This window comes from Streptomyces sp. GbtcB6, assembly GCF_019091475.1.
GTDB classification, from domain to species: Bacteria; Actinomycetota; Actinomycetes; order Streptomycetales; family Streptomycetaceae; genus Streptomyces; species Streptomyces hyaluromycini.
On sequence record NZ_JAGXJL010000007.1, the window covers coordinates 114,749 to 227,927 of the forward strand.

General features: G+C 71.1%; 98 protein-coding genes, 5 tRNA genes and 1 pseudogene (2 of these 104 cut by a window edge). 36 read left to right on the top strand and 68 right to left on the bottom strand.

Translation table 11 applies throughout. From position 1 onward, the window contains the following. Together leuD and leuC are read right to left on the bottom strand one after the other, a co-directional pair. Positions 1-517, bottom strand: partial view of a 3-isopropylmalate dehydratase small subunit gene (leuD, locus tag KVT45_RS14355; protein WP_217547509.1) — the 5' portion only. The gene continues 77 nt to the left of window position 1, outside the view; 517 of the gene's 594 nt are visible here — the first part of the coding sequence; it begins with the start codon at positions 515-517; the stop codon falls past the left edge of the window. Between the two features lie 6 nt (positions 518-523). Beyond that, positions 524-1,954, bottom strand: coding sequence for a 3-isopropylmalate dehydratase large subunit (gene leuC, locus KVT45_RS14360; protein WP_217547511.1), 1,431 nt, complete (start codon positions 1,952-1,954; stop codon positions 524-526). Between the two features lie 205 nt (positions 1,955-2,159). Here leuC and ndgR point away from each other — a divergent pair, with 205 nt between their 5' ends. After that, positions 2,160-2,876 carry an IclR family transcriptional regulator NdgR gene (ndgR, locus tag KVT45_RS14365; protein ID WP_217547512.1) on the top strand — a complete coding sequence of 239 codons (717 nt, stop codon included), beginning with the start codon at positions 2,160-2,162 and terminating at the stop codon, positions 2,874-2,876. Positions 2,877-3,130: 254 nt separating this feature from the next. On the opposite strand, the gene KVT45_RS14370 is transcribed toward ndgR, so the two are convergent. Beyond that, on the bottom strand, positions 3,131-3,631 hold the full coding sequence (locus KVT45_RS14370) for a DUF4188 domain-containing protein (RefSeq protein WP_217547514.1): 501 nt from the start codon (positions 3,629-3,631) through the stop codon (positions 3,131-3,133). Between the two features lie 91 nt (positions 3,632-3,722). Here KVT45_RS14370 and KVT45_RS14375 point away from each other — a divergent pair, with 91 nt between their 5' ends. Continuing rightward, positions 3,723-4,367: a MerR family transcriptional regulator gene (locus KVT45_RS14375; protein ID WP_217547515.1), complete on the top strand. Its 645-nt coding sequence runs from the start codon at positions 3,723-3,725 to the stop codon at positions 4,365-4,367. A 68-nt stretch (positions 4,368-4,435) separates the two neighbouring features. On the opposite strand, the gene KVT45_RS14380 is transcribed toward KVT45_RS14375, so the two are convergent. The 10 genes from KVT45_RS14380 to KVT45_RS14425 form a co-directional block, all read right to left on the bottom strand. Continuing rightward, positions 4,436-4,508: transfer RNA gene (locus tag KVT45_RS14380), tRNA-Glu, on the bottom strand. Between the two features lie 27 nt (positions 4,509-4,535). Further along, positions 4,536-4,607, bottom strand: a tRNA-Gln gene (locus KVT45_RS14385). A 20-nt stretch (positions 4,608-4,627) separates the two neighbouring features. Beyond that, positions 4,628-4,700, bottom strand: a tRNA-Glu gene (locus KVT45_RS14390). Positions 4,701-4,728: 28 nt separating this feature from the next. Beyond that, positions 4,729-4,801: transfer RNA gene (locus tag KVT45_RS14395), tRNA-Glu, on the bottom strand. A gap of 21 nt (positions 4,802-4,822) precedes the next feature. Continuing rightward, positions 4,823-4,894 (bottom strand) — tRNA-Gln (locus KVT45_RS14400). A gap of 91 nt (positions 4,895-4,985) precedes the next feature. Then, positions 4,986-5,753: an HAD family hydrolase gene (locus KVT45_RS14405; protein WP_217547517.1), complete on the bottom strand. Its 768-nt coding sequence runs from the start codon at positions 5,751-5,753 to the stop codon at positions 4,986-4,988. 27 nt (positions 5,754-5,780) lie between these two features. Continuing rightward, entirely contained in the window at positions 5,781-8,027 is a 2,247-nt protein-coding gene (locus tag KVT45_RS14410) for a hypothetical protein (RefSeq protein ID WP_217547518.1), read from the bottom strand. 182 nt (positions 8,028-8,209) lie between these two features. Next, positions 8,210-9,694 (bottom strand): glutamate--tRNA ligase, encoded by a 1,485-nt coding sequence (gltX, locus tag KVT45_RS14415; protein ID WP_217547520.1) that lies wholly within the window; start codon positions 9,692-9,694, stop codon positions 8,210-8,212. After that, positions 9,678-10,463: a fumarylacetoacetate hydrolase family protein gene (locus KVT45_RS14420; protein WP_217547521.1), complete on the bottom strand. Its 786-nt coding sequence runs from the start codon at positions 10,461-10,463 to the stop codon at positions 9,678-9,680. Before KVT45_RS14420 ends, gltX begins: the two co-directional genes overlap by 17 nt. Before the next feature lie 124 nt (positions 10,464-10,587). Further along, positions 10,588-10,776 (bottom strand): hypothetical protein, encoded by a 189-nt coding sequence (locus KVT45_RS14425; protein WP_217547523.1) that lies wholly within the window; start codon positions 10,774-10,776, stop codon positions 10,588-10,590. A 569-nt stretch (positions 10,777-11,345) separates the two neighbouring features. Between KVT45_RS14425 and KVT45_RS14430 the strand changes: the two genes are divergently transcribed. The 8 genes from KVT45_RS14430 (at position 11,346) to KVT45_RS14465 (ending at position 22,089) form a co-directional block, all read left to right on the top strand. Further along, complete coding sequence (locus KVT45_RS14430; protein WP_217547525.1) at positions 11,346-15,284, top strand: nitrate- and nitrite sensing domain-containing protein; 3,939 nt, start codon at positions 11,346-11,348, stop codon at positions 15,282-15,284. A 9-nt stretch (positions 15,285-15,293) separates the two neighbouring features. Next, positions 15,294-15,707 carry a roadblock/LC7 domain-containing protein gene (locus KVT45_RS14435; RefSeq protein WP_003973453.1) on the top strand — a complete coding sequence of 138 codons (414 nt, stop codon included), beginning with the start codon at positions 15,294-15,296 and terminating at the stop codon, positions 15,705-15,707. A 110-nt stretch (positions 15,708-15,817) separates the two neighbouring features. Continuing rightward, positions 15,818-16,216, top strand: a complete 399-nt coding sequence (locus tag KVT45_RS14440) for a DUF742 domain-containing protein (protein ID WP_019058642.1) — start codon at positions 15,818-15,820, stop codon at positions 16,214-16,216. Then, on the top strand, positions 16,197-16,772 hold the full coding sequence (locus KVT45_RS14445) for an ATP/GTP-binding protein (RefSeq protein WP_046729249.1): 576 nt from the start codon (positions 16,197-16,199) through the stop codon (positions 16,770-16,772). Before KVT45_RS14440 ends, KVT45_RS14445 begins: the two co-directional genes overlap by 20 nt. A gap of 392 nt (positions 16,773-17,164) precedes the next feature. Then, positions 17,165-20,437, top strand: a complete 3,273-nt coding sequence (locus KVT45_RS14450; protein ID WP_217547527.1) for a nitrate- and nitrite sensing domain-containing protein — start codon at positions 17,165-17,167, stop codon at positions 20,435-20,437. Positions 20,438-20,447: 10 nt separating this feature from the next. After that, a complete protein-coding gene (locus KVT45_RS14455; protein ID WP_005479603.1) occupies positions 20,448-20,861 on the top strand; it encodes a roadblock/LC7 domain-containing protein in 414 nt (137 codons plus the stop codon). Positions 20,862-20,957: 96 nt separating this feature from the next. After that, positions 20,958-21,527 (top strand): DUF742 domain-containing protein, encoded by a 570-nt coding sequence (locus tag KVT45_RS14460; RefSeq protein WP_089098549.1) that lies wholly within the window; start codon positions 20,958-20,960, stop codon positions 21,525-21,527. Further along, positions 21,508-22,089 carry an ATP/GTP-binding protein gene (locus tag KVT45_RS14465; protein ID WP_046729246.1) on the top strand — a complete coding sequence of 194 codons (582 nt, stop codon included), beginning with the start codon at positions 21,508-21,510 and terminating at the stop codon, positions 22,087-22,089. The genes KVT45_RS14460 and KVT45_RS14465 overlap by 20 nt, the downstream gene beginning before the upstream one ends. Positions 22,090-22,384: 295 nt before the next feature. On the opposite strand, the gene KVT45_RS14470 is transcribed toward KVT45_RS14465, so the two are convergent. Next, complete coding sequence (locus KVT45_RS14470; protein ID WP_046729245.1) at positions 22,385-22,585, bottom strand: acyl-CoA carboxylase subunit epsilon; 201 nt, start codon at positions 22,583-22,585, stop codon at positions 22,385-22,387. A gap of 35 nt (positions 22,586-22,620) precedes the next feature. Beyond that, the gene (locus KVT45_RS14475; protein WP_089098554.1) at positions 22,621-24,216 is read right to left on the bottom strand and encodes an acyl-CoA carboxylase subunit beta; all 1,596 of its coding nucleotides are present in this window, start codon (positions 24,214-24,216) and stop codon (positions 22,621-22,623) included. 454 nt (positions 24,217-24,670) lie between these two features. On the opposite strand from KVT45_RS14475, the gene KVT45_RS14480 reads away from it, so the two are divergent. Next, positions 24,671-25,267 (top strand): YceI family protein, encoded by a 597-nt coding sequence (locus KVT45_RS14480; protein WP_217547528.1) that lies wholly within the window; start codon positions 24,671-24,673, stop codon positions 25,265-25,267. A 102-nt stretch (positions 25,268-25,369) separates the two neighbouring features. On the opposite strand, the gene KVT45_RS14485 is transcribed toward KVT45_RS14480, so the two are convergent. Next, on the bottom strand, positions 25,370-26,053 hold the full coding sequence (locus KVT45_RS14485; RefSeq protein ID WP_217547530.1) for a DUF899 family protein: 684 nt from the start codon (positions 26,051-26,053) through the stop codon (positions 25,370-25,372). 241 nt (positions 26,054-26,294) lie between these two features. Further along, positions 26,295-26,924 (bottom strand): TetR/AcrR family transcriptional regulator, encoded by a 630-nt coding sequence (locus KVT45_RS58080; RefSeq protein ID WP_217547531.1) that lies wholly within the window; start codon positions 26,922-26,924, stop codon positions 26,295-26,297. Positions 26,925-26,994: 70 nt separating this feature from the next. Here KVT45_RS58080 and KVT45_RS14495 point away from each other — a divergent pair, with 70 nt between their 5' ends. After that, a complete protein-coding gene (locus tag KVT45_RS14495; RefSeq protein ID WP_217547533.1) occupies positions 26,995-27,960 on the top strand; it encodes a ketopantoate reductase family protein in 966 nt (321 codons plus the stop codon). 13 nt (positions 27,961-27,973) lie between these two features. Here KVT45_RS14495 and KVT45_RS14500 read toward each other — a convergent pair whose 3' ends face one another. Then, positions 27,974-28,423 (bottom strand): ATP-binding protein, encoded by a 450-nt coding sequence (locus tag KVT45_RS14500; protein ID WP_217547535.1) that lies wholly within the window; start codon positions 28,421-28,423, stop codon positions 27,974-27,976. 112 nt (positions 28,424-28,535) lie between these two features. On the opposite strand from KVT45_RS14500, the gene KVT45_RS14505 reads away from it, so the two are divergent. After that, positions 28,536-29,354 (top strand): helix-turn-helix transcriptional regulator, encoded by an 819-nt coding sequence (locus KVT45_RS14505; RefSeq protein WP_217547536.1) that lies wholly within the window; start codon positions 28,536-28,538, stop codon positions 29,352-29,354. Next, positions 29,354-29,539, top strand: a complete 186-nt coding sequence (locus KVT45_RS14510; protein ID WP_217547538.1) for a DUF397 domain-containing protein — start codon at positions 29,354-29,356, stop codon at positions 29,537-29,539. Before KVT45_RS14505 ends, KVT45_RS14510 begins: the two co-directional genes overlap by 1 nt. Positions 29,540-29,550: 11 nt before the next feature. On the opposite strand, the gene KVT45_RS58085 is transcribed toward KVT45_RS14510, so the two are convergent. Beyond that, a complete protein-coding gene (locus KVT45_RS58085; protein WP_217547539.1) occupies positions 29,551-30,612 on the bottom strand; it encodes an FUSC family protein in 1,062 nt (353 codons plus the stop codon). A gap of 60 nt (positions 30,613-30,672) precedes the next feature. On the opposite strand from KVT45_RS58085, the gene KVT45_RS14520 reads away from it, so the two are divergent. After that, positions 30,673-31,095 (top strand): MarR family winged helix-turn-helix transcriptional regulator, encoded by a 423-nt coding sequence (locus KVT45_RS14520; RefSeq protein WP_217547541.1) that lies wholly within the window; start codon positions 30,673-30,675, stop codon positions 31,093-31,095. Position 31,096: 1 nt separating this feature from the next. Here KVT45_RS14520 and KVT45_RS14525 read toward each other — a convergent pair whose 3' ends face one another. Next, entirely contained in the window at positions 31,097-32,461 is a 1,365-nt protein-coding gene (locus KVT45_RS14525) for a hypothetical protein (protein ID WP_217547542.1), read from the bottom strand. 42 nt (positions 32,462-32,503) lie between these two features. Further along, positions 32,504-35,515, bottom strand: coding sequence for a glycoside hydrolase family 3 N-terminal domain-containing protein (locus KVT45_RS14530; protein ID WP_217547544.1), 3,012 nt, complete (start codon positions 35,513-35,515; stop codon positions 32,504-32,506). A 127-nt stretch (positions 35,516-35,642) separates the two neighbouring features. Between KVT45_RS14530 and KVT45_RS14535 the strand changes: the two genes are divergently transcribed. Then, on the top strand, positions 35,643-37,532 hold the full coding sequence (locus KVT45_RS14535; RefSeq protein WP_217547546.1) for a ricin-type beta-trefoil lectin domain protein: 1,890 nt from the start codon (positions 35,643-35,645) through the stop codon (positions 37,530-37,532). A gap of 7 nt (positions 37,533-37,539) precedes the next feature. Continuing rightward, complete coding sequence (locus KVT45_RS14540) at positions 37,540-38,031, top strand: hypothetical protein (protein ID WP_217547548.1); 492 nt, start codon at positions 37,540-37,542, stop codon at positions 38,029-38,031. Positions 38,032-38,040: 9 nt separating this feature from the next. Here KVT45_RS14540 and cimA read toward each other — a convergent pair whose 3' ends face one another. The 5 genes from cimA to ureA all read right to left on the bottom strand — a co-directional run bounded on the left by cimA (position 38,041) and on the right by ureA (position 44,114). Further along, complete coding sequence (cimA, locus tag KVT45_RS14545) at positions 38,041-39,651, bottom strand: citramalate synthase (protein ID WP_217547550.1); 1,611 nt, start codon at positions 39,649-39,651, stop codon at positions 38,041-38,043. A 387-nt stretch (positions 39,652-40,038) separates the two neighbouring features. Continuing rightward, complete coding sequence (locus KVT45_RS14550) at positions 40,039-40,638, bottom strand: TetR/AcrR family transcriptional regulator (protein ID WP_217547551.1); 600 nt, start codon at positions 40,636-40,638, stop codon at positions 40,039-40,041. Positions 40,639-40,653: 15 nt separating this feature from the next. Then, positions 40,654-41,694, bottom strand: a complete 1,041-nt coding sequence (locus KVT45_RS14555; protein WP_217547553.1) for an agmatine/peptidylarginine deiminase — start codon at positions 41,692-41,694, stop codon at positions 40,654-40,656. 9 nt (positions 41,695-41,703) lie between these two features. Next, positions 41,704-43,416, bottom strand: a complete 1,713-nt coding sequence (locus tag KVT45_RS14560; RefSeq protein ID WP_217547554.1) for an urease subunit alpha — start codon at positions 43,414-43,416, stop codon at positions 41,704-41,706. Then, on the bottom strand, positions 43,413-44,114 hold the full coding sequence (gene ureA, locus KVT45_RS14565; protein ID WP_217547556.1) for an urease subunit gamma: 702 nt from the start codon (positions 44,112-44,114) through the stop codon (positions 43,413-43,415). The genes KVT45_RS14560 and ureA overlap by 4 nt, the downstream gene beginning before the upstream one ends. A 157-nt stretch (positions 44,115-44,271) precedes the next feature. Here ureA and KVT45_RS14570 point away from each other — a divergent pair. Continuing rightward, positions 44,272-45,772 (top strand): annotated as a pseudogene (locus tag KVT45_RS14570) (cytosine permease). A 218-nt stretch (positions 45,773-45,990) separates the two neighbouring features. Here KVT45_RS14570 and KVT45_RS14575 read toward each other — a convergent pair. Next, positions 45,991-47,178 (bottom strand): alpha/beta hydrolase, encoded by a 1,188-nt coding sequence (locus KVT45_RS14575; RefSeq protein ID WP_254646770.1) that lies wholly within the window; start codon positions 47,176-47,178, stop codon positions 45,991-45,993. Positions 47,179-47,460: 282 nt separating this feature from the next. Between KVT45_RS14575 and KVT45_RS14580 the strand changes: the two genes are divergently transcribed. After that, on the top strand, positions 47,461-48,141 hold the full coding sequence (locus KVT45_RS14580) for a response regulator transcription factor (RefSeq protein ID WP_089099746.1): 681 nt from the start codon (positions 47,461-47,463) through the stop codon (positions 48,139-48,141). Between the two features lie 10 nt (positions 48,142-48,151). Then, entirely contained in the window at positions 48,152-49,549 is a 1,398-nt protein-coding gene (locus KVT45_RS14585; protein ID WP_217547558.1) for a sensor histidine kinase KdpD, read from the top strand. A 5-nt stretch (positions 49,550-49,554) separates the two neighbouring features. Here KVT45_RS14585 and KVT45_RS14590 read toward each other — a convergent pair whose 3' ends face one another. From KVT45_RS14590 to KVT45_RS14605, 4 genes are all read right to left on the bottom strand, one after another. Next, positions 49,555-50,856 (bottom strand): KamA family radical SAM protein, encoded by a 1,302-nt coding sequence (locus KVT45_RS14590; protein ID WP_217547560.1) that lies wholly within the window; start codon positions 50,854-50,856, stop codon positions 49,555-49,557. Between the two features lie 19 nt (positions 50,857-50,875). Beyond that, positions 50,876-51,949, bottom strand: coding sequence for a hypothetical protein (locus KVT45_RS14595; RefSeq protein ID WP_217547561.1), 1,074 nt, complete (start codon positions 51,947-51,949; stop codon positions 50,876-50,878). A gap of 102 nt (positions 51,950-52,051) precedes the next feature. Then, complete coding sequence (locus KVT45_RS14600; protein WP_217547563.1) at positions 52,052-53,140, bottom strand: branched-chain amino acid aminotransferase; 1,089 nt, start codon at positions 53,138-53,140, stop codon at positions 52,052-52,054. Between the two features lie 237 nt (positions 53,141-53,377). Further along, a complete protein-coding gene (locus KVT45_RS14605) occupies positions 53,378-54,421 on the bottom strand; it encodes a 3-isopropylmalate dehydrogenase (RefSeq protein WP_217547565.1) in 1,044 nt (347 codons plus the stop codon). 132 nt (positions 54,422-54,553) lie between these two features. On the opposite strand from KVT45_RS14605, the gene KVT45_RS14610 reads away from it, so the two are divergent. Beyond that, positions 54,554-56,134 (top strand): metallophosphoesterase family protein, encoded by a 1,581-nt coding sequence (locus tag KVT45_RS14610; protein WP_217547566.1) that lies wholly within the window; start codon positions 54,554-54,556, stop codon positions 56,132-56,134. 116 nt (positions 56,135-56,250) lie between these two features. On the opposite strand, the gene KVT45_RS57680 is transcribed toward KVT45_RS14610, so the two are convergent. From KVT45_RS57680 to KVT45_RS14625, 4 genes are all read right to left on the bottom strand, one after another. Continuing rightward, positions 56,251-56,382, bottom strand: a complete 132-nt coding sequence (locus tag KVT45_RS57680) for a hypothetical protein (protein WP_015493350.1) — start codon at positions 56,380-56,382, stop codon at positions 56,251-56,253. 274 nt (positions 56,383-56,656) lie between these two features. Then, the gene (locus tag KVT45_RS14615; protein WP_217547568.1) at positions 56,657-57,196 is read right to left on the bottom strand and encodes a GNAT family N-acetyltransferase; all 540 of its coding nucleotides are present in this window, start codon (positions 57,194-57,196) and stop codon (positions 56,657-56,659) included. A 124-nt stretch (positions 57,197-57,320) separates the two neighbouring features. Then, positions 57,321-58,952, bottom strand: a complete 1,632-nt coding sequence (gene pruA, locus KVT45_RS14620) for an L-glutamate gamma-semialdehyde dehydrogenase (RefSeq protein ID WP_217547569.1) — start codon at positions 58,950-58,952, stop codon at positions 57,321-57,323. 63 nt (positions 58,953-59,015) lie between these two features. Next, entirely contained in the window at positions 59,016-59,942 is a 927-nt protein-coding gene (locus tag KVT45_RS14625; protein ID WP_217547571.1) for a proline dehydrogenase family protein, read from the bottom strand. 142 nt (positions 59,943-60,084) lie between these two features. Here KVT45_RS14625 and KVT45_RS14630 point away from each other — a divergent pair, with 142 nt between their 5' ends. Then, the gene (locus tag KVT45_RS14630; protein ID WP_217547572.1) at positions 60,085-61,383 is read left to right on the top strand and encodes a CdaR family transcriptional regulator; all 1,299 of its coding nucleotides are present in this window, start codon (positions 60,085-60,087) and stop codon (positions 61,381-61,383) included. 81 nt (positions 61,384-61,464) lie between these two features. Beyond that, positions 61,465-62,049: a hypothetical protein gene (locus KVT45_RS14635; RefSeq protein ID WP_254646771.1), complete on the top strand. Its 585-nt coding sequence runs from the start codon at positions 61,465-61,467 to the stop codon at positions 62,047-62,049. Between the two features lie 43 nt (positions 62,050-62,092). On the opposite strand, the gene KVT45_RS14640 is transcribed toward KVT45_RS14635, so the two are convergent. Beyond that, the gene (locus KVT45_RS14640) at positions 62,093-62,668 is read right to left on the bottom strand and encodes a TetR/AcrR family transcriptional regulator (protein ID WP_217547574.1); all 576 of its coding nucleotides are present in this window, start codon (positions 62,666-62,668) and stop codon (positions 62,093-62,095) included. 97 nt (positions 62,669-62,765) lie between these two features. On the opposite strand from KVT45_RS14640, the gene KVT45_RS14645 reads away from it, so the two are divergent. Next, positions 62,766-64,274 carry an MFS transporter gene (locus KVT45_RS14645; protein WP_217547575.1) on the top strand — a complete coding sequence of 503 codons (1,509 nt, stop codon included), beginning with the start codon at positions 62,766-62,768 and terminating at the stop codon, positions 64,272-64,274. Positions 64,275-64,380: 106 nt separating this feature from the next. Here the strand turns inward: KVT45_RS14645 and serA are convergent, their stop codons facing one another. The 6 genes from serA to KVT45_RS14675 form a co-directional block, all read right to left on the bottom strand. Then, entirely contained in the window at positions 64,381-65,970 is a 1,590-nt protein-coding gene (gene serA, locus KVT45_RS14650; RefSeq protein ID WP_217547577.1) for a phosphoglycerate dehydrogenase, read from the bottom strand. 230 nt (positions 65,971-66,200) lie between these two features. After that, the gene (ilvC, locus tag KVT45_RS14655) at positions 66,201-67,199 is read right to left on the bottom strand and encodes a ketol-acid reductoisomerase (RefSeq protein WP_089098583.1); all 999 of its coding nucleotides are present in this window, start codon (positions 67,197-67,199) and stop codon (positions 66,201-66,203) included. 141 nt (positions 67,200-67,340) lie between these two features. Then, on the bottom strand, positions 67,341-67,865 hold the full coding sequence (gene ilvN / locus KVT45_RS14660; protein WP_046726929.1) for an acetolactate synthase small subunit: 525 nt from the start codon (positions 67,863-67,865) through the stop codon (positions 67,341-67,343). A 20-nt stretch (positions 67,866-67,885) separates the two neighbouring features. After that, the gene (locus tag KVT45_RS14665; protein WP_217547578.1) at positions 67,886-69,751 is read right to left on the bottom strand and encodes an acetolactate synthase large subunit; all 1,866 of its coding nucleotides are present in this window, start codon (positions 69,749-69,751) and stop codon (positions 67,886-67,888) included. 243 nt (positions 69,752-69,994) lie between these two features. Beyond that, a complete protein-coding gene (locus tag KVT45_RS14670) occupies positions 69,995-73,000 on the bottom strand; it encodes a bifunctional diguanylate cyclase/phosphodiesterase (RefSeq protein ID WP_217547580.1) in 3,006 nt (1,001 codons plus the stop codon). Between the two features lie 402 nt (positions 73,001-73,402). Further along, positions 73,403-74,353 carry a 2-hydroxyacid dehydrogenase gene (locus tag KVT45_RS14675; RefSeq protein ID WP_217547581.1) on the bottom strand — a complete coding sequence of 317 codons (951 nt, stop codon included), beginning with the start codon at positions 74,351-74,353 and terminating at the stop codon, positions 73,403-73,405. 74 nt (positions 74,354-74,427) lie between these two features. Here KVT45_RS14675 and KVT45_RS14680 point away from each other — a divergent pair, with 74 nt between their 5' ends. After that, positions 74,428-75,426 (top strand): aldo/keto reductase, encoded by a 999-nt coding sequence (locus KVT45_RS14680; RefSeq protein ID WP_217547582.1) that lies wholly within the window; start codon positions 74,428-74,430, stop codon positions 75,424-75,426. 208 nt (positions 75,427-75,634) lie between these two features. After that, positions 75,635-76,792 carry a sorbosone dehydrogenase family protein gene (locus tag KVT45_RS14685; protein ID WP_217547583.1) on the top strand — a complete coding sequence of 386 codons (1,158 nt, stop codon included), beginning with the start codon at positions 75,635-75,637 and terminating at the stop codon, positions 76,790-76,792. A gap of 16 nt (positions 76,793-76,808) precedes the next feature. On the opposite strand, the gene KVT45_RS14690 is transcribed toward KVT45_RS14685, so the two are convergent. The 6 genes from KVT45_RS14690 to KVT45_RS14715 form a co-directional block, all read right to left on the bottom strand. Beyond that, positions 76,809-77,033 carry a DUF6191 domain-containing protein gene (locus KVT45_RS14690; RefSeq protein WP_254646822.1) on the bottom strand — a complete coding sequence of 75 codons (225 nt, stop codon included), beginning with the start codon at positions 77,031-77,033 and terminating at the stop codon, positions 76,809-76,811. 31 nt (positions 77,034-77,064) lie between these two features. Next, positions 77,065-80,100: a helix-turn-helix transcriptional regulator gene (locus KVT45_RS14695; protein ID WP_217547780.1), complete on the bottom strand. Its 3,036-nt coding sequence runs from the start codon at positions 80,098-80,100 to the stop codon at positions 77,065-77,067. A gap of 173 nt (positions 80,101-80,273) precedes the next feature. Then, on the bottom strand, positions 80,274-80,459 hold the full coding sequence (locus KVT45_RS14700; protein WP_217547585.1) for a hypothetical protein: 186 nt from the start codon (positions 80,457-80,459) through the stop codon (positions 80,274-80,276). 205 nt (positions 80,460-80,664) lie between these two features. Further along, the gene (locus KVT45_RS14705; protein ID WP_217547586.1) at positions 80,665-81,321 is read right to left on the bottom strand and encodes a hypothetical protein; all 657 of its coding nucleotides are present in this window, start codon (positions 81,319-81,321) and stop codon (positions 80,665-80,667) included. A gap of 35 nt (positions 81,322-81,356) precedes the next feature. Continuing rightward, positions 81,357-81,932 carry a GNAT family N-acetyltransferase gene (locus tag KVT45_RS14710; protein WP_217547587.1) on the bottom strand — a complete coding sequence of 192 codons (576 nt, stop codon included), beginning with the start codon at positions 81,930-81,932 and terminating at the stop codon, positions 81,357-81,359. A 99-nt stretch (positions 81,933-82,031) separates the two neighbouring features. Beyond that, the gene (locus KVT45_RS14715) at positions 82,032-82,358 is read right to left on the bottom strand and encodes a hypothetical protein (protein ID WP_217547588.1); all 327 of its coding nucleotides are present in this window, start codon (positions 82,356-82,358) and stop codon (positions 82,032-82,034) included. A gap of 186 nt (positions 82,359-82,544) precedes the next feature. Between KVT45_RS14715 and KVT45_RS14720 the strand changes: the two genes are divergently transcribed. Then, positions 82,545-83,354 carry a cyclopropane-fatty-acyl-phospholipid synthase family protein gene (locus tag KVT45_RS14720; protein ID WP_217547589.1) on the top strand — a complete coding sequence of 270 codons (810 nt, stop codon included), beginning with the start codon at positions 82,545-82,547 and terminating at the stop codon, positions 83,352-83,354. A 63-nt stretch (positions 83,355-83,417) separates the two neighbouring features. On the opposite strand, the gene gatB is transcribed toward KVT45_RS14720, so the two are convergent. The 6 genes from gatB to KVT45_RS14750 form a co-directional block, all read right to left on the bottom strand. Next, the gene (gene gatB, locus KVT45_RS14725) at positions 83,418-84,932 is read right to left on the bottom strand and encodes an Asp-tRNA(Asn)/Glu-tRNA(Gln) amidotransferase subunit GatB (RefSeq protein ID WP_217547590.1); all 1,515 of its coding nucleotides are present in this window, start codon (positions 84,930-84,932) and stop codon (positions 83,418-83,420) included. Between the two features lie 15 nt (positions 84,933-84,947). Then, on the bottom strand, positions 84,948-85,190 hold the full coding sequence (locus KVT45_RS14730; RefSeq protein WP_089098594.1) for a hypothetical protein: 243 nt from the start codon (positions 85,188-85,190) through the stop codon (positions 84,948-84,950). Beyond that, entirely contained in the window at positions 85,187-86,680 is a 1,494-nt protein-coding gene (gatA, locus tag KVT45_RS14735; protein WP_217547591.1) for an Asp-tRNA(Asn)/Glu-tRNA(Gln) amidotransferase subunit GatA, read from the bottom strand. The genes KVT45_RS14730 and gatA overlap by 4 nt, the downstream gene beginning before the upstream one ends. A gap of 6 nt (positions 86,681-86,686) precedes the next feature. Further along, the gene (gene gatC, locus KVT45_RS14740; RefSeq protein ID WP_067164579.1) at positions 86,687-86,983 is read right to left on the bottom strand and encodes an Asp-tRNA(Asn)/Glu-tRNA(Gln) amidotransferase subunit GatC; all 297 of its coding nucleotides are present in this window, start codon (positions 86,981-86,983) and stop codon (positions 86,687-86,689) included. Positions 86,984-87,095: 112 nt separating this feature from the next. Further along, the gene (locus tag KVT45_RS14745) at positions 87,096-87,587 is read right to left on the bottom strand and encodes a cupin domain-containing protein (RefSeq protein ID WP_217547592.1); all 492 of its coding nucleotides are present in this window, start codon (positions 87,585-87,587) and stop codon (positions 87,096-87,098) included. A 36-nt stretch (positions 87,588-87,623) separates the two neighbouring features. Continuing rightward, entirely contained in the window at positions 87,624-87,995 is a 372-nt protein-coding gene (locus tag KVT45_RS14750) for a DUF4267 domain-containing protein (RefSeq protein WP_217547593.1), read from the bottom strand. 97 nt (positions 87,996-88,092) lie between these two features. On the opposite strand from KVT45_RS14750, the gene KVT45_RS14755 reads away from it, so the two are divergent. After that, positions 88,093-88,671, top strand: a complete 579-nt coding sequence (locus tag KVT45_RS14755; RefSeq protein ID WP_217547594.1) for a TetR/AcrR family transcriptional regulator — start codon at positions 88,093-88,095, stop codon at positions 88,669-88,671. Positions 88,672-88,845: 174 nt separating this feature from the next. Here KVT45_RS14755 and KVT45_RS14760 read toward each other — a convergent pair whose 3' ends face one another. From KVT45_RS14760 to KVT45_RS14770, 3 genes are all read right to left on the bottom strand, one after another. Next, positions 88,846-91,095, bottom strand: a complete 2,250-nt coding sequence (locus KVT45_RS14760) for a bifunctional diguanylate cyclase/phosphodiesterase (RefSeq protein ID WP_217547595.1) — start codon at positions 91,093-91,095, stop codon at positions 88,846-88,848. A 213-nt stretch (positions 91,096-91,308) separates the two neighbouring features. Beyond that, the gene (gene ligA / locus KVT45_RS14765; protein ID WP_217547596.1) at positions 91,309-93,504 is read right to left on the bottom strand and encodes an NAD-dependent DNA ligase LigA; all 2,196 of its coding nucleotides are present in this window, start codon (positions 93,502-93,504) and stop codon (positions 91,309-91,311) included. 13 nt (positions 93,505-93,517) lie between these two features. Next, a complete protein-coding gene (locus tag KVT45_RS14770; RefSeq protein ID WP_217547781.1) occupies positions 93,518-94,510 on the bottom strand; it encodes a methionine synthase in 993 nt (330 codons plus the stop codon). A gap of 270 nt (positions 94,511-94,780) precedes the next feature. Between KVT45_RS14770 and KVT45_RS14775 the strand changes: the two genes are divergently transcribed. Both KVT45_RS14775 and KVT45_RS14780 read left to right on the top strand, forming a co-directional pair. Beyond that, the gene (locus KVT45_RS14775; RefSeq protein ID WP_217547597.1) at positions 94,781-95,944 is read left to right on the top strand and encodes a cytochrome P450; all 1,164 of its coding nucleotides are present in this window, start codon (positions 94,781-94,783) and stop codon (positions 95,942-95,944) included. 157 nt (positions 95,945-96,101) lie between these two features. Next, a complete protein-coding gene (locus KVT45_RS14780) occupies positions 96,102-97,325 on the top strand; it encodes a cytochrome P450 (protein ID WP_217547598.1) in 1,224 nt (407 codons plus the stop codon). A gap of 134 nt (positions 97,326-97,459) precedes the next feature. Here KVT45_RS14780 and KVT45_RS14785 read toward each other — a convergent pair whose 3' ends face one another. After that, positions 97,460-98,167, bottom strand: coding sequence for an SDR family oxidoreductase (locus tag KVT45_RS14785; RefSeq protein ID WP_217547599.1), 708 nt, complete (start codon positions 98,165-98,167; stop codon positions 97,460-97,462). A gap of 7 nt (positions 98,168-98,174) precedes the next feature. Beyond that, positions 98,175-98,714, bottom strand: coding sequence for a TIGR00730 family Rossman fold protein (locus KVT45_RS14790; protein WP_217547600.1), 540 nt, complete (start codon positions 98,712-98,714; stop codon positions 98,175-98,177). 156 nt (positions 98,715-98,870) lie between these two features. On the opposite strand from KVT45_RS14790, the gene KVT45_RS14795 reads away from it, so the two are divergent. Further along, a complete protein-coding gene (locus KVT45_RS14795; RefSeq protein ID WP_217547602.1) occupies positions 98,871-99,197 on the top strand; it encodes a DUF427 domain-containing protein in 327 nt (108 codons plus the stop codon). Here KVT45_RS14795 and mnmA read toward each other — a convergent pair. After that, the gene (mnmA, locus tag KVT45_RS14800; protein WP_217547604.1) at positions 99,173-100,309 is read right to left on the bottom strand and encodes a tRNA 2-thiouridine(34) synthase MnmA; all 1,137 of its coding nucleotides are present in this window, start codon (positions 100,307-100,309) and stop codon (positions 99,173-99,175) included. The two genes, KVT45_RS14795 and mnmA, sit on opposite strands and share 25 nt — an antisense overlap. Positions 100,310-100,369: 60 nt before the next feature. Here mnmA and KVT45_RS14805 point away from each other — a divergent pair, with 60 nt between their 5' ends. Together KVT45_RS14805 and KVT45_RS14810 are read left to right on the top strand one after the other, a co-directional pair. Then, the gene (locus tag KVT45_RS14805) at positions 100,370-101,032 is read left to right on the top strand and encodes an N-acetylmuramoyl-L-alanine amidase (RefSeq protein WP_217547605.1); all 663 of its coding nucleotides are present in this window, start codon (positions 100,370-100,372) and stop codon (positions 101,030-101,032) included. A 223-nt stretch (positions 101,033-101,255) separates the two neighbouring features. Continuing rightward, on the top strand, positions 101,256-102,884 hold the full coding sequence (locus KVT45_RS14810; protein WP_217547607.1) for a multicopper oxidase family protein: 1,629 nt from the start codon (positions 101,256-101,258) through the stop codon (positions 102,882-102,884). A gap of 74 nt (positions 102,885-102,958) precedes the next feature. Here KVT45_RS14810 and KVT45_RS14815 read toward each other — a convergent pair whose 3' ends face one another. Both KVT45_RS14815 and KVT45_RS14820 read right to left on the bottom strand, forming a co-directional pair. Then, a complete protein-coding gene (locus tag KVT45_RS14815; protein WP_217547609.1) occupies positions 102,959-104,098 on the bottom strand; it encodes a VCBS repeat-containing protein in 1,140 nt (379 codons plus the stop codon). A gap of 40 nt (positions 104,099-104,138) precedes the next feature. Continuing rightward, positions 104,139-105,188 carry an SUMF1/EgtB/PvdO family nonheme iron enzyme gene (locus KVT45_RS14820; protein ID WP_217547610.1) on the bottom strand — a complete coding sequence of 350 codons (1,050 nt, stop codon included), beginning with the start codon at positions 105,186-105,188 and terminating at the stop codon, positions 104,139-104,141. 333 nt (positions 105,189-105,521) lie between these two features. Here KVT45_RS14820 and KVT45_RS14825 point away from each other — a divergent pair, with 333 nt between their 5' ends. Beyond that, entirely contained in the window at positions 105,522-106,310 is a 789-nt protein-coding gene (locus KVT45_RS14825; RefSeq protein ID WP_217547612.1) for an SDR family NAD(P)-dependent oxidoreductase, read from the top strand. A gap of 40 nt (positions 106,311-106,350) precedes the next feature. On the opposite strand, the gene KVT45_RS14830 is transcribed toward KVT45_RS14825, so the two are convergent. From KVT45_RS14830 to KVT45_RS14855, 6 genes are all read right to left on the bottom strand, one after another. Further along, a complete protein-coding gene (locus KVT45_RS14830) occupies positions 106,351-107,091 on the bottom strand; it encodes a GntR family transcriptional regulator (RefSeq protein ID WP_217547613.1) in 741 nt (246 codons plus the stop codon). A gap of 171 nt (positions 107,092-107,262) precedes the next feature. Further along, positions 107,263-107,760: a carboxymuconolactone decarboxylase family protein gene (locus tag KVT45_RS14835; RefSeq protein WP_217547615.1), complete on the bottom strand. Its 498-nt coding sequence runs from the start codon at positions 107,758-107,760 to the stop codon at positions 107,263-107,265. A 27-nt stretch (positions 107,761-107,787) separates the two neighbouring features. Next, positions 107,788-109,260, bottom strand: a complete 1,473-nt coding sequence (locus KVT45_RS14840; RefSeq protein WP_217547617.1) for a carboxylesterase/lipase family protein — start codon at positions 109,258-109,260, stop codon at positions 107,788-107,790. Then, positions 109,257-110,477, bottom strand: a complete 1,221-nt coding sequence (locus KVT45_RS14845) for an amidohydrolase family protein (protein ID WP_217547618.1) — start codon at positions 110,475-110,477, stop codon at positions 109,257-109,259. The genes KVT45_RS14840 and KVT45_RS14845 overlap by 4 nt, the downstream gene beginning before the upstream one ends. Next, positions 110,474-111,295, bottom strand: coding sequence for a fumarylacetoacetate hydrolase family protein (locus tag KVT45_RS14850; protein ID WP_217547620.1), 822 nt, complete (start codon positions 111,293-111,295; stop codon positions 110,474-110,476). The genes KVT45_RS14845 and KVT45_RS14850 overlap by 4 nt, the downstream gene beginning before the upstream one ends. A gap of 7 nt (positions 111,296-111,302) precedes the next feature. Further along, positions 111,303-112,187, bottom strand: a complete 885-nt coding sequence (locus KVT45_RS14855) for a fumarylacetoacetate hydrolase family protein (RefSeq protein ID WP_217547622.1) — start codon at positions 112,185-112,187, stop codon at positions 111,303-111,305. A gap of 107 nt (positions 112,188-112,294) precedes the next feature. Here KVT45_RS14855 and KVT45_RS14860 point away from each other — a divergent pair, with 107 nt between their 5' ends. Then, entirely contained in the window at positions 112,295-113,047 is a 753-nt protein-coding gene (locus KVT45_RS14860) for an SDR family NAD(P)-dependent oxidoreductase (RefSeq protein ID WP_217547623.1), read from the top strand. A gap of 39 nt (positions 113,048-113,086) precedes the next feature. After that, on the top strand, positions 113,087-113,179 hold the start of the coding sequence (locus KVT45_RS14865) for an SDR family NAD(P)-dependent oxidoreductase (protein WP_217547625.1). 690 nt of this gene lie beyond the right edge of the window; only the first 93 of its 783 coding nucleotides appear in the window; its start codon is at positions 113,087-113,089; the stop codon falls past the right edge of the window.

The following is a 113,179-nucleotide window of genomic DNA, read 5'->3' on the forward strand; positions in this document are numbered from 1 at the left end:
TGATGGAGATGTCGTCCAGGCCGTTCAGCAGCCGCCAGCGGGAGTTCTCGTCCAGCTCGAAGGAGGCGGTGACGCCCTCGGCGCGCACCTCGCGGGCCTCGAGGTCGACCGTGATCTCGGCCTGCGGGTCGTTCTCGGTGAGCTCCTGGAGCGCCTCCACGATCTTCTGGTCCAGGACCACCGTGAGCAGGCCGTTCTTCAGCGAGTTGCCCCGGAAGATGTCGGCGAAGCGGGAGGAGATCACGGTCTTGAAGCCGTAGTTCTGCAGCGCCCAGACGGCGTGCTCACGGGAGGAGCCGGTGCCGAAGTCGGGGCCGGCGACCAGGACGGTCGCGCCCTGCCGCTCGGGGCGGTTGAGGATGAAGTTCTCGTCCTTGCGCCAGGCCTCGAACAGACCGTCCTCGAAGCCGTCCCTGGTGACCTTCTTGAGCCAGTGAGCAGGGATGATCTGGTCGGTGTCGACGTTGGAGCGGCGCAGCGGGACGGCCCGGCCGGTGTGCGTGGTGAATGCTTCCATGGCTGATCAGACTCCAGCGGGCGTACGAACGTCGGCGTCGGACAGGTCGGCGGGCGAGGCCAGGTGGCCCAGGACGGCCGTGGCGGCCGCGACCTGCGGCGACACCAGGTGGGTACGCCCGCCCTTGCCCTGCCGGCCCTCGAAGTTGCGGTTGGAGGTGGACGCGGAGCGCTCACCGGGGGCCAGCTGGTCGGGGTTCATGCCGAGGCACATCGAGCAGCCCGCGTGCCGCCATTCGGCGCCGGCGTCCTTGAAGACCACGTCCAGACCCTCGGAGACGGCCTGGAGGCCGACCCGCGCGGAGCCGGGGACGACCAGCATCCGTACGCCGTCTGCGACTTTGCGGTCCTTGAGGATCTCGGCCGCGGCGCGCAGGTCCTCGATCCGGCCGTTGGTGCAGGAGCCTACGAAGACGGTGTCCACGTTGATCGAGCGCAGCGGCTGGCCGGCCTCCAACCCCATGTACTCCAGGGCCTTTTCGGCGGCGAAGCGCTCCGAAGCGTCATCGTACGAAGCCGGGTCGGGGACGTCCGCCGAAAGCGGCGCACCCTGGCCGGGGTTGGTGCCCCAGGTGACGAACGGCGAGAGCGCGGCGGCGTCGATGTGCACCTCGGCGTCGAATTCGGCGTCCGCGTCCGTCTTCAGGGTCTTCCAGTACGCGACCGCCGCGTCCCAGTCCTCGCCCTCGGGGGCGTGGGCGCGGCCCTTGAGGTACGCGAAGGTGGTCTCGTCGGGGGCGATCATGCCCGCGCGGGCGCCGGCCTCGATCGACATGTTGCAGATGGTCATCCGGGCCTCCATCGAGAGCTTCTCGATGGCGGAGCCGCGGTACTCCAGGATGTAGCCCTGGCCGCCGCCGGTACCGATCTTGGCGATGATCGCCAGGATCAGGTCCTTGGCGGTGACGCCGTCGGGCAGCTCGCCGTCGACCGTGATGGCCATGGTCTTCGGGCGGGCCAGCGGCAGCGTCTGGGTGGCCAGCACGTGCTCCACCTGGGAGGTGCCGATGCCGAACGCCAGCGCGCCGAAGGCGCCGTGCGTGGAGGTGTGGGAGTCGCCGCAGACGACGGTCGTGCCGGGCTGGGTCAGGCCCAGCTGCGGGCCGACGACGTGCACGACGCCCTGCTCGACGTCGCCCAGCGGGTGCAGGCGCACCCCGAACTCGGCGCAGTTCTTGCGCAGCGTCTCCAGCTGGGCGCGGGAGACGGGGTCCGCGATGGGCTTGTCGATGTCGAGGGTCGGGGTGTTGTGGTCCTCGGTCGCGATGGTGAGGTCGAGGCGGCGCACCTGGCGGCCGTTCTGGCGCAGCCCGTCGAAGGCCTGCGGGCTGGTCACCTCGTGCAGCAGGTGCAGATCGATGAAGAGGAGGTCGGGCTCGCCCTCGGCGCGCCGGACGACGTGGTCGTCCCAGACCTTCTCCGCGAGTGTCCTACCCATCGCTTTCCCTCCGGCCGGCAGACGTGCACCGGCCCAACTAGAGATCTTGAGGAAGCGGCTGCCCGTTCTCCGGGCCCCTGAAGTCGTGGTTCCGGGCGTCCGCCGCCGGGCCCGTTGGTCTGCGGGCCACTGTGTGATTCCAGGGTGGCGCGTTCCACGGAAAATTGAACTTGCGTTTCACAGAGTGAGACGTGAGTATCGTTGCATGGACAACAGTAGCGGCGTCGGCGTTCTGGACAAGGCGGCCCTTGTCCTCAGCGCTCTGGAGTCCGGTCCGGCCACCCTCGCGGGTCTGGTCGGGGCCACCGGACTGGCACGACCCACGGCCCACCGGCTGGCCGTGGCTCTGGAACACCACCGCATGGTGGCACGCGACATGCAGGGCCGTTTCATTCTCGGTCCGCGACTCGCGGAACTGGCCGCGGCGGCCGGCGAGGACCGCCTGCTCGCGACGGCGGGCCCGGTGCTGACGCACCTCCGTGACATCACCGGAGAGAGCGCGCAGCTGTATCGCCGCCAGGGCGACATGCGGATCTGCGTGGCCGCCGCGGAACGGCTGTCCGGTCTTCGGGACACGGTCCCGGTCGGCTCGACGCTCACGATGAAGGCCGGTTCCTCGGCGCAGATCCTGATGGCCTGGGAGGAACCGGAGCGGCTGCACCGCGGCCTCCAGGGCGCCCGCTTCACGGCGACGGCCCTCTCGGGTGTCCGCCGCCGCGGCTGGGCACAGTCCATCGGCGAGCGCGAGCCGGGCGTGGCGTCGGTGTCGGCGCCGGTGCGGGGGCCGTCCAACCGCGTGGTGGCGGCCGTCTCCGTCTCCGGCCCCATCGAGCGCCTGACCCGCCACCCCGGACGCATGCACGCCCAGGCCGTGATCGACGCGGCGTCCCGCCTGTCGGAGGCACTGCGCCGCACGGGCTGACGCTCCCACCGGGACGGGCCGGCCTCAACGCCGCGGCAGGCCCTTTCTCAGGGGGTGAGACTTTTCCGCCGGGGACCGTCCCCACCCAGGGGCGCGGGGCTGTATCGATATGCGGCTCCGCCGCGTGGGCGCGACCAGCCACATGCTGCCCGCACTCGCCCAGTGACCGGAGCTCCCACGGCGCAGCGTCTGCCGCCACCGGCCGTCTGCCGTCCACGACGCCGTCGTGGTTGATCGCGCGGTTCCCCGCGCCCCTACGGGGCGCTCCGGTAAGCGAACCGGTCCTTCGCGTACCGCCCCCGGCGTTCCAGCGGCAGCACTCCGCTCGCCGCGCCCAGGCCGAACTCCGGCATGTCGAAGTAGATCGACTCGTACGCGCCCTCGGGCGCCACGTACGTCTCGTGCCAGAGACCCACATGGCCGCGGACCTTCCCCGCCCGCTCCTTGCGGTTCACGACGCTCCACATCCCGTGGTGGAGCATCTCCGGCGAACTCGCGTACGCGTACAGCTTCTCCTTCGACTCCCAGTACTGGACGACGTAGTACGTCCGCGGCGAAGCCGTCAGCAGGATGCGGCCGAGCAGCCCCCGGCCGGGGTCCCGTGCGAGCTCCTTCAGCATGCGGAACATCGACAGCATGACCGGGAGCCACTGGTGGACCGCCCAGAAGTGGTTGATGCGCATGCCGATGAGCAGGACCACCGCGTCGCCCTCGCGGGCAGCGGTCGTACGGCCCGGAATCGGTTTGGTGAACATGAGGAACGACACCCCCGGAGCCTGTCGGATAGCGGCACTATCCTTCTGTCGGTGTTTGGATAGTGGCACTTACCAAGGAGGCACGCAAGACATGCGGCTTGCCCAGTTGAGCGAGCGCAGCGGGGTGTCCGCCGCGACGATCAAGTACTACCTGCGCGAGGGGCTGTTGCCGCCGGGCCGCCAGGTCAACGCCACGACCGCGGAGTACGACGAGGAGCACCTGCGGCGGCTACGGCTGGTGCGGGCGATGATCCAGGTGGGGCGGATTCCCGTGGCGACGGTCCGCGAGGTGCTCGGGCACGTCGACGACGACTCGCTGGGCCGCACGATCCGGGTGGGCGCCGCCCTGTGGGCGCTGCCGCAGCTGCCGGAGCCGGACGAGGACGACGAGTACGTGCGGGCCGCCCATCGGGAGGCCGACGCGCTGCTTGACGCCCTCGGCTGGGAGAACGCCAAGCAGCTGACGACGATCTCCCCCGCGTACCGCCGGCTGGTGGTCGCGCTGGCCGCGTTCCGCCGGCTCGGTTACGACTGGGACGCCGAACTCCTCCTGCCGCGCGCGAAGTTGATGTACCAGGCGGCCGTCGCCGACCTGGACTTCCTGGAGACGCATCCGTCGGAGGAGGAGAAGGTGGAGGCCGCGGTGGCCAGCGCGGTACTGGTGGAGCCGATGCTCCAGGCGCTGCACCGGCTGGCCCAGGAGGAGGAGACGGCCCGGCGCTACGGCTTCGAGTAGGGCGCCGTACACCCCTCGCCGTACGCCATGACAAAGGCCCCCCGCCGAAGCGGAGGGCCTTCTGTATGTACCCCCGACCGGATTCGAACCGGCGCTACCGCCTTGAGAGGGCGGCGTGCTAGGCCGCTACACAACGGGGGCGAAGATCTGCGTTTCCGCAGATCCGAGCTGGTCTACCTGGACTCGAACCAAGACTAACTGAACCAGAATCAGTCGTGCTGCCAATTACACCATAGACCAATGTGGTTTAGACCAGTTCGTACCCCCGACCGGATTCGAACCGGCGCTACCGCCTTGAGAGGGCGGCGTGCTAGGCCGCTACACAACGGGGGCCCTAGCGATCATCCGTAGAAGATCTCCGTACCCCCGACCGGATTCGAACCGGCGCTACTGCCTTGAGAGGGCAGCGTGCTAGGCCGCTACACAACGGGGGCGTTGCAGATGAGCTCTGCGAGCTGGCCTACCTGGACTCGAACCAAGACTAACTGAACCAGAATCAGTCGTGCTGCCAATTACACCATAGGCCACTGGAACGCAAGCCCCTGAGGGGATCTTGTTCTAGTTTCGCGCCTCCGGTTCCGGCCTTTCGGCCCGCTCCCCGGCGGCGCAGGAAGAACATTACCCGAAGGTGGACGGGGCTCCAAAACGGGTATCCGCGCGGAGGATCGCGGGCAGTTCGGCGAGGGAGGCGATCCGGTGCGGGCCGGCGGGGGCGTCGGCCCTGGTGGCCTGTGCGGTGGCCGGTGCGCTGAACGGTGCGGCGGCCGGTCCGTGGCGGTCGATCCACACTGACAGCAGCCCGGCGTCGGCGGCGCCGCGCCCGTCGATCTCCGGGTGGTCGCCGACGTACGCGACCTGGTGCGGGGCGAGTTCCAGCGCCTCGCAGGCCGCCAGGAAGGCGCCGGCCGCGGGCTTGGAGACACCCAGTTCGGCGGCGCAGAGGACGGCCTCGAAGCGGTCGTGCACCCCCAGCGTGCGCAGCTTGTGGTCCTGGACGTGCAGGCTGGAGTTGGACAGCACGGCGTGCCGGTAGTCGGCCGCGAGGGTGTCCAGAGCGGGCAGGACGTCCGGGAAGAGGGCCCAGACGGCCTCGTAGTGCGTCCGGTACCGGCGGAACCAGTCGTCGGCCTCGGTGTCGGTCAGCTCCCTCTCCAGGAACACCCGGACCCGGTCGCGGCGCTGGTCCTCGAAGGAGAGCTCGCCCGCCGCGAACCGCGCCCACTGCTGGTCGGTGATCTCCCGCCACCGCACCAGCGCCGCCTCCGCGCTCGCCCAGCCGGCGAGCAGCCCCTCCGCCGCCAGATGTGCTCGCATGCCCTCGCGGTCGGCACTCGTGTAGTCGAAGAGAGTGTCGTCCACGTCCCAGACCACGGCCCTGATCGTCATGACACCGACCGTACCCCGTGGGCGCCGTCAGCCCAGGGTCATGGTGCCGGTCAGGGTCAGGGTCCGGCCCTGGCCGTCGCGGGGACGGGCGGCGAGCTTCCAGGTGTATCTGCCGGTCGCGGCGGCCGCGCCGCTGTCGGTCGTGCCGTCCCAGGCCGGGCGGACGGCCGCGCCCGTGGAGGCGCCGGTCAGGGTGCGCCGTACCGTGCCCGAGGGAGTGGCGAGGGTCAGGGTCCAGGTGGACGGCTTGTTCAGCTGCCACACCGGGGACCAGGGCGCCGACCTGGTGATGACGGACGGCGAGTAGACCTGCGCGTCCATCTGGGCGAGCGGCGAGGTGGGGACGCCGCTGGGGACGATCCACACCTTTTTGTAATAGTCGAGGTAGGCGATCTGGCCGCCGAACCGGTCCACGGCCCAACGGCCGTTGCTGGTACCGGTGTTCTGGTCGGTGGTGGGCAGCACGGCCACGACGCGGGTCTGCGCGGTCCCGGTGTGGACGTCGGTGAGCAGCAGTTGGTGGGTGGTGCGGTTCTCGCGCACCAGGAAGCCGTCGCCGAGGCGGGCCGGGGAGGGGCCGGCGGGGACGGGGATGTTCCGCTTGGCCGCCCGGTCGTACACGCCGGCCGGGCCGGAGGCGCCGCAGCTCCAGTAGAGGCGGCTGTTGACGGCCTGGATGTCGGTGGGGACACACCGGGAGCCGGTGGTGACCGTGGTCGTGGTCTCACCGGTCTTCAGGTCGTGCCCGGTGATCGACCCCTTGACGCTGCCGGGCGTCCACAGGACCTGGCCCCACAGGGCCGCCGTGGTGCGGTTCCGGCTCTGCAGGATCTTGCCGGCCGTGGCGCCGCGCGGGAAGTCGACGATCTTCTGCACGCCGGGCGTACCGCCGTTGTAGAGGACGTAGCGGCCGGTGCCGCCGGCGATGCGGCCCCGGGAGTCGCCGGTCGGGACGTTCTGCAGGGAGGCGGTGTCGAGGCCGGTCTCGATCACGTACTCCCGGCCGGAGGAGTCGGTGAACAGGTGGGTGACGTGTCCGTCACCGAGGGCCTCCAGCTGGGGGCAGGCGGCGTCGCCCGGGAGGCAGGTGGGGTCGGCCAGGGTGGGGCTGCGGCGGGTCTGGGGTCCGACCGGCACGCCGACGGCGTTGAGCGCGAAGCTGGAGATCACGTGGCCGTTGCCCTGCCTGCCGTCCAGGAACAGCTCGCCGCCGGCCATGGCCAGCCCCTCGGCCCGTATCGTCTCGGCCGGGACCTGGGCCACCTCCTTCGTGGCGGTGCCGCCGTCCGCGGTGGGGGTGATGCGGTGGACGTTCCAGTCGGAGCTGGAGGTGCCGGCGGTGGCGAGCGCGCCGCCGTCCGGGGTCGGGCCCATTCCTCCGGAGGAGTTCGCGAGGACGGTGCGGGTCTCGCCGGTTGTCAGCGAGCGGGCCGTCAGCGCGGGCTGGGTGCCACCGTAGACGAAGGCCGGGTTACCGGTGAGGAGCTGGTCACCGACGACGGCCACCAGCTCGGCGCCCCAGGGCGTCATACCGGTGGGCTGGGTGCCCGGGTCCGCGTCGACGCGGATGTACCTCCAGTCGGCGACCAGCCAGCGGTCGTTGAAGCGGACCGGCGGTTCGGCGGCCACTCCCGTGACGTAGGTGCGGAAGGTGCCGTCACTCAGGTCCACGAGGCCGACGGAGGTGGTGCCGTCCAGGGTGTAGACGATCGCGGCGCGGCGGACCGAGCCACCCGGGACGTAACCGGTGGGCCGGGCGCCTGCGGGGAGTCCGGTCACCGGGAGGTCGATGGTGGAGCCGTCGGCCGCGGCGCGCAGGACGTGCGGGGTGCCGGAGGTGTCCTGGGTGAGCACGCTCCAGCCGGACGTGGTCCTGTAGGTCTGGCCCGCCGGGATGGTGACGGTGGCCGTCACGCCGGTGGAACGGTGCTGCTGGGTCACCTTGGCACCCTCGTCCCAGGTGCTGACCACGTCGGTGCCGGTGGCCAGGTCGTCCGGGCCGGCGTGCGCGGGCGGGACGAAGTCCGGGTATTCGACCCAGGTGCCAGGGCCGATGGAGGTCCGGGGTTCCCACTGGAACCCGGACGCCCCCGCCCACATGTAGTACACGTAGGTCGGCTCCCACGACCTGAGCGTGACGAACCCGACCGGCAGGGGGACCGCGGGCCCGGCCTGCGCGGGCGAGGTCGCCGCGACGCAGGCCAGAGCCGCTGCTCCGACGACGGCCGTGGCCAGTCTGCGCGAACGGATCACTTCGTGCCGTGAACGGGTCACGTCCCCCACCCCCTGCTACCGGGTACGCATGCACACCATGCGCACAGGAAACATCCAACGTCCGCCCAGGAAGCGGGACTTGGCCGTAGGGGTTAACTCCCGGAGACGGCTCGGGGGCGGCTCGGGGACGCGCGAGGGGCGCCCCGGAGACTCCGGGGCGCCCCTCCACGTACGTCCGCGTGTTACGCGGTCAGCTTCGCCAGTGCCGTGTCGATCCGGGCCAGGGTCTTCTCCTTGCCCAGGACCTCCAGGGACTCGAAGAGCGGCAGGCCGACCGTACGGCCGGTGACGGCCACCCGGACCGGGGCCTGGGCCTTGCCGAGCTTGAGGCCGTGGGCCTCGCCCGCGGCCAGGACGGCCTCCTTCAGGGACTCCGGGGAGGTCCAGTCGGCCGACTCCAGCTTCTCGCGGGCCGTGGTCAGGAGGGCGTCGCTGCCCTCCTTCATCGCCTTGGTCCAGGACGCCTCGTCCTCGACCGGCTCCGCCAGGAACAGGAAGTCGACGTTCTCGGTGATCTCCGAGAGGACCTTCAGGCGGGTCTGGGCGTGCGGGGCGATCGCCTGCCACTTCGACTCGTCGAAGTCCTCCGGGGCCCAGGGGGCGACGGGGGCCTTCAGCCAGGGGGCGCAGCGCTCCGTGAAGTCCTTCACATCCAGCATGCGGATGTGGTCGGCGTTGATCGCCTCGCACTTCTTCAGGTCGAAGCGCGCCGGGTTGGGGTTCACGTCGGAGATGTCGAAGGCGGCGACCATCTCGTCGATCGAGAAGATGTCCTGGTCCGCGGAGAGCGACCAGCCCAGCAGGGAGAGGTAGTTGAGCAGGCCCTCGGGCAGGAAGCCCTGCTCGCGGTAGAGGTTGAGGGACGCCTGCGGGTCGCGCTTGGAGAGCTTCTTGTTGCCCTCGCCCATCACGTACGGCAGGTGGCCGAAGGCCGGGGTCTGCTTGGCGATGCCCAGCTCGGTCAGCGCCTTGTAGAGGGCGACCTGGCGCGGGGTGGAGGATAGCAGGTCCTCGCCGCGCAGGACGTGGGTGATCTCCATCAGGGCGTCGTCGACCGGGTTGACCAGCGTGTACAGCGGGGCGCCGTTCGCGCGGACGATGCCGTAGTCCGGGACGTTCTCCGGGGTGAAGGTCAGCTCGCCGCGGACCAGGTCGGTGAAGGTGATCGTCTCGTCGGGCATCCGGAAACGGACGATCGGGGTGCGGCCCTGGGCCTTGTACTCCGCCACCTGCTCATCGGTGAGGACGCGGCAGTGGCCGTCGTAGCCGGACGGCTTGCCGGCGGCGCGGGCGGCCTCACGGCGGGTGTCCAGCTCCTCCTGGGAGCAGTAGCAGTGGTAGGCATGGCCGGCGTCGAGCAGCTTGGCGGCGACGTCCTTGTAGATGTCCATGCGCTGCGACTGGCGGTACGGCGCGTGCGGGCCGCCGACCTCGGGGCCCTCGTCCCAGTCGAAGCCCAGCCAGCGCATCGCGTCGAGCAGCTGGTTGTACGACTCCTCGGAGTCGCGGGCCGCGTCGGTGTCCTCGATGCGGAAGACGAGCGTGCCCTGGTGGTGCCGGGCGAACGCCCAGTTGAACAGGGCGGTGCGGACCAGGCCCACATGGGGGTTACCGGTGGGCGAGGGACAGAAACGTACGCGGACGGGTGCGCTAGCCACGCTTGACAACCTTGTTGGTGAGAGTGCCGATGCCTTCGATGGTGACGGCGACCTCGTCGCCGACGCTGAGGGGGCCGACCCCTGCCGGGGTGCCGGTGAGGATGACGTCGCCGGGGAGCAGCGTCATGGCCTCGGTGATGTTGACGATCAGGTCGGCGATGGAGTGGATCATCTCGCTCGTACGGCCGAGCTGGCGCTGTTCGCCGTTGACCGTGAGCTGGATCGTCAGGTCGGACGCGGTGGCGAGGTCCAGGTCCGTCTCCACCCAGGGGCCGAGCGGGCAGGAGGTGTCGAAGCCCTTGGCCCGGGCCCACTGCTTCTCGCGCTTCTGGACGTCGCGGGCGGTGACGTCGTTGGCGCAGGTGTAGCCGAGGATCACGTCCGACACGCGCTCGCGCGGGACCTCGCGGCACATGCGGCCGATGACCACGGCCAGTTCGGCCTCGTGGTGGAGGTCCTGGGAGAAGGAGGGGTACTGGATCTCGTCGCCGGAGCCGATCACCGAGGTGGACGGCTTGAAGAAGGCGAAGGGGGCGTCCGGGACCTCGTTGCCCAGCTCCTTCGCGTGCTCCGCGTAGTTGCGGCCGTAGGCGACGACCTTGTTGGGGAGTACCGGCGGGAGCAGGCGGACCTTGCTCAGCGGGACCTTCGTACCCGAGAGCTCGAAGTCCGCGAACGGAATGCCCTTGATGATGTCGAGGACGAGTTCGTCCTGCTTGTCGCCCTCGACGGCGCCGAAGGCGACGTTCCCGTCGATGGAGAACCTGGCGATGCGCACGGGATCCTTGCGCCCCTCACTGAGCCGGCTGGAGTCTGACGCCCCAGGCTAACGCGGTAAGGGGTGGCCGCCGTGGAATAACCCGGCGACCGGGTGGGTGAGTGAACGGCGGCCGGGTCCCGTACTACTCCGCGACCGAGGTCCCGGCCGGGATCTCCATGAGGATGGTGCGCCGGGGGTTGGCGGTCTGGGCGGGGAGGTCGAGGGAGTGCTCGGGCAGCTCGGGGGTCTGCAGTTCCTCGGCGTCCTTGAGGTGGGCGAGGGTGGTGCGGCGGGGGTTGGCTATGTTGCGGAACATCATCGTCGTCTTCACGGTTGCAGTGGACCCCGTCGTGTGTGGGTTGGCAGAGACTTCCCTCTTGTAAAGCGCCAGGCTAAACATCGAATTCCCGGCCGAAGCCGCCAAGAGGCCTGGATTCATATGTGAGTTTGCTCACGGAGTCAGGGGCAAAGCGGTCATATCCGGCTGACAGATCACCGCAACGAAACGGACATTGACGAACTGAACCTGTCATTCCGCTCCTGATCATGGCGACTGGGACACGGCCCGCACACCGGCGACTGACAGGGATACGCCCTTTATGTACGCGATCGGCTTCCACATCTCGTAACGTGTCACTCACACGCTGTCACGGAGGTCACAGCTCGGTCCACGGCCCTTGTTGGAGATCCGGCACTGTGCTGGAATTCCACGGAACCGCCGCAGGATCGAGCCGGCGCGCAGGGGGCGCAACGCAGCGCCGAGTGGCGGCGAGACAGGGGGAGCCAGCGCCGGTCACACTCACGACCAACAGGGGGCGCATTCAGGGCGCTCCCGGTACAACGCCGACACCGTGTCCTTCCGTTCCCGGAGGGGCGCCTGGTCCAGAGGTTGCGACGCTAGTGCAGGGACGTTTCAAGAGGGATGGCAGCGCTCCGGCGGAGCCGGAGGCGCACGGCGGGACCGACCGCGGTTCCTCGCCCCAGCACGCCCAGAACCCGGGCCCGACCCCGGTCGGCGGTGGTGGTGACGGCGGTGAGCGCTCCGGGCGCCCCGCCGTGTCGGCGTCTTCGGGCTCCCAACCGGCCAACACACCTACTCCTACGGTCAAGCCCGCGAAGGGTCCGTCCAACCCGGGCTCGCGCATAGCCCTGCGCAACTGGCGCATTTCGACGCGCCTGGTGTCGCTGCTCGCGCTCCCCGTGGTGGCGGCGACGACGCTGGGCGCGGTGCGCATCAACCAGTCGCTCGACTCCATCCAGCAGCTCGACAACATGCAGCTGCTGACGGACATGACCACGCAGGCGACCGAGCTGGCCACCGCGCTCCAGGCCGAGCGCGACAAGACGGCCGGTCCGCTGGCGCACGGCGGTTCGGCCACGAGCCCCGCGGTCACGGGCCTCGAGAACGACACCGACCGCGCCCGCGAGAACTTCCTCAACGCCTCCGAGGAAATCGACACCGCGAGCAAGAACGGTCAGCTCCAGGGCGTCCGCGACAGCCTCGTCGGTCTGGCCGGCCAGCTGGACGACCTGGCGAAGATCCGCAAGGACGCCTATCAGCAGAAGGAGAACTCGACCCAGACGGTCGAGGCCTACCACCGGCTGATCACCCAGCTGATCGACCTCTCCCAGGACATGGCGCAGGCCTCCAGCAACCCGGAGATGATCCAGCGCACCCGCGCCCTGGCGGCGTTCTCCACCGCCAAGGAGTACGCGTCCGTGCAGCGCGCCGTCATCGCCGCGGCCCTGCCCGCCAACGGCACGAGCGCCGGCGACCTCTCCGAGAACGACCGCCTGTACGGCGAGTCCGCCCAGGAGAGCGAGACCTCCGAGCTGACGATCTTCCGGAAGATCTACGCCGGCAACGCGGCCGACCTGCTCAGCCCGATCGACGGGAACAACCCGACGATCGAGGCCGCGGACACCTACGCCAAGCGTGCGCTCGGCGCCCAGAACGGTCTGAACGAGCTCAGCAAGCGCTCGTACCTCGACTGGGTCGACGACAGCTCGACCAAGATCGAGCAGATGCAGAAGATCGAGCACACGCTGCTTGAGGACATGGAGCAGAAGGCCCGCGAGCTGCGCGCCTCCTCCGAGCAGTCCGCGATCATCTCCGGTGCGCTGATCCTGCTGGTCCTCGGTGTGTCGCTGGTCGGCGCCTTCATCGTGGCCCGCTCCATGATCCGCTCGCTGCGCCGCCTCCAGGAGACCGCCACCAAGGTCGCCCAGGACCGCCTGCCCGAGCTGGTCAAGCAGCTCTCCGAGTCCGACCCGCAGGACGTCGACACGTCCGTGGAGTCGGTCGGTGTGCACTCCCGGGACGAGATCGGCCAGGTGGCCGCGGCCTTCGACGACGTGCACCGCGAGGCGGTCCGCCTCGCCGCCGAGCAGGCCCTGCTGCGGGGCAACGTCAACGCGATGTTCACCAACCTCTCGCGCCGCTCCCAGGGCCTCATCCAGCGTCAGCTCTCGCTCATCTCCGAGCTGGAGTCCCGCGAGGCCGACCCGGACCAGCTGTCCTCCCTCTTCAAGCTCGACCACCTCGCGACGCGTATGCGCCGTAACGGTGAGAACCTCCTCGTCCTCGCCGGTGAAGAGCCCGGCCGCCGCTGGACCCGCCCGGTCCCGCTGGTCGACGTGCTCCGCGCCGCCGCGTCCGAGGTGGAGCAGTACGAGCGCATCGAACTGGCCGCCGTGCCGACCACCGAAGTGGCCGGCCGCGTGGTCAACGACCTCGTGCACCTCCTCGCCGAGCTGCTCGAGAACGCCACCTCGTTCTCCTCGCCGCAGACCAAGGTCAAGGTCACCGGTCACGCGCTGCCCGACGGCCGCGTGCTGATCGAGATCCACGACACCGGTATCGGCCTCTCCCCCGAGGACCTCGCGGCGATCAACGAGCGGCTCGCCTCGCCGCCCACCGTGGACGTCTCCGTCTCCCGCCGCATGGGTCTGTTCGTGGTCGGTCGTCTGTCGCAGCGCCACGGCATCCGCATCCAGCTGCGCCCGTCCGACTCCGGTGGTACGACCGCGCTGGTCATGCTCCCGGTCGACGTCGCCCAGGGCGGCAAGAAGCCCGCTCCCGGCAAGCCCGGCGCCCCGGCGACGTCCGGCGGTCCGGCCGCCGCGCAGGCCGCGGCCGGTGCGGCCGCGGCCCGGCGGGGCAACGGCCAGGGCGGCGGTGGTTCGCTCGGTGCGGGTGCCCCCGCCCCGGCGCTCGGCGGTGCCGGTGCGCCCGGCGGCCGCGGTGGTGCCCTCGGTTCCGGCGCTCCCTCCGGTGGCGGGCTGCTCGGCGCCGGTGCGGGTCCGCGCGGCCAGGTCGGCGGCGGCCAGGGTCCCCGGGCCGCGCTGCCCGGCGCGGGGCAGAACGGCGGCCGTCCCGGTGCGCCGGGCGGCGCCCGCGGCCAGCAGGGCCGGCCGAACCCGGGTGCCGGTGCCTTCGGCAACCAGGACGCGTTCGGCAACTCGCAGGACTCCTTCGGCGGCCAGGACGCCTTCGGCAACCGCGCCCCGGTCCCGCCGCAGCGCTCCGCGAACCCCTCCGACCAGGGCCGTCAGCCCCAGCTGCCGCCGCGCGGCGGCCCGCGGGCCGAGCTGCCCGGCGGCAACCCGCCGGCGGGCCGGCCCAGCTGGAGCGACGACAACGCCCAGCCGCCGCTCTCCCGTGCCTCGCTGGACACCCCGCGCGGCCACGACGAGCAGGATCCGACCCACACGGCGCCGATGCCCCGCATCGACGACCGGCAGGGCCTCGGCGCCACCTCGCAGATGCCGGCGATCCCGCAGGCTCCGTCGACCGGCGAGTTCCCGCGCCCGGACTTCAACACGCCGAACGGCGTGCACAACACCGGCTCGTTCCCGCGCCCGGGTACCACCGGCCCGCAGGACACCGGCTCGTTCCCCCGCCCGAACGTCAACGGCCAGCACAACACGGGCTCGTTCCCGCGGCCGGGTACGACCGGCCCGCAGGACACCGGGTCGTTCCCCCGCCCGAACGTGAACGGCCAGCAGGACAACGGCCAGTTCGTGCGTTCCGATGTCTTCGGCGGGCAGGCCGGACCGCAGAACGGCTCCCAGAACACCGGGCAGTTCGCGGCTCCGCAGGCCTACGACAACGGCTCCACCGGCCAGTTCGCCGCGCCGTCCTTCGACGGCGGCTCCACCGGGCAGCACTCCCTGCCCGGCCGGCAGAACGGCTACGCGGGCAACGGCCAGAACGGCAACGGCCAGTACGGCACGGGCCAGTTCGAGCGTCCGCAGACCAACGGCCGCGGCATGGACTTCGGTGCGCCGCAGCGTCCGCCGGTCCCGCCCGCGCCGCCCGTCCGCCAGGAGCCGGAGGCGCTGCCCCCGGCCAGCGGTCCCGGTGACGGTCGTACCCCGCTGTACGACACGCTGGAGACCAACTGGTTCCACGGCGGCCAGCAGGAGCAGCAGCACCAGCAGAGCAACGGCAACGGCTCGGCGGCGTCGATTCCGCCGGTCCCGCCGGTGCCCTCCCAGCCGCCGGCCCCCGCCGCCGCGGCCCCCCAGCGTCCCGCCCAGGCAGCCTGGCGCACCTCCCCGAACGACGACCTCGTCCGGCAGGCGGAGCGTGTACGGCAGCCGGCGGCGGGCGGTGTCACCACCTCCGGTCTGCCGCGCCGAGTGCCCCGGGCGAACCTCGTCCCGGGCACGGCCCAGCAGCAACAGCACCACACCGGTCCGCAGGTCTCGCGTGCGCCTGATGACGTCCGCGGCCGGCTGACCAATCTCCGTCGGGGTATCGCGCAGGGTAGGCAGGCCGGCACCGGCCCGCAGACCGGCAGCTTCCCGAGCCCCACTCACCAGCAGGAGCGTTAGTTGAGTCCGATGAGCCAGGCGGCACAGAACCTCAACTGGTTGATCACCAACTTCGTGGACAACACCCCCGGTGTGTCCCACACCGTCGTCGTTTCCGCCGACGGTCTCCTTCTGGCGATGTCCGAAGGCTTCCCGCGTGACCGTGCCGACCAGCTGGCGGCTGTCGCGTCCGGGCTCACCTCGCTGACCGCCGGGGCCTCCCGGATCTTCGAGGGCGGCAACGTGGCGCAGACGGTCGTCGAGATGGAACGCGGCTTTCTCTTCCTGATGTCCGTCTCCGACGGTTCGTCCCTCGCCGTGCTGGCCCACCCCGAGTGCGACATCGGCCTCGTCGGCTACGAGATGGCACTGCTGGTCGACCGCGCGGGCGCGGTACTCACGCCCGACCTGCGCGCCGAACTGCAAGGCAGTCTGCTCCACTGACCGCCCGGATCCAACCCACCTCACCAAATCACCGTCCGGCCGCCACATTCCCCCCACCGGCCACGTCCGACGGCACGACTGACCGACTTGCTGTCCCGCCCGGAGGAACGATGACCCCGCCCACCGCCTCTCATGATCCGTACGCGGAGCCGTACGGGGACGAGGGCGACCAGCCGCTGGTACGTCCTTACGCGATGACCGGCGGCCGGACCCGGCCGCGCTATCAGCTCGCCATCGAGGCTCTGATCAGCACGACGGCAGACCCGGCAGCACTCATGGGGCTGCTCCCGGAGCACCAGCGCATCTGCCACCTGTGCCGCGAGGTGAAGTCGGTGGCCGAGGTCTCGGCGCTGCTCGCCATGCCGCTCGGTGTGGCCCGGATCCTGGTGGCCGACCTCGCCGAGGCCGGCCTGGTCGCCATCCACCAGCCGGGCGGCGACGAGAACAACGGTGGCGCACCTGACGTGACGCTGCTCGAAAGGGTGCTCAGTGGACTTCGCAAGCTCTGACGGAGGCCGGGCCACGACCTCCGCGAAGATCGTGGTGGCGGGCGGCTTCGGCGTCGGCAAGACCACGTTCGTGGGAGCGGTCTCCGAGATCAACCCGCTGCGCACGGAGGCCGTGATGACGTCCGCCTCGGCGGGCATCGACGACCTGACCCACACCGGGGACAAGACCACCACCACGGTGGCCATGGACTTCGGCCGTATCACGCTCGACCAGGACCTGATCCTGTACCTGTTCGGCACGCCCGGTCAGGACCGTTTCTGGTTCATGTGGGACGACCTGGTCAGGGGTGCCATCGGCGCGGTGGTGCTCGTGGACACCCGGCGCCTGGCCGACTGCTTCCCGGCGGTGGACTACTTCGAGAACAGCGGTCTGCCGTTCGTCATAGCCCTCAACGGCTTCGACGGACACCAGCCCTACACACCCGAAGAGGTGCGCGAGGCGCTGCAGATCGGACCGGACGCACCGATCATCACGACCGACGCCCGGCACCGCGCCGACGCGAAGAGCGCGCTGATCACGCTGGTGGAGCACGCCCTCATGGCGCGCCTGCGGTAGTCGCGGAGCCGTAACCAAGTCCGTCGCCGCGTACGGCACTTGTCGTATGGAAACCGGAGCCGACTGTGGCCTTTGACACGGTCGGCTTCGGTGTTCATAACGTTTCGGCAGAGGAATCCAGTGGTATCGCCACGCGTCGCGGTCGCGCGGTGCCGCTGCGCTCACAATGGCCCCGCCTTTTGGCGGGGCTCGCTCTTTATGACCGTTTTATCTGGGGCTTACATCGGCGCTCTCTGCCCCAATGGACTGTTTGGAAGTGCAGCGGACCACGTGCTGGAATGCCTGAACTGCCCAATAGTCAAAGACGTACTGAGTAGTGGTCTGAGACACACCGGGCTCTGAGAGACTGCGGCACGACGATAGGTGCCCGCCGCCGAGAGGTTGTTGGTCGAGTGAGGCGAAGCAAGAACGGTCCCGAGCCGTCGGCACGGGGCAACTTCACCCCGCCGCCGCGCGCTGCGGCGCCCACCCCTGTGCCAGCCGCGGAACCACCGGCCGCGCCCGCGAAGAGCGGCGGCCGTTTCTCCCCGCGGAACTGGCGAGTGCCGACCAGGCTGAACGCGATTCTGCTCATACCCGTGGTCGTCGGCCTGGTCATGGGCGGCTTCCAGGTGAAGAGCTCCATCGACACCTGGCAGGAGGCCCGGGACGCGGAGAACACCGCGCGCCTGGTCCGCGCCGCCCTCACCTACGGCGACGCCCTGTACAACGAGCGTGACGTCAGTGCGGCACCGTTGCTCCTGGACAAGGACAAGAAGACGGTCACGGAGGCACGTGCCGCGACCGACAAGGCCGCCGACGCCTTCGACGCGGCCGCGCTGAACATGCCGCAGAAGCCGGGCCTGGAGCGCCGCCTGAAGCTGTTCCGCGAGGCGGAGCCCACCCTCAAGGACCTGCGCGCCGCCGCGTACACCAGCACGCTCGGCGGTGTGAAGACGGAAGAGGGTTACACCCAGGTCGCCCACCCGCTGATGGAGTTCGCCAACGAGCTCGGTCTGGGCACCGGAAACATCACCTCCTACGGCCGTACCGTCTACGCCATCTCGCTCACCAAGGCGGCCCTGTCGCTGGAGCGGTCGATCGGCATGCACCTGCTGGTCAAGCCCGGCCCGGACGCCGGCAACCTGGCCACCCAGCGGGTCGCCCTCTCCTCGTACGCCTACCTCGAAGGCATCGCCGTCGAGGAGTACGTCGGCGGTGGTACCGAGGCCGACGCGCAGAAGCTGACCGACCTCGAGAAGAAGATCAAGACCGACGGCGCGACGCTGGTCCAGCAGGCCAAGGCCAAGGACCCGAACTACGTGGCCCCGCCGTCCAAGGACAACGCGATGGTCTCGGCGCTGGCGACGCTGCCGAACACCGACGCGAGCACCCGCCAGGCGCTGGCCTCCCAGGGCGTCACCGCCGAGAACTGGTGGACGGTCAACACCCTCAAGTACCAGGCCTACCGCACGATCGAGTCGGACATGGCCGACAAGGCGGTGAGCGAGGCCTCCAGCATCGCTGACGACGCCAAGACCTCCGCGTTCATCACCGGTGCCGCGGTCATGGTCGCGCTGCTCGCCGCGTTCATCCTGGCCGGCATGGTGGCCCGCCAGATGTCCCGCTCGATGCGCCAGCTGCGCAACGCCGCCTTCGGCATCGCCGAGCAGCGCCTGCCGATGCTGGTCGACCAGCTCTCCCGCACCGACCCCGGCCGGGTCGACACCCGGGTGGCGCCGATCCCGATCACCTCGACCGACGAGATCGGCGAAGTCGCCCGCGCGTTCGACCAGGTCCACCGTGAGGCCGTCCGGCTCGCCGCCGAGCAGGCCCTGCTGCGGGGCAACATCAACGCGATCTTCACCAACCTGTCGCGCCGCAACCAGTCGCTGATCGAGGGCCAGCTGACCCTGATCACCGACCTGGAGAACAACGAGGCCGACCCGGACCAGCTGGAGAACCTCTTCAAGCTGGACCACCTCGCGACCCGTATGCGCCGCAACGGCGAGAACCTCCTCGTCCTCGCCGGCGAGGAGCCCGGCCGCCGCTGGGACCAGCCGGTCCCGCTGGTCGACGTGTTGCGCGCCGCCTCCTCCGAGGTGGAGCAGTACGAGCGCATCGAGCTCTCCGGCGTCCCGGAGGCCGAGATCCACGGCCGCGCGGTCACCGACCTCGTGCACCTGCTCGCCGAGCTCCTGGAGAACGCCACCACGTTCTCCTCCCCGCAGACCAAGGTCCGCGTCACCGCGACCCGTCTCCCCGACGGCCGCGTCATGATCGAGATCCACGACAAGGGCATCGGCCTCACCGCCGAGGACTTCGCGGACATCAACCACAAGCTGGCCAACCCGCCGACCGTGGACGCCGCGATCTCCCAGCGCATGGGCCTGTTCGTGGTCGGCCGGCTGTCCGACCGGCACGGCATCCGCGTCCAGCTGCGCCCCTCCGGCGAGCAGGCCGGCACCACCTCGCTGGTCATGCTGCCGGACGCGATCACCCACGGTGGTGGTGGCGAACACCAGCTGGACCGCGACGAGTTCACGGTCTCGCAGATCATCCCGGAGCAGCAGTTCCAGCCCGAGAGCTTCAGCCAGCCGCAGCTCCAGCCGATGCGTACGGCGGCCGAGCTCGGCTTCGACGACAGCCGCTACATCGAGGTCCCGGACGACATCCGCGACCTCGACCCCGTGGGCCGCTCCCTGATGCGTGAGGAGCGCCGTGCGGCCCTGGAGGCCCAGGCGCAGCCCCCGCAGGGCGCAGAGCTCCCGCAGGCCCCTCAGGCCCCGCAGGAGACCTCGGAGATCCCGGCGTACGTCGACGAGTTCGACAGCGGCCGGCAGGGCTACGGCACGAACGGTACGGGCTTCCAGGAGCAGCCCACGGGCTACGACGGGCAGCCGGCGTACCAGGAGCAGCCGCAGAGCACGTACGACGAGCAGTACTACGCGCCGAACGGCGGCCTGCCGCAGAGCGACACGTTCTCGCCCGACGCGTTCTCCGTCAACGGCGGCTACCCGGAGCCCGCTTATGCGGAGCCGGTCCAGGAGGAACCCACGGCCGCGCAGGCCGCGGCCGCCGAGGCGTTCGCGGCCTTCGGCGAGCAGCCCTACCAGGACGACTGGCCGCAGCAGGACGCTTACACGAACGGCTACCCGGCCCAGTACGCTCCGGAAGCGGAGTCGACGCAGGCCGGTGACGTGGGCGAGCGGAACCGCGTAGGCTTCGACCGTCCGGGAGCGGCCCCCTCCGCGGGCCACCAGCTGACCGACGCCGGGCTGCCCCGCCGGGGCTCCGCCGCCGGCGGCGCGAACGGCTCGGGTCCCGTGCAGCAGGCCTCGGCACCGGCGGCTCCGGCACCGGCGGCCTCCGCCCCGGAGCCGGTCGGCGACAGCTCCTGGCGTTCGCAGAACGACGAGCGCTGGCAGCAGGCCTCGGCGCTGCGGAGGCCCAAGGCGGGCGGGGTCACCTCCTCCGGTCTGCCGAGGCGGGTACCCAAGGCCAACCTGGTCGAGGGAGCCGCCGAGAGCACCCCTCAGGGAGGCCCACAGGTCTCCCGCGCCCCGGAGGACATCCGGGGCAGGCTGAGCAACCTGCGTCGCGGCGTCGAGCGCGGGCGCAACGCAGGCAGTGAAACGAACGGCCAGGGCTTCGGTCCTGACAGCACCTACAACCAGGAGCGTTAGTGTGAGCCCGATGAGCCAGGCGGCACAGAACCTGAACTGGTTGATCACCAACTTCGTGGACAACACCCCGGGGGTGTCCCACACGGTGGTGGTCTCCGCCGACGGACTCCTTCTGGCGATGTCCGAAGGCTTCCCCCGCGACCGCGCCGACCAGCTCGCGGCCGTCGCATCCGGTCTGACGTCCCTGACGGCAGGCGCCTCCCGGATCTTCGAGGGTGGCAGCGTGAATCAGACGGTTGTGGAGATGGAGCGGGGATTCCTGTTCATCATGTCCGTTTCCGATGGATCATCGCTGGCGGTCCTGGCCCACCCGGAGGCCGACATCGGCCTGATTGGGTACGAGATGGCCCTTTTGGTGGACCGCGCAGGCACGGTACTTACCCCGGATCTGCGTGCGGAACTCCAAGGAAGCCTTCTCAACTAACAGTCAGGCGGTGCGTTTTGGCGTCCCGGGGCCGTAAGGTTTCGGGACGCGGCTCCACAAGGATGGGTGCCCGGCACGGTCGGAGGAGGAGAGAAAGTGGCAACACCCCCAGGCGGTTCTAATAACGGCAACTGGTCGTACGGGCCTGCGCAGGGCCAGGGCGACGGTTCCGGGAACCGGTACAACTTCCCCTCCACGCCGAGCCACCGGCAGCCGTACGCACCGCAGGGCCCCGGTCCCTCGCCGTACGACCAGCCGCCGGCGCCGCGCATCCAGCCGGTACAGCCGCAGCGCCGCCCCGAGCCGGCGCCGGCCTCGGGGTCCAACAATCCCCTGGTGCGTCCGTACGCCATGACCGGTGGCCGGACCCGCCCGCGGTACCAGCTCGCCATCGAGGCACTGGTGCACACCACCGCGCAGCCGCACCAGATGCAGGGCCAGCTGCCCGAGCATCAGCGGATCTGCAACCTCTGCCGGGAGATCAAGTCGGTGGCCGAAGTCTCGGCCCTGCTGTCGATCCCTCTCGGCGTGGCCAGGATCCTCGTCGCCGACTTGGCGGAGGCGGGCCTGGTCGCCATCCATCAGCCCGGCGGCGACGAGAACGCCGGTGGCCAGCCAGACGTGACACTGCTCGAAAGGGTGCTCAGTGGACTTCGCAAGCTCTAGCGGCGGTCCTTCCCGCTCCACCACCTCCGCGAAGATCGTGGTGGCGGGCGGCTTCGGCGTGGGCAAGACCACGTTCGTCGGTGCCGTCTCGGAGATCAACCCGCTGCGCACAGAGGCCGTGATGACGTCCGCGTCTGCCGGCATCGACGACCTCACCCATACCGGGGACAAGACGACCACCACGGTCGCCATGGACTTCGGCCGTATCACCCTGGACCAGGACCTGATCCTGTACCTGTTCGGCACCCCCGGTCAGGACCGCTTCTGGTTCATGTGGGACGACCTGGTACGAGGCGCGATCGGCGCGATCGTCCTGGTCGACACCCGCCGCCTCGCCGACTGCTTCCCCGCGGTCGACTACTTCGAGAACTCGGGCCTGCCCTTCGTCATCGCCCTCAACGGCTTCGACGGCAACCAGCCCTACAACCCCGAAGAGGTCCGCGAGGCCCTGCAGATCGGGCCCGACACCCCGATCATCACGACCGACGCGAGGCATCGTGCCGATGCGAAGTCGGCGCTGATCACTCTCGTGGAGCACGCCCTGATGGCTCGGCTCCGGTAGTTCCGGACACCGGGCTGCCACGGCCGGTCGTACGCCGACTGCGGGTGGTTCGTGGCTTGTCGCGCAGTTCCCCGCGCCCCTTCGGGGGCGCGTTCCTGGGCCCCTTCTTTGAAGGGGCCCGAACTTTTTGCCACGGCCGCAGCTCAGTTCTTTTTTTCCCGCCGCAACGGCGCTCGGACCGGCGGCGGTGGTCGGCGGTGCCGAACCGGCCTGGCAGCCCCTGGCGCACGCGGAGAAGGGCCCCTCTTCGGCAGAGGGGCCCTTCTCTTGCGTGCTGTCGGCTGAGCGGCGCAGCCTAGCCGTGCCAGCTGTGCGGGGCGCGGAAGCCGTTCTCGCGCTCCAGGCGGCGCCAGCCGGCCTTGGCGCGGCCTCGGTGGGTCTGCTCGGTGTCGGCGGTCGGCCGGGCGGCCGCGCGGGCCAGGAGGACCGCCGTGATGGCGGCGACTTCCTCCGGGTCGGCGTTGCCCTTCTCGACGCGGATGTCAGGCACGTTCATGGGTGTCAGTCTCCGTGAGAGAGGTTTCCGCAGGATTACTGCGGGGGGTTGCCGTGCTTACGGGACGGCAGGTCGGCGTGCTTGGTGTGCAGCATCGCCAGGGACTTGGCGAGTACCTCACGGGTCTCGGCCGGGTCGATGACGTCGTCGACGAGGCCGCGCTCGGCCGCGTAGTAGGGGTGCATCAGCTCGGACTTGTACTCCTTGACCATGCGGGCCCGCATGGCCTCGGGGTCCTCGGCCGAGGCGATCTGCCGGCGGAAGATCACGTTGGCGGCACCCTCGGCGCCCATGACCGCGATCTCGTTGGTCGGCCAGGCGTACGTGAGGTCGGCGCCGATCGACTGGGAGTCCATGACGATGTAGGCACCTCCGTACGCCTTGCGCAGGATCAGGGAGATCCGGGGCACGGTCGCGTTGCAGTAGGCGTAGAGGAGCTTCGCGCCGTGGCGGATGATCCCGCCGTGCTCCTGGTCGACACCGGGGAGGAAGCCCGGTACGTCCAGGAATGTGACGATCGGAACATTGAAAGCGTCACACATCTGAACAAAGCGCGCAGCTTTTTCGCTCGCCTCGATGTCCAGGACGCCGGCCAGCACCTGCGGCTGGTTGGCGACGATGCCCACCACCTGGCCGTCGATCCGGGCCAGCGCGCAGATGATGTTCCGCGCCCAGCGCTCGTGGACCTCCAGGTACTCGCCGTCGTCGACGATCTCCTCGATGACCTTGGCCATGTCGTACGGCCGGTTGCCGTCCGCCGGGACCAGGTCGAGGAGCACGTCGCTGCGGCGGTCGATCGGGTCCGTGGACTCGACGCGCGGCGGGTTCTCGCGGTTGTTCTGCGGGAGGAGGGAGAGGAGGTAGCGGACCTCCGCGATGCAGGTCTCCTCGTCGTCGTACGCGAAGTGGCAGACGCCGGAGGTCTCCGCGTGGACGTCGGCGCCGCCGAGCCCGTTCTGGGTGATCTCCTCGCCGGTGACCGCCTTGACGACGTCCGGGCCGGTGATGAACATCTGGGAGGTCTCGCGGACCATGAAGACGAAGTCGGTGAGGGCGGGGCTGTAGGCCGCACCGCCCGCGCACGGGCCGAGCATCACGGAGATCTGCGGGATGACGCCCGACGCCTTCGTGTTGCGCTGGAAGATGCCGCCGTAGCCGGCGAGGGCGGAGACACCCTCCTGGATGCGGGCGCCGGCGCCGTCGTTCAGCGACACCAGCGGGGCGCCGGCCGCGATGGCCATGTCCATGATCTTGTGGATCTTGGTGGCGTGGGCCTCGCCCAGCGCGCCGCCGAAGATCCGGAAGTCATGGGCGTAGACGAAGACGGTACGGCCCTCGACCGTGCCCCAGCCGGTGATGACACCGTCGGTGTACGGCTTCTTGGCCTCCAGGCCGAAGCCGACCGCGCGGTGCCGGCGCAGCTGCTCGACCTCCTGGAAGGAACCCGGGTCCAGGAGCAGCTCGATGCGCTCCCGGGCCGTCAGCTTGCCCTTGGCGCGCTGTGCCTCGGTCGCCTTCTCGCTGGGGCCCGCCACGGCTGCCGCACGGATCTCGTGCAGCTCGGCGACCCGCCCGCGCGCGTCCGTCGGCTCACCGGTGGGCTCGCCCGTCGTCTCTTCCAAAACGGTCATGTAGCGACCTTACGAAGGACACCAAGGAATGAGAGACGTCGACTCCGTACAGTCTCCGACGCGTTTTCCTGGAACCACTGAACAGAACCAGAACGGCATGCAGCCGTTCCGACTGCTCAGGGGGCTTCACCGTTGTAGGGGTACCACAAAGGCATCGGCTGAGACCCGCCTCACATTCCCCGGCGGCCCATACCACCCGCGGAGTGACACAGGACTCCGGACGGCGGTTCACCCACGCAGAGCCTAGCCGCTCCCCCAGCGGGTCCCGTCGCCCGTTTCGGGCGGCGTGACGTTACGTTGAGTAGTGAACGCGACACGCGTGTCGATGATGTTGAAGGTTGAATGGAATAGGTCTACGGTGTCTCTCGTTGAGTTCGTTGAACGTTAAACATCAAGTCCGCGCCTTCGCATCCACCGCTTCGAAGTCGCGACCCGTCCCCCCAAGGAGCACGTCATGGGCATCTTCGGCCGCAAGAACGACGAGACGACCGCCGCCGGCACCGGCGCCGACACAGCCGCGCTGACCGGCGACTACACGATCGACCCGGCGCACACCACGCTCGGCTTCGTGGCCCGCCACGCGATGGTCACCAACGTCAAGGGCAGCTTCCAGGAGTTCGAGGGCACCCTGCACCTGGACGGCGAGAACCCGTCGAAGTCCACGGCCTCGCTCGACATCAAGATGCAGAGCATCACCACCGGCAGCCCCGACCGTGACGGTCACCTGAAGTCGGCGGACTTCTTCAAGATCGACGAGTTCCCGACCATGACCTTCCGCTCCACCGAGGCGGAGGCCCTGGGCGGTGAGGACTACCGCATCACCGGCGACCTCACCATCCTCGGTGTCACCCGGCCGGTCACCATCGACCTGGAGTTCAACGGCTCCGCCAAGGACCCGTTCGGCAACGAGCGCGTCGGCTTCGAGGGCAAGGCCGAGATCAAGCGCTCCGACTGGGGCGTCACCTGGAACGCGGCGCTGGAGACCGGTGGCGTCCTCGTCTCCGACAAGATCAAGCTGAACTTCGACATCTCGGCGATCAAGAACGCGTGAGCCAGCGGCGCGAAACCGCCGACCCCGATCACGCCCGCTGAGCGCCGCCCTCCACTCCCCTGAGGGCGGCGCTCGGCCATGTCCGGGTGTTCTGCGCGTGCCCTAGTAATCGATGGTCGGGTACCAGTCACCTCTCCCCTGTGGGGTGAGGTCGAGGAGGTGCCAGACGGGCGCCAGCAGGTCGATGCCGCGCTCCTGGATGTCGTCGGCCATCCGCGGATGGGCGGAGTAGGTGTGCCGGACTGTGCCGCCGCCCGCACGGGTGAAGACGGAGACCGTGGAATCCTGCGCGCCGGCCTTGTCCTCACTGCCCAGGTCGTACTTGAACGTGCTGTCACCACAGCTGAGCAGCCGCAGCCGGTGCCAGCCGCGATCGCGGGCGTACTGACGGAGGGTGGGCGGGTCGGCGGCCGCGGCGATGACGAAGTCCGCGGTGCGGGCCACATGGTGGGCGATGCCGTTGTAGCCGTCGATCCACAGCGTGCACATCGGGCAGGCGCTGGTCTGGAGTTTGCCGTACATGAAGTGATAGACGATCAGCGGCCGTTCGGGGCCGGAGAACAGCTCGCTCAACGCGACCTCGCGAACCGGGGTGTCCCCCGCGTGGAGGTCGCCAGGCCCCTCCAGGAAGACGTAGTCGTCGACGGCCGGCCCCTGCGGGAGCGCCCGCCGCAGCGCCGCGACCTCCTCCCGGTGCCGCATCAGCCGGATCTCGGCCAGCCGCAGCTCCTCGCGGGCACCGACATACTCCTCGGACTCCCCGACCAGCCTCGTCTGCCGCGCCATCGCGTCCTCCTGGGGTAGGCATCCCCCCGTGGCGGTCCTCCGAGTCTAGGACGGCGGCATCGATCACTCCCACCGTGAGGCACGGACGGAACTTCGGGAAGCACGTTTCCCGGAAATACGTTTCCCGCAACGGTGGTCCGGTGGAGCGGGGACAAGTTCCGAGGGTGGTCATCCGTCACGCTGTCCTCGTCCACAGGGCGAACGCCGCCTGACCCGCGCCGCCGGCGTCTGTCCCGGGTCGTCAGGGCCGGATCGGTGGCGCACTCATCGCTGCCGTCAGGAACGTGATCGCCCATCGCCTGGCCGCCTCGCCCTCTGCCGGGGACACGCAGCCAGGGGAGGGCTGCTGGTGGACCTGGAGGCGGTCGACGGCCGTCACGGCAAAGATCCCCCGCATCCGGAACCACAGCTCCTCCGGGGAAAGGCCGGGCAGTACGCGCGCGAAGGCCGCGAAGTAGCGCTCACGGACCGAGTCCTCGGCCGGACCGGTCCAGCTGCGTGCCTCCTCGGCCGGGTCGCTGAGGATCGTCACCATCAGCCGGGACGTCCGGGCGCCGCCCTCGTCGCCGGCCGGCATCTCGTCGAACAGCGGCCCCGCGAATGCCTCCACCAGTTCGCTGACCGGTGGGTCGGGGGTCCGGGCGAGCAGTTTGTCGAGCCCGGCGCACTGGGCAGCGGTGATGGGCTCGACCACGCGACGGGCGACCGCGGCCATCAGCTCCGCCTTCGAGCCGAAGTGGTAGCCGACGGCGGCCAGGTTCGCTCCGGCGAGTTTGGTGATCGCGCGGACCGAGGTGCCGCGGTATCCGTGCTCGGCGAAGAGGTGCTCGGCCGCGTCGAGGATCTGGGTGCGGGTGTCTGGGGTCGCCACACAAGGGACTATACATATGTTTGAATGAAACGAACGTATGAATCAAACGGACGTATGAAAGAGGACTGCCATGAAGCTGCTCGTGTACGGCGCCGGGGTTTGCGGCAGCCTGTTCGCCGCCCGCATGGACGAGGCCGGCCACGACGTCTCGCTCCTCGCCCGGGGCGAGCGCCTGACCGCCCTGCGCCGGCAGGGAGTGCGGCTCGCCGAGGAAGACGGCCCTGTCAGGCGGGTGCCGGTACCGGTGACAGAGCACCCGGACGGCGGGTACGACCTGATCACCGTCTTCGTCCGCACCCACCAGGTCGATGCAGTGCTGGAATCACTCGCCGGTGTCCAAGGTGACGGGCTGTTCCTGCTCAACTGGGCAGCCGGCCCGGAGACGCTGGGTGCGGTGATCGGCCACGAGCGGGTGCTGCTCGGCTTCCCCGCGACCGGCGGCACGATGGACGGCGACGTGGTCCGCTACCGCAAGACCAATTTCATCACCCGCCGGGTCGCGATGCCGATCGGCGAGCCCGACGGCCGTACCACCCCGCGACTGGAACGGATCGTGGAGACGTTCCGTACCGCCGGGATCAACGCCAAGGCCGAGCCGCAGATGGATGCCTGGCTCAGGACGCACGCCGCGTTCGAGGTGCCGCTCGGTCAGGCGGTACACGCGGCGGGCGGGCCTGTAGCGCTGGCCGACGCCCCGGACGCGGTACGCGGCATGCTCCACCTCATGCGGCAGAACCTCGCCGCGATGGAGACGCCGCCGGTACCTCGCGCGTTCGCCGCGTTGCGGGCTCTACCGCAAGGGCTCCTCGTGGCCGTGCTCCGGCGCTTCCTGAAGAGCCCGACGGCCGTGCACAGCGGACTCAACGACCGCTCGCCTGCCACGGCGGCCGAACTCGAGCGGCTGGCCGAACAGCTCCGTGCCCCCGCGGGAGCCCGCCAGGCGACCCAGGACGGCGAAAACCTCACCACGCACACCGCCGCCGGTCCCACAGTCCTCGGCCCCACCTCCGCCGGCTCCACGGACGGCAACCGCTGACCTCATGACCGTTTCAGTAGCAATGGAGCGTCCGGCCTTCGGAGTTGGCGTGGCCTTCTCCCCCCATCGCGAACTCGCACCACACCACCTTCCCCGGCTCCCGCTCCCCCACCCCCCACTTGTCCGCGAGCAGGGTGACGATCAGCAGGCCCCGGCCGTGTTCCGACTCCGGTGACAGGTCGCCATAGCGGAGTTCACCCGGGCCGCTGTCGTGGACCTCGGCGCGGAGGACTCCGTCGGGGTGCAGGGTCAGCCGGAGGCGGAAGCCGCGGCCCGGGGGTACGCCGTGGAGCACGGCGTTGGTGGTCAGTTCGCTCACGCAGAGCAGTACGTCGTCCGCACGCGGGCCGACCTCCCAGTCGGCCAGGGCCGTGCGCGTGAAGTCGCGTGCCAGGCCGACTGATCTGCGGTCCCGGCGGTAGAACGCCTCGCGGGTGTGGGGGTGTTGGAATTCCGGGTTCATGAGGCGATTGTCACCGTGAGTGACTAACATGGATCAGTGAGTGAGGTCGTAGTTCTGACTTCTACGAGTCCACTACGAGCGGTTCGGGCGCGCACGGGGGAAAGGGACACGCATGCACGTGGCGAGGAAGCCCAAGAAGGTCGGTTCGTGGCACGCGGTCGGAGCGCTCGTCGCCCACTACCGGAAACAGGCCCGGCTCACGCAGGAGCAGTTCGCCGAGCTCGCGAACCTGCACGTCGACACGGTGGGCTCTGTCGAGCAGGGGCGGCTTGCCCTTCAGCCGGACCGGGCCGAGCAGTTCGACGAACTGCTGGGAACGGGCGGGGCGTTGGCCGTGCTGGTGGCGAAGATGCCGGTGCGGGAGCGGATCGTTCAGTTCGCGCAGGGGCTGGTCGACCATGAGCAGGAGGCGGTGGGCGTTCTCTCGTACGAGAGCCAGGTCGTACCCGGGCTACTGCAGACCAGGGACTACTGCCGTACCGTCTTCGGCTACCGCTATCCGGCGATCGGCAGCGAGACCGCCGAGCAGTGGGTGAACGCCCGTATGGAACGGCAGTTGATCTGGCAGCGAGACCGGCCACCTGTCGGCCACTTCATCCTGGAGGAGAGCATTCTCCGGCGGGAAGTCGGAGGCCGTGGGGTGATGCGCGAGCAGATCCGGCAGATCCTTGAGTACACCGAGCCTGTTCACATGGGCCTGCAGATCATGCCCATGGACCGGACGCCGCATGCTGGTCTCGCCGGCCCCATGTTGTTGCTGGAAACCCCTGAGTACGAGCGGCTCGTGTACCTGGAGGCACACCGCGCCAGCATCCTCGTCGAGGATCCCGACGAGGTCAGCGACTATCACCACAAGTATGGAATGCTGCGGTCACAAGCCCTCTCTCCCTATGAGAGCGTGCGCCTCCTGAACGGACTGCTAGGAGAGTGATGAAACCCGCAGCAGCGCTTGCCTGGTTCAAGTCCAGCTACAGCAGCGACGAGGGCGGCAACTGCGTAGAGGTAGCCGCCCGCCCCGCCGCCGTCCACATCCGTGACTCCAAGAACCCCGGCGGCGGACACCTCACCGTCTCCCCCACCACCTGGACCGCCTTCCTCGGGCATACGGCGAAGTGACCGTCGCCTGACTAAGCCTCGCTCGGTCGGATCTCGGGGCGTGCCGTCGTCCTTCTGCCCGGTACCGGCAGCAGCCACCACGCCGACGCCACCGACAGGACCGCGCCCACCGCGATGGCCGCCAGGCGGGTCGGCAGCACGGATTCCGCGTTCTGGCCGAAGTAGCCGAGGAGCAGGGAGAGGGCCGTGGTCATGCCGGCTGCCCAGTACGCGTAGTTGAGGGGGCGCAGCCACAGGGCGACGGCCAGGACGGCGAACATCAGGGCCACGGAGGTGCGGCCCGTCACCCCCGCCTGCGCCACCGCCGTCGCCAGGAGTGTGCCCACGCACGCCCCGGCCAGGCGCTCAACCCCCTTGCGCAGGACGTCGGTCCGGCCCCGGTTTCCGCTCGCGGCGACGTACGCGGTCAGGACGGCCCACGGCCAGTGGTTGTCGAAGAGGAAACGGCCCAGCACGAAGGCGGTTGCGATGGCCGCCGCCATCTGCAGGGCCATGCGGGTGCTGGGGCGCGGGTGGAGGCGGGAGCGGCGTGGGGGCGGGTCGGGGGTCGGGGCCGCGCGCCAGGGGCCGTAGCGGTCGCCCAGGGCCTGCACCAGCCACACCGAGCAGCAGGCCATGAACCCGATCAGCGCGGACCAGCCCCAGGTCACCAGCCCGCTCTGCGCCTCGGCCGGCAGTGCGGGGCCGGGGACCACCAGCAGGGCCACCAGGGGGAGGGCCAGCAGCGTGCCCGCCTTGGTGGCGGCCGGGCCGAAGCGGCGGATCCAGATGGCCAGGGCCATCCCGGCCGTGAAGACGGCCGCGCCCGCCGCGTAGTGGGAGGCGAGCAGGCGTCCGACGAAGATCGAGGCGGCGGCGGTCAGGGGCAGCAGCACCAGCGCGGTCAGCCGTCGGCGGGTGTCGGCGGTGCGCTGGGTGTTGGCGAGGGTCAGGGTGAGGGCGACCGCGAGGACCAGCACGTCGGTGTGCAGCCCGGCGGCCCCCTCCAGCACCAGCGCGGCTCCCCAGGAGAGCAGTACGGCGGTCATCGTCAGCCCGGCTTCGTACGCGTTGCGTATGAGTTTGGCGGTCACATGGCTGAGGATACGGGCAATCGAGCAGTAGGTAGTAAGTAGTCGCGTACGATCCGGCTTATGGAACACCTCGCCGAAGCCGCCCGTGTCCGTCGTGCCGTCCTCCGGTTCAACCGTCGGCTGCGGCAGGAGCGCGGGGACGGGAGCCTCAGTGCCAATCAGCTGACGGTGCTCGGCCATCTGTACCGGCACGGTCCGTCCACGCCCGGCGAGGTCGCGGCGGCCGAACGGCAGCGGCCTCAGTCGCTGACCCGGGTCTTCGCGGAGCTGGAGGCGGAGGAACTGGTCGCACGGGCGCCGGACCCGTCCGACCGGCGGCAGTCCGTGCTGAGCCTGACCGGGGCGGGGCGGCACGCGCTGGAGGCCGACATGGCCCAGCGGGACGCCTGGCTGGCCGAGGCGTTCGGGACATTGAGCGAGACCGAACGCGGCGTGCTGCTGCTCGCGGCCGCCGTGATGGAGCGGCTGGGGGACGCGCAGTAGGTCAGAAACCGCCGCCGAAGTCCCCGCTGTCCCCTCCCCCGCCGCCGAAGTCGCCGCCCCCGCCGAAGTCCCCGAAGTCCCCGGGGTCGAAGTCCGCGCCCGACACATCGCCGCCCTGGTAGCCGCCGGCGCCGAAGTCGCCGTACCCGGTGCCGTAGTCGGCCGCGTAGGCGGGTGCGGACATCCAGCCGCCCAGGGCGGTGCCGAGGAGGAGGCCGGGGAGGATGCCGCCGCCGAAGTAGCCGCCGGCCCAGGGGCCGTAGGCCGGGCCCGCGTCCCAGTAAGGGCGGCGGCCCTGGTCGGTGTCGACCTCGCGGACCACCGGGTCGCGGCCGTCGGCCAGACGGGTGGCGTCGGCCGCGCAGACCGGGACCTCGCGGGGCGCGCCGCCGGGCGGGGTCCAGGTGGCGTCCGTGACCGAGGGGCCGTGCCGGGGGTCGAAGAAGCAGGGCGGGCGGCGCTCCGGGAGCGGGCGGCGCTCGCGGCGGGCGGCCAGCTGGGCGAGCGAGAAGCGGCCGTCCTCCAGCGCCTGGGTGACCGCGCGGACGTCCTCCGGTCTGCGGGCGCCGGCCATCGCGGACTTCGCCTGGTCGTAGGCGTTCAGCGCGCGCTCGTAGTCGGCGCGCATCGCGTCGTCGGCGCCCGGCTCGGCCGGGTGGAATTCGAGGCGGTCCAGTTCCTCGCCGAACGCGGTGATGTCCTCGTCCACGACCACCCGGAGCCGGTCGAGGGCGGCCCGCTGCTCCTCCTCGTGGCGGCGGCGGCCCCGGCGGACCAGGGCGTACGCGCCCGCCCCGCCCGCCACCACCACGGCTCCGATCGCGATCAGCGCCGTACTGGAGACGCCCGAGCCGCCCGTGCTGCCGCCGCCCCAGGCCGAGGGGGCCTTGCCGCCCATGTTGGTCAGGGCTCGGTCGGTGAAGTCGGTCAGCTGGGCCTTGGCGCTCTCGCCCTGGACGCTGGTGACCAGGTTCTGCACGGCCGTCCGGGAGAGCACCGACGAGTCGGCGCGGGCGTCGAAGCGGTCGCCGAGCCGGATCGCGTACAGGCCGGTGATGCCGGTGGCGGTGCGCAGGTCCGTGAAGAGGTTCTGGGTGGGGTAGTCGGAGGGCAGGACGGCGATGAACAAGGGTTTGTTCGCGTCCTTGATCTGCCGGGCCAGGGTGTCGGCGTCGGCCGTGGAGAGCTGGGCGGCGGCCGCCGGGTCGACGTACACCGGGTTCTTGCGGAGGGCGTCCGCGATCGCCGAGACGCCGGTGACCGCGGCCGCCCGCGGGGTGAGCGCGGTCAGGGCGACCAGCGCCAGGGCACACGCCAGGAGCAGCAGCCCCGGGAGGCTTCGGGTGGTCCGTCGCACCGCCTTCATGCTTCGAAACTACCCCGAAGCCTCCCGAAGAGCGCTGTCCCTCTACGCTGCCCGGTACGCCTCCGTCAGCTTCTCCACCGCCGCCGCGTACCTGCCGGTGAGCAGCAGGTGGTCCGCGTCGGCGAAGGGCTTGGAGACGGCGGCCGTGATCGACTGCCCGATCTTCGCCTGGACCAGCAGCCGCGCCTTGTCGACCAGCTTCCGGCCGGCCGCGTCGGCGCCTGCCCGTTCGGCCGCCTTCGCGGCCGCGCCGAGCGACTTCAGGGTGGCCTCGCCGCCCTTGGGAGCCCTGGTCAAGGTGGTCAGACCCCAGCCGTAGGGGTACTGCGGGTCGTACGACGCGTCGCCCACGTTGATCGGCAGCTGTGCCTCGGACTTCGGCCAGGTGACCGGGAGCTGCCCGGTGAAGGCCTTCTTCCCGTAGAGCACGTCGGCCACGCCGTCGCCCTCGGTGCCCGGCAGCCAGGACGCCACCAGGGAGTCGATCTCGCCGAGCCGGTCACCGACCAGCTGCGGGCGTCCGGAGACGATCAGCACCGCGCACTTCATGGCCGCGCACACCTTGTCCACGGCGGCCTGGTCGGCGGGGGTCAGCGTGAGGTCGTTGCCGTTGCCGACGTCTCCGACGCCCTCGGCGTAGGGGGTCTCGCCGACCACGACCACACCCACGTCGTAGCCGCTCGTCGGCGCCGAGGCGTCCTTGGAGTAGGTGACGTCTCCCCCGGCGTTCTTCATGCCCTGGAGGATGGTGGTGCCCGTGGTGTGGGTGCCGGAGGCGCCCTGCCAGGTGAGGGTCCAGCCGCCGGTCTGGTTGCCGAGGTCGTCGGCGTTGGACCCGGCGACGTACACCTTCTCCGACTTCTTCAGGGGCAGGAGACCGTCCGAGTTCTTCAGCAGCACCTGCGACTCGGCGGCCGCCTGCCGGGCCACCGCCCGGTGCGCGGTGGAGCCGATCTTCGAGGCGCCGGACGTGTCCGCGTACGGGTGCTCGAAGAGCCCCAGCTTGAACTTCTGGGTGAGGATGCGGGAGACCGCGTCGTCGATGCGCTGCTCGGTGACGCTGCCCGCCTTGACCTGGTCGGTCAGGCTCGTCGTGAAGTCCTTGTAACCGTACGGGACCATCATCATGTCGACGCCCGCGTTGACGGCCGTGCGCACGTGGGAGGCGTAGTCGCCGGGGAGCTGGTCCATGGCGTTCCAGTCGCTGATCACGAAGCCCTGGAAGCCCATCTGCCCCTTGAGCACCCCGTTGATCATGTCGGCGCGGGCGTGCATCTTCACCGGGCCCTGGCCGTCGCCGACGATGTCCAGCGAGGAGTACGACGGCATGACCGTGCCGATGCCCCGGTCCACGGCCGTCTGGAACGGCGCCAGGTGGATGGCCTCCAGCTGCTGCCGGGTGACCGTGGTGACGCCCTGGTCGACGGTGTACGTGCCGGTCGTGGACGAGCCGTAGGCGGTGCCGCCGTCGCCGACGAAGTGCTTGGCGGTGGCCAGGACCTTGTCGTCGTCCTTCAGGTCGCGGCCGTCGGCACGCCCCTGGAGGCCCTGGATGATGGTCTCCATGGACTTCACCAGGGCCGGGTCCTCGCCGAAGGACTCGTAGGAGCGGCCCCAGCGTTCGTCACGGCTGACGCAGAGGCAGGGGGCGAAGTCCCAGGGGATGCCGGTGGCGCGGACCTCGGAGGCGGTCACCGCGCCGGTCTTCTCGGCGAGCCGGGGGTCGCGGGTGGCGCCGATGCCGATGTTGTGCGGCATGATCGTGGCGCCGGCCAGGTTGTTGTGGCCGTGCACCGCGTCGACGCCGTAGATCAGCGGGATCTGGAGCCGGGTCGCCTGCGCCCGGAGCTGGAAGGAGTCGATCATCTGCGCCCAGGCCGCGGCCGTGTTGGGCGTGGGGGTCGAGCCGCCGCCGGAGAGCAGCGAGCCGAGGTCGTAGGCGGTGACGTCACCGCCGGTCCCCACCGCACCGCGCTCGGCCTGGGTCATCTGGCCGACCTTCTCCGCCAGGGACATCCGGGAGAGGAGGTCGGCGACCCGCTTCTTCACGGGCAACTTGCTGTCCAGGTACGGCAGTCCGTGGGCGTCGATGACGACCTGCGGGGTCTCTGCGGGGGCCTTGGCGCCGGTGACCGTGAGCTTCAGCGGGATGGTCTCCGCCGATTCGGCCGAACGGTCCTTCAGCGTCGGCACTTTGATGGTCTGCGTGGCCCCGGAGGCCGTACCCGCGGGGAAGGTGAGGGTGCCGGAGACCGCCTGGTAGTCCTTGCCTGCGTCGGCGGTCCCGCCCGTCGTCTCGTAGGCGACGGTGACCGGGTCGTCGATCGGGGCGGAGCCGGTGGTCGCGACGGTGACCTTCACGGTCGCCGTGCCGCCCTCCTTGACCGGGTAGACGGCCGCGTCGGTGGTGACGGAGGCCCGCAGTGCCTGGTCGGCCTTGCCGTACAGCTCCACGTCGTCCATGGCGAACTGGCCCTTGACCCCGACGGGGAGGGTGACCGCGTAGCCCCACATCTGGGTGAGACCGAGGACGTGGTCGATGCCGCCGACGGGCTGGTAGTCGGTCCGGTAGACGAAGTCCGAGAACGGGATCTCTATCTGCTTCCAGCCGGTGAAGTCGTCGGTGAAGGACGTCGTCCAGAGCTCCGAGGCCTCGCCGTTGGCGCCGCCGTCCTTGATCTCGAAGGGGATCTTCTTGCCGTTGTCCTGGCCGTCCCACCAGAAGCGGATGCCCTTGTGGGCGGACCAGTCGTGGGCGGGCTCGGTGGCGGCGAAGTCGTGGGTGAAGCCGCCGTAGCCGCTGATGTCGTACGTCCCCGAGAGGACCTTGGCGCCCTCGGGGGCGTCGGCGCGGTCGGCGAACTGGAGGGCGGGCGGGTCGTTGCTGTCGCTTCCCCAGGTGAAGATGCCCTCGGCGGGCTGGGAGGCGAAGGGGACCTCGCCCTCGAAGTGGTCGACGGGAGTGGGGGCCGGGTCGTCGGCGGCGCTGGCTGCCGACAGGGGGATCAGGGCGGCGAGTAGGGCGGTGGAGACGAGCAGGGCGGCTCTTGGCATGGACCTTCCCTCGACTCTCTGGTTCACTCGGGGCTCTCACAGTTCACTCATGGCTTAGATCACGTCGTGAGTTAACTAACGGCTCGCACACCCGTCAAGACGTCCCGTCAGGAAGGGCGATGTGCCCATGAGAAGCACCCCCCACGTGCCGACGAGAAGAACACCCCGCAGCCTCCGGCTCCTCCTGGCCGGTCTGCTCACGGCGGCCGGCTTCAGCGCCGTCGTGGCGCCGGCGCACGCGGCCGGCGAGCAGGTCACCGCGTACCTCACCACCACCGACGACTCCGCCGGACGCCATGTCACCCGCGGGCTCCAGGCGCAGACGCCGTTCGCCTTCTCCTCCGGGACCGGCGGCAGCGGCACGAACATCACCGTCGACGAGAACACCCGCTACCAGACCTTCACCGGCGGCGGCGCGTCCTTCACGGACACCGCGGCCTGGCTGATGAACAGCAGCGGGGCGCTGTCCCAGGCCACCCGGGACGCCACCATGCAGAAGCTGTTCTCGCCGACGAACGGGATCGGGCTGTCGTTCCTGCGCAATCCGATGGGCGCCTCGGACCTGGCGCGGTACGGGTACACGTACGACGACATACCCGCCGGGCAGACCGACCCGAACCTCAACAGCTTCTCCATCTCGCACGACCTCGCGGACGTCGTCCCGCTCACCAAGCAGGCGCTCCAGCTGAACCCCTCTCTGACTGTCATGGCCTCGCCATGGACGGCGCCGGCCTGGATGAAGGACAGCGGCTCGCTGAACGGGGGCTGGCTCAAGTCGGAGGACTACGCCGCCTACGCCGCGTACTTCGTGAAGTACCTCCAGGCGTACCAGGCGCAGGGCGTCAACGTCTCCTACGTCACCCCGCAGAACGAGCCCACCTGTTGTTCCGGCTACCCGTCGATGAGCTGGAACGCGTCCGGACTGCAGTACTTCCTCAAGAACGACCTGCTGCCGCAGCTCCAGTCGGCCGGCCTGTCCACCAAGGTCCTCGCGCACGACTGGAACTGGGACGTGTACGACTCCTACGCGGCCGCGCTCGTCAACGACGCGACGATCCGCAACCACCCCAACTTCGGCGGGATCGCCTGGCACGGCTACGGCGGTGACGTCGCCGAGCAGACCACCGTGCACAACCAGTACCCCACCCTGGACGCCTTCGGCACCGAGCACTCCGGCGGCACCTGGGTCACCAACCAGCAGAAGGAGGACATGTCCAACATCATCGACTACACCCGCAACTGGGCGAAGTCGGTGACCAAGTGGTCGCTGGCCGTGGACCAGAACATGGGCCCGCACAACGGCGGCTGCGGCACCTGCACCGGCCTGATCACCGTCCACAACGGGGACGGCGCCAGCGGGACGGTCGACTACACCGTCGAGTACTACGACATGGGCCACCTGACCAAGTTCGTCCGGCCGGGCGCGCAGCGGATCGCCTCCACCGCGTCCACCGCCGTACCGAACGTGGCCTGGCGCAACCCGGACGGCTCGAAGGCGCTGATCGCCTACAACGACTCGTCGAGCGCGCAGTCGGTGACCATCAACTGGGGCTCGCAGCACGCCACTTACTCGCTCCCCGGCAAGACCTCGGCGACCTTCACCTGGTCCGGCACCCAGTCGGGCGGCTCCAGCCAGACCGGCGCGTTCGTGGGGCTCGCGAGCAAGTGCCTGGACGTGGCGGGCGGTTCGACCACCAACGGCACGGCCGTCCAGCTCTACGACTGCAACGGCTCCACCGCCCAGCAGTGGACCGTGCAGTCCGACGGCACGGTCCGCTCGCTCGGCAAGTGCCTCGACGTGACGTCGGCCTCGACGGCGGACGGGGCCAAGGTGCAGTTGTACGACTGCAACGGAACCGGTGCGCAACAGTGGTCGTACAACGCGTCCACCGGTGATGTGGTGAACACGGCGGCGAACAAGTGCCTGGACGTCACCGGCAACTCGTCGGCGAACGGGACCCGGGCGCAGATCTGGTCCTGCACGGGGGCCGCCAACCAGAAGTGGCACCTGCAGTAGGAGCGCCATGAGACGTACTACGGGGGCGGCGGCCGTGCTGGGCACGGCCGCCGGTGCGTTGCTGTTGAGCGGGTGCGCGGCGGTCGACCTGCCGCTGGCCGGGGTGCGGGCGGGCGCGGACGGGACACCGTACGCGCTGATCCGGCCGTGCGGAGACGATCGCTACCAGGGGCTCTCGCTCGACGGCTGGGCCAGCGCGGCACAGGACGGCCCGGCCACCACCGGCTGGGACGTGAAGGGCGAGCGGTCCGGGGACGCCGGGTTCCCGCTGTTCTCGCCGCCCGAGCGGTGGCGGGCCCGGCATCGCGGGGCGCAGAAGCTGCTGCCGGGGCACCACTACACGCTGTCCTTCGGGCACTACATCACCGGCGACTCCTACAACGGGATCGCTGACTTCTCCGCCGAGGACGTCGAGAAGCTGAGGCCCGGCCAGGTCTGGGCCGACGGCCGGGTGATGAGCCTCGGCGAGTTCGAGAAGCTCGCCGAGGACTCCTGCTGAACCGGGGGCCTACTCCGCCGGTTCGACACCGGCGCGCAGCAGGCCGTACGTGTACGCGTCCTCCAGCGCCTGCCAGGACGCGGCGATGACGTTCTCCGCGACGCCGACCGTCGACCATTCGGCGCTGCCGTCGGAGGTGGAGATCAGCACGCGGGTCGTGGACTCGGTGCCGTGCTTGCCCTCCAGGATGCGGACCTTGTAGTCGACCAGGTCCAGCTTGGCGAGCTGCGGGTAGATCTTTTCGAGGCCCACGCGCAGGGCCCGGTCGAGGGCGTTGACCGGGCCGTTGCCCTCGGCCGTGGCGACGATGCGCTCGCTCTTGGCCCAGAGCTTGACCGTGGCCTCGTTGGCGTGGGTGCCGTCGGGGCGGTCCTCGACGATGGCCCGCCAGGACTCGACGCGGAAGTACGAGCGCGGCCCGCCCTCGACCTCGGCGCGCAGCAGCAGCTCGAAGGAGGCGTCGGCGGCCTCGTAGGTGTAGCCCTGGAGCTCACGCTCCTTGACCCGCTCGACGACGCGGCCGACCAGTTCGCGGTCGTCGCCGAGGTCGACGCCGAGCTCCTTGCCCTTGAGCTCCACCGAGGCGCGGCCGGCCATGTCGGAGACCAGCATGCGCATGGTGTTGCCGACGAGGGCGGGGTCGGTGTGCTGGTAGAGGTCGGGGTCGACCTTGATGGCGGAGGCGTGCAGGCCGGCCTTGTGCGCGAAGGCCGAGACACCCACATAGGGCTGGTGGGTGGAGGGCGTGAGGTTGACGACCTCGGCGATGGCGTGCGAGATGCGGGTCATCTCGCGGAGCCGGCCCTCCGGCAGCACCTTCTTGCCGTACTTCAGCTCCAGGGCGGCGACCACCGGGAACAGGTTGGCGTTGCCGACCCGCTCGCCGTAGCCGTTCGCCGTGCACTGGACGTGGGTGGCGCCGGCGTCCACGGCGGCCAGGGTGTTGGCGACGGCGCAGCCGGTGTCGTCCTGGGTGTGGATGCCGAGCCGGGCGCCGGTGTCCGCGAGGACGGTGGAGACGACGGCGTTGACCTGGGCGGGGAGCATGCCGCCGTTGGTGTCGCAGAGGACCACCACGTCGGCGCCGGCCTCGGCGGCGGTCCGTACGACGGCCTTGGCGTACTCGGGGTTGGCGCGGTAGCCGTCGAAGAAGTGCTCGCAGTCGACGAAGACCCGGCGGCCCTGGTCCTTCAGGAAGGACACCGTGTCGCGGACCATCTCCAGGTTCTCGTCGAGGGTGGTGCGCAGCGCCAGCTCGACATGCCGGTCGTGGGACTTGGCGACCAGTGTGATCACCGGGGCACCGGACTCCAGCAACGCCCTGACCTGGGGGTCCTCCGCCGCCTTGGCGTTCGCCCGGCGGGTGGCGCCGAAGGCGACCAGCTGGGCGTGCTTGAAGTCGATCTCCTGCTGGGCGCGGGCGAAGAACTCGGTGTCCCGGGGGTTGGCGCCCGGCCAGCCGCCCTCGATGAAGCCCACGCCGAAGTCGTCCAGGTGCCGTGCGATGGCCAGCTTGTCCGCGACGGTGAGGTTGATGCCCTCACGCTGCGCGCCGTCGCGCAGCGTGGTGTCGAAGACGTGGAACGAGTCGTCCAGCTCGTGGGTTTCCGTCTCGGTCATGGTCCCTAGGCTCCTGATGTCTTTTCTCGGTCGTACCGGAATGACCGGCTCCACCGTCCCTCAATGGTCCCTCGCGCCTCGCCGTCCGGCTGTAGGTGGGCCGGAAAACGAAAAAACCCCTCGCGGGTGCGAGAGGTCTGCGCGCGGGTCGAGGACGACGATGGCCACCCGTACCTGGTCGTACGTGGTGGTCACTGCGGACCGGCGCGCCTGCTGCCAATAATCGTGGCGAACGAGAGCACGGAGGCAGTCTGGCACAGCCCCGCCCCCGGCTCACTAACTGTCTCAGGATGCGGTCGTCACGGACGGTGACATGCACCACAGGCGACACGGTCCGCTCCCCCAGATGCCTTACGAACGCAGGCCCCGGCCCTGTGCCGAGGGGGGTCACGCGTCCGCGAGGAGATCCGCTTCCAGGAACTCGCGCACATGGCCGAGAACCTGCGCCCGGTCCGTGCCGCGCAGCCCGATGGCCACATGGATGGAGAAGCCGTCGAGCAGGGCGCGCAGGCGGGCGGCGCACCGGTCGGGGTCGACGGGCCGGAACTCGCCGCGCGAGATGCCCTCCGCGAGCAGCGCCACCAGGTCGCGGTGCCAGGCGCCCTCGATGGCGGCCTGCCGGTCGCGGGCCGCCTCGTCGGCGTTCTGCGAGCGGTTCCAGACCTCCAGCCAGAGCGTCCAGTGCGGGTCCCGGTGCCCGTCGGGGACGTACAGGTCGACGTAGGCGTCGAGGCGCTCGCGGGCGGTGCCGCGCCGGGTGAGCAGCCGGCCGCGCTCGGCACCCAGCCGGCCCTCGCTCCACTCCAGGGCCTGGAGCAGCAGTTCGTCCTTGGAGTGGAAGTAGTAGAGGAGGTGGCCGCTGCTCATCCCGACCTCGCGGCCGAGCGCGGCCATGGTGAGCTTCTCCAGGCCCCGTTCGGCGATCATCGTCATGGCGGCGGCGAGCACCTCCTCGCGGGGCGGGGCCTGTCTGCGCCCACCGGCCATCTTCGGCTCCTCGAACTACGACTGGATCTTCGGCTGCTGCTGCGTGATGCAGTGGATACCCCCACCGCCCGCGAAGATCGTACGGGCGTCCACCAGCGTGACCGTCCGCTCGGGGAAGAGACGGCGGAAGATCCCGGCGGCGATCTCGTCGCGCGGGTCGTCGAAGCCGCACAGCACGACCCCGCCGTTGCACAGGTAGTGGTTGATGTAGGAGTAGTCGGCCCAGTGGCCGTTCGCCTCCAGGACGGTCGGGGCCTGCACCTCGACGACCTCCAGCGTCCGGCCGCGCGCGTCCGTCTGCGACCGCAGCAGGCCGATGACCTCCTTGGTCACCTCGTGGTCGGGGTGCGCGGGGTCGGGCTGGGAGTGCGCCACCACGACTCCCGGGCGGGCGAAGGCGGCCACGATGTCGACGTGGCCGAGGGTGCCGAAGCCGTACGGGGGGTAGTCGCCGGTGAGGCCGCGGGGCAGCCATATCGCCTTGCGGGTGCCGAGCATCCCGTGGATCTCCGCCTCGACCTCTTCCCGCGTCCAGCCCGGGTTGCGCTCGGGGCCCAGCTGCACGGTCTCGGTCAGCAGGACGGTCCCCTCGCCGTCGACGTGGATCGCACCGCCCTCGTTCACCAGCTTCGAGGCGTACGTCCGCGCGCCCGCGAGGTCCGAGACATGTGCGGCGATCTTCGCGTCATGCTCCCAGCGGGCCCAGTGCTGGGCGCCCCAGCCGTTGAACGTCCAGTCCACGGCGGCCAGTTCGCGTCCGTCGGTGAGGAAGGTGGGGCCGATGTCGCGCATCCAGGCGTCGTCGAGGTCGCGCTCGACGGTGTCGACGCCCGGGCCGAGCAGCGCCTGCGCCTCGGCCGACTGGCCGGGGCCGCACACGACCGTCACCGGTTCGAAGCGGAGGACGGCGCGGGCCACCGACGCCCAGGCCATCCGGGCGGCGACGAGGTCGTCGGCGTCGTCGAAGGTGGGGTTGGGGCCCGGCCACGCCATCCAGGTGCGCTCGTGCGGGGTCCACTCGGCGGGCATCCGGAAGCCGTCGGAGGCAGCAGACATCGGTGCTCCTTACAGGAAGTACAGGCGGTTGAGGGAGACGGAGTCGGCGGGCTCCGAGCGCAGCGGCTCGCCGTCGAGGGTCACCAGGCCGGTGCGCCGGTCGACGTCGACCGCTCCGGTACGGGAGTTGAGCCGCAGGTCGGCCGGGCCGATGCCGCGGGTGCCGCGGACGGCGACCCGGCGGCGCCGGGTGGGCATGGTGTCGTGGCCCTGGTCGAGGGCGGCCTGTGCCACGAACGCGACGGAGATGTCGGCGGGGGTGGCGCCGTGCGCCCCGAACTGCGGTCCCAGGACGAGGGGTTCGCAGGTGTCGGTGGCCGCGCCCGGGTCACCGGTGACGCCGAACGCGGGGAAGCCGGACTTCAGCACCAGCTGCGGCTTGGCCCCGAAGTACTCCGGCGCCCACAGCACGATGTCGGCCAGCTTGCCCACCTCGATCGAGCCGACCTCGTGGGCGAGGCCGTGGGCGATCGCGGGGTTGATGGTCAGCTTGGCCATGTACCGCAGCACGCGCTCGTTGTCGTGGCCGTCGTCCGGGGCGCCGAGCTCGGCCTTCATCTTGCCGGCCATGGCGAAGGTACGGCGGACGGTCTCCCCCGCCCGGCCCATGCCCTGGGCGTCGGACGAGGTGATGCCGATCGCGCCCAGGTCGTGCAGCACGTCCTCGGCTCCCATGGTCCCGGCGCGGATGCGGTCGCGGGCCATGGCGGCGTCGCCGGGCAGGTCGGTCTTCAGGTCGTGGACGGAGACGATCATCCCGTAGTGCTCGGCGACCGCGTCCCGGCCGAACGGCAGGGTGGGGTTGGTGGAGGAGCCGATGACGTTGGGGACACCGGCCATCTTCAGGACGTTGGGCACGTGTCCGCCGCCGCAGCCCTCGATGTGGAAGGCGTGGATGGTGCGGCCCTCCAGCACCCGGAGGGTGTCCTCGACCGACAGGCACTCGTTCAGGCCGTCGCTGTGCAGGGCGACCTGGACGTCGTGCTCCTCGGCGACCCGCAGGGCCGTGTCCAGGGCGCGGGTGTGGGCGCCCATGTCCTCGTGCACCTTGAAGCCCGAGGCGCCCCCCTCGGCCAGCGCCTCGACCAGCGGAGCCGCGTGCGAGGACGAACCCCGCCCGAGGAAGCCGATGTTGACCGGCCAGGCGTCGAAGGCGTTGAACGCGTGCTTCAGCGCCCAGGGCGAGTTGACGCCCACGCCCCACACCGGCCCGAACTCCTGCCCGATGATCGTCGTCACGCCGGAGGCCAGCGAGGCCTCCATGATGCGCGGCGACAGCAGATGGACGTGCGTGTCCACGGCCCCGGCGGTGGCGATGAGCCCCTCGCCGGACACGATCGAGGTGCCGGTGCCGACCACGACGTCGACCCCGTCGAGGGTGTCGGGGTTCCCGGCCCGCCCGATCGAGCAGATCCGCCCCTCCCTGATGCCGATGGACACCTTCCGGATCCCGAGCACGGCGTCGATCACGACGACGTTGCTGATCACGACGTCACAGGTCTCGCGGACGGCGGCGGCCTTGAGGTGCAGCCCGTCCCTGGCCGTCTTCCCGAAACCGGCCAGGAACTCGTCGCCGTAGCGCTGGGAGTCGTCCTCGACGCGGATCACGAGCCCCGAGTCCCCGAGGCGGACGCGGTCGCCGGCCCGGGGGCCGTGGGTGGCCGCGTACTCGTACGGGGTGAGGCGGCGGGCCTCGGCGGGATGTCCTCCGGGACGGCTCATCGCTCGGCCTCCTCTGTCTGTCCTACGCCCAGGTATCCGCAGGCGGCGGCGCGGCGCAGGGCCTCCGCGCGGGCGCCGGGCGCGTCCAGCGGCCCGTCGACGAGCCCGGCGAAGCCGATGGCGACCCGGCCGCCGCCGATCGGCACGAGACCGACCTCGTGCGACTCCCCCGGCCCGAACCGCACGGACGACCCGGCGGGCACGGCGAGCCGCAGGCCGTAGGCCGCGGCGCGGTCGAAGTCGAGGCGCGGGTTGGCCTCGAAGAAGTGGAAGTGCGAGGTGACGGAGACGGGCACGGTCGCGGTGTTGGTGACGGTCAGCCGTACGACCGCCTCCGGGTCGGCGTGCTCGGGCCCCGGCAGCAGCGCACCGGGCGCGTCCTCGCCCAGTCCCCCGCCCCCGATCGGGTCGGTGACGACGGCGAGCCTGGACCCGTCGTCGAAGACGGCCTCGACGTGCACCTCGGTGACGACGTCGGCGACGCCGGGCAGCACGTCGGCGGGGCCGAGGACGGAGCGGGCCGCCTCGATCGCCTCGGCGAGCCGCCGGCCGTCCCGGGCGGCCTCGCACACGGTGTCCGCGATCAGCGCGGTGGCCTCCGGCACGTTGAGCCTGAGGCCCCGGGCGCGGCGGGCGCGGGCCAGCTCGGCGGCTCCGAAGAGCAGCAGCCGGTCACGTTCCGTGGGGGTCAGTCGCACGTTCAGGCACCTCCTTCACATCCTCGACTTAGAACACCACTCTAAATGTCGGATTACGAGAAGGGAACCATTGACATCGACTTGCGAGTCACCCACATTGAACGTCGCTCTAACCATCAGCCCGGATGTCTCAGGTGGCCGTCGAAGGAGACCAGCCATGCCGATAGAACAGCGCGGAGTCGACACCATCCCGGACGGGATGGGGGTACCTCCCGCGCTCGAACGCAGTTGAGAGCGTGGGGGAGCACCAGCGGGCCGAAGGACCTGGTCTCGATCCTGCTCGGCTCCAACCTCTGCCTCAGCGTGATCATCTTCGGCTGGCTGCCGCCGTCCTTCGGGCTCGGTTGGTGGGCGCCGGTGAGCGCGATCGTGGCGGGCACGCTGATCGGCACGGTGTTCACGGCCCCGCTGGCCCTGGTCTCCCTCCGTACCGCGACCAACCTGTCCACCTCCTCCGGCGCCCAGTTCGGGGTGCGCGGGCGGCTGGTCGGCTCGGTGGTGGGCCTGCTGCTCGCCCTCGGCCACACCGCGCTGACCGTGTGGATCGGCGGCGACGTGATGGTGGGCGTGCTGGGACGGCTGTTCGGGATGCCGGCGGACGGGGTGGCGTACGCCGTGGTCTACACGGTGCTCGCGGCGGCGACGGTGGCGGGCGCGGTGTACGGCTACCGTGTGCTGCTCGCCATGTCCAAGGTCCTCGCCGTCGGCATGACGGCCCTGCTGGTCCTCGGGATCTTCGCCTACGCCCCGCACTTCACCACCTCCGCGCTGCCGGAGGCGGGCGGCTACCTGCTGGGCGGCTTCTGGCCGACGTGGTGTCTGGCGGCGGTGGCTGCCGGGCTGTCCGGGCCGGTCGCCTTCATCACCCTGCTCGGCGACTACACCCGCTACATCTCCCCGGCCCGCCACACCTCCCGCCGGTCCTGCACGGAACCTGGCTGGGCCTGATCCTGGGCCTCCTGGTCCCGCAGCTCTTCGGCACGTTCACCGCGTACGCGGCGCGGGCGGCGGCGGACTACGCGGGCCCGCTGGTGTCCGCCTCCCCCGCCTGGTACCTGGTCCCGCTCCTGCTCTCCGCCTCGGCCGGCTCGGTGGGCAACGCGGGCCTCATGCTCTACTCCATGGGCCTCGACCTGGACGCGATCCTCCCCCGCGTGTCCCGCGCCCGCGCCACCTACACGGTCGCGATCGTCGCCACGGCCTGCGTCTTCGCCGGCCTCCCCCAAACGCTCGGCTTCGCTCGCGCCCGGGGGGACCCCCATCGCCTGGAACGCGCAGTCCGCGATGACGTCCTTCGTCCTCCTGCTCACCGCCATCGGCACCCCGTGGGCGGTCATCACCCTGATCGGCTTCGCCCGCTGCCGGGGCGTGTACGACGCGGACGCGTTGCAGGTCTTCAACCGCCGCTCGCGGGGCGGCATCTACTGGTACCGGGCCGGCTGGAACGTGCGGGCCACGGCGTCCTGGGCGCTCGGCGCGGGTGTAGGACTCCTGGCGGTGTCACTCCCGTCGTACGAGGGCCCGCTGCTGACGCTGACGGGCGGGGTGGACTGCAGCTTCCTGCTGTCAGGGCTGGTGGGCGGCGCGGTCTATCTGCTGCTGCAACTCCGGAGCAGCGACAACCCGGTCCAGGTTCACTCAGCCCGTCCGGCGCCTGAGGACGAAGGCCGCGCAGAACCACACTCCAGCCCATCCCGCATCCGAGAACAAAGGCCCACCAGAACCACACTCCAGCCCATCCCGCATCCGAGAACAAAGGCCCACCAGAACCACACTCCAGCCCATCCGGCGTTTGAGGACGAGGCCGTTCAGGCCGAAGGGGGGTCCGGGGGCGCAGCCCCCGACAAGGGCCGCCACCCCTACGGCACCGCCCCCGTCAGGAACCCAGGTGATCGTCGAGGAAGCCGACCAGCTGGTCGACGACCTTCCGGGTGGTCCAGGGCTCGGTCATCGAGGCGGGCATCCCTATGGCCCCGTCGCCGTGACCGGCGCCCGTGATGATGTAACGGGTGCTGTCGACGCCCTTGGCCAGGAGCGCGTTGTTCAGCGCCAGGGTCTCGCTGGGCGAGACAAGGCGGTCCTGGTCGCCGTGGTAGATGAGGAAGGCCGGGTCGCCGGCGTCCGCGTACGTGGCCGGGTCGGCGGCCTTGACCTCGTCCGTGTACTCGGCGACGGACTTCTTCGTGTCGGGACCGTAGACCCATTTGGCCGTCATGTTGCCGACGGCGAGGTTCTCCTGCTTGGTCTTGTCGTCGTAGTCCGCGCCGATCTTCGAGAGGTCGGCCGGCCCGAAGTCGTCGACGACGGCCTGGACCTCGCTGCTCTGGTCGAGGTTGTCACCGACGTCGAACTTCTTGATCCCGCCGGTGGTGCCGGCCATGGCGGCGAGGTAGCCGCCGGCCGAGTCGCCCCACACGGCGACCTGGTCGGGATCGATCCGGTACGCGGCGGCGTGGGCGCGCAAATAGCGGATCGCGGACTTCACGTCGGCGAGGCCGTCGGCGTAGGTGGCCCCGTCCGTGGTGGTGCGGTACGAGACGCTGGCGACCACGTAGCCGTGTTCGGCGATGTAGGTCCGCCGGTTCAGCCCCTGCTCCTTCGGGGCCGCCAGGAAGCCGCCGCCGGGGATGTAGACGACCAGGGGCTTCTCGCCGCCGGACTTCGGCACGGTGATGTCCAGCTTCAGCTCGGTCTTCTTCCCGTTCGCGCCGGGGGTCGAGTACACGATGTCGTCGTGCGTCTCCACCTCGGTCCCGCCGCACTCGATCTGTGCCCCCGTGGCCGTGATCACCTTGCTGTTGGTGGTGTCGGGCTTGGCCACGGTCGAGGCCACCGGAAGCTGGCCACCGGCGCCCGCACCGCCGGGCCCGCCGGAGGGGACGCCGGCGCGAGCTCCGGCTCCGGCGCCCGCGCCGCCCTGCGGTGCCGGGGTGGTGGGGCAGCTGCTCGGCTGGGCACTGGCCGCGCCCGACTCCGTGGTCTCACCGTCCGTGGAACAGGCGGTGAGAGCGAGTCCCAGGGCCGCCACTCCGACGAGTGTCCTGCCCAGCATGAACTTGGCCATGACGTTCCTCTTTCACATGTTCGGCATCGCGGCGGGCCCTGCCTGTCGGACCGGGCCCGGCGAGCAGCAGCGCCGGGCACGGGCGTTCCTCAGGGCCTCAGGGCCTCAGGAGTCGGCTCTCTCGCCCTCGGTGGCCGGCGGACCGGGCGCTTCCCGGCCGCCACCGAGCATGGCCGGGCCGTGCGAGGCGGGTGTTCGTGGATTGTTCGGGCAACGTAAGGACCGGCGGACCGGCCCGCACGAGGCGGGGCGCGGGGGCCGTGACCGCTAGGCTCGGTGCACATGCCCCAGGACAAAGGTCTCGTCCTGATCGTGGAGGACGAGGCGCACATCGCCGACCTGCAGCGGCTCTACCTGACCAGGGACGGCTTCGGCGTGCACGTGGAGAGCGACGGCCGCGCCGGACTGGCGGCGGTCCGGCGGCTCCGCCCGGTGGCCGTCGTGCTCGACCTCACCCTCCCCGGCCTCGACGGCGTGGAGTTCTGCCGTCTGCTGCGGGACGGCGGCGACTGGACGCCGGTGGTGATGGTCACCGCCCGGGACGAGGAAGCGGACCGGATCATCGGCCTGGAGCTCGGCGCGGACGACTACCTGACCAAGCCGTTCTCACCGCGGGAGCTCGTCGCCCGGATCAGGACGGTGCTGCGCCGGGCCGCCGGGCCGCCGGCCGAGCCGGTGCTGACGATGGGCGCGCTCACCCTCGATCCGGCCCGCCGGACCGTCCACCTCGACAGCCGGCCGGTCGACCTGACCACGACCGAGTTCAACCTGCTCGCCCATCTGATGCGCCGGCCCGGCCAGGTCTTCACCCGCGCGCAGCTGATGTCCCACGTCTGGGGGTACGCCGACTACCGCGACGGCCGGGTCGTCGACGTCTACGTCTCCCAGCTGCGCGGCAAGCTCGGTGACGCCGGCCCCATCCGCACCGTTCGCGGGGTCGGCTACAGCGCCGGCCCGGCGTGAGGAACCCGGCATGAACAAGGCGGTACGGCACCGGCTCAGGCCCCGGTGGCCGCTGCGCGGCTCGCTCGCCGGCGCCATCGTCCTGCTGGCGACACTGGTGGCGGCGCTCGCGGTCATGCTGACGGGGCTGGTGTCCGGGGAGACGGCCCATGCGAATGCCGAGGCCCAGGAGCGCGACCGGCTCGCCCGCCAGGCCACGGTCCTCAGCCGCGTCCCGGCGCCCCCCTCGCTCCTCCGCGAGGACGAGCAGCGGCTGGCCGGATCCAACGGCGTGCGGCTCGCCGTCGTCGCCCCGAACGGCAGGGTCGCCGGACCGGCCGCCCCGGCACTCACCGACGCCGACCGCGACCGGCTGCTGTCCGGCCGTCCCGTGTCCGCCACCGCCACCCTGGACGGCGGGAACTTCATGGTCGAAGCGCACCCGGCTCATGGGGGCGGCGCCGTCGTGCTCATCCAGCCGATGACCGACGTGGGGCGGGCCGCCTCCCGGATGCAAAGGAGCCTGCTGCTGCCGATGGGCACCGGACTGGTGGGCGCCGCACTGGCCGGGGCGTTCCTGGCCCGCCGCATCGCCCGGCCGCTGGCCTCGGCCGCGGCCGTCGCGCACCGGCTGGCCGCGGGCGAGCGCGGGCTGCACGGTCCGGCGGGCGGCCCCGTGGAGGCGGTCGAACTGGGCAGCTCGCTGACCGTGCTCGACCAGGCGCTGACCCGCAGCGAGAACCGCCAGCGGGAGTTCCTTCTGTCCGTCTCCCACGAGATCCGCACCCCCCTGACCGTCGTGAAGGGCTACGCGGAGGCCCTCGACGACGGCGTCGTGCCGGCCGGGGAACTGCCCGCCGTCGGACGCACCCTGCTGACCGAGACCCGGCGGCTCGACGGTTTCGTCAGCGACCTGCTGCGGCTCGCCCGCCTCGAAGCGGACGACTTCCACCTCGACATCCGGCGCACCGACCTGGGCGCCCTGGTCGAGGAGGCCGCGGAAACCTGGTCGCGGCTCTGCGCACGCCACCACGTCGACTTCCGCCTGGAGCGCCCGAACTCCCCGGTCCTCGCCGACACGGACGGGTTCCGCGTACGGCAGATCGCCGACGGACTGCTGGAGAACGCCCTGCGCGTCACCCCGGAAGGCAGCCCCCTCGTCCTGGCGCTGCGCGCCGAAGGCGGTCACGCCGTCATCCAGGTCCGCGACGGCGGCCCCGGCCTGTCCGACGACGACGCCGCGGTCGCGTTCGAGCGTGGCGTGCTCCGCGACCGCTACCGGGACATCCGCCCCGTCGGCAGCGGCCTCGGCCTGGCCATCGCCCATCGCCTCACCACCCGGCTGGGCGGCACCATCACCGCCGGCGGCCAGGGACCCGAGGGCGGCGCCTGCTTCACCGTCAGACTGCCGGGCAGCGCGGTGGGCTGACCAGGTCAGCCCGCCTCCAGCCCCGGCAGGAACCGGCTCGCCCCGAACGCGGGTTTCAGGTCGGTGAACCACGTCGCCCCCTCGTCGTACGCGGCGAAGAAGGGGCGGCCGACCAGGTCCGGGTCGCGGGCCTGGATCAGGTGGAGCGCGAAGACCTTCTCGCCGGCCACCTCGGCGACGCCGTCCACGCAGACCTTGCCGGGCATCGCCGACATGACCGGACCGCGCACCGTGCGGGCGAGGCCGGAGACGCGGGCGTAGGCGTCGCGGAAGATGGCGTGGCCGCGGGCCAGCGGGACGCCGAAGTAGCCCTGGGGGCCGGTGTCCCGCTCCACGAACTGGTAGTACGGCACCGCGCCGAGCGTGGTCGTCTCCTCCCAGAGCTCGGCCCAGGCGTCCGCGCTGTCGTTGATCCCGGCCACCAGCGGGCCCTGGCAGCGGATCACGGCCCCGCTGTCGCGGACGCGCCGCATCGCCTCCCGGACGACGGGCGGACGGAGCTCCTGCGGGTGGGTGAAGTGGGCCATCAGGGCGAGATGCCGGCCGCTCGCCACCACCTCCTCGAAGAGGCGCAGCAGATCGTCGGCGTCGCGGTCGGTGGTGAAGCGGTACGGCCAGAAGGCGAGGGACTTGGTGCCGATTCGGATCGAGCGGACGGTGTCGATCCGCAGCAACGGCTCGACGTAGCGGCGCAGCACCTCCGTGCTCATCACCAGCGGGTCGCCGCCCGTGATCAGAATGCTGGCGACCTCGGGGTGGGCGCGCAGATAGGAGCCGGTGGCCGCGATGTCGTCCGTCGCGATGCGCAGGTCCGCCTCGCCGACGAACTGCGGCCAGCGGAAGCAGTAGGTGCAGTAGGCGTGGCAGGTCTGGCCCTGGCGCGGGAAGACCAGCACCGTCTCCGGGTACTTGTGCTGGAGGCCGGTCAGCCGCTGCCCCTCGTGCACGGGGACGTTGGCGTCGAGCTGGCCGGAGGGGTGCGGGTTGAGCCGCATCCGGATCTCGTGCGCGGCGCGCTGGATCTCGGCGCGCGGGGCGTCCCCGGCCAGCAGGTCGGCCATCCGGCGGACGTCGGGCGGGGGCAGCATCCCGGACTGCGGGAAGGTCAGCCGGAAGACGGGGTCCTCGGGCACGGCCGACCAGTCGATCAGCTCGTCGACGACGTACGCGTTCGTACGGAACGGCAGGACCGAGGAGACCGCCCGCAGCGCCAGCCGCTGATCGTCCGTCAGGGAGACACGCCGCAGCAGACCGTCCAGGTCACGTGGCGTGAAGGCGCGAAAACGGGGGTGGTGCGCTGAGCTCATGTGTGGCGGGGCCCTCTGTTCATTCCGTGACCAGGACCGTGGACGGCCGCAACTCCACGAAGGCGGCCGCCCGCGCATCGTACTTCTCCCCGAAGTGGTGGATGAGCCGCCGATGCAGCTCGCTCTCGTCGTCGACCACGATGACGTCGTGCGCGCCGGACCCGCTCAGTGCCTCGCTGTAGGCGCTGAGTTGGTCGAGCCGGCGGCGGGCCAGGTAGGTGACGAGGTCGGGGGCGGCGACGTACAGGCGGTCGTCGAGGAAGACGAAGTGGCAGACGAACTCCCGTCGCCCGTCCGTGGCGTCGACGAGGGTGACGGGAAGGCGGGTGAACCGTTCCATCGGCTTGCCCTGCTGCCAGAGTTCGTCGAAACGCTGTTCCACGAAGGTGCCCAGCGGGGAACGGACCGCGACCTCCAGCTGGACGCCCTCGCCGGAGAGCCGGCCGACGGTCAGGAAGGAGACCAGGCAGCGCTCGTCCCAGCGGTAGAGGGTGACACCGGGGGAGGTGGAGCACAGCCGTACCTCGAGCAGCTGCCGGGAGGTGGCGTCGAGGCGGCGGGCGAACGCGTCCAGGGTGCGCAGGTTGCGCATGATGTCGCGGCGGATGTCGGCACTCTGCTCGCCCAGCTCGCGGCCGCGCAGGATGACCGCGAGCGAGTCGGGGTCCAGGAGCAGGATCTGCACCCGGGCGCCGCTCGCGGTGGCGGATCTGACGCCCCGGAACAGGCGCTCGGAGAACTGCGGTCCGAACAGGTTGGAGAAGGTGTCCAGGACCTTCACGTTGGAGGTCGAGCCGTGCACCTGCGCGGCGAACCACTCGTAGTCCAGCCGGGTGTGCTCACGGACCCGGCCCTCCTGGGCCCGGGATATCAGCGGGCCGATGACGAACACGGTGACGACCACGCCGACGATGTCGGTGCCGAGGTTGAGGGCGAGGTTCTGTCCGTAGTTGTCCATCGTCGAGGCCCGCCACAGCAGCAGCGCCGCGACGGCCGTGAGCAGGGCGAGCACGGTGAGACTCTGGGGACGGCGCGGCGTTCTCAACGTGCGCATCAGCCACCGCAGCCGTGGCATCGGCGATCGTCCGCTCACGCGCGCTCCCTCCCCCGTGTGGACTCAGGAGATACCCGTACGGGGGAGGTGATACGCGTCGAACGGACAGTCGAAGATCGCCTGTTGGTGCGATCGGCCGGATCAGCCGAGCCGGTGCATCCAGCCGTGCTTGTCCTCCACCGTGCCGCGCTGGATGTCGAGGAGCGCCTCGCGGAGCTTGAGGGTGACCTCGCCGGGCTCGCCGCCCGACTGCTGCCACTCGGCGTTCGTGCGCTTGACGGTGCCGACCGGGGTGATCACGGCGGCGGTGCCGCAGGCGAAGACCTCGGTGAGGGTGCCGTTCTCCGAGTCGCGCTGCCACTGCTCGATGGAGACCCGGGCCTCCTCGGACTCGTAGCCGAGGTCGCGGGCGACGGTGAGCAGGGAGTCGCGGGTGACGCCTTCGAGGATCGAACCGGTGAGGGTCGGGGTGACGATCTTGTCCCCGTACACGAAGTACAGGTTCATGCCGCCGAGCTCCTCGACCCACTTGTGCTCGACCGCGTCGAGGTAGCAGACCTGGTCGCAGCCCTGGGCCGCCGCCTCGGCCTGGGCGAGCAGGGAGGCCGCGTAGTTGCCGCCGGTCTTGGCGTCGCCCATGCCGCCGGGGACGGCGCGGACGCGGTCCTCGGAGGCCCAGATGGAGACCGGCCTGACCCCGCCGGGGAAGTAGGCACCGGCCGGGGAGGCGATGACCAGGAAGAGGTACTCGTTGGCCGGCTTGACGCCCAGGCCGACCTCGGTGGCGATCATGAAGGGGCGCAGGTAGAGGGACTCCTCGCCGCCGTGTGCCGGGACCCACTCCTTGTCCTGCTGGACCAGCAGGTCACAGGCCTCGATGAAGGTCTCCACCGGCAGCTCGGGCATGGCGAGCCGGCGGGCGGAACGCTGGAAGCGCTTGGCGTTCTGGTCGGGGCGGAAGGTGGCCACCGAGCCGTCGGGGCGGCGGTAGGCCTTCAGTCCCTCGAAGATCTCCTGGGCGTAGTGCAGGACGTTGGTGGCCGGGTCGAGAGGGATCGGCGCGTACGGAACGAGCTGGCCGTCGTGCCAGCCGCGGCCCTCGGTCCACTTGATCGTCACCATGTGGTCGGTGAAGTGGCGGCCGAATCCGGGGTTGGCCAGGATCGCCTTGCGCTCCGCGGCGGCCAGCGGGTGCGCGGACGGCTTGAGCTCGATCGTGGGCGTCGTCATGGGTAGGTGTCCTTCACCGGTTGTAGTGATGGGCCGCGCTCACACCCTTGTCATAGGACGTCCGAGCATTCCCTCATGGCGCGGCTCCGCGTTCGATTATCGCGCGGGGGCCGGGTGGGAAGGAATCGGGGTGAATGCGGACCGGGGTAGATGGTGGCACCCGGCGGGAGGCATGGGGAAGCCGCCGGGCGCTGGTGCGACCCGACGGCTTCTGGGTGATCGGAGAAGCTCGGCGGGTCAGCCGGCTACTCGTACGGCGAGCGCGTCGCCGATCTCCGAGGTGGAACGGGCGGGCTTGCCCTGGCGTTCGGTGAGGTCGGCGGTGACGGCCTCCTCGACGCGGGCGGCCTCGGCCTCGTAGCCGAGGTGGCGCAGCAGCAGGGCGACGGACAGAACCGTGGCGGTGGGGTCGGCCTTGCCCTGGCCGGCGATGTCGGGCGCGGAACCGTGGACCGGCTCGAACATCGACGGGAACTCGCCGGAGGGGTTGATGTTCCCGCTCGCGGCGACGCCGATGCCGCCGGAGACGGCCGCGGCGAGGTCGGTGATGATGTCGCCGAAGAGGTTGTCGGTGACGATGACGTCGAAGCGACCGGGGTCGGTGACGAGGTAGATCGTCGCCGCGTCGACGTGGATGTAGTCCGTCGCGACCTCGGGGAACTCCGCGGCGACCTTGTTGAAGATGTTCGTCCACAGGTGCCCGGCGAAGGTCAGCACGTTGTTCTTGTGGACCAGCGTGAGCTTCTTGCGCGGGCGGGCCTGGGCGCGGGCGAAGGCGTCCCGGACGACGCGCTCGACACCGAAGGCCGTGTTGACGGACACCTCGGTGGCGACCTCGTGCTCGGTGCCCTTGCGGATGGTGCCGCCGTTGCCGGTGTACGGGCCCTCGGTGCCCTCGCGGACCACGACGAAGTCGATCTGCGGCTCGCCTGCCAGCGGGGTGGCGACACCCGGGAGCAGCTTCGACGGACGCAGGTTGACGTGGTGGTCGAAGGCGAAGCGCAGCTTCAGCAGGAAGCCGCGCTCCAGGACACCGGAGGGGACGCTCGGGTCGCCGATGGCGCCCAGCAGGATGGCGTCGTGCTGCTTCAGCGCGTGAAGGTCGGCCTCGGTGAGGGTCTCACCCGTGGCGTGGTAACGCTTGGCGCCGAAGTCGTACTCCTTGGTCTCCAGCTTCACATCCTGCGGGAGGACGGCGGAGAGGACCTTGAGGCCTTCGGCCACGACTTCCTGCCCGATGCCGTCACCGGGGATCACTGCGAGATTGATGCTGCGAGACATGCGGGCACCCTACTCCTCGTCCCATGGGATGACATGCACCGTCCGGCATACGGACACGGCGGGTCGTTCCGTCGACGGGCGTTCACCCGTACGTATGACCGGTGTTGGCCTGCGCTGGGCATCTTTCCCGGCATGACCGTGCCTTCCTGGGGGACATCCCCCGAACCCCCCGTCCCCGACTTCGGCATCCCGCCGCGACTGGCCGCCCGGATGAGCATGGCCGAGCAGTACGAGTATCTGTGCGCCCGGCTGGTGAGCCGCCGCACCCTGGTGACGGCCGGCGCGGTGGCGGGCGGCGGGCTGGTCACCGGCTGTGCGGCGAAGTCGGCGAGCCCGGCGCCGGCCACCTCGGCGGTCCGGGGCGCGGCGGTCGTGCCGTTCGGCCGCCATCTCGCCTTCGGCGCCGATCCGCGGACGCAGATGCGGATCTCCTGGCAGGTGCCGTTCGCGGTGCGGAAGCCGTTCGTGCGGATCGGGACGCGCCCGGACGAGCTGGGCACCCGCGTCGGCGCGGAGATCCGGCATCTGCACACACCCGGGGTGCAGGGGGTGCGCCCGGTGGTCGAGCAGTACTACGTCCACGCGGCCCTGGACGGCCTCGCACCCGGTACGACGTACTACTACGGCGTCGGCCACGACGGCTGGGACCCGGCCGCCCCCGGCCACCGCGCCGCCATCACCCCCTTCCGCACCGCGCCCGCGAGCCCGGAGCGGTTCGTGTTCACGGCCTTCGGCGACCAGGGCGTCAGCCAGGCCGGGAAGGCCAGTGACAACGCGCTGCTGAAGCAGAACCCCGCCTTCCACCTGCACGCCGGCGACATCTGCTACGCGGACGGCAACGGCGCCGGGAAGACCTCGGACGGCTATGACGCCCGGGAGTGGGACCGGTTCCTGAAGCAGAACGACCCGGTGGCGCGGTCCGTCCCGTGGATGGTGACGACCGGCAACCACGACATGGAGGCCTGGTACTCCCCCGACGGCTACGGCGGCCAGTACGCCCGCTTCGCCCTCCCGGACAACGGCTTCGACCCGCACGGCGCGCCGGGCGTGTACGCGTTCACCTACGGCAACGTCGGCTTCGTGGCGCTGGACGCGAACGACGTGTCGTACGAGATCCCCGCCAACCTCGGCTACAGCGGCGGCCGGCAGACGGCATGGCTGGAGCGGAAGCTGAAGGAGCTGCGGGCGGCGAAGGGCGTGGACTTCGTCGTCGTCTTCTTCCACCACTGCGCGTACTCGACGTCCTCACACGCCTCGGACGGCGGGATCCGGACGGCCTGGCTGCCGCTGTTCACCAAGTACCAGGTGGACCTGGTCGTCAACGGACACAACCACGTCTACGAGCGCACGGACGCGGTGCGCGGCGGCGGGGTCGGCCGCGCGGTCCCGGTCGGCGGCTCGACCGACCCGACGCGGGACGGGATCGTCTACGTCACGGCGGGCGGCGGCGGGCGGAACCTGTACGGGTTCCCCTCGGGGGTCAGGGACAGCTACGAGGGGCACGTCACCCGGCACGACGCGGTGGACAGCTTCCGCTGGGTCAAGGGGCAGCACAACGTGGCGGAGACGGTGGAGTGGTCGCGGGTGCGGTACACCGGCTTCTCCTTCCTCAAGGTCGAGGCGGAGGCGGGTACGGCCCCGAGGCTGAAGGTGTCGGCGCTGGCGCAGAGCGGTGCGCGGATCGACCACTTCGAGGTACGGCGCGGGCAGTGATCCGCAGGGTACGGCGCGGCTGTCCCGGCCGCGCCGCACCCCGTGCGGGTGCGGCTCCCGTCAAGGGGGGGTGTTACACGTGCTACCGGCGTGGGTGCCGTGTGCTCAGCGGCCGCTCAGTGGCCGGTCTCGCCGCCGTTGTCGCGGCGGTCGAGGGCGCGCTGGAGGGCGGCGGCGGCGTTCTTGCGGTCGGACTCGCTCGTGCGGGACACGTGGCGGACTCGGCGGCGGACGGTCGTCTCGGCCATGGGAATCGACTCCTTCGACATACATGGAGTACGGCAGGGGGGATACGAGACGCCGGAAGGGGCGGGGAGCGGTGCCGCAGGGGTTGCCTGCACGGGGCCCGGCTCACGACCGCCATTCGCTTGATCGAGCGAGACGTTCGGCTCCTACAAAAGTAAGGGAGCGGCCCGCTTCTGTCTGCACAATTACTCGGACTTCCTACTATCTGAGACGGCGAAGCCGGTCACACGGCCGTGAGCTGGGGTTTTGACGGTTGAGACGGATGAGGCGAACGGGTTACATGACGTCCCCGTCCCGCCAGTCGAAGATCAGCTCATGGGCGGGGTCGAGGACGTCCCCGGCGAGGCCGGGCCACACGTACACGTCCCCCTCCTCGTCCGCGAGCCGCACGATCCCCTCCTCCGGGGACACGGCGCAGACCCGGCCGTCCCAACGCCGCCAGCCCCGGGCGGTGTAGAGCCGGGCCCCGTCCTCGCTGGCGGACAGCGCACCGAAGTCGTACGCCCGCCCGGCGACCCGCTCCAGAGCCGCCATCACCTGCCCGCCCAGTCCCCGGCGGCGGGCGTCGGGCCGTACGCCCACCGCCTCGACGTAGCCGACGCGCAGCCAGCGGCCCCGGTGCCGGGCGCGGCGCATGACGACGGAGCCGTGGGCGGCGAGCCCGGCCTCGTCGTGGACGAGGGCGTGCAGGCCGCCCAGGCCGTGCTCCCAGTCGGTGTCGGCGAAGTCCCCGCCGAACGCCTCGTGCAGGAGGGCGCGGGCGGCGCGCAGGTCGGCGGGGTCGAGGTCGGCGGTGTGGGCGACGTGGAGAGACATGGCCCCAGTGTCGTACGGGACCACCGGACGAAGGGGCAGTACGGACCGGAGCCGGGCATGGGAACGGGCCGGGAAGCCTGCTCGTGGGTCAGGCTTCCCGGCCCGTGCTCGGGGGGGCTGGGGATCAGCCCATGTGCGGGTACGCGTAGTCGGTCGGCGCGACCAGCGTCTCCTTGATCGCGCGGGTCAGCGTCCAGCGCAGCAGGTTCTGCGGGGCGCCGGCCTTGTCGTTGGTGCCGGAGGAGCGGCCGCCGCCGAAGGGCTGCTGGCCGACGACGGCACCGGTCGACTTGTCGTTGATGTAGAAGTTGCCGGCCGCGTAGCGCAGCTTCTCCATCGTGTAAGCCGCCGCCGCGCGGTCGTTCGCGACGACCGAGCCCGTGAGCGCGTAGTCCGACACCGACTCCATCTGGGTCAACATCTCGTCGTACCGGTCGTCCTCGTAGACGTGCACGGCGAGGAACGGGCCGAAGTACTCGGTGCGGAAGACCTCGTTCTCCGGGTCGCTGCACACCACGACCGTCGGGCGGACGAAGTAGCCGACCGAGTCGTCGTAGGAGCCGCCCGCGACGATCTCGCAGGACGGGTCGGTCTTCGCGCGGTCGATCGCGGCCTTGTTCTTGGCGAACGCGCGGTCGTCGATCACGGCGCCGATGAAGTTCGACAGGTCGGTGACGTCACCCATGGTCAGGTAGTCGACCTCGGCGGCGAACTCCTCACGGAAGCCGTCGTTCCAGATGGACGCCGGGATGTAGGCCCGGGAGGTCGCGCTGCACTTCTGGCCCTGGTACTCGAAGGCACCGCGGGTGAGTGCCGTCTTGAGGACGGCCCGGTCGGCGCTCGGGTGGGCGACGAGGAAGTCCTTGCCACCCGTCTCGCCCACCAGACGCGGGTAGGAGCGGTACTTCTCGATGTTGTTGCCCACCGTCTTCCACAGGTACTGGAAGGTCCTGGTGGAACCGGTGAAGTGGATGCCGGCCAGGTCGCGGTGTTCGAGGGCGACCTTGGAGACCTCGATGCCGTCGCCGGTGACGAGGTTGATGACGCCCTTGGGGAGGCCCGCCTCCTCCAGCAGCCGCATGAGCAGCACGGCCGCGTGGGTCTGGGTCGGGGACGGCTTCCAGACGACGACGTTGCCCATCAGCGCGGGCGCGGTCGGCAGGTTGCCCGCGATCGCGCTGAAGTTGAACGGCGTGATCGCGTAGACGAAGCCCTCCAGCGGGCGGTGGTCCAGGCGGTTCCAGACGCCCGGGGAGTTGGCCGGGGGCTGCTCGGCCAGGATCTGGCGGGCGTAGTGGACGTTGAACCGCCAGAAGTCGACCAGCTCGCAGGGGCTGTCGATCTCGGCCTGCTGGGCGGTCTTGGACTGGCCGAGCATGGTGGAGGCGGCGATGGTCTCGCGCCAGGGGCCGGCGAGCAGTTCGGCGGCGCGCAGGATGATGGCCGCGCGGTCGTCGAAGGACATCGCGCGCCAGGCGGGCGCGGCGGCGAGGGCCGCGTCGATCGCGTCCTGGGCGTCCTGCTGGGTGGCGTGGCGCCCGGTGCCGATGACGGCCTTGTGGTTGTGCGGCTGCACGACCTGGAAGGACTCGCCGCCGCCGAGCCGCTTCTCGCCGCCGATGGTCATCGACAGCTCGATCGGGTTCTCGGCGAGCTCCTTGAGCTTCGCCTCCAGGCGGGTGCGCTCGGCGGAGCCGGGGGCGTAGCCGTGCACCGGCTCGTTGACGGGGGTGGGGACCTGGGTCACAGCGTCCATGGGATCCGTAACTCCTTGTACGTGAGCGGGTGTTGCAGGGAGGCGGGCGGGAGGGACGACGCTTCAGCCCTTGCTGAGCATGGAGCGGACGAAGAAGCGCAGGTTCGCCGGCTTCTCCGCGAGCCTGCGCATGAAGTAGCCGTACCAGTCGGTGCCGTAGGCGGTGTAGACACGCATCCGGTGGCCCTCGGCGGCGAGGCGCAGGTGTTCGTCGCTGCGGATGCCGTACAGCATCTGGAACTCGTACTCGTCGGGCTTGCGGCCGGCGCACCGGGCGAGTTCCTGGGCGATGGAGATGAGGCGCGGGTCGTGGGAGCCGACCATCGGGTACCCCTCGCCCTCCATCAGGGTCCGCAGGATCCGCACGTACGCCTTGTCGATCTCGTGCTTCTGCTGGTACGCGACCTCCGCGGGCTCCTTGTAGGCGCCCTTGACCAGGCGGACGCGGCTGCCGGCCTCGGCGAGGCGGCGGGCGTCGGCCTCGGTGCGGAAGAGGTAGGCCTGGATGACGCAGCCGGTCTGCGGGAAGTCCCGGCGCAGCTCCTCGTGGATGGCGAACATCGAGTCGAGGGTGGTGTGGTCCTCGGCGTCGAGGGTGACGGTCGTCCCGATGGCGGCGGCGGCCTCGACGACCGGGCGGACGTTCGCCAGGGCGAGCTCATGGCCGCCGGGGAGGGCCTGGCCGAACATCGACAGCTTGACCGACATCTCGACGCGCTCGCCGAGACCGAGGTCCTTCAGCCGCTCGACGAGCGCGAGGTAGGCGTCCCGGGCGGCGGTGGCCTGCTCCGGGGTGGTGATGTCCTCACCGACGACGTCCATCGTCAGCTCCAGGCCGCGGCCCGTCAGCTCCTCGATGATCGGGACGATGTCGGCGACCGACTCGCCGGGGATGAAGCGGTCGACGACCTGCTTCGTCACCGGGGCCGCCGAGATCAGACGTCGCATCCGGTCGCTGCGCGACGCGGCGAGAATCACGGGACCCAGCACGGGGCACCTCCACAACACATGCCAGACAGGCCGCGATCCGACGATTTGGATACGGCACGGGGAACCACCGTGAAAGTTAAGGATCCCTCCGATCGTGTGCCATCGACAGCTGTCACGCATCCGTGCCGCAGATCTCAGACAGATGTATGAAGGCGTCCGTGAATTGCGGGAGAATGCCCGGGTGACGTCGGAATTCAAGGGTGACTACCAGGAGCTGGTCGACGAGATCTCGGAGCTGCTGGGTGTCCCGGCGACCCTGGAGAACCGCGACTTCGAGCTGATCGCCTTCGGGGCGTACGACAGTGAGGGCGACCTCGATCCGTCGGCGCTGGACCCGGTCCGCACCCGCTCGATCCTGACCCGGCGCTCCACGTCGGCGGTCCGCACCTGGTTCGAGGGCTTCGGCATCACCCGGGCGACCGGGCCGGTCCGGATTCCGCCGACCCCGGAGGCCGGGGTGTACCGGGGGCGGATCTGTCTGCCGGTACGCCATCGGGGTGTCGTCCTCGGCTACGTCTGGCTGCTCGACTCCGATCCGGGTCCGACGGACGCCCAGCTGGCCGCCGCCATGGGGGTGGCGGGGCGGATCGGGGCACTGCTCGCGGACGAGGCGCAGGCGGGGGCGGGCCTTGGCCGCGAGCTTCGGGCGGTGCTGGTGGCGGAGAGCGGCTGGCAGCGGGACATGGCGGTGGCCGAGCTCCGTACGGCCCTCGGCGCCCGCGCGGACGGCCCGCACACGCTGGTCTGTGTCGCCCCCTGGCCGTCCGCCGACCCGGACGACACCCCGTCCCCGCGTACGGTCCCGCACGTGACCGCGTTGTGCGCGCTGCCCTGGGGGGCCACCGGTCACAGCCTGGCCGTGCTGGTCCGGCTGCGCAGCACGGACACGGCCACCCCCGCCCTGACGGCCGCCGCCCGGCTGCTCAAGGAGGCGGAGGAGGCCCGGTCGGCGGCGGCGCGCGGCGCCGGGGCGCGAACGGCGGCAGCCGTGGCCGCTGGGCTCGCGGGGCCGGTCCCGGCCGCGCAGCACTGCGCCGCGGGCGTGGGCGAGGCCCGGACGGGGCTGGCCGAGCTGGCCGCGGTCTGGCAGGAGGCGTCGGCGGCCGCCCGGGCCGCGCTGGCGGAGCCGCGGTTCGGGCCGGTCGCGCAGTGGGCGGACATCGGCCCGTACCGGCTGCTGACCGCGCTGCCGCCGGCGGCGTCCCACGACCGGGCCGTGGCCCCCCTCCTCACCCCGGCCCACCACGAACTGGCCCGCACCGCCGAGGTCTACCTCGACCACGCGGGCCAGGCGGGCCGCACGGCCACCGCGCTCGGCATCCACCGGCAGACCCTGTACTACCGCCTGTCCCGCGTCGAGCAGCTCACCGGCCTCGACCTGGACGACGGCGAGGACCGCCTGCTGCTGCACATGGCGCTGAAGGGGGCCCGGCTCGCCTGAGGTGCGCCTTCAGTGCCATGTGCGGATGCCGGTCGGCGTATGCTCCGCGTGTTCACATCAAGGATGTCGGCGGGGGCGGACATGGGTGATTCGGGTCCGGACATACGGCAGGGCGAGGCGGCCGCTCCGCCACGGGCGGAGGAGAGCGGGGCGCGCAGACAACCCGGGCCGGGCCGCCGGTCGGCCGCGCTGGGGATCGCGGTGCTCGCCCTGGCGGGGTTCGCCGCCGGAGCCGTCTGGCTCTTCCGGGACGACCTGCCCCACCCGCTCGGCGACGCACGGGCCTGCGCCGGAAGCGACCAGCGGCTGCCGGACCGGATCATCGTCCACGGCACGCCGATTCCCTCCGACGCCTCCGACGTCCACTACTTCACCCGGAACGGCAGCGCCGTCCTGTCCTTCCGCAGCGGCCTGCTCTCGGACTACCTGCGCGGCGCGGGCATCGTGCCGGCGGGCGCGGACCTGTTCGACAAGAGCCACGGCGGTGTCGGCGTGGCCGGCGAGCCGTACAAGCTCCCGGACGGCCTGTGCGGGCCCGCCCTGCAGAGCCCCGTCTGGTACTACGACTCCGCCGACGGCGTCCGGGTCACCGTCGAGCGCTCGCCGCTGTACGACGACGCGCTGCGGTTCCCGGCCCGCGCCGTGGTGACGTACCCGCTCGGCTGACCCGGCGCACCGGCGCCACCCGGCGGCCGGCGTCTGCGCCGCGTCAACTCCGGTTCACGGCCTCGACGATCTGGCGCAGCCCCTCGGTGAGCGCGTCGCCGTCGGGGGCGGTCTTCGGGTCGAAGGTCCACTGCGAGATGAGGCCGGACATCAGGGTCATGTAGAAGCGGCCCAGGGTGTCGGCGGTCTCGTCGGAGACCTCCTCCTCCGGCACGCCCATCAGCAGCGAGGTCAGTCCCCGGCCGCCCTCGCGCTGGGCGCGCGCCAACTGGTCGCGCACCTCCGGCATCTGATCGCCCATCGTCACGATCTCCACGCTGAGCCGCCACATCGAGCCGGGCCCGCGCATGCTGTCGACGATGTTCGACCACACCTCCCGGAACCGTTCGAGGGAGCCGGGCGCTCCGGTCAGCCCGCCGTCGCCGCCCTCGAAGGACATCTCCTCCACCAGGGCGATGTAGGCCTGGGCGAGCAGCGCGTCCTTGGAGCCGTAGTGGTAGCCGATCGAGGCGAGGTTGGTCCCCGACTCCTTGACGACGTCGCGCGCCGTCGTCCGCGCGAACCCCTTCTCCAGCAGGCAGCGCTTGGCGCCTTCCAGCAGATCCTCACGGTGTCCCATGCGGACCACCCTACCCGGGATCCATACAGCCGTCCTAGACGCATGAATTATACAAGCGTTCTAGACAAGCGTTTTATACGCCCGTACATTCCTTGGCATGACGAACCCGACGAGCACCACCGCACCACCGACCACCACGGCTCTGGCCGGGCGCCGCGAATGGACCGCGCTCGGCGTGCTGATGCTTCCGCTGCTCCTGGTCTCGATGGACGTCTCGGTCCTCTACTTCGCCCTGCCGGCGATCGGCGCCGACCTGGCGCCGAGCGGCACCCAGCAGCTGTGGATCCTCGACATCTACGGCTTCGTCCTGGCCGGCCTGCTGATGACGATGGGCGCGCTGGGCGACCGGATCGGCCGCCGGCGCCTCCTCCTCATGGGAGCCGCGGCCTTCGGCGGCGCCTCGCTGCTCGCCGCGTACGCGGACAGCGCCGGAACCCTGATCGCCGCCCGCGCGGTCCTCGGCATCGGCGGGGCGACCCTGATGCCGTCGACGATGGCCCTGCTGCGCACGATGTTCACCGACCCCGGCCAGCGCGCGAAGGCGATCGGCCTGTGGTCCGGGGTGATGACCGGCGGGATCGCGCTCGGCTCGGTGATGAGCGGGATCCTCGTCGAGCACTTCTGGTGGGGCTCGGTCTTCCTGGTCAACCTCCCGGCGATGGCCCTGCTTCTGCTCCTCGGCCCGTTCCTGCTCCCCGAGTCCAGGAACCCCTCCCCCGGCCGCTTCGACTGGCCGAGCGTCCCGCTCTCGCTGGCCGCCGTGCTCCCGGTGATCTACGGCGTCAAGGAGATCCCCTCCGAGGGCTGGCACCCGCTCTACGTCGTCTCGGTCACCGTCGGCCTGCTCTTCGCCGCCCTCTTCGTCCACCGCCAGCGCACCACCGGCTCCCCGCTGATCCCGCCGGCCCTGCTGAAGGGCCATGGCTTCACCCCGGCGCTGGTCCTGAACCTCGTCGCCTCGCTCGCCATGATGGGCTCGGCGATCTTCACCACGCAGTATCTGCAGTCGGTCCTCGGGATGAGCCCGCTCGCGGCGGCGCTGTGGAGTCTGCTGCCCTCGGTGTTCATCGGGGTCGCGGGGCCGGTCACGGCGCGGCTTGTGCAGCGGGGCGTCGACCGGGGCTACGTCGTCGCCGGCGGCTTCACGGCCATGGCGGCGGGGTTCGTGCTGCTCGCCCTGATCGGCACCGACTCGCTGTGGCTGGTGCTGACCGGGGCCGGTGTCCTCGCCTGCGGGATGGTCGCGATCATGTCCCAGCTGACCGACCTGGCGCTGACCGGCGCACCGGTGGAGCGGGCCGGGACGGCGTCGTCGCTCCTTGAGACGGCCGCGGAGTTCGGCGGTGCGCTCGGCATGGCCGTACTGGGCTCGATCGGTACGGCGGTCTACCGCCACGAGATGGCGACGACGGCTCCGGCTCAGGCCCGCGAGACGCTGGGCGGCGCGCTGGCGACGGCGGGCCGGCTGCCGGGACCGGCAGGAGAGGCCCTGACCCGGTCCGCCCGGGAGGCGTTCACCAGCGGGATGCAGGGGGCGGCGATCGCGGGGGCGGCGCTGCTGGCGCTGGCGGCGGTGGGAGCGGCGGTGACGCTGCGAAGGAGGTGACCATACAAACGCCGGACGGGCTGACCAAGTCAGCCCGTCCGGCGTTTGAGGACGAACGAGCCCAACCCTCCAGCCGAGCGAGTCGGGTGGGCGGGGGGCAAAAAAATCAGACGAGGTTCACCGATCGAGCCGAGGTCGCCCCGATCTCCGCTTCCACCTCGGCCAGCACGCCGGAGGCAACCGTGTCGTCGACGGTGAGAACGGCCAGCGCCTCGCCACCCGCCACCGAGCGGGACACCTGCATACCGGCGATGTTGATCCCGGCCTCCCCCAGAATGCGGCCGACGGTGCCGACAACACCCGGCCGGTCCTCGTACCGCAGCACCAGCAGGTGGTCGGCGATCGCGAGGTCGACGTCGTAGTCGCCGACCGCGACGATCTTCTGGAGGTTCTTCGGGCCGGACAGCGTGCCGGAGACCGAGACCTCCTCGCCGTTGCCGAGGGTGCCGCGCACGGTGACGACGTTGCGGTGGTCGGCCGACTCCGAGCTGGTCGTCAGCCGTACCTCGACACCGCGCTCCTGCGCGAACAGCGGCGCGTTGACGTACGACACCGTCTCGTCGACGACGTCCTCGAAGACGCCCTTGAGCGCGGACAGCTCCAGCACCTTCACGTCGTGCTGGGTGATCTCGCCGTAGACCTCGACGTCGAGGCGGACCGCGACCTCACCGGCGAGCGCGGTGAAGATGCGGCCGAGGCGCTCGGCAAGGGGCAGGCCCGGCTTGACGTCCTCGGCGATGACCCCGCCCTGGACATTGACCGCGTCCGGGACCAGCTCGCCGGCGAGGGCGAGGCGGACGGACCTGGCGACCGCGATGCCCGCCTTCTCCTGGGCCTCGTCGGTGGAGGCACCGAGGTGCGGGGTGCAGACGACCTGGTCGAGCTCGAAGAGCGGGGAGTCGGTGCACGGCTCCTTGGTGTAGACGTCGAGGCCGGCGCCGGCGACCCGGCCCTCCTTGAGCGCCGCGTACAGCGCCTCCTCGTCGACGATGCCACCGCGCGCGGCGTTGACGATCCGCACCGACGGCTTGACCTTGCGCAGCGCCTCGTCGCCGATCAGACCGACCGTCTCGGGGGTCTTCGGCAGGTGCACGGTGATGAAGTCGGCGACCTCGAGCAGCTCGTCCAGCGACAGCACCTTGACGCCCATCTGGGCGGCGCGGGCGGGCTGGATGTAGGGGTCGTAGGCGACGACCTTCATGCCGAAGGCGGACATGCGCTGCGCGACCAGGGCGCCGATGCGGCCGAGGCCGACGACACCGAGGGTCTTCTCAGCGAGCTCGACGCCGGTGTACTTGCTGCGCTTCCACTCGCCGTTCTTCAGCGCGGAGTTGGCCTGCGGAATGTGGCGGGCGCTGGAGATCAGCAGACCGCAGGCCAGCTCGGCGGCGGTCACGATGTTGGAGGTCGGGGCGTTGACGACCATCACGCCGGCCTTGGTGGCGGCGGAGACGTCGACGTTGTCCAGGCCGACGCCGGCTCGTGCGACGACCTTCAGCTTCTTGGCCGCGGCGATCGCCTCGGCGTCGACCTTGGTGGCGGAGCGGATCAGGATCGCGTCCACGTCGGCGATGGCGGGGAGCAGCTCGGCCCGGTCTGCTCCGTTGGTGTGCCGGATCTCGAAGTCCGGGCCCAGCGCGTCGACGGTGGCGGGCGACAGCTCTTCAGCGATGAGTACGACAGGTTTCGAGCTCACGTGAGTCCTCACAGGTCCAATGCGGACGGCCGTCCCGACGGCCGCAGGCGGTGGAGGTTGGCTAGCCGCGTGGAGACGCACGACGCTGTGGGCCTGACGCGTATGTAGTACGGCAGTGTAGTGGCGTGGCGTGGGGCGTCCTGCGCCTCTGCGGAAGGATCACCCGTCTGAGATTCGACGGGACGGACAACAGGGCCGGGGCGTGTGGCCCCGGCCCTGTCACCTGGGGCTCACGCGTCTTCGTTCACCCAGGACATCAGCTTGCGCAGCTGCTTGCCGGTGGTCTCCAGCAGGTGCTCGGAGTCCTGCTTCTTGTACTCGTTGTACTTCTTCAGACCGCCGTGGTACTCGTCCATCCAGTTGTTGGCGAAGGTGCCGTCCTGGATCTCGGCGAGGATCTGCTTCATCTCGGCCTTGGTGGCGTCGGTGATGATCCGCGGGCCGGTGACGTAGTCGCCCCACTCGGCGGTCTCGGAGACCGACCAGCGCATCTTCTCCAGGCCGCCCTCGTACATCAGGTCGACGATGAGCTTCAGCTCGTGCAGGCACTCGAAGTAGGCGATCTCCGGCTGGTAGCCGGCCTCGACCAGGGTCTCGAAACCGGCCTTGACCAGGGCGGAGGTGCCACCGCAGAGGACGGCCTGCTCACCGAACAGGTCGGTCTCGGTCTCCTCGGTGAAGGTCGTCTTGATGACGCCGGCACGGGTGCCGCCGATGCCCTTGGCGTACGACAGGGCGAGCGCGAAGCCGTTGCCGGTCGCGTCCTGCTCGACGGCCACGATGCAGGGCACGCCGCGGCCCTCCTCGTACTGGCGGCGCACCAGGTGGCCCGGGCCCTTGGGGGCGACCATGCAGACGTCGACGCCGGCCGGGGGCTTGATGAAGCCGAAGCGGATGTTCAGGCCGTGGCCGAAGAACAGCGCGTCGCCGTCGTTCAGGTTGGGGGCGATGGACTCCTCGTAGACCTGGGCCTGGATCGGGTCCGGGACCAGGATCATGATCACGTCGGCCTCGGCGGCGGCCTCGGCCGGGGTCACCACGCGCAGGCCCTGCTCCTCGGCCTTCGCCTTGGACTTGGAGCCCTCGTGCAGACCGACACGCACGTCGACACCCGAGTCGCGCAGCGACAGGGCGTGGGCGTGACCCTGGCTGCCGTAGCCGATGACCGCGACCTTGCGGCCCTGGATGATGGACAGGTCGGCGTCGGCGTCGTAGAACAGCTCGGCCACTTTGGGTTCTCTCCTTGGTGTGCAGGTGTTGCGTCCCACCGTATGACGGCGGGCGGAAGGGAAGTCTCGCGGTCTCGGCATACGGGCGGTCGGCGCGCCGGGAACGACCGTCGGCCACCCGTGTCAAGCCTTGCTCAAGCCTTACGCAGATCGGTCGAGGGCGCGCAGCGACCGGTCGGTGATCGAACGGGCCCCGCGCCCGATCGCGATGGTGCCGGACTGCACCAGCTCCTTGATGCCGAACGGCTCCAGCATCTTGAGCATGGCAGTCAGCTTCTCGCTGCTGCCGGTGGCCTCGATGGTGACGGCCTCCGGGGAGACGTCGACGGTCTTGGCGCGGAACAGCTGGACGATCTCGACGATCTGGGAGCGCGTCTCGTTGTCGGCGCGCACCTTCACCAGAACGAGTTCCCGCTGAACGGCCGAACCCGGCTCCAGTTCGACGATCTTGAGCACCTCGACGAGCTTGTTGAGCTGCTTGGTGACCTGCTCCAGCGGCAGGGCTTCGACGCTCACCACGATCGTGATGCGGGAGATGTCGGCGTGCTCGGTGACCCCGACGGCGAGCGAGTCGATGTTGAAGCCGCGGCGGGAGAACAGGGCGGCGATCCGGGCGAGGATGCCCGGCTTGTTCTCCACCAGGACGGAGAGCGTGTGCTTGGACATTTTTTCTGCGTCTCTCTCGCTCAGTCGTCTTCGTTGTCGCCGAAGTCGGGGCGGACGTCCCGGGCGGCCAGGATCTCGTCGTTGGAGGTGCCGGCGGCGACCATCGGCCACACCATGGCGTCCTCGTGGACGATGAAGTCGACGACGACCGGGCGGTCGTTGATGGAGTTCGCCTCTTCGATGACCTTGTCGAGGTCGTCCGGGGACTCGCAGCGGATGGAGTAGCAGCCCATGGCCTCCGACAGCTTGACGAAGTCGGGGACCCGGGTGCCGCGGGCGTCCGGGTTGACGTCGTCGGGGCCGGAGTGCAGCACCGTGTTGGAGTACCGCTGGTTGTAGAACAGGGTCTGCCACTGGCGGACCATCCCGAGGGCGCCGTTGTTGATGATGGCGACCTTGATCGGGATGTTGTTCAGGGCGCAGGTGGTGAGCTCCTGGTTGGTCATCTGGAAGCAGCCGTCGCCGTCGATCGCCCAGACGGTCCTGCCGGGCTGGCCGGCCTTGGCGCCCATGGCGGCCGGGACCGCGTAGCCCATGGTTCCGGCGCCGCCGGAGTTCAGCCAGGTGGCGGGCTTCTCGTACTGCACGTAGTGCGCGGCCCACATCTGGTGCTGGCCGACGCCCGCCGCGAAGATCGTGTCCTCCGGGGCGAGCTGCCCGATGCGCTCGATGACCTGCTGCGGCGAGAGCGACCCGTTGTCGGGCAGGTCGTAGCCCAGCGGGTAGGTCTCGCGCCAGCGGTTGAGGTCCTTCCACCAGGCCGCGTACCTCGACTTGGCGGCCTCGCCCTGCTGGCCCTCGCTGTGCTCCTTCTGCACCGCCTGGACCAGGTCGGCGATGACCTCGCGGGCGTCGCCGACGATCGGCACGTCGGCGGCGCGGTTCTTGCCGATCTCCGCGGGGTCGATGTCGGCGTGGACGATCTTCGCGTACGGCGCGAAGCTGTCCAGCTTGCCGGTGACGCGGTCGTCGAAGCGGGCTCCGAGGGCGACGATCAGGTCGGCCTTCTGCAGCGCGGTGACGGCGGTGACCGCACCGTGCATGCCCGGCATTCCCACGTGCAGCGGGTGGCTGTCGGGGAATGCGCCGAGCGCCATCAGGGTGGTGGTGACGGGCGCTCCGGTGAGCTCGGCGAGGACCTTGAGCTCGGCGGTGGCGTGCGCCTTGATGACGCCGCCGCCGACGTAGAGGACCGGCCGCTTCGCGGAAGTGATCAGCCTGGCGGCCTCACGGATCTGCTTGGCGTGCGGCTTGGTCACCGGGCGGTAGCCGGGCAGGTCCATCACCGGCGGCCAGGAGAAGGTGGTCTTCGCCTGGAGGGCGTCCTTGGCGATGTCGACGAGGACCGGGCCCGGGCGGCCGGTCGAGGCGATGTGGAACGCCTGCGCGATCACCCGGGGGATGTCCTCGGCCTTGGTGACCAGGAAGTTGTGCTTGGTGATCGGCATCGTGATGCCGACGATGTCCGCCTCCTGGAAGGCGTCCGTACCGATCGAGGACGACGCGACCTGCCCGGTGATCGCCACGAGCGGCACCGAGTCCATGTGCGCGTCCGCGATCGGCGTCACCAGGTTGGTGGCGCCCGGTCCCGAGGTCGCCATGCAGACGCCGACCTTGCCGGTGGCCTGCGCGTAGCCGGTGGCCGCGTGCCCGGCGCCCTGCTCGTGCCGGCACAGGACGTGACGCACCCGGGTGGAGTCCATCAGCGGGTCGTAGGCGGGCAGGATCGCGCCACCGGGGATACCGAATACCGTGTCGGCGCCGACCTCCTCAAGGGAGCGGATGAGGGACTTCGCACCCGTGACGTGCTCGACGGGCGCGGACTGCTGTCCTCCGGAACGGGGCCGCGGCTGCGGATGGTGGGCCCCCGGGGCCTGCTCGGTCATCGGCATTCTCTTCTCGATGCTGAGGGTTTTTGCGAGGTTCGTACGGATTTCTGCTGCCGTACGTCTGGTGCTGGTGCAACAAAAAACCCCTCGTGCCAAAAGGCAAGCGAGGGGAGCGCGCCGGTGTGGTCGCTGGGGATTCCGGATCGTCCTCCGGTGGTTCCCAGCTCAGCCGACGCGCTGTCCAAGTACGAGAATTCGGGTGCGCATGGGACTGACCCTCCCTCCGACGCGCACCACGTGTCAAGTGGGTGGGACGGGAGTCTCATTATGTGAGCGAAGCGCACTGCCGCCTCCGAGCACCGCGGGCACACCACCGGTGTACACCCCACCGCCCCCACCCGCGAACGCCGGCTCGGCCGCCGGTGCGTGCGGAACGGGATAGTGGCCGGAACCGAGCGCCCGGCGCAGCCGGTACTCGTCCACCGGGCCGGAGAACGCCATGCCCATCCCATGCGTGCACCCCATCGCGCGCAACGCCGTGACCTGCTCGGGCAGGTCCACGCCCTCGGCCACCGACTGGAGGCCGAGATCGCAGGCGATCCGCAGCAGCCCGCTGGTGATCTTGTGCAGCCGGGCCGACTCGACGACCCCCTCGACCAGACCGCGGTCGAGCTTGAGCACGTCGACGGGGAGCTTCCGGAGGGCCGTGATCGCCGCATAGCCACTGCCGAAGCCGTCCAGCGCGATCCGGACACCGTGCCGGCTGAGCGCGGTCAGCCGCCGCTCCAGCTCGTCCAGCGGGACCCTGGGGTCGGTGTCGGACAGCTCCAGGACCAGCGCCCCCGAGGGCAGCCCGTGCCGGGTGAGCAGGGCCTCCACGGAGCCCAGCGGCGAGGACCGGTCGAGCAGCCGCCGGGCGGACGTCCGGACGGCGACCGGCACCACGAGCCCGCCCGCGGCCCGCTCGGCGGCCTGCTCGACCGCCTCCTGGAGGATCCAGCGGTCCAGCTCGGAGGTCTTGTCGCTGTCCTCGGCCACCCGCAGGAACTCGGCCGGCGTGAACAGCACCCCCTGCGAGGAGCGCCAGCGCGCCTGCGCGGAGACCGATTCGATCCGGCCGTTCTCCAGGCACACCACGGGCTGGTGCAGCAGCGCGAACTCGCCGTCGTGCAGGGCGGCCCGCAGCCGGGTGGCCAGTTCCGCCTTGCGTACGACGTCCTGCTGCATCTGCGGCTTGTACAGCTTGACGCAGCCCTTTCCGGACGACTTGGCGCGGTACATCGCCAGGTCTGCGTTGCGCAGCAGCTCACCTGCGCCGAGACCCGGTTCGGCGAAGGCGACACCGATGGACGCGTTGACACGGACATCGTTGCCGTCAATGGCGTACGGCTGGGAGAGGGTCGTCCTGAGGCGGTCGGCGAGCTCCAGGATGTGCCGCTCCCGGGCACTGCGGTCACGGGTGCCGTCACCGACGATCAGCGCCGCGAACTCGTCGCCGCCCAGCCGGGACGCGGTGTCGCCGTGGCGGACCGTGCCCTGGAGTCTGCGTGCGGCCTGGACGAGCAGTTCGTCCCCGGCCTGGTGCCCGATCGTGTCGTTGACGGCCTTGAACCCGTCCAGGTCGATGAAGAGCACCGCCGTGTTCCGCAGGGCCGGACCCCGGTCGGAGGAGCGGCGGCCGGACAGGGCCTGCTGCACGCGCCGGGTGAACAGGGCGCGGTTGGGCAGGTCGGTGAGCGGGTCGTGCTCGGCGTTGTGCTGGAGCTGCGCCTGCAGGCGCACTCTTTCGGTCACGTCCCGGCTGTTGAAGATGAGGCCGCCGTGGTGGCGGTTGACGGTGGACTCGACGTTGAGCCAGCCGCCCTCGCCGGACCGGAACCGGCACTCGATGCGGGTGGTGGGTTCCTCCTGGGAGCTGGCGGCGAGGAAGCGGCGCACCTCGTGCACCACGCAGCCCAGGTCCTCCGGGTGGATGAGGTTTGCCAGTTCCGAACCCACGATGTCCTCCGCCGGCCGTCCGTAGACCCCGGCGGCGGCCGGGGAGACGTACCGGAGGATGCCGTTGGGTGCGGCGATCATGATGACGTCGCTGGAGCCCTGCACCAGGGAGCGGAAGTGGTTCTCCTGCTGGGCCAGTTCCTGGGTGAGGGTGATGTTGTCGAGCAGCATGATGCCCTGCCGCACGACGAGCGCGAGGACCACACAGCCGGCGGTGATCAGGACGACGTGGTCCGGACTGCGGCCGTTCAGCACGTTGTAGAGGATGCCCAGGGTGCACACGGCGGCGGCCAGGTACGGGGTGAGCGCGGCCAGCGAGCCGGTGATCGGCCGGCCCGCCGGGTACCGGCCGTGATCGCCTCCCGGGGCGGGCGCGGGCGGCTGCTTGGGCGCCGTGGCCCGGCCGCCGGGCACGTGCTCGTGGACCACGCGCGTGTGCCCGTCGGGATCCTGGGCGCCCGTCGGCCGGGGTGCGGCCCAGGGGGCGTACGCGAGCAGCAGCGAGCCGGCGAACCAGCCCGCGTCCAGCAGCTGGCCGGAGCGGTAACTGCTGTGCAGCAGCGGCGAGGTGAACAGGGCGTCGCACATCACGGTCAGGGCGAGGGCGCCGATCGCGGTGTTCACCGCGGTGCGGTTGCCCGGCGAGCGCCGGAAGTGCAGCGCGAGCACCATGCTCACCAGGGCGATGTCCAGCAGCGGGTACGCCAGCGAGAGCGCGGTGTGCGCGACGCTGGGCCCGTCGAACCGGGCGGCCTGGGCGAGCGCGAGGCTCCATGACAGGGTGAGCAGCGAGCCGCCGATCAGCCACGCGTCAAGCGCCAGGCAGATCCAGCCGGCCTTGGTCACCGGCCGCTTGGCCAGCACCAGCAGGCCGACGATGGCGGGCGGCGCGAAGCACAGGAAGAACAGGTCGGCGTAGCTGGGGCTGGGCACCGGCCGCTGGAGAACGACCTCGTACCACCCCCAGACGGCGTTGCCCAGGGCCGCCATCGCCGAGGAGAGGGCGAACAGCAGCCAGGCCGGTCGAAAGCGGACCCGCGGGGAGCGGGCGTACAGGAAGCACGACACGGCGGCGGTGCCGGCGGCCGCGGTCAGACCGAAGTCGCCCATGAACAGGGCGATCTGGTTCGAGCCCCAGTCGAACGCGGAACCGACGGCGTATCCCGCGCAGATCAGGGCCAGGACGAGTTGGCGGACCATGCCGGTCCCGCCGCCGGTGACCGGCGGCCGGGGGTGCGGCATCCCCGCCGGAGGCTGTGCCCGCAGCGCTCCGGGGAGGGTGGTCGTCACAGGCGTCGGCGCTGTCACCGGACCCTCCCGGTCCGCCTCGTTCCGGGGTCCCTCGGGTCCCGGTGCGCTGGGTGCGCATGCCTCCTGCGGCCGCTGTGCCTGCGGTGGTGGTGATGGCTGGTGTGGTGGCCGCGTCTGCGCGCAGCTGTGCGCCAGGGTCGCCGCCGGCGGCTCCGCCGCGTCGGATCGTTCGTCCATAGGCCGTGCATCGCCCGTCGCCCCCCTCACAAATCTGAAATGTCCATCCCCGGCGCCGAACGGTGCACGGCGCAGCCCCTTCCGGGACGATACACCAGTCTCGTCACTCAGGGACATAGCTTCTCTACGCTCCGTGACGACCAGCGGCTATGCGTACACGCACCGCGCCCGGAAGGTTGCGGACCGTACCGGAAGCGGATTACGCGCGTATTGCCGCGATGGTCAGTTGTCGGTGGATCCCGTCGTCAAAATCACGTTTCGCAACGGCTCCCGGTTCACGAAACGGTTCAACTGCTCGCTGACGAGACGCGCCGCGCGCGGCAGGAAGGCCGAGGTGGGGCCGCCGACATGAGGGCTGATCAGCACTCCCGGCGCCTGCCACAAGGGGTGTCCGGCAGGCAGCGGCTCGGGGTCGGTGACGTCCAGGGCGGCGGTGAGGCGGCCGCTCTCCACCTCGGCGAGCAGCGCCTTGGTGTCCACGACGGGCCCGCGCGCGATGTTCACGAGGAGCGCACCGTCCTTCATCCGCGCGAGGAACTCCGCGTTGACCAGGCCACGCGTGGTGTCCGTGAGGGGCGTGGAAAGGATGACGACATCGGCTTCCGGAAGCAGATTCGGCAGTTCGGTGAGCGGAAGCACGGGACCGCGCGCCGAGGCGCGCCCGGAGCGCGCGACGCGCGCCACCCGCGCAACCTCGAACGGCACGAGCCGGTCCTCGATGGCCGAACCGATGGCGCCGTAGCCGACGATGAGGACGGACTTGTCGGCGAGCGCGGGATGGAAGCCGCTCTGCCAGTGCTCCCGCTGCTGGTCCCGCACGAATCCCGGGATGCCGCGCAGGGACGCCAGCGTGAGCGCCAGCGCGAGTTCGGCGGTGCTCGCCTCGTGCACCCCGCGCGCATTGCAGAGCCGCGCCCCGGGGGCGATCAGGTCGAGGGCCGCGATCATGTCGTCGACGCCGGCGGTGAGGGTCTGGATGAACCGGACGTTCCGCATCCCCTCCAGCGGCCGCACCTTGACGGGCTGCCGCTTCATGTAGGGGACGACGTACACGGCACAGTCGGCAGGGTCGCCGGGAAAGTCCTGGTCGCCGTCCCAGAAGAGGTAATTGAGGCCTCCCGGCAGCCCCTGGATCTCGGCCGGCGGGATGGGGAGCCACACGTCTTGGGTCATGCTCAGGAGGCTATGTCAGGGGTGTGGGGACGCAGAGGTTAGGTTGGGGGCCGGAGAAGGAGGTTCACGGGCTGGTGGAGCGCAGGACGATCGGCGCGGGGGCGCTCGCGGTGGGGGCCGTCGGACTCGGGTGCATGCCGATGAGCTGGGCGTACAGCGGGTCGCGGCAGCGGGGCGACGAGTCGCTGAGAACGGTGCACCGGGCACTGGACCTGGGCGTGACGATGCTGGACACGGCCGACATGTACGGCCCGTTCACCAATGAGCTGCTGCTGGGGCGGGTGCTCAGGGAACGGCGCGCGGAGGCCTTCGTGTCGACCAAGGTGGGCCTGCTGGTGGGCGACCAGCACATCGTGGCGAACGGCCGGCCCGGCTATGTGAAGCGGGCGTGCGACGCGTCGCTGCGCCGGCTCCAGGCCGATGTCATAGACCTCTACCAGCTGCACCGGGCCGACCCCGAGGTTCCCGTCGAGGAGACCTGGGGCGCGATGGCGGAACTGGTGCAGGCGGGGAAGGTGCGGGCGCTGGGGTTGTGCGCCGTGGGGGCGCGCGGGGGGCGCAGGTCCGGCGCGCGACTGCATGACGCGACCCTGCGTCAGCTTCAGCGGGTGCAGCAGGTGTTTCCGGTGAGCGCGGTGCAGGCGGAGCTGTCGGTCTGGTCGCCCGAGGCGCTGGAGGCGCTGCTGCCGTGGTGCGCGGATCGGGGCGTGGGGTTCCTGGCGGCGATGCCGCTCGGCAACGGCTTCCTGACCGGGACGCTCACGCCGGGTGAGGGTTTCGAACCGGACGACCTGCGGGCGCGGCACCCTCGGTTCACCGCGGAGATGATGGCGGCGAACCAGCCGATCGTGGCGGGGCTGCGGCGGATCGCCGGCCGGCACGGGGAGGGGGTCACCGCCGCGCAGGTGGCGCTGGCGTGGGTGCTGGCGCAGGGGCCGCATGTGGTGCCGGTGCCGGGGACGAAGCAGGGGCGGTGGGTGGCCGAGAACGCCGGTTCGGCGGATGTCCGGCTTACTGCGGGGGATCTGGCGGAGCTGGGCGGGCTGCCTGCTGCGCAGGGCTCGTGGGATTGAGCGGTTGTCGAGAGTGCCGCGATCTGTCGTCGGTTCAGTGCGGCACCGCTGTGGCTGGTCGCGCAGTTCCCCGCGCCCCTTGGGGGCGCTTTCAGCGGGCGTTCGATTCATGATCCGCCGGACAGACCCACGCCCCTGATGGGGCGCGCTGCACTAACGTCGGCAGGGAGGAGCCGTTGAAGGGACCGTGATCGTGCAACGTCGAGGTGTGCCTGCCATGTTGGCCGTGGTCGGGGTCCTGGTGGTGGCCGGGTGTTCCTCCGGGGGCGGTGGTGGCGGGGTGCCGGAGGCGCCCTGGGCCGGGGGGTCGTCGGCCAGTGGCTCCGGGGGCTCCCCGTCCGCCTCGGCGAGTGAGTCCGCCGCGCCTGCCAAGGGGTCGGTCAAGGTGCTGCGTACGGTCGCCGAGGGGCTCAAGTCGCCCTGGGGGCTGGCGCCGCTGCCGGACGGGACCGGGCTGCTGGTGTCCGACCGGGACGACGGGACGATCAGCAAGGTCGACGAGAAGACCGGGAAGATCACGGAGCTGGGGATCGTCTCCGGGGTGTCCGCGGCCGGTGAGGGGGGTCTGCTGGGGATCGCCCTCTCCCCCGACTTCGCCTCGGACCACATGATCTACGCGTACTTCACGTCGGCCTCCGACAACCGCATCGTGCGGCTGCTCTGGGACGAGAGCAAGCCGGCCAAGGAGCAGCTGGGCGCCCCCGACACGATCTTCAAGGGGATTCCGAAGGGGTTCATCCACAACGGTGGCCGGATCGCCTTCGGCCCGGACGGCATGCTCTACGCGGGCACCGGGGAGAGCGGGCAGCGGGGCCTGGCGCAGGACAAGGGCTCACTCGGCGGGAAGATCCTGCGGCTGACGCCGGAGGGCGACCCGGCCCCCGGCAACCCGTTCCCGGGCTCGCCCGTCTACACCTACGGCCACCGCAATGTGCAGGGCCTGGCCTGGGACGACCGACAGCGGCTGTTCGCCTCGGAGTTCGGGCAGGACACCTGGGACGAGCTGAACGCGATCAAGCCCGGCGGCGACTACGGCTGGCCGGACGCGGAGGGCAGGTCCTCCGACCCGAAGTACGTGAACCCGATCGCCCAGTGGCACACCGACGACGCCTCCCCCAGCGGCATCGCCTATGTCGACGGCGTGATCTGGATGGCCGGTCTGAAGGGCCAGCGGCTGTGGCGCATCCCGCTGGACGGCACGACCGCGGCCGCCGCACCGCAGGCCTTCCTCACCGGCCAGTACGGGCGCCTGCGCACGGTCGTGGCGGCGGGCGGCGACAAGGTGTGGCTGGTGACCAGCAACACCGACGGGCGGGGCAAGCCGAAGGCGGGCGACGACAGGATCCTGGAGCTGGAGGTGAAGTAGGCGGCGACCACGCCGCTCAGGCCTCGTCGTCCCCGGAGTCCGCCGAGGGCCCCGCTTCGGAATCCCCTGCGGAATCCGTCGCGGACTCCTCCTGCGGGAGCCGTATGACGACCTTGCCGGACGCGAGGTCTATCGGGCCGCGTCCGGGATCCGTGTCCCCCACGTCCTCACGGGTCAGCTCCAGCCGCTTCTGCTCCTCGTGGGTGTGTTTGCGGCCGGGTGCGAAGAGCTCCTCGAACATGTTGAACACGGTGCCTCCTGTGCCGGTCCCCTTACCTGGTCGGGTCGAGGGCCTCGACGGGGAACAATCCGAGTCTGTGTGCCACCGCCGCCGCCTCGCCCCTTCCTGCAACGCCCAGCTTGCCCAAAATGTTCGAGACATGGACGCTCGCGGTCTTCGGGGAGATGAAGAGCTCCTCGGCGATCTGGCGGTTGGTGCGGCCGGCCGAGACCAGGCGGAGGACGTCACGCTCCCGGCTGGTGAGGCCGAGGCTCTCGGCGGGGTCGAGGGCCCTGGGGGAGGCGCGGGTGGTGAGGGTGAGGCGGGCGCGCTGGGCGAGAAGGGCGACGGCCTCGGCGAGCGGGCGGGCGCCCAGGTGGTCGGCGACGGCTCCGGCCAGCCGGAGGAGTTCCGTCGCGCGGTCGCGTTCGTCGTCGCCGGTGGCCTCTTCGAGCAGGGCCTGGGCGAGGCGGCGGCGGACCCGGGCGAGGTCGTAGGGGCGGTCCAGGCACTCGAAGTCGGTGACCACGTCCGACCAGACGGCGGCGGTGTCGGTGCCCCGGGCGCGGTGCAGCTCGGCGCGGGTCCAGCGCTCGTACGCCTGCCAGAGGGGCGCGCCGGTGGTGAGCTTGCGCGCGGCCTCGGCGAGCCGGTCGAGGGCCTCGGCGCGACCGTCGGCCGCCGCGGGCAGGGTGCGGGCGTCGGCCTCGGCGGTGGCGGCGGCCAGCAGCAGGGGCCAGCCGTATCGGTGGGTGCCGGGCGGGAAGCCGGCCGCCAGGGCGCGGTCCAGCTCGGCGCGGGCGTCGAGGAGCCTGCCCTCCTCGGCGGCGACGCCGATGGCGATCCGGGCGACCGGCAGCAGTACCTGGGGCATCGGGTCGTGGGTGCCGTAGTGGGCCTGCGCGATGGCCAGCCGGCGGGCGGCCTCGGCCGCGTCGCCCCGGGCGAGGGCGATATGGGCGATGTGCAGGGCTCCGACGCCCCGGGGCTTGGCGCTGGCCGCGGAGCCGAGGGCGCCCACGGCGGCTTCGGCGGCCTCGTCCCACTGGCCGAGCGAGTACAGCGACTCGGAGAGGTTGCCCCAGATCCATGCCTCGGAGTCCAGCAGGCCGTATCTGCGGGTGAAGTCGACGCCCTCGCGCAGGATCGGCACGGCCTCCCGGGAGCGGCCGACCGACTCCAGCTCGGAGGGCAGGTTCACGAAGGCCCGGCCGACGACGTGGGCCACGCCGTCCTGGAGCACGGCCTCCTTGACCCGGTACAGCTCCGCCAGTCCGTTGTCGACGTCGCCCGAGTCGACCATGAGGCAGCCGAGGGTGACGCGCGCGTTGAGCTCGATCTCCCTGGCGCCCACCATCCGGGCGTACTCCACGGCCCGTTCGGCGGCGGCGAAGGCCTCGGGGCCCGGTCGGTGCAGCATGGACCAGGTCGCGACGTTGGCCAGTACGTCCGCGTGCACCTCGGACGGCGGCAGGCCGCGCACCAGGTCCTGGGCGTTGGCGAGCTCCTGCCGGCCGTCGCCGCGGGCCAGGCCCTGGACCAGCCGGGAGCGCTGCACCCAGAACCAGGCGGCGCGCTGCGGGTCGTGCTCGTCCTGGAGGATCCGCAGTGCCTTCTTGGTGATCTTCAGGGCGCGTTCGCGCTCCCCGCAGAAGCGGCCGGCGACCGCCGCCTCCGCCATCAGGTCGAGGTAGCTCAGCGGAGCGGCTGCCGGATCGCAGCCACAGGGAGGGTAGACGTCGGTGTAGTCGACGGGGCGCAGGGCCGCGCGGATCTCCTCGGGGGCGATGTCCCACAGCTCCATCGCCCGCTCCAGGAGCCGCAGTTGCTCGCTGTAGGCGTGCCGGCGGCGGGCCACGACGGAGGCGTCGAGGACGGCGGGCAGGGCCTTGGCGGGGTCGTGGGCCTGGTACCAGTAGCTGGCCAGGCGGGTCACGTGCGCGTCGGCCGGTACCAGCCCGGGGTCGGCCTCCAGGGCCTCGGCGTAGTGGCGGTTGAGCCGGGAGCGTTCGCCGGGCAGCAGGTCGTCGGCGACGGCCTCGCGGACCAGGGAGTGCCGGAAGCGGTAGCCGTCGCCGGCGGGGGTGGCGGTGAGGAGGTTGGCGCCGACGGCGGCCCGCAGCGCCTCGATGAGGTCGTCCTCGGCGAGCCGGGCGACGGCGGCGAGCAGCCGGTACTCGACGGTGGAGCCGCCCTCGGCGACGATCCGGGCCACCCGCTGGGCGCTTTCGGGCAGGGCCTCGACCCGGACCAGGAGCAGGTCGCGCAGGGAGTCGGTGAGCCCGGTGCAACAGCCCTCTACGGCGGCCACGGCGAGTTCCTCGACGAAGAAGGCGTTGCCGTCGGAGCGTTCGAAGATCTCGTCGACCTGGACGGGGTCGGGTTCGGTGGCGAGGATGCCGGCGATCTGGCGGCCGACCTCCTCACGGGTGAAACGGGCGAGTTCGAGGCGGCGGACGGTGCGCAGCCGGTCGAGTTCGGCGAGCAGGGGGCGCAGCGGGTGGCGTCGGTGGATGTCGTCGGAGCGGTAGGTGGCGAGGACGACGAGCCGGCCGGTGCGCAGGGTGCGCAGCAGGTAGGCGAGGAGGTGGCGGGTGGAGGCGTCGGCCCAGTGCAGGTCCTCCAGGGCGACGACCACCGTGCGCTCGGCGGCGACCCGCTCCAGCAGGCGCGCGGTGAGCTCGAAGAGGCGGGCCATGCCCTGTTCGTCGTGGCGGCCGGAGGTGGCCTCGCCGAGCTCGGGCAGCAGCCGGGCCAGCTCGTCCTCCTGGCCGGCGGCGGCCGCGGCCAGTTCGTCGGGCAGGGCGGCCCGCAGTGCGCGCAGGGCGGTGGAGAAGGGGGCGAACGGCAGTCCGTCGGCGCCGATCTCCACACAGCCGCCCAGGGCGACGACCGCGCCTTGGCGGCAGGCGGCCGTGGCGAACTCCTCGACCAGCCGGGTCTTGCCGACGCCGGCCTCGCCGCCGAGCAGCAGCGCCTGCGGCTCGGCGGCCCCGGCACGCGCGAGCGCGTCGTTCAGTGTGTCCAACTCGTCGCTGCGGCCTACGAACACGGGACTCACGGACCTGGTTTCCACAGGCCAGAGCATCGCATGGGCCTCGGAGTCCACGGCAGCGGTTTTCCACAGCGCCAGTGCGCTTGTCGTACCGGTGGACGGCGGCGAGGGAGGCAACGGGGGAAGCCGGCGGCCGACCCCCGTACGGCCACCGGCTTCCCCGTTCCCGGCCTCCGGGCGGTCGGCGCCGCCCGGCCGCCCCGTGTTCACGCGGCGCGCGGGAGCCGGCGCCGGCCACGGCGGTCGGTATGGGCCTCCTGCGCCGCCGCGGTGTCCCGGGCCTCCTGGCGAGCGGCGCGGCGGGAGCGGATGGCCTCACGGGCGAGGCGGGCGTCCGCGGCCTGCCGGCGCAGTTCGGCGGAGCGGATCCGGTGGAGTTCGAGCTCGAACATGGTGTGTCCCTTGTGAGAGCGGGTGATCGGGCTTCGCTTTCGCGATGCCTCCACCTTCGTCTCCCAGGGGGGTGCGCCACATCGGGAGAGTTCCGCATCTTCGCGGGGCCGCCGGACCCCGGACACGCGTAAGGGGCCTTAGTACGTCCGTAAGGTGCTTACGGACGCCCTAAGGCCCCTTCTGACCTGGGCTGTCGCGGCTGTGTCAGCTGGTCGACGGCAGGCCGAGGAGTGCGTCGGAGTACTTGAGGACGGCCAGCAGCAGGCCGATGACGCCGAGCGCCACGCCCGCCCAGGCGACCGACTTGATCCACGGCGCCTGCGGCTTGCTCGGGGCGCCGAAGGCGGGCCGGGCCAGCACCACGACGGCGGTGAGCAGGGCGGCCAGCGCGAACAGGCCGGCCCACAGCGCGGTGGTCTGCCACGCGTCGCCGTACACCTCCTTGACCTGCGTGGCGACGCTCGCGGTCGACGAGGTCTGGAGCTGGCCGACGAGGGTCTCGCGGGCGGCGGCCACCGTACCGATCCAGCCACCCGTGAGGGAGACCAGGCCGAGCGCGACGGAGACGACGGCACCGGCGCCCTGGCCGACGCCGGACGGGCCCTCGGCCTCGGCCAGGTCCCCGGCGAGGTCGGCGTCGTCCTCCAAGTCCTCAGCGCCCTCAGCGTCCTCAGCATCGACGTCGGCTTCCGTGCCGTCGGCGGCCTCGGTGACGGCGGCCGCCGCCTCCGGCTCGGCCCCGGCCTCGGTACCGGAATCCGACACGTCGTCGGCGCTCTTGGTGACGCTCACCTTCTCCTCGTCGGTCGTGGCCTCGGCGCCCGTCTCGGCACCGGTCTCGTCAGCTGTCTTGGTTCCCATGTCCGGCACCGTACGGATCCTGTCTGAGAGGCTTCTTAATGATCGTTCTCTTCGGCACGCGCGCGTGCTTCGCGCCATTCCGGGGCGAGGATCGACCACACTTCCAGGTCGTGCCGTAGGCCACCATAGGGGTGCGCCTGGCGGCGTACGCCATCGCGGGTCATCCCCAGCCGCCGGGCCACGTTCAGGCTGGGCACGTTGCCCGAGGCGGCGACCCACTCGATCCGGTGGATGCCGCGCTGCTCGACCGCGAAGTCGAGCAGTACCCGCATCGCGCGCGTGACGAGTCCGCGCCCGGTGCCGGCCGGCTCCAGCCAGCAGCCGACCTCGGCGTTCCCGTGTTCGGCGTCGAAGTTCAGGAAGAGCACCCCGCCGACGAGCGTGCCCCCCAGCCACAGGCCGTGCAGGGAGCCGGTGTCGGCGGCGCGCATGTCGGCGTAGCGCTGGAGCATGGCCCGTGCGGCGGGCACGTCCGTCTCCCTGGAGCCGAAGGAGATGAACTGCCCGATGAACTCCCGCCCGCGTTCCAGGTGGGCCAGGAACTCCTCGGCGTGCCAGGGCTCCAGTGGGCGCAGTTCGGCGCCGTCGTCACCCAGGGATATCGCGTACATCGTGCTTCTCCAGTTCCACCGTGCCCTCGACCAGCACGTCGAGCCTCTCATGCGCGGCGCGGCACTCGGGCGGCCCGACGCCGGTCCGGGGCGGGTGCGTCAGTCGAACTGGTCGCCGAGGGCCATCACCATGGTGCCCAGGATCATCAGCCAGAGGGCCCAGCGGGTACGGCCGCGGGACCCCAGCACTCCCGCGAACACGCACACGGCGGATCCGGAGCCGTAGGCGGCCGGCACCAGGGCGCGCACGCCCCCGCCCACTCTCATCGACGCGGCGGTGAGCCCCATCAGGGCCAGCAGCACTCCGGTCACGGTGGCGGTCCAGCGGGCCCGACGGGCGTCCTCGAAGAGGTCCTCGTCCTCGTCGGCCGCGGCCTCCACCTCGGTTATCTCGGGTTCGGCATCGGATTCGGCGTGTCCGGTCATGGCGGGCGAGCGTAGTACCCGCACCTGAGGAAATCGGCTGCGAACCATGTCGACAACTGCTAGCTTCCGCGGGTCAGCCCTGATCGGCCCCTCGCCGACGACCGAAGCGGGTGCATTGTTTGACGGTCCGAATGAGCTCCTATGCATCGCCCTTCACTACGAAGATCACAAGGAGCCCGTTCAGCCATGTCCGACGCCGTTTCTCCCGCACCGTCGAAGGACGCCTCTCTCACTGACCGTCTGACCCTGCCCCGGTACCCGCTCAGCAGCACCTACGACGCCCGCTGGGCCGTCGAGAACCAGATGGGCCCGCACGCCCTGTGGCTGCTGGAATGGCTGGCCCCCGCCCTCGGCCTGGACGCGCTGCGCCCCTGTGCGCGCGTGCTCGACCTGGGCTGCGGCCGGGCGGTGACCTCGATCTTCCTGGCCAGGGAGTTCGACGCGCAGGTCACCGCCGCGGACCTGTGGATCAAACCCGACGACAACGCCGGGCGCATCGCCGAGGCGGGGTTCGCCGACCGTGTGCAGCCGGTGCACGCCGAAGCGCACGACCTGCCCTTCGCCGAGGGCAGCTTCGACGCGATCGTCTCGGTCGACGCGTACCAGTACTTCGGCACCGCCGACCTCTATCTGCCCACGCTCACCCGGCTGCTGAAGCCCGGTGGGCGGATCGGGATCGTCGTGCCCGCGGTCCGCGAGGAACTGGACGGCGCCGAGCCGCCGGAGCACCTCAAGGCCCACTGGGACACCGGTTTCTGGTCGTTCCACTCCGTCGGCTGGTGGCACCGGCACTGGACCCGCAGCGGGGCCGTGCAGGTCGAGACCGCCGACTGGCTGGAGGACGGCTGGCGCGACTGGCTGCTGTGGAGCGAGGTGTGCGCCGCCGAGAGCCCGTACCCGGAGATGGCCCGGATGGCCCGGGAGTCGGTGGAGCTGCTGAAGGCCGACCGGGGGCAGCTGCTCGGCTTCGCCCGGATCGTGGGCCGCCGCCGCTGACACGGTACGGCCCCGGAGGCGCTGCCTCCGGGGCCGTATGCCGCATCACGTGCGTGCCGCTGCTCAGCCCTCGCTGACGCCCAGCTTCTCCAGGATCAGTTCCTTGACACGGGCCGCGTCGGCCTGGCCGCGGGTCGCCTTCATGACCGCGCCGACCAGGGCGCCGGCCGCGGCCACCTTGCCGCCGCGGATCTTGTCGGCGACGCCCGGGTTGCCGGCGATGGCCTCCTCGACGGCGGCGGTCAGCGCGCCCTCGTCGGAGACGACCTTCAGACCGCGCTTGTCGACGACCTCGTCCGGGGTGCCCTCGCCCGCGAGGACGCCCTCGATGACCTGGCGGGCCAGCTTGTCGTTCAGGTCACCCTTCGAGACCAGCTCGGTGACCCGGGCGACCTGCGCCGGGGTGATCGCCAGCTCCTCGAGCGAGGTGCCCGACTCGTTGGCGCTGCGCGCCAGTTCGCCCATCCACCACTTGCGGGCGGAGGCCGCGTCGGCCCCGGCGTCGATGGTGGCGACGATCAGGTCCAGCGCACCGGCGTTGATGATCGCCTGCATCTCCACCGCGGAGATGCCCCACTCGGCGAGCAGCCGGGTACGGCGGGCCAGCGGCAGCTCCGGCAGCGCGGCGCGGATCTCCTCGACCCACTCGCGGGACGGGGCGACCGGGACCAGGTCGGGCTCCGGGAAGTACCGGTAGTCCTCGGCCTCCTCCTTCACGCGGCCCGAGGTCGTCGACCCGGTGTCCTCGTGGAAGTGCCGGGTCTCCTGGATGATCGTCCCGCCGCCGTTGAGCACGGCCGCGTGCCGCATGATCTCGAAGCGGGCCGCGCGCTCCACGGACCGCAGCGAGTTCACGTTCTTCGTCTCGGAGCGGGTGCCGAACTTCTCGGTGCCGTTGGGGCGCAGCGACAGGTTCACGTCGCAGCGCATCTGGCCCATCTCCATGCGGGCCTCGGAGACGCCGAGCGCCCGGATGACCTCGCGCAGCTCACGGACGTACGCCCGCGCGACCTCGGGAGCACGCTCGCCCGCGCCCTCGATCGGCTTGGTGACGATCTCGATGAGCGGGATGCCCGCGCGGTTGTAGTCCAGCAGGGAGTGGGACGCGCCGTGGATACGGCCCGTGGCGCCGCCGACGTGCGTCGACTTGCCGGTGTCCTCCTCCATGTGGGCGCGCTCGATCTCCACGCGGAAGGACGTGCCGTCCTCCAGCTGTACGTCGAGGTAGCCGTTGAAGGCGATCGGCTCGTCGTACTGGGAGGTCTGGAAGTTCTTCGGCATGTCCGGATAGAAGTAGTTCTTCCGGGCGAAGCGGCACCACTCGGCGATCTCGCAGTTCAGCGCGAGGCCGATCTTGATCGCGGACTCGACGCCGGTCGCGTTGACGACCGGGAGCGCGCCGGGCAGGCCGAGGCAGGTCGGGCAGGTCTGCGAGTTGGGCTCGGCGCCCAGCTCGGTCGAACAGCCGCAGAACATCTTGGTCCTGGTGCCGAGTTCGACATGGACCTCAAGGCCCATCACGGGGTCGTAGGACGCCAGCGCGTCCTCGTACGACACCAGGTCGATCGTGGTGGTCACGGTGAAACTTCCCTCTCAGCCCAGCAGGACGTCGTCGTCGCCCAGCCGCTTCAGCTCGCGGTACAGCAGGGCGAATCCGGTGACGATCGCGACGGCGGACACGGTGGCGTCGATGAGCCGGAGCGTGTCGTGCTCGGCGCGGGCCTTCTTGATCTGCTTGGCGACACCGACCGCGCCGAACGCGGTGGTGGCCATGGACAGGTACGTACCGGACTTCGACTTCTTGAAGCCCTTGGCCTTCGACAGTGCGTTGCTCACAGCGACGGTGCCTCCTCCAGGAGCGGGTGGCCCCACCTTTCCACGAAGGCGGCCTCGACGGCGGCGCCGACCTTGTAAAGCCGGTCGTCCTTGAGCGCCGGGGCGATGATCTGCAGGCCCACCGGGAGGTTGTCCTCCGGGGCGAGACCGCAGGGCAGTGACATCGCCGCGTTGCCCGCGAGGTTCGTCGGGATGGTGCACAGGTCGGCCAGGTACATCGCCATCGGGTCGTCGGCGCGCTCGCCGATCGCGAAGGCGGTGGTCGGCGTCGTGGGCGACACGATGACGTCCACCTGCTCGAAGGCCTTCTCGAAGTCGCGCGTGATGAGCGTGCGGACCTTCTGGGCGGAGCCGTAGTAGGCGTCGTAGTACCCGCTCGACAGGGCGTAGGTGCCGAGCATGATGCGGCGCTTCACCTCGGGGCCGAAGCCCGCCTCACGGGTGAGGGAGGTGACCTCCTCGGCCGAGTGGCCGCCGTCGTCGCCCGTCCGCAGGCCGTAGCGCAGGCCGTCGAAGCGGGCGAGGTTGCTCGAACACTCGCTCGGCGCGATGAGGTAGTACGCCGACAGCGCCAGGTCGAAGGACGGGCAGTCCAGCTCGACGATCTCGGCGCCCAGTTCCTTCAGCAGCGCGACGGACTCGTCGAACCGCTGGATGACACCGGCCTGGTAGCCCTCGCCGCGGAACTGCTTGACGACACCGACGCGCATGCCCTCGACGCTGCCGTTGCGGGCGGCCTCGACGACCGGCGGGACGGGCGTGTCGATCGACGTGGAGTCCAGCGGGTCGTGTCCGGCGATGACCTCGTGCAGCAGCGCCGCGTCCAGGACCGTACGGGCGCACGGCCCGCCCTGGTCCAGGGAGCTGGAGAACGCGACCATGCCGTACCGCGAGACGGCGCCGTACGTCGGCTTGACGCCCACCGTGCCGGTGACGGCGGCCGGCTGGCGGATGGAGCCGCCGGTGTCGGTGCCGATGGCGAGCGGCGCCTGGAAGGAGGCGAGGGCCGCGGACGAACCGCCGCCGGAGCCACCGGGAATCTTGGTGAGATCCCAGGGGTTGCCGGTCGGCCCGTACGCGCTGTTCTCGGTGGAGGACCCCATGGCGAACTCGTCCATGTTGGTCTTGCCGAGGATGACGACGTCGGCGGCCTTGAGGCGCTTGGTGAGGGTGGCGTCGTAAGGCGGGATCCACCCTTCCAGGATCTTCGAGCCGACGGTGGTCGGTACGCCCTGGGTGGTGAAGATGTCCTTGAGCGCGAGCGGGACGCCGGCGAGCGGCCCGAGCTTCTCGCCCCTGGCCTTCTTCTCGTCGACGGCACGCGCCTGCGCCAGGGCGCCCTCGCGGTCGACGTGCAGGAAGGCGTGCACCTTCTCGTCGACGGCCTCGATGCGGGCGAGATGCGCCTCGGTGACCTCGACGGCCGTGAGCTCGCCGGAGGCGATCTTCGCGGCGATGTCGGCGGCGCCGAGCTTGATGATGTCCGTCATGGCTGTCTAGTCCTCCCCCAGGATCTGCGGCACCTTGAAACGCTGCTGCTCCTGGGCCGGGGCGCCGGAGAGCGCCTGCGCGGGGGTGAGCGAGGGACGGACCTCGTCCGCGCGCATGACGTTCGTCAGCGGCAGCGGGTGCGAGGTCGGCGGTACGTCTTGGTCGGCGACCTCGCTGACGCGGGCGACCGCGCCGATGATGTCGTCCAGCTGGCCTGCGAAGTGTTCGAGTTCTTCGGGCTTCAGCTCCAGACGCGCCAGCCGGGCGAGGTGGGCGACCTCCTCGCGCGTGATGCCAGGCATGCAGCGTTCCTCTGGGGTGAGTGTGTGTGGTTTGGAGCCAATCCTATGGGGCAGGGCCCGATGACCGTGAAACGGTTTCCCCCGGACCCCCAAACCTCCGTCCGTCTGCGGCTCAGTGCCGGGTGTCCCAGGCCTCGCTGCGCAGGTAGTGGTTGTCGTACAGCTCCTGCACCTCCAGGAGGCTCTCCAGGGTGGCCTCGCCCAGGCGCAGCCGCTGGAGGTGGCGGAAGTACTCGAAGCGCTCCACGCCCGGGGTGATGACGATGAGGATGTCCGCGGTGCTGCCGGGGACGGCGGCGAAGGCGTGCGGCGCGCCGGGCGGGATGACGATCAGGTCGCCGCGTTCGGCGGTGACGACGTCGTCGCCGGAGAGCAGGTCTGCGGCGCCGTCGAGCAAGTAGAACATCTCGGCGGAGTTGCGGTGCAGATGCGGTACGGCGCCGTCGGCGCCCTCCCCCAGTGTGACGCGCACGGTGGAGAGCGCGCCGCCGGTGGAGCTGCTGTCGGCGAGCAGCCGGACCCGGGTGGGGTCACTGCCGACCACCTCGGCGTCGGCCTCCCGCACGATCACGGACTCATCGAACTTCGGCACGAACAACGACATTTCAGAACCCCCTGTTGATGACGACATGTCGACCGGTCAGACGAGGAACAGCAGGGCGGCACTGATCAGCACGACGACCGCGGTGGCGAAGTGGATCCCGTACGCGACCGCCCTCGTCCCGCCGTTCCGCAGCACTATCAGCGTGTCGAAGAGCGGCACGAGTGCCACACAGAGCATGAACCAGGCCTCGGCGCGGGCGCCGGCGAAGGCGAGCAGGGCGAGGCCCATGACGCCGAAGGTGCCGTCCTTCAGGCCCTTGGCCGTGAGGTAGGCGGCGGCGTCGCCCTTCGGGTCGGCGGGGACGCCGTAGCCGACGGCGGCGGGCCCGGGCTGGAGCAGGAACCGGGCGCCGATGAAGACGACGAACAGGTCGAGCACGACGGCGAGCGTGTAGGCGGTGACAGTCATGGCGGACTCTCCGTTCCCGTTTTTCTAGCAGCGCTAGGACTGAGAGTGACGCTAGCAGAACATCGACAGGTTGGCTAGCACTGCTAGAATCCAGAGCATGTCGATTCAACGGCGCCGGGAGCGCGAGCGGGCCGAGCGGGAGCGACTGATCGTCACGGCCGCGCGGGAACTCGCGGAGGCGGAGGGCTGGGACGCGGTGACGACCCGCCGCCTGGCCGCCGAGATCGAGTACAGCCAGCCGGTCCTCTACAGCCACTTCAAGGGCAAGGACGCGATCATGGCGGCGGTGGCCGTCCAGGGCTTCGCGGAGATGGCGGCGGAGCTGCGGGCGGCACGTGCCGCGGCGAAGGGCACGCGGGAGTCACTGGCGGCGGTGGCGGAGGCCTACACGTCGTTCGGCCGTCGACGCCCCGCGCTGTACGACGCGATGTTCACGCACCGGGTGGACCTGCCGTTCGCGACCCAGGAGGCCCCGGAGGCCCTGTGGGCGGCGTTCGGCGAGCTGCTGCAGGCGGTCGAGCCGATCGCCGCGGGCGACGACGACCCCGGCATCCTGACGGAGACGTTCTGGGCAGGCCTGCACGGCCTGGTGACGCTGATGCGCAACGGCCGCCTGCCGGAGGGGGCACACGAGACGAGGCTGGCGCTGCTGGTGGGCCATTTCAGCGCCCCGTAGCTTCTCAGCGCCCCGCACTGGAGCGCCCCGAAGGGGCGCGGGGCTGTGTCTGATATGCGGCTCCGCCGCGTGGGCGCGAGCAACCACACTCAACCCGCACCCGCCGACACCACCGCACCCCCACGGCAGACGCTCACCTCTTGAGAGACGGTGAACGGGCGGGCGGGTGGGCGACTATTCGGCGGCCGGCAATGCGGCCCGCGGACGCTGCCACCCCCGCGACCCCCGCGCCAACAGCCACGCCGTGGTCTCCTCCGGCGGCATCGCCGCGGCCACCAGCCACCCCTGCACCGCGTCACACCCGAGGTCCCGCAGCCGCTCCCACGTCTCGTCGTCCTCCACGCCCTCCGCGACGACCAGCAGCCCCAGCGAATGTGCGAGGTCGACCGTGCAGCGCACGATCTCCGCGTCCTCGTTGTCGACGGCCAGCCGGGCCACGAAGGACCGGTCGATCTTCAGCTCGCTCACCGGCAGCCGCCGCAGATGCACGAGCGACGAGTACCCCGTGCCGAAGTCGTCGAGCGACATCTTCACGCCGTGCCCGTGCAGCCCCGCGAGGGTGTCGGCGGCCCGCTGCGGGTCCTCCAGAAGCACATGCTCGGTTATCTCCAGCTGCAGCGCCCCGGCCGGCACCCCGTGCCGCGCCAGCCGCGCCGCCACCAGGCCCGCGAACCCCGGCGTGTGCACGTCCCGCGGCGAGACGTTGACCGCCACCGGCACCCGCAGCCCCTGCGCCCGCCACCGGGCGACCTGCCCGAGCGCGGTCTCCAGCACGTACTCCGTCAGATGGGGCATCAGCCCGGACGACTCGGCGATCGCTATGAACTCGTCCGGCGGCACCTTCCCCCGCTCCGGGTGCACCCACCGCACGAGCGCCTCGAGTCCGGCCACCTGGCCGTCGAAGCGCACCTTCGGCTGGTAGTGCAGCTGCACCTCGTGGGCGTCCAGGGCGCGCCGCAGATCGCCCAGCAGGCCCAGCCGGTCGGGGGTGTTGGAGTCCCGCTTGGACTCGTACACCTCGACGCCGGTACGGTCCCGCTTGGCCTGGTACATCGCCACGTCCGCCCGGCGCAGCAGCCCCTCCGCGTCGAGCGCGTGGTCGGGGAAGACGGCGACGCCCGCGCTGGCCTCCAGGACGAGGGTGAGTCCGTCGAGGTCCAGCGGGGAAGAGAGAGCCGTGACCAGGCTTCGGGCCACCCGGGTGGCCGAGGTCGTGGAGTCGGCGACCGGGAGTAACACCGCGAACTCGTCGCCGCCGAGCCGGGCCGCCTCCGCACCGCGCGGCAGCGCGGCCCGCAGCCGGTCGGCTATCTGGAGGAGCAGCCGGTCACCGGCGAGATGACCGAGCGTGTCATTGACCGAACGGAACCGGTCGAGGTCGATCAGCATGAGGGCGGAGCGGGCGCCGATGCGTTCGGCGTCGTCGAGGGCGGTCCAGATCCGCTCGAGGAGCCACTGCCGGTTGGGCAGTCCGGTCAGCGGGTCGCGCAGCTGCTCCTCGGCACGGGCCCGGGCTATCCACAGGGTGGAGTCGAGGGCGACCAGCGGGATGGAGAACAGCGGGAGCAGCAGCGGCTGGGCGACGGCGACCACGCAGATCAGCGGGGCGATGCCGAGCAGGGCGACGGCGACCAGGCCCTGGCGCATCAGGGCGGTGCGGGCGACGGTGGGCAGGCCGCCGCCGCGCGGAGCGTGCAGGTACCAGAGCAGGGCCCGGGTGACGGCGAGGTAGGCGGCCGCGACGAGCACGACCTCGGGGGCGGTGGCGATGCTCCAGCCGGCGGGGTCCCAGGGCGACTCGACGGTCGGGACGCGTCCGAACAGGCCGAGCACCAGCGCGCCGGCCCCGATGCCGAGGATGTCCACCGCGCCGTGCAGGACACCCTGCCGCCAGCGGTGGCGCCTGGCTATGCCGACCAGGACGACGACGGTGAGGCTGACCATGCCTGCGGGCACCCAGCCGTAGAGCAGGAGGACGGCGAGGGTGAGGGCGGCGCCGGAGCCGGTGCCGCCCCACCAGCGGGCGCGGCCGAGCAGGACGAGGTGGCCGACGATGATGCCGGTCAGCACGGCCAGCGACCAGCCGACCGTGCCGGACGGGAAGAGGGCGTGGTTGTCGGAGAACGCGCGGTAGAAACCGGCGCCGAGGACGAACGCGGCGGCCGCGACCACCCCGGCGGGCAGCGCGGGCCAGGACAGGTGCCGTTCGTGATCGGTGCCGGCCAGACCGGGCGGCGGTTCGACGGCGGCCAGCGGCAGCGGGTCGCGCGCGTCCGCCGCGCCGCTCACCGCCGGCCTGCCCGGCACACCCGGCACACCCGGACGCCGATCACCCCGCACCGTCCACCGGCTCCCCCGCCACGCGCACGCCCGGCGGCGCAGCGGCAGCCGCGCGCCCGTGGCGGCGCTCTCGGTCGGTTCCATTCCCGTCCCTCTCACAGCCGGCGGTGCCCACGCCGTGCGGTCCGTGCCCTGCCGGAGCACGGGAATGCCCCGACCGCAGCTGGGCACGGCAGGCGCACGTCTCAACAGTAGGCCGCAGAAGGCTTCCACGGGCAGCGGTCGAGGACGGTTGCCCGATTGCGCACCGGCCACCCGTATGCATCTGATATGCGCCGAACGGGTGGCCTTCAACCACTACTCGCCGGTCGGAAGGGCGACTTCGGCCGCTGCGTCCGGTCCCTGCTCCAAAAGGACGACAAATCCATCCTCGTTCAGAACCGGAACCTTCAGCTGCATCGCCTTGTCGTACTTCGACCCGGGGTTGTCACCCACGACCACGAACGCCGTCTTCTTCGACACCGACCCGGTCACCTTGGCGCCACGGGTCTGCAGTGCGTCCTTGGCGCCGTCGCGCGTGTAGTGCTCCAGGGTTCCGGTCACGACGACGGTGAGGCCCTCCAGCGGGCGCGGCCCCTCGTCCTCTCCGGTGGACTCGTCCTCCAGCGGGACTCCAGCGGCCTTCCACTTTCGGATGATCTCGCGGTGCCACTCCTCGGCGAACCACTCCTTGAGCGCGGTCGCGATGATGCCGCCGACGCCGTCGATGCCCGACAGCTCCTCCTCGGTGGCCTGCTCGATGCGGTCGATGGAACGGAACTCGCGGGCCAGCGCCTGGGCGGCGACCGGTCCGACGTGCCGGATGGACAGGCCGTTGAGGAAGCGGGCGAGCGGGCGGGTCTTCGCCTCCTCGATCTTCTGCAGCAGCGCGAGGGTGTTCTTCTTGGGCTCGCCCTTCTGGTTGGCGAAGACCGTGACGACCTTCTCCTCGCCGGTCTTGGGGTCGCGCTTGGGCAGCCCGCTGTCCGGGTCCAGGACGTACGCCTTGATGGGCAGCAGCTTCTCGACGGTGAGGTCGAACAGGTCGCCCTCGTCGACCAGCGGCGGGGCGGCGGGCTCCAGCGGCCGGGTGAGCGCGGCCGCCGCGACCCCGCCGAAGTGCTCGATGTCCAGGCACTCGCGGCCCGCGAGGTAGGAGACGCGCTCTCTCAACTGGGCGGGGCAGGTGCGGGCGTTGGGGCAACGCAGATCGATGTCGCCCTCCTTCATGGCCCGCAGCGGCGTCCCGCACTCGGGACACTCGGCCGGCATCACGAACTCCCGCTCGGTGCCGTCCCGCAGGTCGACGACCGGGCCGAGGATCTCCGGGATGACGTCACCGGCCTTCCGCAGCACCACCATGTCGCCGATCAGCACACCCTTGGCCTTGACGACCTCCTGGTTGTGCAGGGTGGCGAACTCCACCTCACTGCCCGCCACGGTGACCGGCTCGACCTGGGCGTACGGCGTGACCCGGCCGGTGCGGCCGACGCCCACCTTGATGTCGATCAGCCTGGTGTTGACCTCTTCCGGCGCGTACTTGTACGCGATCGCCCACCGCGGGGCACGGGCCGTCGAGCCGAGCCGCCCCTGGAGGCGGATCTCGTCCAGCTTCACGACGACACCGTCGATCTCGTGCGCCACGGAGTGCCGGTTCTCGCCGTAGTAGGCGATGAACTCCCGTACGCCGTCGAGGTCGTCGACCACCCTGTTGTGCGGGGAGGTGGGCAGACCCCAGGTCTTGAGCAGGTCGTAGGCCTCGGAGAGCCGGCCGAGGCCCTCGAAGCCCTCCAGGGCGCCGATGCCGTGCACGACCATGTGCAGCGGGCGGCCGGCGGTGACCCGTGGGTCCTTCTGGCGCAGTGAACCGGCCGCCGCGTTGCGCGGGTTGGCGAACGGCTTGTCGCCGGCCGCGACCAGGCGTTCGTTGAGCTCGGCGAACTTCTCCATCGGGAAGTAGACCTCGCCGCGGATCTCGACAAGGTCCGGGACGCGCTCGCCGTGCAGCCGGTCCGGGATCTCGGCGATCGTACGGACGTTGAGCGTGATGTCGTCACCGGTGCGGCCGTCGCCGCGGGTCGCCGCGCGGGTGAGGCGGCCGTGCTCGTAGGTGAGGTTGACGGCGAGTCCGTCGACCTTCAGCTCGCACAGGAAGTGGTACTCCTGGTCGCCCAGTTCCTTGTGGATACGCTCGGCCCAGGCGGCGAGGTCCTCGTCGTTGAACGTGTTGTCCAGCGACAGCATCCGCTCGCGGTGCTCGACCGACGTGAACTCCGTCTCGTACGCCCCCGCGACCTTCTGGGTCGGCGAGTCCGGGGTGCGCAGCTCCGGGTACTGCTCCTCCAGCGCCTCCAGCGTCTTGAGGAGCTGGTCGAACTCCGCGTCGCTGATGACGGGAGCGTCCTTCGCGTAGTACCGGAAGCGGTGCTCCTCGATCTGCTCAGCGAGCCGCGCGTGCTTCTCCCGTGCCTCGGCGGGCACTGCCGTCTCCGCCTGCTGCTTGTCGCCGGCCACCGTGTTCCTCCCGTTACTCTGGGTTGTCCGCGAGTGATCTCGCCGCCCGGACGCAGTGGGCGAGCGCCTGCCGGGCGTACGCGGGGGAAGCGCCCGCCAGCCCACACGCCGGGGTGACCGTGACGGACTCCGCGAGAAGCCCCGGTCGCAGCCCCAGCCTGCGCCACAGCGTCCTGACACCCATGACGCTACCGGCAGGGTCTGACAATGCCGTGTCCGTGCCCGGCACGACACCGACGAAGAGCCGGGTCCCCCCTTCCACCGCCTCGCCGATCACGTCGTCGTCACGTTCGGTGAGGAGCGAGAAGTCGAAGGAGACGGCGGCCGCTCCGGCTCGGCGGAGCAGGGCGAAGGGGACGTCGGGGGCGCAGGAGTGGACGACGACCGGGCCGTCGGCGTGGACGCCGAACACGTCGCGCAGGGTGGATTCGACGACCTGGCGGTCGACGGCACGGTGGGTGCGGTAGCCGGAGGCGGTCTTCACCTGGCCGCGCAGTACGGCGGTGAGGGACGGCTCGTCGACTTGGAGCACCGGGCGGGCGCCGGGGATGCGCCGCCGGACCTCGGCCAGGTGGACGCGCAGGCCCTCGGTGAGGGAGGCGGCCAGGTCACGGCAGGCGCCGGGGTCGGAGAGGACCGACTCGCCGTTGCGCAGCTCCAGGGCCGCGGCGAGGGTCCAGGGGCCGACCGCCTGCACCTTCAGCGGACCCTCGTACTCCTGGGTGAACTCCTCCAGCGCGTCCAGGTCCTCGCCCAGCCAGGCCCGGGCCCGCCGGGTGTCCCGGCCCGGCCGGTCGCCGAGCCGCCAGCCGCTGGGCTCCACGCGCGCGTACAGCTCGACGAGCAGGCCCGCGGTGCGGCCGATCATGTCGGCGCCGGGGCCGCGGGCGGGCAGCTCGGGCAGGAAGGGGAAGTCCTCGAAGCTGCCGGTCGCGGCCTTGGCTGCCTCGCGGGCGTCGGTGCCGGGGAGCGAGCCGATGCCGGTGGCGGGGCCGAAGTCGGAGATTGCGTTCACGTGAGGAGCCTAAGCGGGGCGGGCGGTGCGATGTGCGGCCGCACCGCCCGGAGTGCCTCGCCGGCACGGCCCGGCGGACCGCGCGACGTTATCGCCCCACTCACCCCACTCGTTCCGCTCGCACCATTCGTTCCGCTCAACGGCACAACGGGCGACAGGGCGCGGCCCGCTCCGCAGGCTGGATCCGCAGGCTGGATCCGTCGGCCGGGGCGCCCGCCCCGCACCGCAGACCGCCCCCGCCACCGCTCAGGGAGGACACCCATGACGTCGTCGCCGCAACGTCCCGCGCCCGGCGACGAACTGGCCCTGCTGAAGGCGGAGTTCAAGGTCGGGTCCGACGTGTGGCGCTCGGCGCTGGGCGGCGCGGTGTGCGTGGCCGATCCCGAGGCGGCCCGCGCGGTGATGGGCAACCGACACGGCGTCGTCGCGGAGACCTCGGACTTCTACCACCACCGGCACGGCGTCTTCGGGCCGCGCGCCGCCCAGATCACCATCGGCCGGGCGGCCCGCAACCTGATACAGAGCCATCTGCTGGCCCGGCAGGACGACTTGCCCCGGCTGGTCGCCGAGCGGCTGGCACCGCGCAGCGAGTGGCCGGACGCCGGGAACCTGCTCGTCCTGCGGCATCTGCGCGATGTACTGCTGCACCCGGACGCCCCGCCCCACCTGCACCGCACGGTGGAGGCGATCGTCGCCCGCGCGGTGCTGGCGGGTGCCCGGCAGCGCCACTCCGCGCCGTCCCGGCTGCTGTTCCGGCGCCGTGCGCTGCACGCCCTGCACACGGAGATACGGGCCCGGCAGCGCGCGGCACGGCCGCTGGACCACCCGGCGGGGCCGCGCGACCTCGTCGACGTCGTCGTCGGGGGCGGCCCGGCCGCGGATCCGCGTGAACTCGTCGAGGTCTACCTGTCGTTCCTGTTCGCCACGGCCGGCTCGATCGGGTTCGCACTCGGCTGGTCGGTGCTGCTGCTTGGCACACACCCGGAGCGAGCCGCCGCCGACCCGGGCCGGACCGTCCGCGAGGCGCTGCGGCTGTGGCCGGTGGCGTGGCTGTTCGCCCGCACCCCGAGCCGTGCGCAGGAGCTGGGCGGGACGCCGGTCACGCCCCGGGACCGGCTGATGGTGTGCAGCTACCTGGTGCACCGGCACCCCGGGTACTGGGAGCGGCCCGACGAGTTCGTCCCGGAGCGCTGGGCCGAGGGCGCGCCCGACGGGGCCTACCTGCCGTTCGGTCTCGGTGCGCACACCTGTGCCGGCGCGACCGTCACCGTACGGCTCCTGGAGGACCTCGTGGGCCTCCTCACCCGTGACTGGCGTGTGTCGGTCACCCCTGACGGCGGCGGGCCCCAGGTGGGTCCGGCGCTGGCTCCGCCGCGGTTCACCGCGACGCTGAGCCGTCCCGACGGCTGTCCCGAGAGGAGGTGAACCAGCATGCGCGCGCTGTACCTCAAGACGAAGTCGGTCCTCAACGTCCGACGCTCGTACGGGCAGTTCTGGTACCTGTACCACCACATCTGACCGGCCCGCGCGGGGAGGCGACAGCCGGTCGGCTCCCCGCGCTCCCACGAGGGGAACGCTCACGATGACCACCCCGCAGCACCCCGAGGACTTCCTGAGTTCCATGCGGCTGCGCAGCGCTCAGGAGGAGGGCGTCTTCTGGGTCGACGACGAGCGGCTCGGGGTCTTCGAGCCGGAGGCGGCCCGCCGGGTCAGCGCCACCAACTGGCAGCGGTACGTCATGCACGACCGGCTGGTCGACATGGTGCGCCGGCGGCGCAGCCCCGAGATGCGGTGGAGCCGGATCCGCTCCGCCTGGATGACCCAGCTGCACGCCCTCGCGACGGCGGAGCAGCACGGCCTGCTGATCGAGCGCATGGAGCGGGTGCTGGACGCGCGGACCGGGCAGGACACCGACCTGACCATGCTGATGCAGGACGTGGCGCTGCGGTCGCTGCTGCCCGTCGCGCTCGGCGGGCTCACCGGCGCCGAGGCGGATCTGGTCCGCCGGGACCTGGAGATGAAGCTGGCGCGGCTGGTGTCGCCCGTGCCGGGCGGCGTCCTGCACCATCTGCGGCACGTCGCCGTCCAGGTGCGGGCCGGGCTGGTGGTGCGCCGGGTCCTGCGGCAGCGCGCCCGTGGCCGGCGCGGGCGCGAGCCGGACCTCGCCGACCCCTTCGTGGACCTGCTGCCGGAGCTCGGCATGGACCGGGCGCTGGACGTGGTGACCACCGTCCTCACCGCCATCGGGGGCCCGCCCGGGACCGCCGCCGCGAGCGTGTTGTACGAGTTCGTCCGGCACCCGGAGTGGCAGCGCCGGCTCGAAGCCGAGCTGCGCGCCGTGGACCCGGTGGAGTTCCGTACGGCGCCCACCAGGGCGGCCCCGGTCACCCACCGGTTCGTGAAGGAGGTGCTGCGGATGTGGAGCCCGCCGCTGCTGCTGGTGCGCCGCTCCACGTTCGCGTTCGACCTGGGGAAGACCCGGCTGGAGCCGGGGCAGTGGTACCTGCTGAGCCCGCACCTGATCCACCGCGACGAGCGGGTCTGGAAACAACCCGACGTCTTCGACCCGGACCGTTTCCTGCCGGGCGCGCCGCACGGCCCGGCCGACCGGACCTGTTACGTGCCGTTCGGCTGGGCGCCGAAGAAGTGCATCGGCGCGAACATCGCCGTCGTCCAGCTGATGGCCCTGTGCCACCTGCTGTGCACCCGCTACCGGCTGACCGTGGCGGATCCGGAGGCGGTCACCATGGCCCTGCGGTTCGCGCCGGTGCCGGAGAACTTCCATGGGCGGCTGGTGCTGCGGTGAGCGGGGTCGGTCGGCAGCGCCCCGGAAGGGGCGCGAGGCTGTATTCGATTTGCGGCTACCGCCGCGTGTGCGCGACCAGCCACGACGGCGCCGCAGTCGACAAACGGCGTATCACGGCACTTCCAGCGGAGCGCTCAGCCGGGAAACGGGCCGGGGCGCACGGTGAGGTCGTTGATCTCCGCGTCCTGCGGCAGGTCCAGGGCGGTCAGGACGGCGGTCGCCACGGACTCCGGGTCGATCCACCGCGCCGGGTCGTACTCCTTGCCCTCCTGCTGGTGGACCTTCGCCTGCATCGGGCTCGCCGTGCGGCCCGGGTAGACCGAGGTGACCCGGACACCGTTGCCGTGCTCCTCGGCGCGGAGCGAGTCGGCCAGGGCCTTCAGACCGTGCTTGGAGGCCGCGTACGCCGACCAGCCCGCGTGCGCGTTGAGTCCCGCGCCGGAGTTCACGAACAGCACGTGGCCGCGGGCGGCGCGGAGCTGGGGCAGGAAGTGGCGGGTGAGCTCGGCCGGGGCGACCAGGTTGACGTTGAGCTGGTGGCGCCAGGACTTCGGGGTCAGCTCGCCGACCTCGCCCAGGTCGACGACGCCCGCGATGTGCAGCAGCGAGTCGACCCGGTCCGGGAGGGTCTGGTGGGAGAAGGCCCAGGAGAGCTTGTCCGGGTCCGCCAGGTCGCCGACCAGGGTGCGGGCGCCGGGGAACTCGGCGGCCAGTTCCTTCGCGCGGCCCGCGTCGCGCGCGTGCAGCACGAGTTCGTCCCCGCGCGCGTGCAGGCGGCGGGCCACGGCGGCGCCGATGCCGGAACCGGCACCGGTGATCACATGAGTTGCCATGGGGCCCATGCTCGCATCAGCGGGCGCCGAGACCCTGCTCCAGGTGGGCCAGGGCCTGTGCCGGTTCCTCGGCGAAGAACATCAGCTCCGCCAGAGGGCGGGGCAGGAAGCCCTCCGCCTCCATACGGTGGAACTGTTCCTTCAGGCCGTCGTAGAAGCCGGCGGTGTTGAGCAGGACGACGGGCTTGTCGGTGCGGCCGTGCTTCTTCAGCTCCAGGATCTCGGTGGCCTCGTCGAGCGTGCCGGTGCCGCCGACCATGATCACCACGGCGTCGGCCTTCTCCAGGAGGAGCCGCTTGCGCTCCGCGAGGTCGGCCGCGATGACCATCTCGTCGGCGCCGGGGCGGGCCTTGTTGGCGAGGAAGCCGACGGAGACGCCGATCAGCTTGCCGCCGGCTTCCTGGACGCCGTCCGCGACCACCTTCATGAGGCCGACGTTGGAGCCGCCCCAGACCAGGGTGTGGCCGCCCTTGCCGATGAGTTTCGCGAAGTCGCGGGCGGGGCGGGTGTAGCGGTCGTCGAGATCTGCCGCGGAGAGGAAGACACAGATTCGCATGGGGAAAGGGTAGGCGTTGACCATTGGCGGCTGCGGGTGCGTTGTGGCTGGTCGCGCCCACGCGGCGGAGCCGCCAATCAACACAGCCCCGCGCCCCTGAAGGGGCGCTGCAGCCGGCGTCGGGAACAAGTGGGCGTCCGTCGGCGTCACCCTTACATGGCCTCTGGACACACGATCACCATCGAGCAGTCCCAGCAGCACGTCCGCGTCACGCACGGGGACCTGGTCCTCGCCGAGAGCGATCGGCCTCTCGTCCTGCGTGAGACCGGCTCTCCCGTGCGCTACTACATCCCCGCCGAAGACGTGCGGCTCGACCTTCTGACGCCCTCCGAGACGCACACCGTCTGCCCCTTCAAGGGGACCGCCTCCTACTGGTCCCTGCCGGACGCGCCGGACCTGGTCTGGGCGTACCCCGAGCCCAAGCCCGACGTCGCCCAGATCAAGGACCACCTCTGCTTCTACGAGGTCGACGTCGCCGGCTGACGCCGGACCGTCGACGCGATGGTCGCCGAGCCGACGACGCGGGTGTCGTCGTACAGGACGATCGCCTGGCCGGGGGCGACGCCGCGGACCGGCTCGGTGAACGTGACGTGCAGTTCGCCGTCGGTCAGTGCCGCGCTCACCTCGGTCTCGCCGCCGTGGGCGCGGAGCTGGGCGGTGTAGACGCCCGGGCCGGTGGGGGCGGCGCCGCACCAGCGGGGCTTGATCGCGGTCAGTCCGGTCACGTCGAGGGCGGCGGCCGGGCCGACCGTCACCGTGTTGTTCACCGGCGAGATGTCGAGGACGTAGCGCGGCTTGCCGTCGGCGGCGGGCGTGCCGATGCGCAGGCCCTTGCGCTGGCCGATGGTGAAGCCGTACGCACCCTCGTGGGTGCCGAGCTTCGCGCCCGTCTCGTCGACGATGTCGCCCTCGGCCTTGCCGAGCCGCTGGGCGAGGAAGCCCTGGGTGTCGCCGTCGGCGATGAAGCAGATGTCGTGCGAGTCGGGCTTCTTGGCGACCGCGAGGCCCCGGCGCTCGGCCTCGGCGCGGATCTCGTCCTTGGTGGTGAGGGTGTCGCCGAGCGGGAAGAGGGCGTGGGCGAGCTGCTTGTCGTCCAGGACGCCGAGGACGTACGACTGGTCCTTCGCCATGTCGGAGGCGCGGTGCAGCTCGCGGGAGCCGTCGGGGAGCGTCACGATCTTCGCGTAGTGGCCGGTGCAGACGGCGTCGAAGCCCAGGGCGAGGGCCTTGTCGAGCAGGGCCGCGAACTTGATCTTCTCGTTGCAGCGCAGGCACGGGTTGGGGGTGCGGCCCGCCTCGTACTCGGCGACGAAGTCCTCGACGACGTCCTCGCGGAAGCGGTCGGCGAGGTCCCAGACGTAGAACGGGATGCCGATGACGTCGGCGGCGCGGCGGGCGTCGCGGGAGTCCTCGATTGTGCAACAGCCCCGGGCGCCCGTGCGGAAGGATTGCGGGTTCGCGGAGAGCGCGAGATGGACGCCGGTGACGTCGTGACCGGCCTCGGCCGCGCGGGCGGCGGCGACGGCGGAGTCCACGCCGCCCGACATGGCGGCGAGGACGCGGAGGGGGCGGGTGCGCTGCGGGGTGTCAGTCATAGCCCCTCCAGGGTACGGGGGCGCGGGAACCGGGGCCCGCGAGTATCCGTTGGAGCTCGCATGGGGGCACAACAGGCAGTGGCGGGGGACCGGGACCGGCGGATCGGGCGGCGGGCGCTGCTGATCGGCGGGGCGGCGGCGGCCGTGGGCACGGTGGCACTGAGCAGGGACGAGCTGACGCGGCTGTACTGGCGGCTGCCGGGGGTGCGCAAGGCGCGGGTGGCGGGCGCGGTGGACTTCAAGGGTGCGCGCTGGGTGGCCGCATCGCCCGCGAACTACCGGACGGCGGACCGGCCGGCCGACTATCCGATCGACCGGGTGGTCATCCATGTCACCCAGGGCGGTTACGCGAGCGCGGTGAAGGTCTTCCAGGACCCGGCGCACGAGGCGGCGGCGCACTACATCGTGCGCAAGGACGGGCGGATCACCCAGCTGGTCCGCGAGCTGGACGTGGCGTTCCACGCGGGGAACCGGTCGTACAACGAGCGGAGTGTCGGGATCGAGCACGAGGGGTTCGTGGACCGTCCGGAGGACTTCACGGACGCGATGTACGCGGCCTCGGCGCGGCTGACGGCCGCGATATGCCGGCGGTACGGCATGGCGATGGACCGCGAGCATGTGATCGGTCATGTGGAGGTGCCGGGGACGGATCACACCGACCCGGGAAAGCACTGGGACTGGGGTCGCTACATGGGGCTTGTTCGGCGCGTCGGACAGGCCTGACACCCGGTTCCACCTGTGACTTAATCGTTATCCTGTGGTCGCGCTGCGCGCCGTCTGTGTCCGTTGCGTCCCGCACCCGTGGCCCCAGCTGCGTCTGCTCAACTCGACGCTTTTTCAAGGGAGTTAAGCATTACCAGCATCCATGGCCGCTTCACAGTTCCACCGGTTCGCTCCTAAATTCGCCTCAGATTTCACACAGACCCCAGGACAAACATCCGGGGCCATGACCCACACCACAGATCCCGCCTTCGAGGCGAACAACGAAGAAGAGCAGGTCACCGGCGGCAGGCGCCGTCGTGCCAAGGGCGCGAAGGATTCCAAGGCGGAGCACTCCAAGGCGGAGCGCACCACGGACGCCGAGCACTCCAAGGAGGGAACGGCCAAGCGCGGCAAGGGCGTTCACCGGCGGAAGTTCCTCGGCGGCATGGCCGGGGTCGGTCTGGGCGCCGTCGCCGCGGCCGGCTCCACCTTCGCCCTGCTGACCGACGCGAAGGGCAACAAGGCCGGCGCGGCCACCAACACCGCCACCCTGAACATCCCGGACCTCCTGGAGGGCACCACCTCCGACAGCACCACCACCTTCACGCTGGAGGCGAAGACCGGCACCGCCGAGGTGCTCAGCGGCGTCACCAGCACCACCGCCGGCTACAACCAGTCGTTCCTCGGCCCCACCATGAAGTGGACCAAGGGCGATGTGGTCCTGCTCAACATCACCAACAGCCTGGGCGAGGACACCACGGTCCACTTCCACGGCGCGCACGTCCCGCCCAAGATGGACGGCGGCCCCCAGGTCGCCTTCGCCGACGGGGAGACCTGGTCGCCGACGTTCACGGTCAAGGACGAGCCGATGACGCTCTGGTACCACCCGCACGCACTGGGCACCACGGCGAAGCAGGCGGTGCACGGCCTGGCCGGCATGATCATCGTCGAGGACAGCGACAACACCACCAGCGCGGACCTGCCCACCACCTACGGCACCGACGACATCCCGCTGATCTTCCAGTCCCTGGCCGTGAACGCCGCCGGCGACATCAAGTACGACATCACCGGCTATCTGGCGGCCACGGCCTTCCCGCTGCTGGTCAACGGCACCAACGTCGACGACACCACGCTCACCTTCACCGCGACCAAGACCCGGACCCGGTTCCGGCTGCTCAACGCCTCGCCGTCGGACATCATCGTCATCCAGCGCAGCGACGGCGGCACGATGACCCAGATCGCCAGCGACCAGGGCTACCTGGCCGAGGCGGCGGACGTGACCACGATCCGCCTGGTGGCCGGCGCCCGCGCCGAGATGGTCATGGATATGTCGGACGACGTCACCCTCCAGGCGGTCATCACCACCGGCTGGGTCCGCGGCGGCAGCGGCACGTACGACTTCCTGGCGGTCACCGCGAGCGGCACCGACACCCCGGACGACCTGCCCAGCTCGCTGCGGACCATCGACCGGTACGACACCAGCGACTTCACCGCCCGCACGATCACCCTCGGCAACACCGGCGGCACCATGCTGATCGACGGCAAGGCCGGGACCAGCATGGACTCCATGACCATGATCAGCACCACGCTGGGGTCCAAGGAGATCTGGACGATCAAGAACAGCACCCAGCTGGAGCACTCGTTCCACCTGCACGACGTGCCGTATCAGCTGATCTCCATCAACGGCGCGGATCCGACCGGCGTCCAACTCGGCTGGTACGACACCTACGAGGTGGTCGGCGGCGGTTCCATCGTGATCGCCATGGAGTTCACGGACTTCACCGACGACACCTACATGTACATGCTCCACTGCCATCTGCTGCAACACGAGGACGAGGGCATGATGGCGGCCCTCATGGTCACGGACAGCTAGCCGCCGCTCGGGCCTCCTGGGCAGGCTGCCGCCGGCAGTGGAAGTGCCGGCGGCAGCCGTTCGTGAGGTTCCGGTCACTGGCAGGCCCCCCGGAACACATCGACCCGGCCGCCCGTGCTGTCCGCCACCACGAGGTCGCGGACGCCGTCGCCGTCCAGGTCGGCCGCCGTCGCGTCGTAGGCGCCGGTGGCGGGCACGTCGGTCAGCCGGGTGAGGGCACCCGAGGCGGTGCCCGTGTACGGCGTGACCGAGTCGCCCTGGAGGGAGGAGACCAGCAGGTCCGTGGTGTCGTCCCCGTCCAGGTCGGCGGCGCCCACGGCGACCGGCAGCGCGGGCGTGCCGTAGGTGGTGGCCGTACCGAAGGTGCCGTCACCGTTTCCGGGCAGTACGTCCAGGGTGTCGGCGCCGTTGCTCACCGTGGCCAGGTCGAGGCTGCCGTCACCGTCGAAGTCCCCCTCGGCGAGGGAGTAGAGGCGGGCGGTGGCGGCGTACTCGGTGGCGGCACCCAGGGCTCCGGTGCCGTCACCGAGGAGCACGCTCACCCCGTCGGCGCCCACGCTCGCCGTGGCCACGTCGGCAGCGCCGTCGCCGTCGAAGTCGCCGACGACGATGCCGTGCGGCTGGCTTCCGGTGGCGGTCTGGCCGGTGTCCGTGAAGGTGCCGTCCCCGTTGCCGAGCAGCACCCGCACCGTGCTGGTCTGCTGCTCGGCGACCACCAGGTCGGCCCGCCCGTCCCCGTCGAGATCCCCCGTCGCCAGCGCCCGCGGCGACCCGGACACGTCGATCGCCGCGGCCGTACCGAAGGTGCCGTCGCCGGTGTTCAGCTCCACGCTCACCTGGGCGCCGCCGAAGTCGGCGGACGCCAGGTCCGGATGGCCGTCGCCGTCGAAGTCGGCGACCACGGTCTGGTACGGGTGCGTCCCGACCGCGTAGGTGCCGCCCGCGGCGAACGTCCCGTCCCCCTCGCCGGGCAGCACGGTCACCGAGTCGCCTTCGAGGTTGGTGGCGACCACGTCCACCGCGCCGTCGCCGTCCAGGTCGGCGGTGACGACATGCCGGGTGTTGGCGGCGGCGGTGGCGGAGCCGGTCAGGGCGTACGACGGGACGCAGGGGGCGCCGGCGGCCACGGCGGGGGTCGTGAGGGTCGCGGGCAGCGCGCCGGCGAGGACCAGCCCGCCGGCCAGGACGATCCGCAGGGACATTCGCCGGGTCATGACCTGCCTCCTTTCAGCTCAAGGGATTTCATCGACCGGCTCAGTCCTGGTCGGCGGCGACCCGGAAGCCGACCGTGGGGTAGCCGCCGCTGCCGTCCCGGCCCTCGCCGCGGTAGTGAGTCGTGCAGCTGCGCCCTGTCGCGTACCAGGAGCCGCCGCGCACGGCGTTGACGTCCAGACCGGCCTCCTGGCCGTTGGTGGCGGTGACGACGCTGGAGGTCCACTCGAAGCAGTTGCCGGCCATGTCGTAGGTGCCGTACACGCCGGCGCCGTCCGGGTACGCGCCCACGGCCGAGGTGAGTCCGCCGGTCGCCATCAGCGCGTCGAAGAGGTCCGTGTAGACGAACCCGGTCCAGGTGTCGTGGTCGATCCAGCCGGTCACCCCACCGGTCGCGGTGACGGTGAGGATCTCGGAGACCGGCTCGCTCTCGCCGTACCGGGTGGACTCCGGGTTGTCGTAAGTGGCCTCGGTGGAGCCGTAGTTCGCAAGGTAGTACGCGGCGCACACCGCGTTGTAGTTGTACCTGCTGGTGAGCACGGAGTCCGCGTAGGCCGTCCCGGCCGCGTCTCCCCACGGGTAGGCGTAGGAGTCGGGGCCGCGGGCCGCGCTCTCCCACTCGGCCTCGGCCGGCAGCCGGAAGGTCCAGCCGTCGGCCTGCCCGGTGAGCCAGTCGCAGAAGGCCTCGGCGTCCGCCAACGCGACCCCCAGGACCGGATGTTGCTCCTTGCCGGTGGGGACCGTGCCGTCGTCCCAGTACGACGGGACGGTGTGGCCGGCACCCGCGTCCGCGTCGAGGAAGGCCGCGTACTGGGCGTTGGTGACCTGGTAGGCCCCCAGCCAGTAGGCCGAGTCGATCGGCGAGGCCTCGCCGGCGCCGGTGGTGTTGGACAGGTCGGCCGTGAACACGAAGTCCGGGTCCGCGGGAGCCGGTACCAGGGTCTGCCCGGCGACGGTGACCAAGTCGGCCGCGGCGGCCGGAGCCGTGCCGAGGAGCGGCACCCCGAGCAGCGGCGCGACGGCCGAGGCGCCTGCGAGGCCCAGCAACTTCCTTCTGCCGAAGAGCTGTTGGTGCGGTGGTACGACGGTCATGGGGCGGCCCTCCGTCGACTCGATGGCTGGGGCGGCCGACCACGCGGCATTTCAGGGGGACAGCGCGCCGCGTGACCGGCCCTTCAACGGAACGTAAGGTGCACGCCTTTGCTCCGGCCAATGTCGGCCTGTGACTTCTCTGGACGCGTGCACACGGGTTCCGCGCCGGAAGCGCGGTCCGTCCCGTTGAGCCCGCAGTCTGCCCGAAGAGAGGCACAGTGTCGACACCTAGGGCTGTGAATGCCACAAGACCCCTTGACCGAGCCTTACTGTCGACACTAGACAGTTGATGAAGGAACTCTGACGGAACTTCCGCGCGACGAGGAGAACGCCATGACCGATCCCCGGCTCGGACAACGCCTCTTGGGCAAGGTCGCCCTCGTGACCGGCGCGGGCGCGGGGATCGGCCAGGGCTGCGCGCTGCTCTTCGCCGAGCAGGGCGCGACCGTGGTCGGCTGCGACATCGACGCGGCCGCGGCCGAACGCACCCGGCGGCTGGCCGCCGAACGCGGGGTGAAGCTCGACGTCATGGCCCCGCTGGACATGACGGTCGCGGCGGACGCGCAGCGCTGTGCGGACACCGTGTTCGAGCGGCACGGCCGGATCGACGCCCTGGTGACGGCGGGCGCGATCGCCCCGCACATGGCGAGCGCGGCGGAGATGGACTTCGACGCGCAGTGGACGCCGACCCTGCGCGGCGAGGTCGACGTGGTGTTCCTGCCGGTGCGGGCGGCCTGGCCGCACCTGGTGGCCTCCGGCGGCGGCTCGATCGTCAACTTCGCCTCGGTGAACGCCTTCCGGGGCAGTGGCACCTTCGGCATGGTCGCGCACTGCGCGGGCAAGTCGGCGGTGCTCGGCCTGACCCGCCAGCTGGCCGTGGAGGGCGGACCGTCCGGGATCCGCGCCAACATCATCTCGCCCGGCATGGTGCGCACCCCGGCCACCGAGTCGGCCGGCGCGCACGAGGGAGCCGCCCGTGCGGCCCTCCTCGCCCGTATCCCGCTGGGCCGGGTCGGCACGCCCGAGGACATCGCCTGGTGCGCGGTCTATCTGGCGTCCGACGAGTCCGCGTGGGTCACCGGCGGGAACTTCCCGGTGGACGGCGGCGTGCTGGCGAAGTGAAGGACCCCCGGGCGCCGGCGAAGCGAGAGCCTCCGGGCCGTCACGTCGACGGGGTGCGCCGCCGGCGTGACGGCTTGCGGCCGGCCTCCTGCTCCTGGATCTGCTCCTCGACCGAGCGCAGCGCCCGGACCGTCGCCCCCGCGATCAGTGCGGAGGCCAGCTCGCCGTCGCGTTCCTCGCAGGCCTGCATCAGCCGTTCCTGGTCGTCGACGCTGTAGGCGAGCCGGCCGGGGCGGGTCAGGCTGAGGTGGCGGAGCATGAGGGTGCGCAGCGCCAGGGAGTCGAGGATCTGCTTGAGGGTGGCGTTGCCGACGATCTCGGTCATCCGCTCCTGGAGCTGCACATGGCTCCAGAAGTACGCGTCCACGTCGCCCTCGTCGGCCAGTCCGCGCATCTTCTCGACCCGGCCGCGCAGCTCGCCGATCTCCTCGTCGGTGGCCCGCTCCACCAGCAGGGCGGCGAGCATCGCCAGCAGCTGGCGCCGGACCTGGTAGATGTCCCGGATGTCCTGGAGGGAGGGCGCGGCGACCCGGGGCCGGCGGCGCGCCTTCATCTCGACCAGGCCCTCCTGCTCAAGGAGCATCAGGGCCTCGCGCACGGGGGTCCGGCTGGTGTCGAACCGCCGTGACAGGTCGACGCTGTTGAGGTCCTGGCCCGCCGCGAGCCGGCCCTCGATGATCCCGGCGCCCACCCACTCGGCGATCTGCGCGACCAGCGGCTCCCGCCGGTCCCGCAGCCGCAGCAGGCGGGCCAGCACGACATGCGTGTCCTGATCGGTCATCCGGCGGCCTCCCGGCCCGCGTCCGGCCCGGTGCCGGGTTCACAGCGGACCCATCGGTGTCGACACTATCGCACTCCGGAACCGCCTAGAACACCGACCACCGGCCGTCTGTCGACAGCCGGCCAGGGCGGGCAGCCTTCTAGGGCGACAGCCGGCCAGGGCCGCAGACGTCTAGGGCTGGATGTCCAGGGCGACCAGGAACCGGGACACCATGTTGTACACCGCCACGGTCGCCGTCAGTTCGGCGAGTCCGGTCTCGTCGAAGTCGGCGCGCAGGGCGTCGAACACCGGGTCCGGGACCTGGACGTCCCGGGTCATCGCGTCGGTGTAGGCGATGACCCGCGCGACGCGTCCCTCGAACTCCGGCTTCTCCTTGCGCAGTTCGGCCAGCTGCCCGTCGTCCGCCCCGGCCCGCCGCGCCTCCGGCTCGTGCGCCGCCCATTCGTACGGCGCCCGGTTCAGGACCGCGATCCGCAGGATGACCAGTTCGCGAAGGTCGGCCGGGAGCGACATCCGCTCCCGTACGGCACCGAGCAGACTGTTCCAGCCGTCGGCCACCGGCGGGCTGTGCAGCAGCATCCGGTCGAGCGGATGCAGACTGCCGCCGCGCCGGGCGCGGACCCGGTCGGCGATCTCGCCGCCGCCTTCGGTGCCGGGGAGTCGTGCCATGGGGTTCCTTCCGTCCGTGCGGTCGCATCAGTCGAGCAGGGGGCGGGGCACCCGGTCCAGCAGCCGCAGCGCGTCGAGCCGCCGGACCGGCCCCATCGCCACCCCGTCGATCCCGAACACCATCGCCCGCTCCCCCGTGAACACCGGCCAGGCGGGCAGCGTGCCCCCGTTCGGGTCGTGACGGGTGACGAAGCGGGCCCAGGTGTCGGCCATGGTGCGGGCCAGCTCCCGGTCGGCGTCGGTCCAGGGCCAGGCGCGGGCCGTCAACGTGTCGAGGGTGTAGGGCAGTTCGGCGGTGTGGTGGACGCCGTAGCCGGGGAGCCCGTCGCGGGGCGGGGCGAGCGGAAGGCCGGGAGGCAGCGGCGGGGTCCGGGTGAAGCCGTACATCCAGGTGGGTGCGACGGCCGCGTGGGTCCGCGCCCAGTGCCACACCGGGTAGGCGAACCGGCTCTCCCCCGTGAACCGCCGTGCCGTACGGCGGACTTCGTCGCCGTCCCGCAGCGGGTACACGGCGTCCGTGCCGGGCTCGACGGGCAGCCGGCGCAGGATGTCCAGCGAGGCGTACACCGAGCCCTCGTCGTCGTTGGTCCCGACGAGAAGGGGTACGGCGTGCTGGCGGGCGGTGCCGAAGACGCCGTCGCTGGGTTCGATGAGGACCCGGCCGTCGACGACCGGTCCGAAGTGGCCCTTGAGGACGAGTTCGACGCCGTCCAGGCGGCGCAGCACATCGAGGCCGCGGTCCTCCGCCCAGCGCAGCCCGTGCTTCTGCGCGGCGGTCCGGTCCGGCAGCGGGCCCTCCGCGCGGCCGATGCCCGAGGCGCTCTGGCCGATGGCCGCGTGGAAGAGGTGCCGGGCGGCCGGGGCGGCCATGAGGTGGCAGATGTGGGCGGCGCCGGCGGAGTTGCCGGCGAGGGTGACCCGGTCGGGGTCGCCGCCGAACGCCGTGATGTTCTCGCGTACCCAGGTCAGGGCGGCGACGATGTCGAGCAGCCCGTAGTTGCCGGAGGCGCCCCGGTCGTCCTCGGCGGCGAGTTCGGGATGGGCGAGGAAGCCGAGGGCGCCGAGCCGGTGGTTGAGGGTGACGACGACCAGGCCGCGCCGGGCCAGCGCACGGCCGTGGTGGATCTCCTGGCCGCCGTGGCCGTAACGGTTGCCGCCGCCGTGGATCCACACCATCACGGGCAGCCGGGCGCCCGGCGCCGGGGCCGGGGTCCACACGTTCAGGTGGAGACAGTCCTCGCTCATCACCAGCGCCCGCCGGTCGGCGAAGTTGGTGTGGTACATGATCGAGTCGCGGGGCGGCTGGGGCTGCAGCGGCGCCGGGCCGAAGGCGTCGGCCCGGCGTTCACCGTCCCAGGGGGGCGCGGGCTGCGGGGGCCGCCAGCGCAGTTCGCCGACAGGGGGTGCGGCGAACGGGATGCCCCGGAAGACGCCGATCTCGCCGTCGTACTCCCCCGCCAGCCGTCCGGCGCCGATCGTGGTCCTGATGGTCCTGATCACCCGGTCGCCTTGTGCAGCACGCCGTCCTTCATGATCACCCGCAGTCGGTCGCGGTCCTGGAGGATCCGGATGTCGGCCAGCGGGTCGCCGTCGACCAGCACCAGGTCCGCGAGGTACCCCTCCCGGACCAGCCCCAGCTCCTCCCCCATCCCCATCACCTGGCCGCCGTACCCGGTCGCCGCGCGCAGCGCCTCGGCCGGGGTGAAGCCGAACCAGTCCACGAACAGCTCCAGGTCCCGCAGATTGCGGCCGACCGGGTTCCAGGCGAAGCCGTAGTCGCCGCCGGGGACGACCCGGATGCCGCGCGCCACGAGTTCGGGTACGACCGCGCACACGGCGTCCCGGGTGGCCTCGACCTCCATGCCGGGCTCGGGTTCGCCGCCGGCCTCGTGGAGGTTGGCGTGGATGATGCCGGGGGTGGGGGCGACGAAGACGCGGTCGCGGGCAGCCTGGAGGAGGTCGAGGGCCTCCTCGTCGGCGAAGGTGCAGTGGTAGACGGCGCGGATGCCGTGCCGAACGGCCATCTTGACCGACTCGGCGGCGTGCGCGTGCGCGGTGAGCCAGACGCCGTGCTTCTCGGCGGTGTACGCGGCGGCGGCCACCTCCTCGTCGGTGAACTGCACGATCCGTGAGGTCCCTTGTACGACCGCGCTCTCGCCGGAGAGGGACAGCTTGACGATGTCGACGCCGAGTTCGGCCATGTCGGCGACGAACCGGGCGACCGACGCCGGGTCGGAGGCGCGGCCGTCGACGCCGGGGAAGTCGTAGACGCCGGGCTCGACCATCCCGGCGCTGCCCTCCCAGGAGGCGGCCTTGAGGCGTGGTCCGGGCATCCAGCCCTCGGCGAAGGCCTTGCGGGCGGCGACCTCCGTGCGCGGCAGCCGGTTGCCGCCGGAGTAGGCGCTGGTGATGCCGTGGTCGAGGAGGACCCGGCCGGCGTGCGCGACGAGCAGGGCCTTCTCCTCGTCGGGTTCGTCGCGGCGCCGGGAGAGGTGCTCGACGGTGGAGCCGAAGCCGAGGTGGGTGTGGGCGTCGACGAGTCCGGGGAGCAGGGTGCCGCCGCCTCCGTCGAGCACGCGGGCCGTGGCGGTCAGGCCGCGCGGGATGTGCCCGGCGACCGCGGCGATGCGGTTGCCCTCGACCAGGACCTGCGCGGGGAACGGCTCGCGGCCCGTGCCGTCGAAGACGTGGACGTCGGTGAAGAGCGTGCCGGTCATGGGTTCCTCGGCCTCCAGAAGCGGTGCCGCATCTCGCCGACTCCCCCGATCCTGCTGACCAGTTCGTCCTCGGGGGTCAGGAAGCGCTGCGGGATCCGGCGGTTGCCCACGCCCGCCGGGGTACCGGTGAAGATCAGGTCACCGGGGAGGAGCGTGCAGAACCGGCTGAGGTGGGCGACCAGCCGGGGGATCGGGAAGATCATGTTGGAGGTGCGGTCGTGCTGGACGGTCTCGCCGTTCAGCTCGCAGGTGAGCTCCAGGTCGTCCGGGTCGTCGACCTCGTCCAGGCTGACGAGCGCGGGACCGACGGGGCCGAAGCCCGGGTAGGACTTTCCGAGCGAGAACTGGGCTGGTCTGCCCGCGAGTTGGCTGATCCGCTCGGAGAGGTCCTGGCCGACGGTGAGCGCGACGACCGGTTCCCAGCCCTTCTCCTCCGGTACCTGACAGGCCTCCCGGCCGATGACCGCGACCAGTTCCAGTTCCCAGTCGACATGGCCGGGCGGCAGCGTGACCGTGGTGTACGGGCCGGTGAGACAGGTGGCGAACTTGGTGAAGACGAGCGGGACTTCGGGCTCCTCGTAACCCGCCTCGGCGGTGTGCGGGCGGTAGTTGAGGGCGACGGCGAAGATCTGGCGGGGGGCCGCCACCGGGGGCTCAAGGTCGGCCTCGTCGTACGGGCGGGCGCCGGTCGCGGCGGCGGACCACAGGCGCAGGTCGTCCCAGCGGGCGAAGGGGTCGGCGGCGAGGGCGGCCGGTACGTCGATGGCGCCGTCCGGGGTCAGCAGGACGGTACGGCCGGCGAGGCGTGCGATGCGCATCCGGCGGTCACACCCAGTGCCCGGCGGGGGGCTCGTCCTCGCCGTACGCCTCTCTCCAGGAGACCACCGGGTTGCGCAGCACCCCCAGGCCCTCGATCTCCGCCTCGACCACGTCACCGGGCCTGAGGTAGTTGGCGAACGGGTCCTCGGTGCTCGCGGCCACGCCCGCGACGGTGCCGGTGGTGACGAGGTCGCCCGCGCTGTAGGTCTGCGGGGAGTGGTAGGCGACCAGCTGCGGGATGGAGACCGACATCCGGCCGGTGTCGGACTTCTGGCGTACGTCGCCGTTGACCCTGAGCTCCATGTCCAGGGCGTGCGGGTCGTCGATCTCGTCGGCGGTGACGATGTACGGGCCGACCGGGCAGAAGGTCTCGACGGCCTTGGAGAAGGAGAAGACCCCGGACTCCATCTCGCGGCGCTGGATGTCCCGCGCGGTGATGTCGTTGAAGACCACATAGCCGGCGATGTGCTCGACGGCCTGTTCGGCGGAGAAGAAGCGGCCCGGCTTGCCGATGACGATGGCGAGTTCGAGTTCGTAGTCGAGTTCCCGGGTGAGGTTCGCCGGGTACACGATGGGCTCGTCCGGGCCGATGATCGCGTCGACGTTCTGGAAGAAGACGATCCCCTTGTTGACCGGGTGGGACCAGTCCACGCGGGCCAGGTCCTCGTGGTGCTCCCGGAAGTTGCCGGCGGTGTGGAAGAACTTCTTCGGCACGATCGGGGCGCGCAGCCGGACGTCGGCGAGCGCGAACGTGCGCCCCGTCTCGGCGACTTGGCCCGCACGCTCGAACCAGGCGCGGGTGGAGGGCACCTCCAGTTCCACGACGGTGTCTCCGTCGAGCCGGCCCACCAGTCCGTCGTCCAGCCCGTCGCAGAACGTCACCAGTTTCATCAGACCTCCCTCAACTGTCGACAGACAGCCTGTCCTGGGGCCACCCGATCGTCAATAGGCGTGCAAAGTGTGGACACCAATCGGTGCGGTGACCTACCGTCCGAAGCATGCGGACGACATGGGACTTCACTGGGGCCCGGGTGCTGGTCGCCGGGGCCGGCGGGATCGGTGCGGTGGTCGCGGACGGGTTCGCCGGGGCGGATGCGGCGGTGGTCGTCCTTGACGTCGACGAGGACAGGGCGGCCGAGGTGGCCGCGTCGGCCGGGCCCGGTTCCGTCAAGGGGCTGTGTGCCGACCTGACTTCGGCGGACGCCTGCCGGGACGTCGTCGACAGCGCGGTCGAACTGCTCGGCGGTATCGACGTGTTCGTGCACGCGGTGGGGGTGAACGACCGGCGGCCGGTGCTCGACACCCCGGACGAGGTGTGGGAGCGGATCACCGCGGTCAACCTCGACAGCGCGTTCTGGCTGGGGCGGGCCGTGGGCGGGGTGATGGTGGCGGCCGGGTACGGGCGGATCGTCTACCTCTCGTCCGTGTCGGGACTGCTGGCGCACGCCGACCACGCGCCGTACGCGGCGACCAAGGGGGGCGTCGACCAGTTGATGCGGGTCATGGCCCGGGAGTGGGCGGCGTGTGGGGTCACCGTCAACGCGGTCGCGCCCGGCTACACCGAGACCGACCTCACGCGTGAGTACCTCGCCGGGCCGGGGGTCCGGGCGTCCCTGGAGTCCCTCGTCCCCGCGGGCCGGCTGGGCCGGCCCGCCGACCTGACCGGGCCCGTGCTCTTCCTCGCGTCCGATGCCGCGGCGTTCGTCACCGGGCAGGTGCTGTACGTCGACGGCGGACGGACGCTCGTCTGAATTCCGACCCACGATGACCTTCGAGGCTTGGGAGGCCTTATGACCGCCGTGTTCGAACGATTCGCCGGTAAGACCGTCCTCGTCACCGGCGCCGGTACCGGGTTCGGTGCCGAGATCGCGGTGCGGGCGGCG

Excerpts from the sequence above, each read along its gene's own strand:
- KVT45_RS57680 (WP_015493350.1), bottom strand. The coding sequence starts at position 56,382 with ATGGCCGAGACGACCGTCCGCCGCCGAGTCCGCCACGTGTCCCGCACG.
- KVT45_RS14500 (WP_217547535.1), bottom strand. The coding sequence starts at position 28,423 with ATGAACCCGGAATTCCAACACCCCCACACCCGCGAGGCGTTCTACCGC.
- KVT45_RS14525 (WP_217547542.1), bottom strand. The coding sequence starts at position 32,461 with ATGAAGGCGGTGCGACGGACCACCCGAAGCCTCCCGGGGCTGCTGCTC.
- KVT45_RS14710 (WP_217547587.1), bottom strand. The coding sequence starts at position 81,932 with ATGTACGCGATATCCCTGGGTGACGACGGCGCCGAACTGCGCCCACTG.
- KVT45_RS14720 (WP_217547589.1), top strand. The coding sequence starts at position 82,545 with ATGTCCGACGCCGTTTCTCCCGCACCGTCGAAGGACGCCTCTCTCACT.
- KVT45_RS14575 (WP_254646770.1), bottom strand. The coding sequence starts at position 47,178 with ATGGCCAAGTTCATGCTGGGCAGGACACTCGTCGGAGTGGCGGCCCTG.
- gatA (WP_217547591.1), bottom strand. The coding sequence starts at position 86,680 with ATGACGGACATCATCAAGCTCGGCGCCGCCGACATCGCCGCGAAGATC.
- KVT45_RS14860 (WP_217547623.1), top strand. The coding sequence starts at position 112,295 with ATGCGGACGACATGGGACTTCACTGGGGCCCGGGTGCTGGTCGCCGGG.
- KVT45_RS14505 (WP_217547536.1), top strand. The coding sequence starts at position 28,536 with ATGCACGTGGCGAGGAAGCCCAAGAAGGTCGGTTCGTGGCACGCGGTC.
- KVT45_RS14480 (WP_217547528.1), top strand. The coding sequence starts at position 24,671 with ATGGGCATCTTCGGCCGCAAGAACGACGAGACGACCGCCGCCGGCACC.
- KVT45_RS14795 (WP_217547602.1), top strand. The coding sequence starts at position 98,871 with ATGGCCTCTGGACACACGATCACCATCGAGCAGTCCCAGCAGCACGTC.
- KVT45_RS14475 (WP_089098554.1), bottom strand. The coding sequence starts at position 24,216 with ATGACCGTTTTGGAAGAGACGACGGGCGAGCCCACCGGTGAGCCGACG.
- KVT45_RS14705 (WP_217547586.1), bottom strand. The coding sequence starts at position 81,321 with ATGGGAACCAAGACAGCTGACGAGACCGGTGCCGAGACGGGCGCCGAG.
- KVT45_RS14815 (WP_217547609.1), bottom strand. The coding sequence starts at position 104,098 with ATGACCCGGCGAATGTCCCTGCGGATCGTCCTGGCCGGCGGGCTGGTC.
- KVT45_RS14605 (WP_217547565.1), bottom strand. The coding sequence starts at position 54,421 with ATGTCTCGCAGCATCAATCTCGCAGTGATCCCCGGTGACGGCATCGGG.
- KVT45_RS14435 (WP_003973453.1), top strand. The coding sequence starts at position 15,294 with ATGAGCCAGGCGGCACAGAACCTCAACTGGTTGATCACCAACTTCGTG.
- KVT45_RS14510 (WP_217547538.1), top strand. The coding sequence starts at position 29,354 with ATGAAACCCGCAGCAGCGCTTGCCTGGTTCAAGTCCAGCTACAGCAGC.
- KVT45_RS14640 (WP_217547574.1), bottom strand. The coding sequence starts at position 62,668 with ATGGGACACCGTGAGGATCTGCTGGAAGGCGCCAAGCGCTGCCTGCTG.
- KVT45_RS14550 (WP_217547551.1), bottom strand. The coding sequence starts at position 40,638 with ATGGCCGGTGGGCGCAGACAGGCCCCGCCCCGCGAGGAGGTGCTCGCC.
- KVT45_RS14745 (WP_217547592.1), bottom strand. The coding sequence starts at position 87,587 with ATGTCGTTGTTCGTGCCGAAGTTCGATGAGTCCGTGATCGTGCGGGAG.
- KVT45_RS14530 (WP_217547544.1), bottom strand. The coding sequence starts at position 35,515 with ATGCCAAGAGCCGCCCTGCTCGTCTCCACCGCCCTACTCGCCGCCCTG.
- KVT45_RS14850 (WP_217547620.1), bottom strand. The coding sequence starts at position 111,295 with ATGCGCATCGCACGCCTCGCCGGCCGTACCGTCCTGCTGACCCCGGAC.
- KVT45_RS14635 (WP_254646771.1), top strand. The coding sequence starts at position 61,465 with ATGGGTGATTCGGGTCCGGACATACGGCAGGGCGAGGCGGCCGCTCCG.
- KVT45_RS14855 (WP_217547622.1), bottom strand. The coding sequence starts at position 112,187 with ATGAAACTGGTGACGTTCTGCGACGGGCTGGACGACGGACTGGTGGGC.
- leuC (WP_217547511.1), bottom strand. The coding sequence starts at position 1,954 with ATGGGTAGGACACTCGCGGAGAAGGTCTGGGACGACCACGTCGTCCGG.
- KVT45_RS14820 (WP_217547610.1), bottom strand. The coding sequence starts at position 105,188 with ATGACCGTCGTACCACCGCACCAACAGCTCTTCGGCAGAAGGAAGTTG.
- KVT45_RS14790 (WP_217547600.1), bottom strand. The coding sequence starts at position 98,714 with ATGCGAATCTGTGTCTTCCTCTCCGCGGCAGATCTCGACGACCGCTAC.
- mnmA (WP_217547604.1), bottom strand. The coding sequence starts at position 100,309 with ATGACTGACACCCCGCAGCGCACCCGCCCCCTCCGCGTCCTCGCCGCC.
- KVT45_RS14665 (WP_217547578.1), bottom strand. The coding sequence starts at position 69,751 with ATGACCGAGCAGGCCCCGGGGGCCCACCATCCGCAGCCGCGGCCCCGT.
- KVT45_RS14590 (WP_217547560.1), bottom strand. The coding sequence starts at position 50,856 with ATGAGCTCAGCGCACCACCCCCGTTTTCGCGCCTTCACGCCACGTGAC.
- KVT45_RS14810 (WP_217547607.1), top strand. The coding sequence starts at position 101,256 with ATGACCCACACCACAGATCCCGCCTTCGAGGCGAACAACGAAGAAGAG.
- KVT45_RS14700 (WP_217547585.1), bottom strand. The coding sequence starts at position 80,459 with ATGTTCGAGCTCGAACTCCACCGGATCCGCTCCGCCGAACTGCGCCGG.
- cimA (WP_217547550.1), bottom strand. The coding sequence starts at position 39,651 with ATGACCGAGACGGAAACCCACGAGCTGGACGACTCGTTCCACGTCTTC.
- KVT45_RS14470 (WP_046729245.1), bottom strand. The coding sequence starts at position 22,585 with ATGAACGTGCCTGACATCCGCGTCGAGAAGGGCAACGCCGACCCGGAG.
- KVT45_RS14535 (WP_217547546.1), top strand. The coding sequence starts at position 35,643 with ATGAGAAGCACCCCCCACGTGCCGACGAGAAGAACACCCCGCAGCCTC.
- KVT45_RS14715 (WP_217547588.1), bottom strand. The coding sequence starts at position 82,358 with ATGACCGGACACGCCGAATCCGATGCCGAACCCGAGATAACCGAGGTG.
- KVT45_RS14555 (WP_217547553.1), bottom strand. The coding sequence starts at position 41,694 with ATGTCTGCTGCCTCCGACGGCTTCCGGATGCCCGCCGAGTGGACCCCG.
- gatC (WP_067164579.1), bottom strand. The coding sequence starts at position 86,983 with ATGCCTGGCATCACGCGCGAGGAGGTCGCCCACCTCGCCCGGCTGGCG.
- KVT45_RS14695 (WP_217547780.1), bottom strand. The coding sequence starts at position 80,100 with ATGCTCTGGCCTGTGGAAACCAGGTCCGTGAGTCCCGTGTTCGTAGGC.
- KVT45_RS14540 (WP_217547548.1), top strand. The coding sequence starts at position 37,540 with ATGAGACGTACTACGGGGGCGGCGGCCGTGCTGGGCACGGCCGCCGGT.
- KVT45_RS14805 (WP_217547605.1), top strand. The coding sequence starts at position 100,370 with ATGGGGGCACAACAGGCAGTGGCGGGGGACCGGGACCGGCGGATCGGG.
- KVT45_RS14755 (WP_217547594.1), top strand. The coding sequence starts at position 88,093 with ATGTCGATTCAACGGCGCCGGGAGCGCGAGCGGGCCGAGCGGGAGCGA.
- KVT45_RS14600 (WP_217547563.1), bottom strand. The coding sequence starts at position 53,140 with ATGACGACGCCCACGATCGAGCTCAAGCCGTCCGCGCACCCGCTGGCC.
- KVT45_RS14520 (WP_217547541.1), top strand. The coding sequence starts at position 30,673 with ATGGAACACCTCGCCGAAGCCGCCCGTGTCCGTCGTGCCGTCCTCCGG.
- KVT45_RS14785 (WP_217547599.1), bottom strand. The coding sequence starts at position 98,167 with ATGGGCCCCATGGCAACTCATGTGATCACCGGTGCCGGTTCCGGCATC.
- KVT45_RS14370 (WP_217547514.1), bottom strand. The coding sequence starts at position 3,631 with ATGTTCACCAAACCGATTCCGGGCCGTACGACCGCTGCCCGCGAGGGC.
- ilvN (WP_046726929.1), bottom strand. The coding sequence starts at position 67,865 with ATGTCCAAGCACACGCTCTCCGTCCTGGTGGAGAACAAGCCGGGCATC.
- KVT45_RS14690 (WP_254646822.1), bottom strand. The coding sequence starts at position 77,033 with ATGTTCGAGGAGCTCTTCGCACCCGGCCGCAAACACACCCACGAGGAG.
- KVT45_RS14485 (WP_217547530.1), bottom strand. The coding sequence starts at position 26,053 with ATGGCGCGGCAGACGAGGCTGGTCGGGGAGTCCGAGGAGTATGTCGGT.
- KVT45_RS14845 (WP_217547618.1), bottom strand. The coding sequence starts at position 110,477 with ATGACCGGCACGCTCTTCACCGACGTCCACGTCTTCGACGGCACGGGC.
- KVT45_RS14440 (WP_019058642.1), top strand. The coding sequence starts at position 15,818 with ATGACCCCGCCCACCGCCTCTCATGATCCGTACGCGGAGCCGTACGGG.
- KVT45_RS14495 (WP_217547533.1), top strand. The coding sequence starts at position 26,995 with ATGAAGCTGCTCGTGTACGGCGCCGGGGTTTGCGGCAGCCTGTTCGCC.
- KVT45_RS14455 (WP_005479603.1), top strand. The coding sequence starts at position 20,448 with ATGAGCCAGGCGGCACAGAACCTGAACTGGTTGATCACCAACTTCGTG.
- KVT45_RS14585 (WP_217547558.1), top strand. The coding sequence starts at position 48,152 with ATGAACAAGGCGGTACGGCACCGGCTCAGGCCCCGGTGGCCGCTGCGC.
- KVT45_RS14675 (WP_217547581.1), bottom strand. The coding sequence starts at position 74,353 with ATGACCCAAGACGTGTGGCTCCCCATCCCGCCGGCCGAGATCCAGGGG.
- KVT45_RS14835 (WP_217547615.1), bottom strand. The coding sequence starts at position 107,760 with ATGGCACGACTCCCCGGCACCGAAGGCGGCGGCGAGATCGCCGACCGG.
- KVT45_RS14760 (WP_217547595.1), bottom strand. The coding sequence starts at position 91,095 with ATGGAACCGACCGAGAGCGCCGCCACGGGCGCGCGGCTGCCGCTGCGC.
- KVT45_RS14830 (WP_217547613.1), bottom strand. The coding sequence starts at position 107,091 with ATGACCGATCAGGACACGCATGTCGTGCTGGCCCGCCTGCTGCGGCTG.
- KVT45_RS14560 (WP_217547554.1), bottom strand. The coding sequence starts at position 43,416 with ATGAGCCGTCCCGGAGGACATCCCGCCGAGGCCCGCCGCCTCACCCCG.
- KVT45_RS14610 (WP_217547566.1), top strand. The coding sequence starts at position 54,554 with ATGACCGTGCCTTCCTGGGGGACATCCCCCGAACCCCCCGTCCCCGAC.
- KVT45_RS14780 (WP_217547598.1), top strand. The coding sequence starts at position 96,102 with ATGACCACCCCGCAGCACCCCGAGGACTTCCTGAGTTCCATGCGGCTG.
- KVT45_RS14375 (WP_217547515.1), top strand. The coding sequence starts at position 3,723 with ATGCGGCTTGCCCAGTTGAGCGAGCGCAGCGGGGTGTCCGCCGCGACG.
- KVT45_RS14580 (WP_089099746.1), top strand. The coding sequence starts at position 47,461 with ATGCCCCAGGACAAAGGTCTCGTCCTGATCGTGGAGGACGAGGCGCAC.
- pruA (WP_217547569.1), bottom strand. The coding sequence starts at position 58,952 with ATGGACGCTGTGACCCAGGTCCCCACCCCCGTCAACGAGCCGGTGCAC.
- KVT45_RS14750 (WP_217547593.1), bottom strand. The coding sequence starts at position 87,995 with ATGACTGTCACCGCCTACACGCTCGCCGTCGTGCTCGACCTGTTCGTC.
- KVT45_RS14405 (WP_217547517.1), bottom strand. The coding sequence starts at position 5,753 with ATGACGATCAGGGCCGTGGTCTGGGACGTGGACGACACTCTCTTCGAC.
- KVT45_RS14630 (WP_217547572.1), top strand. The coding sequence starts at position 60,085 with ATGTATGAAGGCGTCCGTGAATTGCGGGAGAATGCCCGGGTGACGTCG.
- ndgR (WP_217547512.1), top strand. The coding sequence starts at position 2,160 with ATGGACAACAGTAGCGGCGTCGGCGTTCTGGACAAGGCGGCCCTTGTC.
- KVT45_RS14825 (WP_217547612.1), top strand. The coding sequence starts at position 105,522 with ATGACCGATCCCCGGCTCGGACAACGCCTCTTGGGCAAGGTCGCCCTC.
- KVT45_RS14615 (WP_217547568.1), bottom strand. The coding sequence starts at position 57,196 with ATGTCTCTCCACGTCGCCCACACCGCCGACCTCGACCCCGCCGACCTG.
- KVT45_RS14645 (WP_217547575.1), top strand. The coding sequence starts at position 62,766 with ATGACGAACCCGACGAGCACCACCGCACCACCGACCACCACGGCTCTG.
- KVT45_RS14775 (WP_217547597.1), top strand. The coding sequence starts at position 94,781 with ATGACGTCGTCGCCGCAACGTCCCGCGCCCGGCGACGAACTGGCCCTG.